The 81,320-nt window shown below is 44.0% G+C and carries 72 protein-coding genes and 1 tRNA gene; 21 read left to right on the forward strand and 52 right to left on the reverse strand.

The window, feature by feature from the left end:
- The first annotated feature begins 18 nt into the window (after positions 1–18).
- Positions 19–237 carry a hypothetical protein gene (locus ACA086_RS13695; RefSeq protein WP_371003913.1) on the forward strand — a complete coding sequence of 73 codons (219 nt, stop codon included), beginning with the start codon at positions 19–21 and terminating at the stop codon, positions 235–237.
- Between the two features lie 319 nt (positions 238–556).
- Here ACA086_RS13695 and ACA086_RS13700 read toward each other — a convergent pair whose 3' ends face one another.
- The 5 genes from ACA086_RS13700 to ACA086_RS13720 all read right to left on the reverse strand — a co-directional run bounded on the left by ACA086_RS13700 (position 557) and on the right by ACA086_RS13720 (position 3,973).
- Positions 557–1,042, reverse strand: a complete 486-nt coding sequence (locus ACA086_RS13700) for a hypothetical protein (protein ID WP_371003914.1) — start codon at positions 1,040–1,042, stop codon at positions 557–559.
- Between the two features lie 69 nt (positions 1,043–1,111).
- Complete coding sequence (locus ACA086_RS13705; protein WP_371003915.1) at positions 1,112–1,678, reverse strand: cupin domain-containing protein; 567 nt, start codon at positions 1,676–1,678, stop codon at positions 1,112–1,114.
- A 173-nt stretch (positions 1,679–1,851) separates the two neighbouring features.
- Positions 1,852–2,313, reverse strand: a complete 462-nt coding sequence (locus ACA086_RS13710; protein WP_371003916.1) for an SRPBCC domain-containing protein — start codon at positions 2,311–2,313, stop codon at positions 1,852–1,854.
- A 67-nt stretch (positions 2,314–2,380) separates the two neighbouring features.
- Positions 2,381–3,076 (reverse strand): SIMPL domain-containing protein, encoded by a 696-nt coding sequence (locus ACA086_RS13715; protein ID WP_371003917.1) that lies wholly within the window; start codon positions 3,074–3,076, stop codon positions 2,381–2,383.
- Between the two features lie 123 nt (positions 3,077–3,199).
- Complete coding sequence (locus ACA086_RS13720) at positions 3,200–3,973, reverse strand: sulfite exporter TauE/SafE family protein (protein WP_371003918.1); 774 nt, start codon at positions 3,971–3,973, stop codon at positions 3,200–3,202.
- A gap of 316 nt (positions 3,974–4,289) precedes the next feature.
- On the opposite strand from ACA086_RS13720, the gene ACA086_RS13725 reads away from it, so the two are divergent.
- Positions 4,290–4,508 carry a hypothetical protein gene (locus tag ACA086_RS13725; protein WP_371003919.1) on the forward strand — a complete coding sequence of 73 codons (219 nt, stop codon included), beginning with the start codon at positions 4,290–4,292 and terminating at the stop codon, positions 4,506–4,508.
- Between the two features lie 120 nt (positions 4,509–4,628).
- On the opposite strand, the gene ACA086_RS13730 is transcribed toward ACA086_RS13725, so the two are convergent.
- The 12 genes from ACA086_RS13730 to ACA086_RS13785 all read right to left on the reverse strand — a co-directional run bounded on the left by ACA086_RS13730 (position 4,629) and on the right by ACA086_RS13785 (position 20,537).
- On the reverse strand, positions 4,629–6,797 hold the full coding sequence (locus ACA086_RS13730; RefSeq protein ID WP_371003920.1) for a DUF349 domain-containing protein: 2,169 nt from the start codon (positions 6,795–6,797) through the stop codon (positions 4,629–4,631).
- A 136-nt stretch (positions 6,798–6,933) separates the two neighbouring features.
- Complete coding sequence (locus tag ACA086_RS13735; protein ID WP_371003921.1) at positions 6,934–7,686, reverse strand: shikimate dehydrogenase; 753 nt, start codon at positions 7,684–7,686, stop codon at positions 6,934–6,936.
- Positions 7,661–8,677 carry a DUF368 domain-containing protein gene (locus ACA086_RS13740; RefSeq protein WP_371003922.1) on the reverse strand — a complete coding sequence of 339 codons (1,017 nt, stop codon included), beginning with the start codon at positions 8,675–8,677 and terminating at the stop codon, positions 7,661–7,663. Before ACA086_RS13740 ends, ACA086_RS13735 begins: the two co-directional genes overlap by 26 nt.
- Before the next feature lie 11 nt (positions 8,678–8,688).
- Positions 8,689–9,606, reverse strand: a complete 918-nt coding sequence (locus ACA086_RS13745) for a DUF368 domain-containing protein (protein ID WP_371003923.1) — start codon at positions 9,604–9,606, stop codon at positions 8,689–8,691.
- A 27-nt stretch (positions 9,607–9,633) separates the two neighbouring features.
- A complete protein-coding gene (locus ACA086_RS13750; RefSeq protein ID WP_371003924.1) occupies positions 9,634–11,034 on the reverse strand; it encodes a hypothetical protein in 1,401 nt (466 codons plus the stop codon).
- A gap of 97 nt (positions 11,035–11,131) precedes the next feature.
- Positions 11,132–12,313 (reverse strand): aspartate aminotransferase family protein, encoded by a 1,182-nt coding sequence (locus ACA086_RS13755; protein WP_371003925.1) that lies wholly within the window; start codon positions 12,311–12,313, stop codon positions 11,132–11,134.
- Positions 12,314–12,320: 7 nt separating this feature from the next.
- On the reverse strand, positions 12,321–14,297 hold the full coding sequence (locus ACA086_RS13760) for an OstA-like protein (protein WP_371003926.1): 1,977 nt from the start codon (positions 14,295–14,297) through the stop codon (positions 12,321–12,323).
- An 85-nt stretch (positions 14,298–14,382) separates the two neighbouring features.
- Positions 14,383–15,669: an adenylosuccinate synthase gene (locus ACA086_RS13765; RefSeq protein WP_371003927.1), complete on the reverse strand. Its 1,287-nt coding sequence runs from the start codon at positions 15,667–15,669 to the stop codon at positions 14,383–14,385.
- Between the two features lie 14 nt (positions 15,670–15,683).
- Complete coding sequence (locus ACA086_RS13770; protein ID WP_369748694.1) at positions 15,684–16,136, reverse strand: Fur family transcriptional regulator; 453 nt, start codon at positions 16,134–16,136, stop codon at positions 15,684–15,686.
- Between the two features lie 88 nt (positions 16,137–16,224).
- Complete coding sequence (locus ACA086_RS13775) at positions 16,225–18,432, reverse strand: bifunctional (p)ppGpp synthetase/guanosine-3',5'-bis(diphosphate) 3'-pyrophosphohydrolase (protein ID WP_371003928.1); 2,208 nt, start codon at positions 18,430–18,432, stop codon at positions 16,225–16,227.
- Between the two features lie 41 nt (positions 18,433–18,473).
- Positions 18,474–19,706, reverse strand: coding sequence for a M48 family metallopeptidase (locus ACA086_RS13780; RefSeq protein WP_371003929.1), 1,233 nt, complete (start codon positions 19,704–19,706; stop codon positions 18,474–18,476).
- Between the two features lie 15 nt (positions 19,707–19,721).
- Complete coding sequence (locus ACA086_RS13785) at positions 19,722–20,537, reverse strand: TrmH family RNA methyltransferase (RefSeq protein ID WP_371003930.1); 816 nt, start codon at positions 20,535–20,537, stop codon at positions 19,722–19,724.
- A gap of 74 nt (positions 20,538–20,611) precedes the next feature.
- On the opposite strand from ACA086_RS13785, the gene ACA086_RS13790 reads away from it, so the two are divergent.
- Positions 20,612–21,424 (forward strand): hypothetical protein, encoded by an 813-nt coding sequence (locus ACA086_RS13790; RefSeq protein WP_371003931.1) that lies wholly within the window; start codon positions 20,612–20,614, stop codon positions 21,422–21,424.
- 33 nt (positions 21,425–21,457) lie between these two features.
- On the opposite strand, the gene ACA086_RS13795 is transcribed toward ACA086_RS13790, so the two are convergent.
- From ACA086_RS13795 to ACA086_RS13805, 3 genes are all read right to left on the reverse strand, one after another.
- Complete coding sequence (locus ACA086_RS13795; protein ID WP_371003933.1) at positions 21,458–22,747, reverse strand: amidohydrolase; 1,290 nt, start codon at positions 22,745–22,747, stop codon at positions 21,458–21,460.
- 10 nt (positions 22,748–22,757) lie between these two features.
- The gene (locus tag ACA086_RS13800) at positions 22,758–25,712 is read right to left on the reverse strand and encodes an amidohydrolase family protein (RefSeq protein WP_371003934.1); all 2,955 of its coding nucleotides are present in this window, start codon (positions 25,710–25,712) and stop codon (positions 22,758–22,760) included.
- A gap of 124 nt (positions 25,713–25,836) precedes the next feature.
- Positions 25,837–26,904 carry a DUF3810 domain-containing protein gene (locus ACA086_RS13805; RefSeq protein ID WP_371003936.1) on the reverse strand — a complete coding sequence of 356 codons (1,068 nt, stop codon included), beginning with the start codon at positions 26,902–26,904 and terminating at the stop codon, positions 25,837–25,839.
- A gap of 72 nt (positions 26,905–26,976) precedes the next feature.
- Here ACA086_RS13805 and ACA086_RS13810 point away from each other — a divergent pair, with 72 nt between their 5' ends.
- A complete protein-coding gene (locus tag ACA086_RS13810) occupies positions 26,977–28,434 on the forward strand; it encodes an aminoacyl-histidine dipeptidase (protein WP_371003982.1) in 1,458 nt (485 codons plus the stop codon).
- Positions 28,435–28,461: 27 nt separating this feature from the next.
- Here ACA086_RS13810 and ACA086_RS13815 read toward each other — a convergent pair whose 3' ends face one another.
- The 3 genes from ACA086_RS13815 to ACA086_RS13825 are packed head-to-tail and all read right to left on the reverse strand — an operon-like array spanning position 28,462 to position 31,149.
- Positions 28,462–29,571 carry a peptidylprolyl isomerase gene (locus ACA086_RS13815; RefSeq protein WP_371003937.1) on the reverse strand — a complete coding sequence of 370 codons (1,110 nt, stop codon included), beginning with the start codon at positions 29,569–29,571 and terminating at the stop codon, positions 28,462–28,464.
- Positions 29,572–29,584: 13 nt separating this feature from the next.
- Complete coding sequence (gldI, locus tag ACA086_RS13820; protein WP_371003939.1) at positions 29,585–30,136, reverse strand: gliding motility-associated peptidyl-prolyl isomerase GldI; 552 nt, start codon at positions 30,134–30,136, stop codon at positions 29,585–29,587.
- Positions 30,133–31,149 (reverse strand): bifunctional oligoribonuclease/PAP phosphatase NrnA, encoded by a 1,017-nt coding sequence (locus tag ACA086_RS13825; RefSeq protein ID WP_371003941.1) that lies wholly within the window; start codon positions 31,147–31,149, stop codon positions 30,133–30,135. Before ACA086_RS13825 ends, gldI begins: the two co-directional genes overlap by 4 nt.
- Positions 31,150–31,278: 129 nt before the next feature.
- On the opposite strand from ACA086_RS13825, the gene ACA086_RS13830 reads away from it, so the two are divergent.
- Positions 31,279–32,307, forward strand: a complete 1,029-nt coding sequence (locus tag ACA086_RS13830; protein WP_371003942.1) for an alkaline phosphatase D family protein — start codon at positions 31,279–31,281, stop codon at positions 32,305–32,307.
- A gap of 50 nt (positions 32,308–32,357) precedes the next feature.
- Complete coding sequence (locus ACA086_RS13835; protein WP_369748681.1) at positions 32,358–32,777, forward strand: nucleoside-diphosphate kinase; 420 nt, start codon at positions 32,358–32,360, stop codon at positions 32,775–32,777.
- 68 nt (positions 32,778–32,845) lie between these two features.
- Here the strand turns inward: ACA086_RS13835 and ACA086_RS13840 are convergent, their stop codons facing one another.
- From ACA086_RS13840 to ACA086_RS13850, 3 genes are read right to left on the reverse strand one after another with little or no spacing between them, the layout of a single operon-like run.
- Positions 32,846–33,139 (reverse strand): DUF721 domain-containing protein, encoded by a 294-nt coding sequence (locus ACA086_RS13840; RefSeq protein ID WP_369748680.1) that lies wholly within the window; start codon positions 33,137–33,139, stop codon positions 32,846–32,848.
- A gap of 2 nt (positions 33,140–33,141) precedes the next feature.
- Positions 33,142–33,558: a hypothetical protein gene (locus tag ACA086_RS13845; RefSeq protein ID WP_371003943.1), complete on the reverse strand. Its 417-nt coding sequence runs from the start codon at positions 33,556–33,558 to the stop codon at positions 33,142–33,144.
- Position 33,559: 1 nt separating this feature from the next.
- On the reverse strand, positions 33,560–34,639 hold the full coding sequence (locus ACA086_RS13850) for a DNA replication/repair protein RecF (RefSeq protein WP_371003944.1): 1,080 nt from the start codon (positions 34,637–34,639) through the stop codon (positions 33,560–33,562).
- A gap of 113 nt (positions 34,640–34,752) precedes the next feature.
- Between ACA086_RS13850 and ACA086_RS13855 the strand changes: the two genes are divergently transcribed.
- The 7 genes from ACA086_RS13855 (at position 34,753) to ACA086_RS13885 (ending at position 40,898) form a co-directional block, all read left to right on the forward strand.
- Entirely contained in the window at positions 34,753–35,517 is a 765-nt protein-coding gene (locus ACA086_RS13855) for a tol-pal system YbgF family protein (protein ID WP_369748677.1), read from the forward strand.
- A 2-nt stretch (positions 35,518–35,519) separates the two neighbouring features.
- The gene (gene ribH, locus ACA086_RS13860) at positions 35,520–36,002 is read left to right on the forward strand and encodes a 6,7-dimethyl-8-ribityllumazine synthase (RefSeq protein ID WP_369748676.1); all 483 of its coding nucleotides are present in this window, start codon (positions 35,520–35,522) and stop codon (positions 36,000–36,002) included.
- 95 nt (positions 36,003–36,097) lie between these two features.
- Complete coding sequence (locus ACA086_RS13865; RefSeq protein ID WP_369748675.1) at positions 36,098–36,388, forward strand: riboflavin synthase subunit beta; 291 nt, start codon at positions 36,098–36,100, stop codon at positions 36,386–36,388.
- A complete protein-coding gene (mutL, locus tag ACA086_RS13870) occupies positions 36,388–38,241 on the forward strand; it encodes a DNA mismatch repair endonuclease MutL (protein ID WP_371003947.1) in 1,854 nt (617 codons plus the stop codon). The genes ACA086_RS13865 and mutL overlap by 1 nt, the downstream gene beginning before the upstream one ends.
- Complete coding sequence (locus tag ACA086_RS13875) at positions 38,242–38,985, forward strand: rhomboid family intramembrane serine protease (protein ID WP_369748673.1); 744 nt, start codon at positions 38,242–38,244, stop codon at positions 38,983–38,985. It begins immediately after the preceding gene.
- Positions 38,986–38,989: 4 nt separating this feature from the next.
- Positions 38,990–39,862, forward strand: coding sequence for a rhomboid family intramembrane serine protease (locus ACA086_RS13880; protein ID WP_369748672.1), 873 nt, complete (start codon positions 38,990–38,992; stop codon positions 39,860–39,862).
- A gap of 4 nt (positions 39,863–39,866) precedes the next feature.
- Positions 39,867–40,898, forward strand: coding sequence for an endonuclease/exonuclease/phosphatase family protein (locus ACA086_RS13885; protein ID WP_371003948.1), 1,032 nt, complete (start codon positions 39,867–39,869; stop codon positions 40,896–40,898).
- Here the strand turns inward: ACA086_RS13885 and ACA086_RS13890 are convergent.
- From ACA086_RS13890 to udk, 11 genes are all read right to left on the reverse strand, one after another.
- Complete coding sequence (locus tag ACA086_RS13890; protein ID WP_371003950.1) at positions 40,873–41,199, reverse strand: DUF6122 family protein; 327 nt, start codon at positions 41,197–41,199, stop codon at positions 40,873–40,875. The genes ACA086_RS13885 and ACA086_RS13890 overlap by 26 nt on opposite strands.
- A complete protein-coding gene (locus ACA086_RS13895; RefSeq protein WP_371003951.1) occupies positions 41,192–41,824 on the reverse strand; it encodes a WbqC family protein in 633 nt (210 codons plus the stop codon). Before ACA086_RS13895 ends, ACA086_RS13890 begins: the two co-directional genes overlap by 8 nt.
- Before the next feature lie 23 nt (positions 41,825–41,847).
- The gene (lepB, locus tag ACA086_RS13900) at positions 41,848–43,548 is read right to left on the reverse strand and encodes a signal peptidase I (RefSeq protein ID WP_371003952.1); all 1,701 of its coding nucleotides are present in this window, start codon (positions 43,546–43,548) and stop codon (positions 41,848–41,850) included.
- 45 nt (positions 43,549–43,593) lie between these two features.
- Complete coding sequence (dapB, locus tag ACA086_RS13905; protein ID WP_371003953.1) at positions 43,594–44,301, reverse strand: 4-hydroxy-tetrahydrodipicolinate reductase; 708 nt, start codon at positions 44,299–44,301, stop codon at positions 43,594–43,596.
- A 3-nt stretch (positions 44,302–44,304) separates the two neighbouring features.
- On the reverse strand, positions 44,305–44,940 hold the full coding sequence (locus ACA086_RS13910; protein WP_369749152.1) for a DUF5683 domain-containing protein: 636 nt from the start codon (positions 44,938–44,940) through the stop codon (positions 44,305–44,307).
- The gene (locus ACA086_RS13915; protein ID WP_369748666.1) at positions 44,930–45,835 is read right to left on the reverse strand and encodes a ParB/RepB/Spo0J family partition protein; all 906 of its coding nucleotides are present in this window, start codon (positions 45,833–45,835) and stop codon (positions 44,930–44,932) included. Before ACA086_RS13915 ends, ACA086_RS13910 begins: the two co-directional genes overlap by 11 nt.
- A complete protein-coding gene (locus ACA086_RS13920) occupies positions 45,835–46,608 on the reverse strand; it encodes a ParA family protein (protein WP_369749151.1) in 774 nt (257 codons plus the stop codon). Before ACA086_RS13920 ends, ACA086_RS13915 begins: the two co-directional genes overlap by 1 nt.
- Positions 46,609–46,740: 132 nt before the next feature.
- Positions 46,741–48,888 (reverse strand): methylmalonyl-CoA mutase, encoded by a 2,148-nt coding sequence (gene scpA, locus ACA086_RS13925; protein WP_371003954.1) that lies wholly within the window; start codon positions 48,886–48,888, stop codon positions 46,741–46,743.
- Entirely contained in the window at positions 48,881–50,257 is a 1,377-nt protein-coding gene (locus ACA086_RS13930; protein ID WP_371003955.1) for a methylmalonyl-CoA mutase subunit beta, read from the reverse strand. The genes scpA and ACA086_RS13930 overlap by 8 nt, the downstream gene beginning before the upstream one ends.
- Positions 50,241–50,582, reverse strand: a complete 342-nt coding sequence (locus ACA086_RS13935; protein ID WP_371003956.1) for a septum formation initiator family protein — start codon at positions 50,580–50,582, stop codon at positions 50,241–50,243. The genes ACA086_RS13930 and ACA086_RS13935 overlap by 17 nt, the downstream gene beginning before the upstream one ends.
- A 5-nt stretch (positions 50,583–50,587) precedes the next feature.
- Positions 50,588–51,196 (reverse strand): uridine kinase, encoded by a 609-nt coding sequence (gene udk / locus ACA086_RS13940; protein ID WP_371003983.1) that lies wholly within the window; start codon positions 51,194–51,196, stop codon positions 50,588–50,590.
- A gap of 265 nt (positions 51,197–51,461) precedes the next feature.
- On the opposite strand from udk, the gene ACA086_RS13945 reads away from it, so the two are divergent.
- The 3 genes from ACA086_RS13945 to ACA086_RS13955 are packed head-to-tail and all read left to right on the forward strand — an operon-like array spanning position 51,462 to position 54,948.
- Entirely contained in the window at positions 51,462–51,947 is a 486-nt protein-coding gene (locus tag ACA086_RS13945; protein ID WP_371003957.1) for an acetyl-CoA carboxylase biotin carboxyl carrier protein subunit, read from the forward strand.
- Positions 51,948–51,960: 13 nt separating this feature from the next.
- Entirely contained in the window at positions 51,961–53,403 is a 1,443-nt protein-coding gene (accC, locus tag ACA086_RS13950) for an acetyl-CoA carboxylase biotin carboxylase subunit (RefSeq protein ID WP_371003958.1), read from the forward strand.
- Positions 53,404–53,406: 3 nt separating this feature from the next.
- On the forward strand, positions 53,407–54,948 hold the full coding sequence (locus tag ACA086_RS13955; protein ID WP_371003960.1) for an acyl-CoA carboxylase subunit beta: 1,542 nt from the start codon (positions 53,407–53,409) through the stop codon (positions 54,946–54,948).
- 24 nt (positions 54,949–54,972) lie between these two features.
- On the opposite strand, the gene ACA086_RS13960 is transcribed toward ACA086_RS13955, so the two are convergent.
- The 4 genes from ACA086_RS13960 to nagB all read right to left on the reverse strand — a co-directional run bounded on the left by ACA086_RS13960 (position 54,973) and on the right by nagB (position 60,948).
- A complete protein-coding gene (locus ACA086_RS13960) occupies positions 54,973–56,049 on the reverse strand; it encodes an anhydro-N-acetylmuramic acid kinase (RefSeq protein WP_371003962.1) in 1,077 nt (358 codons plus the stop codon).
- Positions 56,050–56,059: 10 nt separating this feature from the next.
- The gene (locus ACA086_RS13965; protein WP_371003963.1) at positions 56,060–57,670 is read right to left on the reverse strand and encodes a glycoside hydrolase family 3 protein; all 1,611 of its coding nucleotides are present in this window, start codon (positions 57,668–57,670) and stop codon (positions 56,060–56,062) included.
- Positions 57,642–58,913, reverse strand: a complete 1,272-nt coding sequence (locus ACA086_RS13970) for an MFS transporter (protein WP_371003964.1) — start codon at positions 58,911–58,913, stop codon at positions 57,642–57,644. The genes ACA086_RS13965 and ACA086_RS13970 overlap by 29 nt, the downstream gene beginning before the upstream one ends.
- Before the next feature lie 91 nt (positions 58,914–59,004).
- The gene (nagB, locus tag ACA086_RS13975; RefSeq protein WP_371003966.1) at positions 59,005–60,948 is read right to left on the reverse strand and encodes a glucosamine-6-phosphate deaminase; all 1,944 of its coding nucleotides are present in this window, start codon (positions 60,946–60,948) and stop codon (positions 59,005–59,007) included.
- Positions 60,949–61,106: 158 nt separating this feature from the next.
- Between nagB and ACA086_RS13980 the strand changes: the two genes are divergently transcribed.
- Entirely contained in the window at positions 61,107–61,856 is a 750-nt protein-coding gene (locus ACA086_RS13980; RefSeq protein ID WP_371003967.1) for a DeoR/GlpR family DNA-binding transcription regulator, read from the forward strand.
- Between the two features lie 2 nt (positions 61,857–61,858).
- Positions 61,859–62,674 carry an N-acetylmuramic acid 6-phosphate etherase gene (locus ACA086_RS13985; RefSeq protein WP_371003968.1) on the forward strand — a complete coding sequence of 272 codons (816 nt, stop codon included), beginning with the start codon at positions 61,859–61,861 and terminating at the stop codon, positions 62,672–62,674.
- A gap of 50 nt (positions 62,675–62,724) precedes the next feature.
- Here ACA086_RS13985 and ACA086_RS13990 read toward each other — a convergent pair whose 3' ends face one another.
- Positions 62,725–63,846 (reverse strand): PQQ-dependent sugar dehydrogenase, encoded by a 1,122-nt coding sequence (locus ACA086_RS13990; RefSeq protein ID WP_371003970.1) that lies wholly within the window; start codon positions 63,844–63,846, stop codon positions 62,725–62,727.
- Positions 63,847–63,978: 132 nt separating this feature from the next.
- Between ACA086_RS13990 and ACA086_RS13995 the strand changes: the two genes are divergently transcribed.
- Positions 63,979–72,324, forward strand: a complete 8,346-nt coding sequence (locus tag ACA086_RS13995; RefSeq protein ID WP_371003971.1) for a T9SS type B sorting domain-containing protein — start codon at positions 63,979–63,981, stop codon at positions 72,322–72,324.
- Positions 72,325–72,359: 35 nt separating this feature from the next.
- Here the strand turns inward: ACA086_RS13995 and ACA086_RS14000 are convergent, their stop codons facing one another.
- From ACA086_RS14000 to ACA086_RS14045, 10 genes are all read right to left on the reverse strand, one after another.
- A complete protein-coding gene (locus ACA086_RS14000) occupies positions 72,360–73,121 on the reverse strand; it encodes a hypothetical protein (RefSeq protein WP_371003972.1) in 762 nt (253 codons plus the stop codon).
- Positions 73,118–74,386, reverse strand: a complete 1,269-nt coding sequence (locus tag ACA086_RS14005; RefSeq protein WP_371003973.1) for a hypothetical protein — start codon at positions 74,384–74,386, stop codon at positions 73,118–73,120. Before ACA086_RS14005 ends, ACA086_RS14000 begins: the two co-directional genes overlap by 4 nt.
- 91 nt (positions 74,387–74,477) lie before the next feature.
- On the reverse strand, positions 74,478–74,876 hold the full coding sequence (locus tag ACA086_RS14010) for a cytochrome c (RefSeq protein ID WP_369748648.1): 399 nt from the start codon (positions 74,874–74,876) through the stop codon (positions 74,478–74,480).
- A 6-nt stretch (positions 74,877–74,882) separates the two neighbouring features.
- Positions 74,883–75,758 carry a hypothetical protein gene (locus ACA086_RS14015; protein WP_371003974.1) on the reverse strand — a complete coding sequence of 292 codons (876 nt, stop codon included), beginning with the start codon at positions 75,756–75,758 and terminating at the stop codon, positions 74,883–74,885.
- A complete protein-coding gene (nrfD, locus tag ACA086_RS14020) occupies positions 75,755–77,074 on the reverse strand; it encodes an NrfD/PsrC family molybdoenzyme membrane anchor subunit (RefSeq protein WP_371003975.1) in 1,320 nt (439 codons plus the stop codon). The genes ACA086_RS14015 and nrfD overlap by 4 nt, the downstream gene beginning before the upstream one ends.
- Entirely contained in the window at positions 77,071–78,045 is a 975-nt protein-coding gene (locus ACA086_RS14025; protein ID WP_371003976.1) for a 4Fe-4S dicluster domain-containing protein, read from the reverse strand. The genes nrfD and ACA086_RS14025 overlap by 4 nt, the downstream gene beginning before the upstream one ends.
- Positions 78,046–78,059: 14 nt before the next feature.
- Positions 78,060–78,323: a hypothetical protein gene (locus ACA086_RS14030; protein ID WP_371003977.1), complete on the reverse strand. Its 264-nt coding sequence runs from the start codon at positions 78,321–78,323 to the stop codon at positions 78,060–78,062.
- 13 nt (positions 78,324–78,336) lie between these two features.
- A complete protein-coding gene (locus tag ACA086_RS14035) occupies positions 78,337–79,206 on the reverse strand; it encodes a DUF5777 family beta-barrel protein (protein ID WP_371003978.1) in 870 nt (289 codons plus the stop codon).
- A gap of 18 nt (positions 79,207–79,224) precedes the next feature.
- Positions 79,225–79,617: a hypothetical protein gene (locus ACA086_RS14040; protein ID WP_371003979.1), complete on the reverse strand. Its 393-nt coding sequence runs from the start codon at positions 79,615–79,617 to the stop codon at positions 79,225–79,227.
- Positions 79,618–79,713: 96 nt separating this feature from the next.
- Positions 79,714–80,742 carry a hypothetical protein gene (locus ACA086_RS14045; RefSeq protein ID WP_371003980.1) on the reverse strand — a complete coding sequence of 343 codons (1,029 nt, stop codon included), beginning with the start codon at positions 80,740–80,742 and terminating at the stop codon, positions 79,714–79,716.
- 174 nt (positions 80,743–80,916) lie between these two features.
- Here ACA086_RS14045 and ACA086_RS14050 point away from each other — a divergent pair, with 174 nt between their 5' ends.
- Positions 80,917–81,060 carry a hypothetical protein gene (locus ACA086_RS14050; RefSeq protein WP_371003981.1) on the forward strand — a complete coding sequence of 48 codons (144 nt, stop codon included), beginning with the start codon at positions 80,917–80,919 and terminating at the stop codon, positions 81,058–81,060.
- Between the two features lie 2 nt (positions 81,061–81,062).
- Positions 81,063–81,136 (forward strand) — tRNA-Pro (locus tag ACA086_RS14055).
- Positions 81,137–81,320: the final 184 nt, after the last annotated feature.

Here is an 81,320-nt window from a genome sequence, read left to right on the forward strand (position 1 = left end):
ATATATAAAACGCAAGACATGAAAACGCTAGTAACCATCTTCTTTATCTTCTTTATCAGCTTCGCTGCCCAGGCTCAGGAAAATACCGCTGAGGTGAAGATTGAAACTGCGAAGAAAGAGATCGTTACTGAGACTGCTAAAGAGAACAGCGTTGCTCGTCTTTATCGTTTTAAGAATAGCAGGATCAAAAAGGAATTGTCTTTTAAAACTAAGAAGAGTGCTTCTAAATTGGCTTAGGTCTCGACTCCGCTCGACCTGACAAAGCCTTTCGACTCCCGCGCCAGAGGCGGTTTACGTATCGAAGGAATGCGGGCGCTTCCCTAACAAAGAGTGATTGCCCTGATATTATCTTCTGTTCTTGTTTTGGTCATATCGAGCGGAGTCGAGATATGGCATCTCGGTATTATAATAGGTCTCGACTCCGCTCGACCTGACAAACTCCGTTCGACCTGACAAAGCCGCTCGACCTGACAATCACCGCTCGATCTGATCTAACCAGCTAAAAAGGTGCTATGCTTGTTTTGCGTTTAAGGGAGAACAAATGTTCAATTTGGAATTAGCCGTTATCAGAATTTACCTTCTCCATAAAAGCCATCAGCACATTCGCGGGAAAGACCAACTGTACAACCAGGGTGATCATCAACAGGGCCAGGATCACCATACTCACCGAATTGTTATGCTGATAGACCTCCAGCATTTCCAGATCCATCCTGTTTTCTCCTGAAGGATTTAAAGGCAATACCTCCTTGTAAAGAAGGGTGCAGAGAAAAATAAGAATCGGACCTATCAGGGAAGTTCCCACATGCAGAGCGTTTAAGCGATAGCGCAGCTTTTTTCCCGTTCTGTGCATTATCCAATAAACCAGGGCAATCAAAAACCCGAACAGGGCCAGCAAATGAAAAATCCACCGCTGCTGAACTACAACATAGGTGTCATGGATGTTAAAATCAAAATTGACCAGGGGTATGATAAAACCCAAAGCGATCAGTATCAGGCTTGCCGGGAAAAAAAAGTAATGTGGTTTCTCAAATAGCAGCTTCATCTGCTCCTTTTATATCTCCAAGATACAGATAAAATACAGGGTTTTAAAACCAAAGGACTCAACCGGATACTAGTTCAATGTGAGAGGCGGACCTACCACACTCATTTCGCAATCGGAAAAGATCTTATCGATCTCTGCCATGTCAGGTTCATGGTCGAGTCCGGCCATCGTCAGGAAAAACTCTTCCATTTTACCTGCAGGCTGGAACAACACATTCATTTTTCCTGTTTTGGATACCTGTGTCCAGGCATGGGGAACGGCCTTCGGCAGGAAGATATGTTCCCCTTTTTCGAGATTGAAGTAGGCTTTTCCTACCTTAAACCGATAAGCGCCCTCAATGACATAAAACACTTCATCCTGATAGTGGTGGATGTGCAGGGGTGTACCCATCCCCTGTGAGATGGATGTTTGCTGAAAGATGGTCATGCCCCCTCCCGTATCCTTCCCGGATACTTTTAGGTCCATAATGTTGTGGTTCACCCCTTTCAGGGTAATGCGTCCATATAGCCTGGCTTCCCCGGCTTTCACTTTGAATCCTGTCCTGGTACTCTGACTCTGACAGGCGGTTGCTGACAAACTAACAAAAGGCAAAGCCCCGATGCTGAGAGCAGTTGTGAGAAACTGGTTGCGTTTCATCTGGAATAGGATTGAAGTGGAAATGCGTAAAGTACTTCTGATTAAAGCTATATAAATGTATAGTATTCCGGAATCGCTTTTACAAAGGGAGATCTCTTTATTTTCAGTTGTATAACAAGGGATAGCCGGGCATTTTCAGCTTGTAGAATTGATGGTTATTAATACTTCTGTCTTTAACTTCGCTCCTCAAAAGGCAGGATAATCCCTTTCTCCAGGTACATTTTAAGTCCGTTTAACAACATAGCCCAGCAATAAGAGGCGGTCTTAAAATGGGCATTGCAAGCCGGCCAGCCTGTGTGGAAGAAATGGAGCCTGACACCGTCGCCGGACTCTTCGATCTCAAAACCAAAGCTGGTAGGATCCCAATCGGCATCTGAACGGGTCATTTTAATACTGAAAAGGGTGTTTGGCTCGCAGTCACTTACTTCCCCGTACCAGTCGTAATCAGGAGTAAAATAGAAGTTGTAGGTACTTCCTTTGGCGGGAGTACCACTACATCTAAGAGGCCACCAGTTTATTAGGTGTTCAGGTAAGGAAACTGCCTTAAACACGGCCTCAGGCGAAGCTGCAATACTAAGGTCGTGGTAAATGCTATAACCACGGGCTTTCTCCGACGTTTTCTGATGGTCTTCCATAATCATATGGGTTTACCCTGCTCTAATAAAAATACACTTTTTTCAGAAGGTAATGTGGGTTCTCCGACTATTCTATGGCCCATACCACTTGTATTGTGGCGTTGTAAACCAGGTCGCTAGGTGTAAAGCCGTCAACTTTCATGGCATCGGCCTCTAAGCTCATCATCGCCCGTTCGGTCCTTATAGGCGCATTATGGGAATTCCCGTACTGAATACGGGTCACCTTCTTTAATTCTGTTCCTGACGCCTTTGCGATAACCCCTGCCTTTCTAAAAGCGTCTTCGGTGGCCAGCTGTATCAAACGGTCCTGAACGGTTTCCTTCAGGGGATCTGAGATTTTAAAGCTAAAATTGAGGTCGAATTCCGTTGCCCCGGAGGAGAACTGACGCAGGATCTTGCGGATATTATCTACCGAATTCTCAAAATCGAGGTGCAGTTGCTGGGTGGCGATATAACCACTGTCTATCTGCTGATTGTTCCTGTATTTAATATTCTTCCGCACCTGGAAATTATCCGTAAAGATGGCGTCTTCCGAAAAGCCCATTTTCCGGATTTGTGCTTTGATGTCTTCTGTTTGACTGCCTAAACCGTTGATGGCATCCCCGAACTGCATTTCTACCTCACTTAGCGTCATGTTCAGTACGCCGGTATCAGGGGCAATGGCCAGCCGGGCAGTACCCGTTACCTCAAGTTCTGATTGGGAATGCTGTGCAATGGCCAGGGTAGTAAGGAAGAATAATATAAAAGATAAGCTGTTTTTCATGACGTAATAAGGTGCTGATTTATACACCTCTAATGTACTTAATTCTTCAGCGATTCTAAAGGGCTGAATTCTTTTTCAGCAGGGATGCACAAAACCCCGGAAATTCTTCTTAAGTAAGTCCTTTTAAATAAGTCCGGCCCCCAGGGCAAGGGAGATCAGGATCAGCATAATGGCCACCGTAACCTGCAGGAAGCGCAGGGTTACCTTCTTAAGTAACCTGTTGCCAACAAAGGAGCCGGCTATGCCCGCGAGGGTGGCACAGAGGACCAGGGGGACGTAGTCTCCGAGTCCGGCTGTGGCAAAACGGGTAGCGTAGACACTCAGGCGGGTAAAATCGACCAAGGTAGAAACCACAACAGCTGTTCCTATAAAAACCTCCTTAGATAGTCCGGCTTTGATCAGGAAAGCGCTTCTCAGCGCACCCTGGTTCCCTGACAGTCCGCCAAAAAAGCCACTCAGGGCTCCCCCCAGGGGTAGTTTGTCCTTGCCGAACTGCAATTTGTTAAACCAGGGCAGCAGGTCCATGCTGGCAAAGATGATCAACAGGATAGAGATCAGGAATTTAACCGGATATACTTCAAAATGCTTTCCGAAGGCATCGTAGGCGAATAAGGGTTGCACGTCACTGATATTGAGCAACAACCAGGAACCGAATACAGCTGCCACTACTGCCGGGATTCCAAATTTAATCAAAACTTGTTTGTCGGTATTCCGGCCTACGAGGAATAGTTTGTATATGTTGTTAAAGAAGTGTACAACACCGGTAAGGGCAATAGCCAGTTCCACAGGGAAGAAAATCATAAAGACCGGGGTGAGGATAGTCCCCAGCCCAAAACCTGAGAAGAAGGTCAGGATGGCAACGAAAAAGGCCACTAAGGCAATGACAATGTATTCCATAGGCCGGTAAAAATAAATGAATTCAGATGTATATAAAAAAGCAGCTAATCTGATAGCCTTTTTCTTTATTGACCCCTTTTAGGCAAACTTGCCCATAATCATCGCGTAATTGAATATTTGACAAGTAAAAATGGCTCAGAATTCCGATAATCTACCTCTTTTTTCGGTAAGTGGTTTTAAGGGTTTGTGACGTTTACCGATGATTTTTTGCACTTTACCCAAGTTCTTGCCAGATACCGAAAAATAAGGGTTTTTCAGCGAACGGGAAGGGGCAGGACCCCCTATCATGGCGTTTTTATTATATAAAACGCACAACATGAAAGCTATCGTAACTTTAATCTTCGTTCTCTTTATCGGCTTCGCTGCCCAGGCTCAGGAAAACACCGCTGAGGTAAAGGTAGAAACTGCTAAAAAAGAGATCGTTACTGAAACTGCTGAAGAGAATAAGGTAGCTCGTCTGTACCGTTTTAAAAATAGCCGTGTCAAAAAGGAGTTGTCTTTTAAAACTAAGAAGAGTGCTTCTAAACTGGCTTAGGTCTCGACTCCGCTCGACCTGACAAACTCTGTTCGTCTCTCGTGCCCGAGGCAGGTAGGCGCTCGACCTGACAAAGCCGCTCGACCCTAAAATGAATTTTAAATACTTATACTATGATTCTTACTGTTTTTCTTCTGCTTCTTCTGCTTCCGACGCTGCTTCCTCTTCCTCTTTTAAAAGTGTATGTTGAAGAATATTGATCTTTTTAAGCTTGGCCTTCCAGGTTTTTAAGGATTCTTTTTGTTTGTTGATCTTATCTACCACTTCCTTTACCAAGGGATTGTCTTCCGAGGCATTCGAAAAGAACTGTAGGTTATTCTCCAGCTGGTTAATCTCACTCTTGCCTTCGTCTATCTTCCTTTTGATAAAACTCCTTTCTTTCCGCAGGGCGTAATCGTCTTCTGTAGAGGCTAACTGCTTTAATTTATTTCCGTATTTCAACAATTCGGCTTCCTGCTGGGTTACCCCGAGCTTTTTAAGGACCCCGTCAACAATCTTATTGAATTTTCCGTTGATGCTTTTCTTATTAAAAGGAACTCTGCCTATAGTCCTCCATTCCCCAATCAATGCTTTAATGGTAGCAAGGTCTTCCTCCCTGGATTTTCCCGGGCTAAAGGCCTGTAATTTATCGAGGCAAGCCTTTTTCTTCTCCAGGTTTTCAGTTTCCTGGCCGCTGGCCTTGTTCTTACTGGCGTGCATCTTGTCAAAATAATGGTTGCAGGCCGACTTAAATTCTTTCCACAGCTTGTCTGAATACTTTCTGGGCACATGCCCGATCTGTTTCCATTCCTGCTGGATCTTCTTCATCTGAGGGGTAACGGTATCCCATTCCTCGGAATCCTTGAGGGAAACCGCCATTTTAACCAACTCCCTTTTCTTTTCCAGGTTAACCTGCTGATCTTTTTTCAGGTTTTTATAAAAGACATTCTTCTTGCGGTTAAATGCCCTTACAGCCTCCTTAAAACGGTTCCAGGTGTCTTCGTTCACCTTCTGGGGAACCTTTCCGGCAGCAAAGAAGGCAGAACGCAGGGCTTCAAGTTCCCTGATCTGTTTTTGAAGGCCTTTGTGGTCATTGGCAACACTTTCTCCAAGGGCAGTGATGGCATCGATAATTTCATTCTTCTTTACCAGATTCCCTTCAAAACTCTTTTCCAGCTCCTTAAAATGCTCCTGCCTGCGCTGGTGCATGGCCTTAGTTGCATTGCTGAAACGCTCCCATATGGCCTCCCGGTGTTCTTTGTCGACCGGACCTATATCTTCTTTCCAAATCTTGTGCAGGGTTTGTAACTCCCTGAATGCCTTGTTCAGATCTGGTTCCTGGGCCAGTGCTTCTGCACGTTGTACCAGTTTTTCCTTCTCCTCCAGGTTGTACTTAAAGTCGAGATCCCTTAATTCCCTGTTTAAATGCAGGAAGTCGTAAAATATCTCCACATGGTGATGGTAGGTACGCCATACGTCATTGTAGTGGCTACGGGGAACTGCACCTGCGTGACGCCATTGTTCCTGCAGGTCTTTGAAATTTTTATAAGTGGTATTGATATCTTCTTCAACGTTCACCAGGGCCTTGAGTTCTTCAATAATATGAAGTCGTTTTTCCAGGTTCGTTTTTAAATTTTGTTCCAGGTTGCGATAGTAGGCGTTTCTTTTTTCGCGATAGTCTGAATAGACTTCATTAAACTGTCTTTTCGCTACTGAATTATATCTGAAATCGATTTCATTCCCCCCATTGCTTATGAATTCTTCCTTTTTTTCTTCCAGGAATTCCTGGAATTTCAGGTCGAATTCCGATTTGATGGCATCCACATGGTTTTTTATGGCTTGTACCTTTTCGGTACGGATCAGGCGCTGAAGTTCGCCTACGAGGTTCTCCATGGTCATGGAGTGGTAATCCTGCATGGGAATATGATGCCTCCGATGATTTTCTTCATCCTCGGCATCTTCGGCATTGGTCTCGTCTATCTCATCGATAGCCTCTTCTTCTTCCCCTTTTTTCGGGGCCTTCTCCTCCTTGGTCGCCTCCTTCTTTGGCGGAGTTTTGCTTTCCTCAGCCTCCTCTTTGGCCACAGGCTTTTCCTCCTTAATTTCCGGAGCTTTGCTTTCCTCAGCCTCTTCTTCGGCTACGGCCTTTTTCGTCTTGGTGGTGACGCTCTTGGATTTCACCTTTTTCACGGGTTTATCCTCTGCTGCCTTCCCGGAAGTTTTCTCTGAAGTCTTCTTCTCCTCAGTAGTCTCCGATGTCTCTTTCCCCCCTGCATCAAGCTGCAGTTTCTCTTCTTTCTCTTCCAACATGATTCTTTGGATTTATTGCTCTAGCGGGATATAATCCCTCTGTAAGATACTAACAACCCCACAGACATCAAAGGTAATCCTTCATCTTTTTAGAAGTGGCAAACCCCTGAAATTTATTTAAAAAATGATAATAATCCTATTTCTGCCAGATCTCCCACGACTTATCTGCCTGGAACTTTAGCATGGACGAACCATTACAAATTGTCGCTCCCTGTCCCTCTCCGGCCTTTAAAAATGCCGTTTTTTCGGGATTGTAGACCAGGTCGTATAAGACATGCTCTGAACCTAAATACGAATAAGGAATAAGCGGTTTTTCCTCTACCTTTGGAAAGGTTCCCAGGGGAGTACAATTGACGATAAGGGTGTACTTCTCCATGTCTTCTTTTCTGAGATCGTGATAAGATCGCTGATCTTCTTTGGGATTCCGCGACACTTTAACGTATGCTATTCCCAATTTTTCCAGACTATAGGCGATTGCCAGGGATGCTCCCCCGGTGCCTAGTATCAGCGCATGTGTATGATTAGCACCCTGCAGCAAAGGTTTTATGGATTCCTGAAAACCGTAAGCATCAGTATTGTAGCCTTCGAGTCCGGTTTTGGTGAATTTGATGGTATTTACAGCCCCGATGGCTTTTGCCTCAGGGTCTATCCGATGTAAAAAGGGTAAAATATCTTGCTTATAGGGAATGGTGACATTAAGGCCACGGAGGTTTTCTTCCTCTTTCAGGAGTGTTTCCAGGTCTGTTATATCCCTCAGGTCGAAATTCTCATAGGAACAATGCTGGAGCCCCTCCTTTTTGAAAAACTCAGTAAAATAGCCTTTGGAAAAGGAATAGGAAATATCCCTTCCTAAAAGCCCGAACCTATGCTTTTTTTCTGTTTTTTCCATACCACTCTAATCCGATGAGGATGAATATACCAAGAATGACGAAAACTACAGCCCACCATGTGTCTGCATTATTCAGTTCTGGGAGATAACGTTCGTAGTTTCTCACTATGGGATCCCCATTACTGTCCCTGAGGACAGTACCCAAGGCGTCTTCAACAAAGATTGTTCTTTTCCAGGGCCAGACCACGCCCAGGCTTCCTGTGATAAAGCCTATGATCACTGCAGTGGTTGTATGCCGGAAATGCTTTAAAACATAGCCCAACAGATGCGAAAGTGTCACCAGGCCTGTGGCCGAACCCAGGGTAAATACTGCCAGGATTTTCAGGGTATCGAGCCGTTCCTGATTGGAGGTAAAGCCGAAATCACCCTGAATCACCTCGGCAATGGTGTCGTATAGTGCATTTACCGAGTCTACAAGTAGTAAAACATAATTCCCAAGAAGAATCAGGATAAATGAGCCCGATAAACCGGGTAAGGTCATCCCGGAGACACTGATAATCCCACAGAGGAAGATAAACAGCAGGTTGTCATTTTCCCTGGCCGGACTAAGAAAACTGATGGATATACCTACTACCAGGCCTATGAGTCCCGCGATAATAGTTTTTCGATTCCAGTGTTCAAAGTCTTTTGAAATAAAGTAGATCGACCCGATAATCATCCCAAAAAAGGTGGCCCAGACAAATAGTTCATTGTGTTCCAGAAAGTAATCGAGTAACTTTGAAACGCTGAAATAACTTACCAGCATCCCAAAGATGAGCAGGGTGAGGAACTGTCCGTTTACATAGCGGTAAAAACTCTTAAACCTACCGTTAAAGAGCAGCTTAAAGGCTTTGAGGTTGATTTTTTGGAGGGAGTAGATAAATTCTTCGTAAAACCCCGCCACAAAGGCAACAATACCTCCGGATACTCCCGGTACCTTGTTAGCCGTACCCATGGCCAGACCCTTGATAACAAGGAATACTTTATCAATAAAAGATCTGGGTTGATGCATGATAGTTTGCTTTATTTTTTAGCAGCAAGCTTTTCAAGCATAAAAATAAGCGAAAAACCGGCTACAGCCAGAAGAATCGCCCAGAGAAGTTGTGGATCTTCGGGATAGGAGAGGGGAGAAACGTTTTCTTCCAATACGGGAATGCTTTTTCCGTCAAATTCCCTGGTTTCAATTACTATTTTCCAGGGCCATATTTTGCTGAGGGATCCGATGATAAAACCCGTGAGCAGGGCCAGCGTCATGTTTTTGTAATGCTGAAACATCCATTTCAACAAGCGGGCAAAAGACAGCAACCCGAAAATAGCCCCTGTAAATACGGTAGCCAGGATAAGCAGATTGCGCTCATGGACGGCATCGAGGATTGTTTTATACGATCCCAGTAATACCAGGATAAATGCTCCGGAGATACCAGGCAGGATCATGGCGCATATCGCCAGGGCCCCTGAAAGAAATAAGTAGGGGAGACTTGCCGTGTTTTCTACCGGGGGTAGCTGGGTGATGTAATAAGCCGTAGCCGCTCCGACAACCAGCATTACCAATACAGCCAAACGCCATTTTGTAATGGCCCGGGCTACAAAGATGACACTGGCCACCACGAGGCCAAAGAAAAAAGACCATAAAAGTACCGGTTCATTGATGAGCAGCCAGCTGATCAGCCTGGCGAGTGTGATCACGCTTACGGCGATCCCCAGGAATAACGCTAACAGAAATTTTCCATTCGCCTCCTGCCACATGGCGATAAAACCCTTCTTGGGTAAGGTTTTAAATACGGCAGGCCCGATCTGATTAATAGAGGTGATCAATTCCTCGTAAATTCCTGAAATAAAGGCGATTGTACCTCCGGACACTCCGGGTACAACATCGGCGGCGCCCATAGCCATGCCCTTGAGGGTAACGATAAGGTATTGGAAGAAGTTGCGGTTAGCCATGATTTTGAAAAAGCAAAAATAGTGCTTTTAGTCCGAAGCGTTCTGTACACTGGCTATAATGTTTCGCGCCCATACAGAATCGAAAAAGGAAGGAAACTCGTCTTTAAAAATCTCGAGTTGTTCAAAATCTTTTTTTAATGCCCTTCTGAATCTATACTGTGCCTTAACCGGATCATTAGCCATAAGATAGAGACCGGCCATTTTGTATAGGATCACGGCCTCCTCAGGATAAAATTCGAGTCCCTGCAAAAGGATCTGAATGGCAGCTTCCACTTCTTCGTTCTGGGTGACGACCTCTGCCCAGTTTAACCAGGTATCCAGTTCGTAATTCCCCAGGTCAACGGCTTGTTTAAAAGCGAAATCAGCTTCGTCATAATTCTCCAGAGCTGCGTGGATACGGGCGCATTTTTTCCAGTATTTGGCATTTTCTCCATCGATATTGATGGCTTTGTTAATATAATAGAGGGCCCTTTCGTAATTGTCTTTTTTAAAATAAAATTGAGTAATTGCCAGCCATCCTTTGTCTAGAAGGGGATCCTCGTGTACAGTTTGGTAAAAATAGAATTTTGCAAGATCGTCATTGTGCAGTTTTTCATGACACTTGCCAATTCTCAGATAGGCATGAGAGGTAGGATCATCAATGGTAATTGTGGTCTCGTAGTTTTCAATGGCTTCATTGTATTTTCCCAGTTTCTCAAGCACTTTTCCCTTTTCAAAATACGCCCCGATAAAGGTGTCGTCTGCAATAATGGCGAAATCAAAAGCGGCCAGGGCTTCCTCAAACATCTTCAGGGTAAAGTATTGTTTTCCCAACTGGTGCCAGGCTACCTGGCAGTACGGATTGCGTTCCAGATAATTATTCAGGTATCCTATGGCCCCTTCGTAATCTTCCAGAAATTCGAAGCAATAAATTACGTTGTACAAGGCAGAATAATCCTGATCGTCAAACGAAACACACTTCATAAAGTGAATCTTTGCCTTTTCAAAATCATCCATAAACAGGTATTCCATCCCCAGGAGGGCGTATATATCAAAACTCTCCTCTGAAATTTCAAGCGCTTGGTGAAGCAGGGCTACCGCTGCTTCATGATTGTCTTTTTTGGAATAAATATTAGCCCGCTGAATATAAATCTCTTCATTTGTGCTATCGTACAATTGGAGTTTGTCGAGGATTTTTTCGGCTAGTTCCAGATTGTTTTCAAAGACCAGTACCTCTACGTTGAGCAACTTGAGCTCCATGGATTCGGGATGTTGCTGCAAACCTATCTTGATGGCCTTCTTGGCCAATGAGATCTTTCCATTGTTCAGGTAGTGATGAATGATGTCTTCAAAATCTTCGGCATCGAAGAAGTAGACATCATCTGTCTTGAGCATGGATTCGAATTTTGTAATGGGCTGATTTGGTTTCTCGTTAGGATCTAACGCCATAGGAACTTACTTGGTTAATCTATGGACTTAAAAATAGTTTTTAAAACCATTTTTATCTCCGACTCTGTGCTATATTATTAACAAAATAGTTAACAAACTATTGTTTTAGGCCATCAAGTACCTCCAGGATGATTGCGCATCCCTTCTTAATTTCTTCTTCGGAAATGGTCAGTGGAGGAGTAATTCTGACGGCATTTTTTTCAAACAACAACCAAAAAAGGACCAGCCTTTTTTGGGCGCACAAAACTACTAAATCATTTGCTATTTTACTACTTTTTAAAAGTATACATAGCATTAATCCTTTCCCTCTTATTTCCTCTATCAGCGGGTGTCTGAGACGTTCCCTGAACAGCGCTTCCTTAGAAATAGTTTGGGAAATTAAACCCGTACCGGTAAGTACTTTGAGTGTTGCCAGCGCTGCGGCTGCTATAACAGGGTTTCCCCCGAAAGTTGTGATGTGTCCCAGCATGGGATTTTCCATCAGGGTAGCCATCATTTCCCTTGAAGCCGTAAATGCCCCTACTGGTAGTCCGCCGGCCATTCCCTTTCCCATCACAAGGATATCCGGTACAATTCCGTAATGTTCAAAGGCAAAGAGTTTTCCCGTTCTCCCAAATCCCGGTTGTATCTCATCCAGGATCAGAATTGTGCCTGTTTCGTCACAGCGTTTTCGCACGGCTTTGAGGTAATCACCTTGAGGCTGGATGAAACCCGCACCCCCCTGAATGGTCTCCAAAACAACGGCGGCTGTACGTTCTGTGATTTTTTCCAGGTCTTCCTTCCGGTTAAATTCAATAAACCGGATATCAGGTAGCAAGGGTCTGAAAGGTGCCTTCCTTTCCTCATAATTCATCAGGCTCAGACTGCCCATCGTATTGCCGTGGTAGGCATTCTTCGCTGCGATAATCTGAGATCTGCCCGTATATCTCCGGGCAAGTTTTAATGCCCCTTCTATAGCTTCCGTACCTGAATTGACCAGATAGGTGGTTTCAAGCGAAGCTGGTAATAATCCTGCAAGTGTTTTAGCGTATTCTACCGCAGGTTGCTGCGCGTATTCTCCGTAGACCATTACGTGCATATACGTCCTGGATTGTTGCTCAACGGCCGAGACAACTGCGGGGTGACAATGACCCAGGCTGCAGGCAGAAACACCTGCTACAAAGTCGAGATGTGCCTTTCCCTCGGTATCGTAAATATAACTTCCCTCGGCCCGGGACACTTCCAAGGCCAGGGGGTGTGGCGTAGTTTGTGCCTGATACAATAGGAAGTCTTTCTTCATCTTTCTTCTATTTCCCGATCACCCTGAAGATCCAGATATCGTCGGTGTATTTCCCGTCGTATTGAGAATCCCGTGCCCGTTCTGCTTCCTCTCTGGTATTGTAGCGATCGAGGTAGACATAGGTGTACTGATTCTTTTTCCTTACGAAGGACTTGGGTTGAATTCCCCTGTCTGAAAGGATTCGCGTAAAACGGGAATAATTCTCTTCCTTTTCAAAGACATTGGCGATAAGGTAGTAACCCGGCTTCAGATCCGCCTCTCCTTTTACTTCCTCAAACCGCTTCCCGGAACTGGTCGTTGCATCCTCTTGTTTCCGTGAAGGTACCGAAACTGCTTTTGTATTGGAGGAATTTATAAAATCACGGGCTTTTTCTTCAACTTCCAGCATTGCCGGATCCATGTCCGTATCTATTGGATTATCTATTCCCCTTATTTTTACAAGGGTGATATTGTTGTCGTCCTCATCAAAGATTTCTTCTTTGCTCCGTATTCGCTCATCCCCCCGCCAGATAAACCCTTTTAGTTTTCTGCTGTTCTCCGGCAATTCCTCTTCAGGGAATATGTCCCCATCCGGATTTGTAAAAAAAGTAATATCCTCAATATCACTGTTTTCAAACGTAAGTCTGATTGAACTACAGATGGTCTTGTTAATCCCGATGAGTTCCTCATCGTCATTATACATATAGTAAATCACCTCTGTGTTTTTTATCAGGTCGGCGATCTTCAGTTCATTATCGATGAATTTCCCAAAGAGGTCCTTGCCCTTAGCCTGGTTAAAGCCTTCTTTCCCAATGGTATCCTGCGAGATCACAAAGGCATTGTTGAGCACCTTCAGGGAGTCTAATTTTTCAGTTTCCAGGTCTGAGATCAGATGAATACTATCCCCTGTCATCTGATTTTCCAGATTCCAGAGGATGGGTTTACGGATAAGCTGGGTGATCCCGGTTTTTTGCTCGAAATGCAGGGAATCACATTTCCCACTCAGGTCGGTCTTGTAGAATTTTGTATTTCTGAATGCCCTTAGTATCCGGTCATCCGGTTTTCCGGTCACCATCAGGGTATCTCCGTGAATATAAAGGGAATCTTGTTCCACCAGGCTTATGGAAACGGCCCTTTTGGTGGCAAATACCGAATCTTTGGCCTTGTAGACTTCGGCATAATGAGCCCGTATTACGCCGTTGTTTATTGTATCGGTGACTTTAATATTGTTGGTGGCTGAGGCAAATTCCCTCGCCTTGTTAAAGTAGACACTATCCCCTTCTATGATGCGGTTATTGTAATTGATCTTTGTGTTTTTGATCCCGTACCCCGTTTCCACCTTGGTATCGTAAAAGCCTCTTTCACAATACAGGGTATAGGTTTCCCCGGTAATCGTGGAGGGGCCATACATATAAGCGTTTTTAGTAGTTGTGTAGTAATCGAGCTGACTCGATTCTACGGTGTACTCGGGATTTTTAATTTTTACACTTTGAAGGAACTGGTATTTTTTTGGTTCCATATAATACCTGCCGATCTTACTGGTAAGCGTATTGGCAGAATCAACGATGGTTCCTGAATTATTGTAATAAGATTCCTGATTTTCCCTGTCAAAATAAAGGGTGTCAGTCCGCAGGGTCATATCGCTGTTTTTCAACACCACTTTTTCCCAGGCTTTGGCCAATTTGATATTTCCATCATAATCGATCTTCCCGCTGGTCATTTGGATGGAATCGCCCTGTTCAAGCCTGATATTCCCGATGGCTTTTAGCTTATTCTCTTTCTGGTAGAAAATGGCTATATCGCACCAAAGATCAGCGCCCTGATGTTCAAACTGTACCTGGCGGTCGTCCTTACTAAAAATGGAAGCCCCGGGGTATTTTGCTTCGTCCTTGGTAAAATTTGCCCCGTAGACGATATTGATCTGTCTGGGTTGGGTCTTCTCTTCCTGGGCACTTAAACCCAGAATAGAAAGAGTAAATAGAAGTATAAAAATTATGCCTTTCAAAGACTTTGATTTGATCAAAAATAGGATTTTTTGATGCAGAAGGATTTTCTTTAGTACAGTTTTAATACTTATCTATTAATGAAACTTAAGAAACCGCTAACTCCCTGTGGATAGTCTGGGTCCGATCCGGGCCTACAGAGACGATCTGAATAGGTACTTCCAGCGCTTCTTCAAGGAAGCGGATATAGGTCATCAGATTCTCCGGCAGTTCTTCTTCTGAATTCATTTTTGTGAGATCCTGCTCCCATCCTTTTAATTCGGTATAGATCGGAGTTACATTGTTTGCCTCTATATTATAAGGCAGGTGGGAGATCTTTTCCCCTTTGTAATGATAGGCTGTACAAACTTTTATAGTATCAAAACCGCTGAGTACATCTGATTTCATCATCATCAGATGCGTGACTCCGTTGATCTGTACGGCGTATTTCAAGGCTACGAGATCGAGCCACCCACATCGCCTCGGCCTTCCGGTTGTGGCTCCGAATTCATTTCCCACTTTTGCCATGGTCTCACCAACCTCATCAAAGAGTTCTGTTGGGAATGGGCCACTTCCTACTCTGGTAGTATAGGCCTTAAAAATACCATATACTTTGTTGATCCTATTGGGGGCAACTCCCAGTCCGGTGCATGCTCCGGCTGCTGTCGTATTCGAGGAAGTTACGAAGGGATACGTTCCAAAATCGATATCGAGCAGGGAACCCTGAGCCCCTTCAGCCAGGATAGATTTCCCTTCTCTCTGCGCCTGGAATAAATATTCTTCACTATCAATAAAAGTGAGTTTCTTCAGGGCTTCCACAGCCGAAAAGAAGTCTGCTTCCAATTCGGTCAGATTATACTGAATATCCACATCGTAGAAATGGATCATCGCCTCGTGCTTATCGGCCAGCTGGCGATATTTATCTTTCCAGTTATTGAGTTCCAGATCTCCAACCCTCAGGCCATTTCTGCCTGTCTTGTCCATATAAGTAGGGCCTATTCCTTTGAGGGTAGAACCTATCTTTGCCTTCCCTTTGGCAGCTTCCGAAGCAGCGTCTAGCAGCCTGTGTGTTGGCAAAATAAGGTGGGCCTTACGGGATATCAGCAGCCGGGTCTTGATTTCGAGTTCAAACTTCTCAAGATTAGCCAGTTCCTTTCTGAAAATAACCGGATCAATGACCACCCCGTTCCCTACAACATTGGTAGCCTCCTCATGGAAGATTCCTGATGGGATGGTGTGTAAAACGTGTTTTAAACCGTCAAATTCGAGCGTATGCCCTGCATTGGGTCCTCCCTGAAACCGGGCTATGATATCGTAATTTTTGGTAAGTACGTCAACAATCTTTCCTTTTCCTTCGTCTCCCCACTGGAGACCTAGTAGTAAATCTACCGCCATGTAATTGTGTATTGTTAGTTTGCTTCTTCGTGTTGGTTTCTGGTACCGTAAAAATAAAGCGAATGATTGTTAATCTTTATATCGAAAACTTCTTCTATTGTTTGTTTGATCGACTGGATGCGGGGATCACAGAACTCCACTACCTCACCTGTATCGGTCAGGATTACATGATCGTGCTGCCGGTCAAAATACGACTTTTCATACTGAGCCTGATTCTTTCCAAACTGATGCTTGCGCACCAACTTGCATTCTAGCAAAAGCTCAATTGTATTGTACAGGGTTGCCCGACTCACCCTGTAATTTTTATTTTTCATTTTGATATAGAGGGATTCAATATCAAAATGGTTGTCGGTGTCGTAGATTTCCTGTAAAATAGCATAGCGTTCAGGTGTCTTTCTGTGGCCGTTGTCCTCCAGAAAGGCCGTGAATACGTTCTTTACAATTTCCTGATCTTTATTTCCCTTCATGCCTGCTTCTCCTGCAATACCCTGCAAATGTACAGCTAAAAATGTAAAAACTACAGCCTCAGGACGAGTGAATTAGCACTAAACTCAATTATGTTCTCGTCACCTTGTCGATCCCCTTTACTTGTTTTAGGTTGTCGATCAATTTTTTCAGAATTGCCTTGTTTTTAACGACAACAGTAATCCTTCCGGAGAAGGTTCCGCCATCGGTATCAAAATTCAGATTCCGCATGTTTACATGCATGTTATCTGAAATAATCTCTGTTATATCATTGATAAGTCCCAGATTGTCCAAGCCGGTGAGTCTGATTTCTGCTGTAAATTCCTCCTGACTGGAATCGATCCATTTGGCACTGATGATTCGGTATGCGTAATTCGACTGTAATGAGATGGCATTGGGACAGTTTTTCTTGTGCACCTTTATCCCATCGTTTACACTGATAAACCCAAATACATCGTCCCCGGGGATAGGATTGCAGCACTGAGACAATTTGTATTCCAGTTTTTCCTCCTCTTTCCCAAAGACCAGCATGTCGTATTTGGAAGTAATCTCATCCTTGTCAATATCCTCGGGAACCGGTTTTTTCCGCATCCTGTTTTTAAAGAAACTGATAAATGCGTTGTTGTAGGACGAAGCAAAATCCTTGATCATCTGATTGTCTATCGAACCTATACCTACCCTGTAAAACAGATCAAGGCTGGTCTTTAGTTTAAAAAAGACGACCATTTTATTGACTGAGTCCTCATTGAGGGTGACTTTCTGGGATTTCAGTTTTCTCCTCAGTATTTCTTTTCCTTCTTCAGCTACCGCCTTCTTCTCATCTCTGAGGGAAGCTCTGATTTTAGAACGTGCACGTGCTGTAGTAGCATATTCCAGCCAGTTTTGATTGGGTTTTGCACTGTCTGAAGTGATGATCTCGAGCTGGTCTCCACTTTTTAATGCTGTGCTGAGGGGTACCAGTTTCCCGTTCACCCTGGCTCCCCTGGTACGCATCCCCACCTCTGTATGGATATTAAAGGCAAAGTCGATTGGCGTAGCTCCTTTGGGTAGTGAGATCAGCTCACCTTTGGGGGTAAAGACAAAGATTTCCTTGGAATATAAATTGAGTTTGAATTCCTCTACAAAGTCCACGGCATTCCCATTAGAACTTTCCAGCGCTTCCTGTAAGCGATTCAACCATTCTTCAATTCCCTGCTCTTTTTGTTCCCCGTGTTTGTATTTAAAATGTGCGGCATATCCCTTTTCGGCGATTTCATGCATCCGCTCACTGCGGATCTGGACCTCTACCCATTTCCCCTGAGGCCCCATAACCGTAATATGCAGGGCTTCGTACCCGGTCGACTTAGGAGAGGAGATCCAATCGCGTAATCGAATTGGATTGGGCGTAAAGTGGTCAGTAACAATGGAATAAATTTTCCAGGCAAGGAACTTTTCATTCTTTTTATCCGACTTATAGATGATTCTGATGGCGAATTTGTCATAGATTTCATCATAGGAGACATTTTGGGCATTCATCTTCTTCCGTATTGAGAAGATGGATTTCATCCGGCCCTTAATAGTGTATTTGAGTTTTTCCTTGTCGAGAGAGTCGCGTATGACGGCAGAAAAGTCTTCAATATATTTCAATTGCTCTTCCTTAGTCTCTTCAATCTTGCTCTGTATGTCGTGGTATACCTCGGGTTCTGTATATTTCAAACTGAGGTCTTCCAATTCGGTCTTTATGTTGTACAGGCCTATCCTGTGTGCCAGAGGGGCATAAATGTAGAGGGTTTCCGATGCCAGCTTTACCTGCTTGTCTTCAGGCATGGCATCCATGGTAAGCATATTGTGGTACCGGTCTGCGATCTTGATGATAATTACCCTGACATCATCGTGGAGGGTAAGGAGCATCTTCCGAAAGTTTTCGGCCTGCTGGGAAATATTGGTGTCTTTCTTTAAATGAGCAATTTTGGTAAGGCCATCAACGATCCGTGCTACTGTTTCCCCGAAAAGGCGTTCTATATCATCCAGGGTGTATTCGGTATCTTCCACCACATCGTGAAGCAGGGCTGAGGCAATAGAAACCGCATCCAGTCCAATTTCCGAAGCCACAATTTTTGCGACGGCAATAGGATGGAATACATAGGCCTCCCCTGATTTTCTGCGTTGGTTTTTATGGGCATCTACAGCCACATCAAATGCAGAGCGGATCAGTTTTTTATCCTCAGGGGTAAGGGTCTGATAGCTAATACGAAGCAATTCCTTGTATTGCCTGGCGATTTCGCGATTTTCCTTATCGATTACAGTATCACTCCTCATACTTTAAAATTACCACAATCTTTTCTAGTTAGCAACAAAAATCATGCCCCAAGCCTGCGTACCCGGGCAACTAGCGGAGGATGGGAGTAATGCATAAATACATAGGCAGGGTGGGGTGTGAGGTTGCTGAGGTTATTGCGGGACAATTTCTTCAGTGAATCGATAAGAGGTTGTGCTGCAAGGGTTTCTTTGGCAAAATGGTCTGCCTGGTATTCGAATTGTCTGGACATATAATTCATGGCAAGGCCCGTCAGTTGCGAAACCGGGCTATACAGCAGACCGAAGCCGATCAGGGCCGCGTGAAAACTGGGTATTTCCACCCCAATAGCTTTTGACACTTCCGGATTATTGATAAATAAGGACAACAGAAAAAGGGTGAATCCCGTAAGCAATAAGGATACTGTTAAGTTGGCAATAATATGACGACGTTTGTAATGCCCTACTTCGTGCGCCAGAACGGCAACAATCTCCTCTTCCTCCAGGTCATTGATAAGTGTATCGTAGAGGGTTACCCTTTTCTCCTTGCCAAATCCGGAGAAGTAAGCATTGGCCTTGGTTGATCGCTTAGAACCATCTATGACGAAAATGTTTTTCAACTCGAAGCCCACTTTTTGTGCATAGGCCTGGATCTTTTCTTTAAGACTGCCTTCTTCCAGAGGGGTTTGCTTATTAAACAAGGGTACTATAAGTCGGCTGTAAAACAGGTTCATAAATACAGTGAACACAGCGATGAGGCCCCAGGCATAAAGCCAGAAATCTGAACCTGCCCATTGGAAGAACCAGATGACTACAGAGAGTATCCCGCCACCCAGTATGGCCAGCATCATCCAGCCTTTGACCTTATCGAGAAAGAAGAGTTTTTTTGTCGTTTTATTAAAACCGAATTTCTCTTCAATTACAAAGGTTTTGTAATAGGAGAAGGGAGTCATCAGCAAGTCGCTTCCCAGCATAATAAATCCAAAAAAAAGCAGGGCCATGCCAATAGGGTGATCGGTTATTCCCCTCACAACCTGATCTACCCATTGAAAGCCGCCGAATGTCAGGAAACACAAAATGACCACCAGGGAAAAGCTCGATGTCAGTAAACCAAAATTGTAATTCGTTTTCTTATAGGCTTGTGACCTGGCGTATTCCTTTGCGTCATAAACATCTTCAAGTTCGGGAGGTACAGGCTTTGAAAAGCTCTTTGCATTCAGGTAATCCAGCACCGTTTCGATAAGAAACTCAAGAATAAGAATAGCAAGGATCAGGTAAAAAAGTGTAGTACTGCTCATAAGGAAAAGAAAGGATTAGCTTAATTGCTCGAGACGTTGTCTTTTGGCCTCAAAGATAAGAATTGCGGCAGAGACCGATACATTCATCGAATCGATCTGTCCTTCCATAGGGATCACCACCCGCGCATCAGCATTATCAACCCAGGTTTCTGTAAGTCCGCTTGCCTCAGTACCCACTGCAATTGCACATCCGCCGGAATAATCTGCACGGGTATACGGCACTGCATTTGTAAGAGTTGCCGAATAGATACGGATACGCTTTGCTTTTAAAAAGGCAATAATTTCTTCACTGCTGCCAACGGCAATGGGAACAGTAAAAATGCATCCTACACTCGACCTGATCGTATTGGGATTATAAAGGTCACTTTTCGGATTTGCGATCAGGACGGCATCGAGATTTGCTGCATCTGCCGTACGCAACAAAGCTCCGAGATTTCCAGGTTTTTCAGGTGCCTCAGCAACAAGGATTAATGGCTTTTCAGCTAATGACAGATTCTTAAGATGATGCGATTTCACCTCGGCAACAGCGAGAATACCCTCTGTTTTCTCCCTGTAAGCCAGCCTTTGGTATACTTCCTTGGAAAGGGTGATGAACTCAGGTTGAGGGTTTGCACTTTTCATTAATTCAAAGGCTTGTTCCACAGAAATTAAATCGGGATAAATCAACACTGTCTTTATGCTGTAACCTCCTTTCAGGGCCATTTCTAGTTCCCGCTGGCCCTCTACCACGAACAATCCGCTGGTCTTCCGGCCTTTTTTCTTTTCTTTGAGATTAATGATCTTCCTAACAAGTGAATTCTGGAGACTTGTAATCTGTTTAACGCTCTGCATAAAGACAAAAATAGGGCAATCTGTAAACTTTCTGACAACAAGCCGACAGAGGAGGAGTAAATTAATTCTGAATTATGCGAAATATACCCTTTTTCCTTTTAGTCCTGGTTATGGTAAGTTGTAAAGACTCGTCACAACAAAAATCGGAAACAGAAACCGATGTCGTACAGATCACGGCTGAAAAAGAAAAATATCCACCGGCAATGAGCAAGGTCTTTGAAGCTCACGGCGGTCTGGCCTTATGGCGAAAACAGAAACACTTATCCTATGAGATGCCCAAAAAATCAGGTCTTGAGAAACACACCATAGACCTCTATTCCAGAAAGGATGTTGTTGAAACAGCTGATTTCTCAATGGGTTTCGACGGAACAGATGTCTGGCTCTCCGATCCGGAAGGAAAATACAAGGGAGATCCTGTATTCTACCACAACCTGATGTTTTATTTCTATGCGATGCCTTTTGTCCTGGCCGATGACGGGATTGAGTATTTCGAAACAGAACCCATTGTCTACGACGGGATTTCATACCCAGGCATAGGAATTCGATACGAGGCAGGGATCGGGACCAGCCCTGAAGACGAGTACTATCTTCATTACGAGCCGGAAACCCACCAAATGGCCTGGCTGGGATATACGGTTACCTACAGAACAGGTAAACCATCTGACGATGTTCACTGGATCAGGTACGATGACTGGATGGAGGTGTCTGATATCCTCCTGCCAAAATCAATGACCTGGCATAAGGTAGAGGAGGGCAAAATAGGTGAGCCCAGAAATACGGTTCCTTTCCAAAATGTTGAAATCAGCGAGAAGGCTGTTGCTGAGGAGGTATTCGCCAAACCTGAAAATGCAGAGATCAGGAAGCCGGTAAATACAAGTCAGCAGTAAAAAATAAAGGGGCGATTTCGCCCCTTTTTATATTTATTGACCACTGTATTTTCCCATATACCGTTGCCATAATTCGGTCTGATGGGTCTCCAGCGAGAGTTCCCGACCATCGATAAATGCATGGGTGAGTTGATTTCCCCTCATATCCAGGGCATCCCCTTCAGAAATAAATAAAGTAGCGCTCTTTCCAACAGCCAGGGTGCCGTAGCTATCATCGATCCCCAGGATTTTAGCAGTATTCCCGCTGATCAGCTGCAGGGCAACTTCCTTATCTAATCCCTGGCCAACAATCTGACCGGCATAGAAAGGCAGATTCCTTGTCTGGAAATTGGAAGCTTCAGCATTCTGTAAACCAACAAGTAATCCAGCGTCTACTAGCATCTTGGGTAATTTGTATGTAAGGTCGTAATCATCATCGTCAAATTCGGGCAGACTATGAGTGAAATTTACAAGAACAGGGACATTGTTTGTCTTTAAAAAATCGGTAATCCTGTGAGCGTGATATCCTCCCACCAGAACCAGATGAGTAATACCGGTTTCTTTCAGGGCTGTTACCGCATCTACGATTTGTTTTTCATCCTGGGCGTAGACGTATAGTCGTTTGCTGCCGTCGAATAAACCCTGGGAAGCTTCAAAGGCAGGATTGAGGCTTTCCGCTTTCCCTTTCCCGTATACCCGGGCATTTTTTAAGAAGGTAAGCACTTCTTCTACCTGTTCTTTATATTCCTTATTGGGTTGATAACCCCTTGGCTCTCCCATCCACCAGCGGCCACGCCTGAAGGTATTCGGCCAGTTTAAATGGATCCCGTCATCGACTTTCACAGCCGCATCTTCCCAGTTCCAGGCATCGAATTGCACTATGGATGAGGTTCCGGAAATTCGGCCACCCTTAGGAGTTGCCTGACCCAGAAGAACGCCGTTGGGCCTCATGCTTTCCACTACTTTCGATTCTGCATTATAGGCAATCAGGCTGCGTACATGAGGGATAATCCCACCAATTTCATCCTGGTCATTACTGGCCCTGACCGCATTCACCTCGATTAGACCCAAAGATTTGCCCGGAGCGATGAACCCCGGATAAAGATGTTTACCCCTCGCATCGATTACTTTACCCTGAGGGGCAATATTTGCTCCTAAAGCAGTGATCTTTCCCTGCTCAAAAATTACGGTACAATTCTCTACTACAGTCCCATCCCCGATATGGGCCGTTGCCCCGGTGATCGATATGGTTTCTGCCTGGGCTGGGGCAGGAGTTTGCTGTGCCAGTCCGCTTTGATAAAACCCTGTCAACAGGGCTATGATGATATATACTGATTTTTTCATGTTCCTGATTTTATAAGCTTTCACAATTAAATCTTTCTTTTTTACGTTGGGCAGGTCCTTGCATTTTACCTCCTCCGTCTTTTTCATCGAGCATCATCCTTACCAGTTCGCTACGTTCTTTTTTTACAGCTTCCCTCAGGGCCTTGTCCTCCTCAAGATCGAAATAGGTTGTTCCCTGGATGATCGTTTTTTCGGCCTTGGCATAAACCGAAAGCGGATGTGCATTCCAAAGTACCAGATCGGCTTCCTTTCCTTCTTTGATGCTACCTACACGATCGTCGATATGTAAAAGTTTTGCAGGATTGATAGTCACTGTTTTCCAGGCTTCTTCTTCAGACATCCCGCCGTATTTAACCGTTTTTGCAGCCTCCTGGTTCAATCGTCTCGACATTTCCGCATCGTCACTGTTAATTGCAACAGTTACGCCCTGACTAGCCATAATGGCGGCATTGTAGGGGATGGCATCATTTACCTCATATTTGTATGCCCACCAGTCACTGAATGTAGAACCGCCTACGCCGTGTTCGGCCATTTTATCTGCAACTTTATAGCCTTCCAGAATATGGGTAAAGGTGTTTACCCTGAAATTGAACTTCTCGGCTACTTTCATCAGCATATTAATCTCACTTTGAACATAGGAATGGCAACTGATAAAGCGTTCCCCATTAAGTATCTCGGCCAGGACTTCCATTTCTTCGTCATAGCGGTAAGGTTTCCCACTTTTCTTCAAAGCATCGTATTCTTTAGCACGCTGGAAATAATTGACAAAGACCTGTTCCACACCCATACGGGTTTGTGGAAAGCGATTAAAGCTGTTCCAGTTACTTTGCTTCACATTTTCACCCAGGGCAAACTTGATAAACTTAGGAGAATTCTCAAATATGAGTTTATCTGCCGATTCTCCCCATTTTAGTCTGAGAATAGCCGATCGACCTCCAATAGGGTTGGCGGAGCCATGCAGTAATTGTACTGTAGTTACCCCTCCGGCAAGATTGCGGTAGAGGTCCATATCAGTAGGATCTACTACATCTGTCAATTTCACTTCAGCGGAAGAATTTTGCCCGGCCTCATTGATCGCAAGACCTGCGATATGACTGTGTTCGTCAATGACCCCTGCTGTGAGGTGTTTCCCACTGGCATCAATTACCCTGGCATTTCCTGCATTCAGGTTTTTTCCAATACGGGATATTTTCCCATTCCTTACCAGGACATCTGTGTTTTCAAGTACACCAGCCGCTTCACTAGTCCATACCGTAGCATTCCTGAACAACATATCCTGAGCTGTCTTCTTTTTAGTATAACCATAGCCCACATTGGGAAATTTTACCGGCATAATTGTCGGAGTTTTTGAATCTCCGCCCTTTTTTTCTGCTGAGTCTGGGGGTCCTTCCTTCCGAACTGCCGTAAACCTCGAGTCGCCCCCATCTGGAAGCAGAAGCTTACCGCTGAGGTTATCACTATCCGGACTTATTCTCGCAGTCATTCGGTACGTATTCCGATCGGAGGTCGTAACCGACATCGTAACCCAGTCCGCGTCGTAGCTCAGTTTGGAAGCCAGCTTAATCGTGTCCTGTTTTACTTCTGCTTTAGGCTTTGAAACTTCTCCTGTTATATCCAGATCATAGGTGGTTGCTCCCAGCCTCAGATCATATTTTCCACGGATATCTTTCTGATCCATGGCATTAATAATGTTTTTCTGTCCCTGGACCCAGTTCTCATAGAGGGTGGTTTCTTTGTCGAAAACATCCCCCGAGGTGATCAGGAAATTGGCATATCGCCCCGGCTGCAGTGTTCCAATAAGATCAGTTTTACCTAAAAGTGTGGCCGGTGCCAGGGTAAGGGCTTCAAGAGCCTTGGCTTCAGATAAACCGTATTCGATTGCCTTACCGATTTTTTCTTTCAGGGCTGAAGGACTTTTCAGCTCGTGAAGGGTAAAACTAAAGGATACACCATTATCAGCCAGGACCTTCGGATTGGATGGAGCCTGGTTCCAGAATCTCATATCTTTCAGTGAGACATAATCTGCCTGAAACGGATCCGACACATCATATGCGTCAGGAAAATTTACCGGAATAATCAATTTAGCGTTGGCCGATTTGATTTCGTCGATAAGTTCAAATTCATTTCCTCCACCTAGGATCGCATATTGAATACCAAAGGCATCTCCTATTTTATCTGCTCTAAGAATGTTTCCGGCATTGCCAGCCTCAAATACCTGCACCATGCTTCTGTTCTCCAGCAGGGCTTCGAGCGACCTGTCTTTTGTATCTACCATCCCTTTTGAGTACCAGGAAGCATCGTTGTACATCTGACGTAGTAGAGCCATTGCACCCATGAGAGAGGTAGGGTACGACTGACGCTTTATGACACTTTTGTCGAAAGAGAAGTACTGTGCCGAATTGTCATCAACAATTCTCTCAGCCTCATTAGCTTCAGATTTAAGTGCCACTAAAACACCTGTTCCTCTGGCAATTCCATCCTGAATATGGGAGTTTACTACACCGAATCCTGCCTCGCGTAGCGATTTGGCGCTTTTATCATCGTATTTATACGAATTGATCGCGTCTGTTTCCGGCATGATATGGTCATTCCAGTAGAATCCTTCGCGAGTAGGATCATACTGTGGTGATCGACCACCCCCTGAAGGTCTTTTCGGTTGCTCAACCCCAAATTTGGAATACACATCAATAAAGGAAGGGTATATACTCTTTCCTTTAAGATCAACCTGTACGCTATTGGGTGGGATGCTTACGGATGTGCCGGCAGATACTACTTTCCCGTCTTTGATGAGGAGTACCCCATTCTCAATAATTTGGGTGGGGGTCACATAGATCCGGGCATTTGTTAGGGCCGTGTAATTATTGTTTTCTGCTTTAACCCCGTCATTTTTGGGGAAGTAATCCTGTGAAGAGAGGGGTATCGCACATAAGAATGCGAAGGCCACAATCAGGTATTTTAATTTCATAAAGGCTGAATTTTAAAGTTAGCAGCCTAAAAATAAACGAACTGGTTAGAACACAACCTCATTCGCGCTTTTTTAACATTTGAAATGATGTATAAATTTTAAGGGTATGTAATTGATTGCATGGCTAAAGGGGAGATTGCTGGTGGTAGGCCACGAACAGGGCTACGACCTGGTTGTAGCTTTGTATTCCTTCGACCTGATTATTTGCCTTTAGAAAACGATTGTATACTTCTTTAAAGACAGGCTCGAGTGGGTTTTCATAAGATGTCCAGAACTTACTCAGTTCCTGGTAATCCAGTTTGATACCCGGATTAACCTTCCCGTAAATTTCCTGAAACTTCTCCTCGTCCTGGTATCTGACCTCTGCAAGACAGTAGCCGAGGGCATAAGTGAGTGCTGTGTATTTAATGAGTGGATCCGGATGATTAAAAGCTCTCAGGTAGCCGATAAAATTCGCTTCATTTTCAGCCGCATAACCCAATTGATGGGCCATCTCATGACAACTCACAACAGGAAACCTGGAAATAGGTATTTTTCTATTTACCTGGGATTCAAGGGTAAAAGGATTGAGATACCCCCCATACCCCATATAGGTAAGGGCAAGACTATAGATAGAAGCTTTAATACTGGGATTGGAGTATTTTAATTCCGGAAATTCGAGGCTTACAGGGTTGTGATCCCCCGCGACTTTATCAAAAATCTCTTTATGCGTATAGGGAATGCTAACTTGAAGGCTATCATTTCCGGTCAGATTTGAATGTAGTTTGTTTGTTTCTTCAGCAAGACGGGAAGTGAATTCGAGCAACTCCGCCTGAGAATAAGAATTTTGCAGCTCGAGTGTTTTCGCCAGAGGCTCGCGGTAGTAATTCAATCCCCAGAGTAAATGGAAAGTAAAATAGGCGATGGAGAGAACCACCAGAAGGTTGCGCAGAAAGACAAAGGGTTTCGTTCTGATATACAACCATTTGGTGTAAATGTATCGGATTGTAAGAAGCCCTAAAAGGGTATAAATGACATCGCCCAGGGAAAAGGGAATCCATCCATAGAGCCACCTCATGGATGATGCAATAATGGGGTAAACCCCCTTGCTGTAGTACTCTTCAATGATAGAGGGATAATTACTGATCCATCCGATCAATAGAATTTGAATAGGTAAAGCGAGGACAATAGCATTTTTCAGCCTGTAATTCATGTCGGTAAATTTACCCAATTTTATGAGTAGGTTTCGAAGGGGCTCAGTATTTTTGATCCTGAAATAGTAGAAATAGATATGGATATTCAAAACTTAGAACCTAAATCGGTCTGGAAATATTTTGCAAAGCTTAACGCCGTCCCCCGTCCCTCAAAAAAAGAAGAACGGGTAATTGCCTTTATGATGGATTTCGGAAAGGCACTTGGCCTTGAAACCATTAAGGACAGCGTGGGAAATGTAATTATCAGAAAACCGGCTACCCCGGGCATGGAAAACAGAAAAACGGTAGTGCTCCAATCCCATCTCGATATGGTTCATCAGAAGAATAATGACACAGATTTTAACTTTGACGAACAAGGTATAGAAATGTATGTAGATGGCGATTGGGTAAAAGCCAAAGGCACTACCCTGGGGGCTGATAATGGCATGGGCGTAGCCGCGATCATGGCGATTTTGGCCGGTGACCAGGTTCCCCATCCTCCCCTGGAAGCGCTTTTTACCATAGACGAAGAAACAGGAATGACCGGAGCAAAAGGACTGCAGGGCGACTTGTTAAAGGGGTCAATATTGCTCAACCTCGACACCGAAGAGGATGATGAGATCGATATAGGATGTGCCGGGGGAATAGATGTAACGGCCACCGGCAAATATACAGAAGTGGATCTGCCTTCAGGGGCTCAGGGATATCAGCTCCTTGTCAATGGTCTTCAGGGAGGCCATAGCGGGATGGATATACACCGCGGACTGGGTAATGCCAATAAAATAATGAACAGGCTTCTCCTTGCAGCTACAGGGGAAGGCTCAATACACCTATGCGAAATTGACGGAGGCGGACTGAGAAATGCGATTCCAAGGGAAAGTGTTGCAAGATTTGCTATTTCTGAAGGGGAGGTAAAAGTGCTTGCCGGGATTGAAGAAATGATTGTCAACATCGGCAACGAACTTCGGGTGACCGAACCCAAGCTCAATATTGCCCTTTCTAAGCAAAACCTTACAGGCAAATGCATGAAAAGGGAAGATCAGGGAAGATTATTGAGGGCCGTTCAGGGGCTGCATAATGGAGTCTTTGCTATGAGTACAACTATTGATGACCTGGTGGAAACCTCAAACAATCTGGCGCGGGTTGAAGTACAGAATGGAAATATCAAAATCAGCTGCCTCACACGCTCTTCGGTAGAGTCGGGAAAAATGAACCTGGCATCCCAACTTAGTTCAGTTCTCGAACTCGCGGGTTACGAGGTACGCCTCAGCGGTGATTATCCCGGCTGGACCCCCGACCCTGATTCTGAAATCCTAAAGGTTCTGGTAAAGGAATATAAGAAATTATTCCAGGCATCCCCGGAGGTAGTCGCCTGTCATGCCGGACTGGAGTGTGGAATCCTCGGCAGCCATTATCCTGAGATGGACATGATCAGTTTTGGCCCTAACATTAAAGGGGCGCATTCTCCTGATGAAAGAGTCCAGATCTCATCCGTTCAAAAATTTTGGAAATTTCTAAAGACTATTTTATCTGAAATTCCCGAAGCATAAAAAACCCCGCATTGAGCGGGGCTGATTTTATTCTCCGAACATAGCTGTTATTTCCAGGTCGAAGACCAGATTGGAATTGGGTGGGATAGGTCCGCTTCCTTGCTGGCCATATCCCAGGTGAGGTGGGATAAATACCCTTATTTTGTCCCCAACTTTCATAGAAAGTAACCCTTCTTTAAAACCGGGTATCAGTCGGGCATCCGGACTGTAATCCATCGGAAAGGGTTCGTAGCCTCCTCCGAGTTTGCGTTCCTCATCATACCTCTCGTATTTTCTTGCTACTTCCTCATAGTTACTGTCGAACATAGAGCCGTCCTCCAGATAACCTGCATAATTCACCATCACTTTTTGTCCGATCTTAGGTTTCTCACCCGTTCCTTCTTTTAGAACAATCAATTTTAGTCCGGACGGTAGTGCTTCTGCACTTTCTTTTTGAGTTGCAATTTCCTGGGCAAAATCGCTAACCATCTTTTTCATGGCCGCAATGGCCTCCTCTTCCTCCGCAAAATAATCACTCATAATTTTAACGGCATCAAAATTCCTGGCCTCTTTGCCGTTTCTGATGATCTCAACCGAGTTCATTACTACGTCTACCCCCGGACGGTCGCCCTGGCCTGTTTCAACCTTTCCAATGGAGTCAACCACCGACATTCCTTCTACCACTTCCCCGAAAACGGTATGTCTTCCATCAAGCCATGGCGTTGGTTTTAAAGTAATAAAGAATTGGCTACCGTTTGTTTTAGGTCCGCCATTGGCCATGGATAAAACACCTGCCCTATCATGGCGAAGTGAATCGATGATCTCATCCTTGAAGCGATACCCGGGATAGCCCGATCCGCTGGCGGTAGGGTCACCCCCCTGGATCATAAAATCAGACATTACCCTGTGGAAGATCAATCCGTCATAGAATTTCTTGTCTTTGTATTGTTCACTTACAAATGGATTTGTGCCTTCCGCTAGAGAAACAAAATTGGCTACCGTCACTGGTGTTTTTTTGTGTTCAAGTTTGAGAATAATGTCACCTTTTGTGGTTTTGATGTCGGCAAAAATACCGTCGCCCAAATGGGTGTACTGACTCGATTTACATCCGATAAGGAGTATTAACAGGGTTGCGTAATAGAAATAGGTCTTTTTCATCTAATAATTAAATTTAGGGTGTACTACTTTTTTCTTCTGGTTCTATATCAATTATTGTAATTACTGCTTTCAGGGGTACATTCACACCAATTTTGTTTTTGTCTCCCAGATACCCGTAACCGAGAGATGAGGGGAATAGAAAGGTGGCCTTTTCTCCTTCTTTTAAAAGTTTGATACTGTTTCTCAAGCCGGGAAACAATCCCTGTTTATCAACTTTATACGATTGAAGACCTAACTCCTCTTCCGTATAAATAGTGTCATTATCGAAGGTCAGAAGGGTATAGGTAAATCGGACCATGTCGTTGGTTTGTGGGGTATAACTACTCACTTCATTGCTAAGTTCGTAGGTATACCAACTCCCATCCGCAGTGGCTTTGTACTCTTTAAGACTGTCGTTATCAATGATCTGTCGGATCATTTGTTCTTCTGCCGCCAAAAGACGTTTATTCCTTTCGGCAGATTCTTTAAAAAAGGACCCTGAATTCACTTTCACGGGTTTACGTGCTACTGGTTCCTGACAAGCATAGACCGCGAGAATAGCAAGTAAGAGAATTCGTTTTTTCATGCGTTTAATTCACTTTTATGTTGCTCTAAAAGAGATCGGAAATAGGTTACTGTTTCCTCCATGGATCGGGTACTTTTCCCTCCTGCTGCATTGGTATGGCCACCACCTTCAAAATAGGAACGAGCAAATTCATTAACGGAGAAATCACCTTCAGACCGAAAAGAGATCTTTACAATTCCTTCATCTCTGTTCTCAATAAAAATGACCGCCATACGTATCCCTGCAAGGGTAAGCCCGTAGTTCACAAATCCTTCCGTATCCCCTTTTTTAAAATTGTGTTTGTCTAACTCCTCCTGACTAAGCGTGATGTACGCTGTTGAATACTCGGGAAGGATAACCAGGTTATTAAGGGCACAACCCAGAAGGTGTAACCTGCTGGGAGTGTTGGTGTCGAATATTTCCCTGTGGATCTCTGAACTCCGTGCTCCCTTGTCTATTAAGGCAGCCACAACCCTATGCGTTTCGCTTGTGGTTGCTGCGTATTTAAAAGATCCTGTGTCGGTGAGAATGCCTGCATAAAGGCAATCTGCTATTTCTGAGTTGATGTCATTTACCCCTCCAAGCGCTTTGATCATATGGAAGATCATCTCACAGGTAGAACTCATGCTTGTGTCTGAATACATGACTGAGGCGTAATTAGCCGGACTCTGATGGTGATCTACCATCACAAAGGTGGTGTCTGTTTCCTCAAGGACTTCCTTCATTTGTCCGATCCTGCCTAAATCATTGAAATCTACTGTAAAGATGAGGGTAGATGATGCGATGAATTCTTTTGCCTGTGCGTTCTGTTTTTCAAAGATCATCACATTCCTGGTACCCGGCATCCACTTCAGGAATTCCGGATAATCATTTGGACTGATCACTACAGAAGTATGCCCATTTTTTATTAGATAATGATGGAGTCCTAAGGCAGCACCAATAGCATCGCCGTCAGGATTTTTATGAGGGATAATAGCAATTTTCTGGGGAGTGCTAAGCAAGGCTTTTAAAGCCAGGACATCTGCTGAATTCATGCCTGCAAAGATACGATTTATATGAAATACCCGTCACTAAATTGAATCAGGTTAAATTATCACTAACTTTTAAATCGTTGAATTTATTAAACTCCAAAAAAAATTACTTTAGTGATAAATTTAAAGTCGATGCAAAAAAAATACCTCCTTTACCTGCTCTTAGTTGTATTTATTAATTGTAAAACTACCCAGTTTTCTGAGAAGCAGGAAGTTTCTAAGGGAGACTTCACCATAGCATTTGGTTCCTGTAACAAACATGATGTAAATAACAGACTATGGGATGATGTACTGGCTGCACAACCGGATGTTTGGATCTGGGGAGGAGATATCATCTATGCGGATACTGATGATCCAGGAAAGATAGCCGAAATGTACGAAGAGCAAAAAAGTGTGCCCGGTTATGCCCAGGTCCTCAGAGAAATTGAGGTCATTGGCACCTGGGACGACCACGATTACGGCCTGAATGATGGAGGAATTGAATTTGAAGCCAAAGGGGAAAGTCAGCAGGTATTCCTCGATTTTATGGATGTACCCAAAACCGATCCCAGACGTCGGAGAGAAGGGGTATATGCCAGCCATGATTACCAAACCCCGGAGGGCGATGTTAAGATCCTGGTCCTGGATACCCGATTTTTCAGGTCGGCACTTATCCCTTCCAGGGTAAAAGGCAAAAGGTATGAACCCGGGATTTATGGAGAAGGTACCGTCTTGGGTGATGAACAATGGACCTGGCTGGAAAAGGAACTGAACTCCTCCACGGCTGATTTTAACATTATTGTAAGCAGTATACAGTTTCTTTCTGATCAACACGGATTTGAGACATGGGGAAATTTTCCTCATGAGGTCGACCGGCTAAAAAAGACCATTTCAGAATCGGGCGCCAGTGGTGTTATCGTTCTTTCCGGAGACCGCCATATATCAGAATTTTCGGGTACTGCGGTTGAGGGTTTAAACTACCCCTTAATTGATTTTACCAGCAGCGGTCTTACCCATGTGTATTCCAGTTTTTCAGGAGAACCAAATCCCAGCAGGATAGGGGAGGTGGTAGCCAAAAAGAGCTTTGGCCTGCTACAGATCCATTTTAATTCAAGAAGGGTTGAAATGGAAATGATTGGGGATGAAGGAAAGGTCCTGAATCATCTATCACAAGAGTATTAATGTTGTAGGTTGCGATCAGATAGTGTACTTTTGCCGAAAATTTTTATCGAATGACAGGAAACAGAACATTTACAATGATCAAACCCGATGCGGTAGAGAATGGACATATTGGTGCTATTCTGGAAAAGATCACTTCTGCGGGATTTAAGATCATCGCTATGAAATATACGCAGCTCAGCAAGCGCGATGCTCGTGAGTTTTACGCTATCCACAAAGAGCGTCCTTTCTTTGATGAGTTGGTTACCTTTATGACCAGGGGCCCTATTGTTTCGGCAATTCTGGAAAAGGATAATGCTGTAGAAGATTTCAGGGCCCTGATAGGTGCAACCAACCCTGCGGAAGCTGCCGAAGGAACCATCCGAAAATTATTTGCAAAAGACATCGGAGAAAATGCAGTTCACGGGTCGGACAGTGATGAAAATGCAGCCATAGAAGGCGCTTTCCATTTTTCCGGTAGGGAAATCTACTAAAAGGATTAAAAGAATTATTTAAAAAGGACTTCCATTATAGGGAGTCCTTTTTGTATTTGGTGAGAAATCTACCTAAGTACTATCTTCTTTACGACTTCCCTGCCTACCTCTTCGTTCAGGAGTTTGATAATCTTCGATTTTCCCAGACTGAGTTCTTCCCTGAGGACGGAGGAGGATAGGGAGACAAATAAGGTGTCATTTCTAAGGTCAAGGCCTGTAGTATAATTGTTTACGCCATTACCCATCAGGGAAGCCCAGGCTTCTTTTACCAAAACCTTGTCTAAACCCTTCTGCAATTTATTGGAAGAAATAAATTCCTGCAGGGCTTCACCGATGGAAACATTGTTTTTCTTTCGTACCATAGTTAGTCGAGGATAACAGGATGATAGCGCTTATAAATATAACGAATCTGTTCATTATTTTTTAAAACAAGCAATGTTTCGGTCAGTTGTTCAATTTCCTCCTCCCATTCGCTCATCTCATTGTTATACAACATGATATACGCATCGTCTCTAGATGAGAGCGAAAAATTTTCTGCATCGTCTGAAGTGATAAAACTGCCATCGGGAAGAGGTTGAACCTTCTTCCTGTATCCTTCCATACCCGAAACATCAATGTAGTCGACTGTAGTATTGATCTCGTAACGCTTTTTGTCTCCTGAGGGGAATTCAACTACAGATATTTCCCAATACCCGCTTAGAAATTCCAGGTCTTCTTTTTCTACCTTTTGTCCACATGAAATACATAGGATCATCAATAAAATTACAGTTAGCTGCTTCATTTTATAAAGGGAATATTTTATAGGTCTGATGTATCTCTTTAATAATTCTTTCCGTGCGTTCTGCATGGGTATCACTTATAAATATCTGACCAAAGTTATCATCTTCCACCAGGGATATAATGTGCGCCACCCTACTTTCGTCAAGTTTGTCAAAAATATCATCCAACAGCAGGATGGGAGTAGTGCCTACCAGCTTTTTAAGTAATTTAAACTGGGCAAATTTCAAAGCGATAAGAAATGATTTCTGTTGCCCCTGACTCCCGAATTTTTTGATGGGAAACGTACCTATTTCAAAATCGAGATCGTCTTTGTGCACCCCAACACTGGTGTATTGCAACGCCCTGTCGCGGTCTATATTCGCCAAAAGCAAATCTGCAAGACTGGCCTCGTGTAAGCGGGAATTGTAAATGAGATTAACCTCTTCAGTATCTCCTGAAATAAGGCGGTACTGTTCCTTGAAAATAGGATGGATTTCTTCGGTAAAAGCTACTCTTTTATCATAGATCTGCTGCCCGTAAGAGTGTAATTGCTCGTTGTATACTTCAATGGTTTTCGGGTCATAGGTATGGTTGGCGGCAAAATATTTTAATAGTGCATTTCGCTGCGAAACCGCCTTCTGGTAATTCAGCAGGGCATGCAGATATTCAGGGTCTGATTGTGAAATGACCCCATCCATGAATTTTCTGCGCGTTTCACTCCCTTCGATGATGAGGTCGCGGTCTGCAGGGGAAATAATGACCAGGGGCAGGAGGCCTATATGTTCAGACAGCCGGTCATAGGCCTTGCCATTCCTCCGGATCACCTTTTTAACATTGCGTTTCAGGGAACAGATGATTTTTTCCTCCCTTCCATTGAGAGAAAAACTGCCTTCAATCACAAAAAAGTCTTCCCCGTGTCTGATATTCTGGGTGGCGATGGGATTAAAATAACTCTTTCCAAAAGACAAGTGATAAATGGCATCGAGCATATTGGTTTTCCCTCTGCCGTTGTTTCCAACAAAGCAATTGATCTTGGAATCAAACTCGAATTGGATATCGCTGAAGTTTTTATAATTAAGCAGGGAAATCTTCTGAAGAAACATTAAAAGTAGTGTTGAAAATAGATTTTTGGGCCGAATATTATCCAAAAATAACAAATAAATACCCTTCGGTTTTCGATAAAAACTTTATTTTTGCGCGATCAATCAAAGGAACTATGGCGACATATAAGAAGAGGGGGTACAAGCCTAAGAACAAAGAAGAGGAAAAAGCCCTGACCGAACAAGGAAGTACCACTGCTGAAGTATTCAGTGCTCTTGATGAAAGCGCTTCCAAATCGGAGCAATGGGTAGCACGCAACCAGAATTACATCCTGGGTGTGATAGGAGTGATTGCGGTTGCTGTATTGGCCTATCTGGGGTACAATCAATTTGTTCAGCTGCCTAAGAATGCAAGCGCGGCCAACGAGATGCTCTATCCCAACAGGTACTTTAATGAAGCCATGCAGAATACAGCAGAGAAAGATTCTCTTTTCCTGCTTGCTCTCAATGGAGCGGAAGGCAAATACGGCTATCTCGATATCATAGAAGAGTACTCTGGTACTCCTTCGGCAAATGTTGCTACCTACGCAGCGGGAATGGCTTACAAAGAACTACAGCAATACGACAAGGCTATAGAATACCTTGAAAAGGTATCTCCTGATGAAGAGATCACGGCCTCCCTTACCCTGGGTGGAATTGGGGATGCATTCCTGCAATTGGGCCAGACCGAAGATGCCCTGGCATACTACGAAAAAGCCTTTGCAGAGGATACCAATACCCTTACTACCCCAAGGTTTTTGTACAAGGCGGGAGTGGCTGCTCTTGAACTTAACCGGAAGGACAAGGCATTAGGTTATTTTCAGCGCATCAAGGACGAATTCCCGGATTCCAATGAAGCTCAGACCATAGATGTCTTTATTGGGATGGCCCAAACTCAGTAAAGATGGCCACTGCTAACCGTAATCTATCTCACTACGACAAAAAGAGTATCCCCAACGCCTCCCACCTAAAGATCGGGGTTGTGGTATCGGAGTGGAATGATGAAATTACAGAAGGTCTTTACCAGGGAGCACATTCAACATTGCTTGATTGCGGCCTTAAAGAAGATCAGCTTATCAGGTGGAATGTGCCCGGAAGCTTTGAACTTACCTTTGGTTGTAAAAAGATGATTGAAGAGGTTAAGCCCGACGCTATCATTGCCATTGGCAGTGTAATCAGGGGTGAAACGGCACACTTCGATTTTGTCTGCAGTGCTACTGCAGAGGGAATTAAAGACCTGAACGTCATCACCCAAACACCAGTTATTTTTTGTGTACTTACCGATGATACCCTTCAACAGGCAAAAGACAGAAGTGGGGGGAAACACGGAAATAAAGGTGCCGAAGCGGCTATTGCTGCGATTAAAATGGCAGTTCTCGGGAAATAGTCCGGCCCAATCAGCTCAATTTTGATGTTAACAAATTTTGGGAACTGTGCTTCTGCACTTTTTCGATATTTAAGTACCTTTGACGGAGGAGCGATATGGGACGATTTACAAAACTGCGAAGGAACAAGAAATACAATTATTCACCGCGATATTACGATGATAAGGGGGAGGGTAACCCCTTTAAAATACAGCATAAATTAGATCGGTACAGGACAACCGCTGAACCGCCCAGAGGACTCAAATCAAAATTCAGCAGCGCGATGTCTGACCTCCGGCGAGGGGCCGACAGGAACTACAATATCCGTTTCCTATTGATTCTTGCTGTCCTTATCCTCATCTTTTTGTACATTATCGATTTCGACCTTTCCATATTCTATTCAAAATAATGGGGAATTTCATTCAACTATTGCCAGACCATGTGGCTAATCAGATTGCGGCGGGAGAAGTTGTCCAGCGCCCTGCTTCCGTTGTCAAAGAGTTGATGGAAAATGCGGTGGACGCGGGGGCTGAGGAAATTAAACTTATAGTAAAAGACGGGGGTAAAACCCTTATTCAGGTGGTTGATAACGGAATGGGAATGAGTCCTACGGATGCGCGTCTCAGTTTTGAGCGGCATGCCACCTCTAAGATCCGAAGTGCGGAAGATCTATTTCAGCTGCATACCAAAGGATTCCGGGGTGAAGCACTGGCCTCAATTGCTGCAATTGCTCATGTCGATATGCAGACACGGCCGGAAGAGGAAGAGCTGGGTACCCATCTGAGAATTGAAGGCAGCAGGGTGGTTGCCCAGGAAGTATCAGTGACCCCAAAAGGGACTTCAATTGCGGTAAAGAACCTTTTTTACAATATCCCCGCCAGACGTAATTTCCTGAAATCAAATAAGGTAGAATTCAGGCATATTACCGACGAATTTCATCGTGTAGCCCTGGCTCACCCGGGTATCAGTTTCTACTTCTATCACAACGACAGTGAATTGTTTCATCTCAATAAGACCTCCCAGCGTAAGAGGATCATCAATGTTTTCGGGCATAAGACAGATGAAAAACTGGTACCGGTACAGGAGGAAACCGAGGTGGTTAAGATCAATGGATTTATTTGCAAACCCGAATTCTCCAAAAAAAGCAGGGGAGAGCAATTCTTCTTCGTCAATGATCGTTTTATCAAAAGCCCGTATCTTCACCACGCTGTACAAGCGGCATTTGAAGGGTTGATAAAACCTGAGTCATATCCGGGATATTTCCTCTACCTGGATGTAGATCCCACATCGATTGATATTAATATACACCCCACTAAGACCGAAATAAAGTTCGATGATGAACATACCCTCTACGCCATTTTAAAGTCGGCGGTAAAGCACAGTCTCGGGCAGTTCCATCTGGCACCTATGCTCGATTTTGAGAAAGATCAAAACCTGGAAACACCCTATGCCTATCAGAATAAAGAAGCCCATATTCCCGGAATCGCAGTGAATCCCGGCTTTAACCCCTTCCAGCATGAATCTCGGATCTCCGGTGGTTCGGGGGGAGGGTACGGCAAACGCTCTACGGAAGGTTGGGAAAATATGTTTGTGGATCTCGAGTCCAAATCGAGCAGGGAAGAAGCCTTTAGTAGTGTTCATTTTGAATCTGAAGCGGTTTCAGGAAAAATATTCCCACCTGCGGAAGAAAAGCAGGTAAATGAAGGTACCACCTTTCAGCTCAGACGAAAATACATAGTTACTACGATCAGATCGGGGATGCTTATTATTGATCAGCAGCGGGCTCATCAAAGGGTGTTGTATGAAAAGTTCCTCCGGAACATGACACTGAAGGAAAGCCTGAGTCAGCAATTGTTATTCCCAGTTTCCCTGCAATTTACCCCAGCTGAAATGAATGTAATTCAAGAATTGCACAATCATTTACAAACCCTCGGATTTGTTATAGAATTAGCAAGTGAAGAAGATATTAATATCAAGGGCTTACCTCCCCTGGTTCCTGAAAAACAGTTGGGTTCTGTTCTGGATACCCTGATCGCAGAATATCGTCAGGAGAACACATCAAATAGTTTATCCCAGTCGGATATGCTGGCAAAAGCGCTATGCAGAAGTGTTTCTGTTAATTCGGGAGATGTATTGGATCCACTTTCGCAGCTGGCACTGGTCAATGATCTTTTTGCCTGTAAGGAAAGCATGCTCAGTCCGTTTAATAAACCGATCTTTATCACTTTAACCGAGAACGAAATCGATAAAAAATTTAATTAGATGGGAAGACTTACCGGGGCTATCAAACACCTCCTTATCATTAATATCATCTTTTTTATAGCCACGGCTTTATACGGGGAGCAAATGTATCAATGGTTTTCTCTCTGGTTTCCTGAAAACGAAAATTTTGCATTATGGCAGGTAGTATCCCATATGTTTATGCATGGAGGATTTATGCATATTCTCTTCAATATGTATGCTCTCTGGGCTTTCGGTTCCCCTTTGGAACAGATGTGGGGGAAGAATAAATTCCTGTTCTTTTATTTTTCCGCAGGGGTAGGCGCTGCCCTGATCCACACGGCAGTAAATTACTACTATTTTACCGAGGGAATAGATGTTTTGGTCTCCTCGGGACTGACCAGGCCGGAGATCATGGATATCATTTCTCAGGGGAAGTTTAATACGGGCTGGTATGAACTCGCACCAAGAAGTACTATAGATAATTTCTTAATGGCATACAGTACTCCTGCAGTGGGAGCCTCCGGTGCCATTTACGGTATATTGGTCGCTTTTGGAATGTCATTTCCCAATAGTGAACTATTTCTTATTTTTCTTCCGGTTCCCATTAAAGCAAAATATTTTATCCCAGTATTGATCGGGCTCGACCTGTTTTCAGGTGTCACGGGATATTCTATCTTTGGACAGGGAATTGCGCATTTCGCACACGTTGGAGGTGCTCTTTTTGGATTTATAATGATGTGGTACTGGAAGAAAAACCAGTTCAATAAAAACAGATGGAACTAGGTCTATGAATAATGGTGGACTTCGATATCAATTTGCTCGATTAAGCATCGCAGAGAAACTGATCACGGTGAATGTGATCGTATTTATTCTGAATGCCCTATTACCTTTTTTACTGGGCTTTAGGGGAAATGCCATTTCGCAGTGGTTCGAGTTACCTGTAGATCTTATGGCCTACATTACCCAGCCCTGGTCTATTGTTACCTATTCTTTTTTCCATGCAGATTTCTTTCATTTATTCTGGAATATGTTGCTTCTCTATTTTTCTGCCAGAATATTTCTGAATCTCTTTTCTGCCCGCAAACTCATAAATGTCTATTTCCTGGGTGTTATACTGGGCGGACTCCTTTTTGTTCTGAGTTATAATGTATTTCCCGTATTTATGGGGTCCAAATCGGCCTTAATCGGGGCCTCCGCAGGGGTTACGGCCGTATTGATCTTTATTTGCTCCTATATCCCTAACCAGGAAGTACGAGTGATATTCTTTAACCTAAAACTCTGGTATATAGGTGCCTTTTTTGTCCTGTTGGATTTAATTCAGATTCCGGCTAGCAACCCCGGGGGACATTTGGCCCATTTAGGGGGCGCCCTTCTGGGATATATATATGCCAGGCAACTAACCAAAGGAAGGGATATTGGAGAAGGTTTTTCAAAACTACTTGATAGCCTGGGAGCTATGTTTAAACCGGGTGAGAAAAAGGCTCCTATGAAAACAGTTTACCGCAAAAAAAATACGTCGGGGAAGTCGAAGATAGATTACGACAAGGAGAGCCGGCAGCGAAAAATTGACTCAATATTGGACAAGATCAGCAAGTCGGGTTACGAAAGCCTTACCAAGGCTGAAAAAGACTTCCTGTTTAAGGCAGGGAAGGAAGAATAACTCTATGCGTTTTTCTAAATTTACACTTTATTTCGTTAGGCCGATTACAGTATTTCTTTCCCTGCTTTTAATTGTTTTATGTATATATAATATTTCAAATCAGGCTGAAATAATATTGTTTGAACTGTTATTACTGCTGATTCCTTACCTGGTTGCATTTAATTTTATTACGGGCCTATATGCTTCAATCATTAGAAGTAAACTACTCATTTGGCCCTTAGTATCCTTGATAATATGGATATTCGTACTCGGTCCGTTTATCGTTTTTTCTTCTACTGATGAAGATAAATCTATAAATGATATTTCTGTATTGAGTTTTAATGCTTTGAACTTTGTCGGAAATTACAGGATAAAGTCTTCAAATATACAATCCGAAATATTAAATTTTGTGACTTCAGAAGATCCTGATATCCTTTGTTTTCAGGAATTTAAATCATCTAGAAGTACATTAAAACAGTTGAGTAATTACCCCCATTATTATATTTATCCTAAGAGCGGTACTACAGACTACGCCCCCTTAGCAATTTTTTCAAAAGTTCCGATAGTGGCAAAAGGATCATTGGATTTTCTTGACACTCCTAATAATGCCATTTATGTTGACTTGAAAGTAGGGATTGATACCTTAAGGTTATATAATATTCACCTTCAGTCTTTGAGATTCAGGCCTAGCTCAATTAAAAGGGAAAATCCAATTCGCCTTATAAAAAGACTTGGAGAGACTGTAGAAAAGCAAAAAATTCAAGCAAATCAAATAATCAAACACAGGAAAGAATCGTCTTATCCCGTGGTGATTTGTGGAGATTTCAACAATAGTCAGTATTCTAAAGTCTATAGTAGTCTTAGTAAGAATATGAAGGATTCATTCCTCGAGAAAGGCAACGGTTATGGAACTACCTTGTCATTTAAAATTCTGCCCTTTAGAATCGATTATATTTTACTTGAAAATAATTTTGAAGTCATTGAACATAAAAACTACGATGTGGTCCTTTCTGACCATTATCCAATTAAAGCTACATTCCGCTTTCAAAACCCATAAGCACACAATCTGTCCAATCGGCAAGCATATGCAGTAAAAGTCCGATTCCCCAAATCCTTAACGGTTTGATGAAGAGAAATAGTACATATACTGCCATGGCCCAGTACTGGTGTAAAAAATGGAAATTGATGCTACACCGGTCAGGGTTAAAAATCGGATCTGCAAATAAATGATCCACATCGATAAGTATAGCGGCCAGCATAATAAGGATCGCCCGCTTCTGATTGCTTCTAAAAAACAGGAATCCAACAGCCAGGGGCAAAAGGAAATGTATGCCGTAATGAAGAAAGAATCTAAGCATACAAAGAGTCTAAAGTGGTCTCCTGAAGGTAATTCAGGGCATTGGGTCCTTCGTTAAAAAGAAGATCGAGGATGCTGGGGTTAGGAATAAAACCATGACGCTCAGTAAATACCTGGGTATAAGGCAACGGATCAAATGAAACCGCTTTCTTTGCATTGACCAGGAAGCGCATATCCCTTACACCTTTGGGAGAAGGGTGGTATTGTTCAGTCTTTTTATCGGGTAAATTCAGGTTCAGCAGGGAGGTGATAACCTCTAAGCAGCGAAAGTTGTGATCTAACAGGTAAACAGGATATTCCAGAAACAAAGGAGCCAGATCATCTTCGTAATATTCAAAAAAGGGGGAGGATCTGTAGGCGGTTTGAAGGGAGCGCCAATGTTGTCTTTGCCAGGGATATTTATTGTCGGTCCTGACATCCCTGTAATACTGTTTTCCCTGTTTTCCGCCCACATGCAGGATGGGGATACTCAGCATTTGTTTCCCCTGATCTGTGCAGATATAGGTTCGATTCCTATAGGTCTGTTTCTGAAAATAATCCATTATTTCCCATTCACACTCCTGCTGAGCCAACAGCGCCATCGCGGCTATATTGGGGAAATATGAAGGGTGCAATAAACAGCGCATACCAGTAAAAGGGAGATATTGATTTATTTCTTGGCTTTTTTTCTTCTTTTCCTGACAAAATCAAAGATAAACCATGCAGCCAGGGCCATAAGAAAATACCGAAAATAAGAAACAGGTTCCCCACTTCCGTGCACGGTAGTGAAAATGCGATCCCATCTCGGCTTCCAGTTCGCAATTCCTTCATTGAAATTATCGAAACTCAACCAGATAAAAATGGGGGTTCCCACTATGTGGTTTTCTGGGACATATCCCCATGACCTGCTATCTTCAGAATGATCCCGGTTGTCACCCATCATCCAGTAATAATCCTGTTTAAAAGTATATTCAGTTGTCACTTCCCCGTTGATGAGTACCTGATTCCCGGAAACACTCACTGTGTTGTTTTCGTAGTCTCTTATGATTTTTTTATATAGAGGAAGTACTTCTACACTAAGAGGTATTGTACTGCCTTTAGCCGGGATGTAAATGGGGCCAAAATTATCGTTGTTCCACGGATACGATTCATCTTGAGGAAAAATGTTGTAGCCCGGAACACCTTTGGATTCTATGATCTTTACAACTGAATCGATCTGTGAATTATTACGCAGCTTTGTTGCCATTTCTTCCGTGAGGGTAGCCTGCCGTTCCCGGTCAGTAATCTCGCGCAATGACAGCCCCAGTGAACGTATAAGGTCGACAGAAATCCCCTTGCTATCGGTCAGGATTATCGGAGGGTTATTCTGGCTGTAAACGGCGTAACCTGAAGACTGCAGGGCCATGATTTGCTGAGGATTCAGGGATTGAGCTACATACGTCCGGTTAAATTCAGAAACCCCGAATTCTATCAGCAACCTCGATGAAACGCCCTTTTGAGCATAGAGCATATAATCGTATTGGGGCTTTGCCCGGTCAGACAAGACAAGCTTTTCCCCGTTGATAAAGACATATCCGTCTCTCACTTCGAGGGAATCCCCCGGAAGGCCAACACATCGTTTTACATAGTTAGATTTTTTGTCGATGGGTTTTACCACCCCTTTTTCCTTTTTGAAAAAGGCCCTGACGGTATCGGCGGGCCAACTGAATACCACAATATCATTACGATCAACCTTGGTAAAGCCAGGTAACCTGAAATAGGGAAGCTGTGGTTTTTTGAGATAGGATCTGATGCCGAGTACAGGAAGGGTATCGTGAACCATGGGAGCCGCGATGGTGGTCATCGGTGTCCTGGCTCCATAGTGAAACTTACTCACAAACAAAAGATCTCCTATTCTGAGTGTACGTTCCAGTGAACCGGTTGGAATCACATAGGGCTGTATAAAGTAGGTATGGACAAGAGTAGCTGCCACAATAGCAAATACGATTGAACTCACCCATTCCCCAACACCACTTTTTGGATGTAAACTTCGGTCTTTGATATACTCAACATCCAGGCTGTAATTGACATAGTAGATATAGAATCCGAGGGTGAGGATGACCAACCATGTATCTATAAGGCTGTTGCGTCCGAAGCTGCGGATTGTCTCTACCCAGATTACCGGAAACATCAGCAGGTTGATAATAGGGATAAAAAGGAGGATCACCCACCAGCCTGGCCTTCTGATAATTTTCATTAATATCACTGCATTGTAAACGGGAATAGCTGCCTCCCAGGGCTTTCTGCCTGCTTTTTTATAAAGCTTCGAGGTGCCCAGGAAGTGAATGAGTTGTATAAGAAGTATAAATAGGAGCCATTGTGTAACGTTCATATCTGCAACTTTAAGCCTTTGCGGAGGCAAGGTATCATTTTGTTATTATTTTGTCCCAAGGTTTAACACGTCTTTCATACTAAATACACCCTGTTTTCCCTGAATCCATTCTGCAGCCACCACTGCTCCCAGGGCAAACCCCTCACGATTATAGGCCTTGTGCTTAATACTAATCTCATCCACGGTGCCAGAATAGGTTACGATATGAGTGCCGGGAACTTCTCCCTCTCGATGCGAATGAACTACGACGGTATCCTCCCCTTTGCCATCGAGTTCCCACTTCTTGTAATCTGTGGCTTCTATAATCCCTTCAGCCAATGTAATCGCAGTGCCACTCGGAGCGTCCAGCTTGTGGATATGATGCGTTTCATCGATGGAGACCTTATAATTTTCTGAATTGGCAATTAAACCAGCCAGGAGCGTATTCAGTTCAAAGAAAATATTGACTCCAAGACTGAAATTGGAGGAATAGAGAAATGCGCCTTTTTTTTCCCTACAATATTCTTCTACTTCCTTATATCGGTTAAGCCAGCCCGTTGTTCCAGAGATAACAGGAACTCCATTTGCCAGGCATCCCCTGATATTATCAACTGCAGATTCAGGGACGCTAAAATCTATGGCTACGTCGATGTCGCCGTAGTTTATTGTTGCAGTCTCCAGATCAACTCGGGCCACAATCTTATGCCCCCGTTTCATGCTGATCTGCTCGATCATTTTACCCATTTTTCCGTAACCCAGCAATGCAATATTCACAAGCTAAAATTTTATGGTTAAGGCTAGTCCGTAATTTGGGTCTGAGGTAATAGGATGGTATTCCAGATAGGGCTTGATATCCAGGCTGAGATCATCATCGACATTAAATTGCTGCAAATGTGCATCTACATTGGCATCAATGATATTAAAGGCATAAAGTCCGATCGTAATAAGCAAGGCGAGATCCCTGTCCCTCTGATATCGTTCCTGTGCATCCTGCAGTGCTTCATCGGAAAGGTCCGGACTTCCGGGTACGATCCCACTGTTATTTACATCATAAAATTCATCATCTGTAAATCCTGCCCGCCTTCGTTTAAAGGCCGATCTGAACCGGTCGTACAAATCATCATTGTAGAGATAGGCGTAAACACCGGTTCCCAGGGCCCCATAAACAATTGGTACTTTCCAGTAGCGACGGTTGTAGATCTGTCCCAGTCCGGGTAAAATAGCCGAATAAAAGGCTGCTCGGCTGGGAGCAAGAGGATTTACATCCTTCTTTTCTATCTTCCCGTCAACAACGATGCCTTTTTCCTTTAAATCAGTTCGCAGGGAATCGGTATCCGTTTTTTTCTCCTGGGCACTGATCGCAGAAAAAATGCAGAAGAGGATAAGAAAAAAAAAAGACCGACTACTCACCAGTAATGAGTTTAATGATTCTGTTTAAGTCTTCTTTAGAATTAAATGAAAGTGTCATTTTACCCTTCTGATTATCCTGGGTATTCAGGGAGACATCTGTTTCTAGGTAGTGCGACAATGCAATTTCACTATTTAGGATAAAGAGGGATTTATCCGATTTTGAACCAGCGGATTTTTTAGGAGATGCACCCTTGTTGTGATATTGCCTCACCAGTTCTTCCGTCTGACGCACAGACAATCCATTTTCAATGATCTGTTCGTAAATGTCGAGCTGATCGGTTCTTTTGTCAATATTCACCAAAGCCCGGCCATGGCCCATGGAGATAAATCCATCTCTCATTCCGGTCTGGATAATTGGGTCTAAACGCAGTAAACGTAAATAATTCGTAATGGTTGATCGTTTTTTCCCTACCCGATCACTGAGTTTTTCCTGAGTGAGTTCAATCTCTTCGATCAATCGCTGATAGGAGAGTGCAATCTCAATGGGGTCGAGGTCTTCCCGCTGGATATTTTCAACGAGCGCCATTTCCAGGGATTCCTGGTCATTCGCAATCCGGATATAGGACGGGATAGTCTCCAGTCCGACGAGTTTTGATGCCCGATATCGCCTTTCTCCCGATACCAGTTGGTACTTATTAAAATCCAGTTTCCGTACGGTAATTGGCTGGATCACCCCAAGTTCCCTGATCGAGGATGCGAGTTCCTGAAGGGCCTCATCATTAAAGTTAGATCTTGGCTGGAAGGGATTGACTTCTATTGCATCGAGTTCCAGCTCAACAATATTGCCTACTACCTTATCCGCGTTTTTATCTGTAACCGAATTGATGTCGTTTTCAGGATCTTTTAAGAGCGCAGATAAACCACGGCCAAGGGCTTGTTTTTTTGTCGCTTTTGCCATCACACAGTCTCCTTATTCTTTTTGAGTAGCTCGTTTGCCATATTGAGGTAATTGGCGGCTCCTTTGCTACTTGCGTCATATTTGATAATGCTTTCCCCGTAACTTGGCGCTTCCCCAAGCCTTACATTTCTCTGGATAATAGTGTCGAATACCATTTCGGAGAAGTGTTTTTTAACTTCTTCCACTACCTGGTTAGACAGGCGCAGCCGTGCATCATACATGGTCAGCAGCATTCCTTCGATATCGAGGTCAGGATTGTGGATACGCTGTACACTTTTTATGGTATTCAGCAGTTTTCCGAGGCCTTCGAGGGCAAAATATTCACATTGAATCGGGATGATCACCGAATCAGCCGCTGTAAGGGCATTAAGCGTGAGTAATCCCAGGGAAGGAGCACAGTCGATTAGAATATAGTCGTACTCTTCTTTTAAATCCCTTATGGCCTTTTTCATCATGTATTCCCTGTCATCTTTGTCTACCAGCTCTATTTCGATCGCTACCAGGTCGATATGCGAAGGGATCAGGTCTACATTGGGGGAAGAAGTCTTTACTATGGTATCTTTTGCGGCCCGGGTATGCTCCAGCACCTGATAAGTACCAAGTTCCACTGAATCTACGTCTATTCCCAATCCGGAGGTTGCATTCGCCTGCGGATCTGCGTCGATAAGAAGTACCTTTTTCTCCAAAACACCCAGAGAGGCAGCCAGGTTAACGGTGGTAGTGGTTTTCCCAACCCCACCCTTTTGGTTTGCAATCGCAATAATTTTGCCCATCATCATAGTAAGTTAGGGGTTAAAAATACGATTATTTGGTTAGCCAGAAAATGTATTTTGTTAACAGAAAGTGAATAACTTAGGGCTAAGCAATCGCAATAATTGTTACAGTTCGGGCCTGATCCGGAATGATTATTTTGCAGAATCCAAAAGTATTTCCAGAATCTGAATGGCAGCTTCGCTGATTTTTGTTCCGGGACCATAGACGGCCACGGCTCCGGCGTTAAAAAGGAAGTCGTAATCCTGTTTGGGAATAACTCCACCCACAATGACCATGATATCATCTCTGCCGTATTCCTTGAGGGCTTCAAGGACCTGGGGAACAAGTGTTTTATGTCCACCTGCCAAAGATGATACGCCAAGGATGTGCACATCGTTTTCTACTGCCTGTTTAGCCGCTTCTGCCGGTGTTTGAAACAGCGGACCAATATCTACGTCAAAGCCAAGATCGGCGTAGCCGGTGGCAACGACTTTTGCACCCCGATCGTGTCCGTCCTGCCCCATTTTTGCGATCATGATCCTGGGTCTGCGGCCGTCGTACTCGGCAAATTCGTCTGCCAGATTGCGCGCCTTCTTAAAGCTCTTATCATCTTTTATTTCCTTGGAATACACCCCTGAAAATGTTTGTATTTTTGCGTTGTAGCGGTTATAAATTTTCTCAAGGGCCTCACTGATCTCTCCTAAAGTTGCCCTTTTCCTTGCTGCATCTACCGCTAAATCTAGCAAATTATCCGCAGTTTCAGTTCCTTCCTGCTTCTTCTTTGCAGCAGCCGTAAGCCGATTGAGGGCAGAAACAACTTCTTTTTTATCCCGTTTGCTTTTTAGCTGTTCCAATCTGTTTATTTGCTGCCGGCGTACCTCGGCATTATCCACTTCAAGAATCTGCAGCATTTCCTCTTCTTCGAGCCTGTACTTATTTACCCCAACTATGATATCTTGTCCGCTGTCAATCCTCGCCTGCTTCTTAGCAGCGGCTTCTTCTATTCTCAACTTGGGGATGCCCTCTTCTATGGCCTTTGTCATCCCACCCAGGGACTCGACTTCCTCTATAAGTTTCCACGCTTTTTTTGCCAGTGCATCCGTAAGGTATTCCACATAGTAGGACCCCGCCCAGGGATCAACGGTTTTGGTGATTTTGGTTTCTTCCTGGAGATAGATTTGGGTGTTTCTTGCAATCCTTGCTGAAAAATCAGTTGGAAGGGCTATAGCCTCATCGAGCGCATTGGTATGCAGGCTTTGAGTACCTCCAAAAGCGGCCGCAGCGGCTTCAATGGTGGTCCGGGCGACGTTGTTAAAAGGGTCTTGTTCGGTAAGACTCCAGCCACTGGTCTGGCAATGGGTTCTAAGGGCCAGGGATTTAGGGTTTTGCGGGTTGAACTGCTTCACCAACTTGGCCCAAAGTACTCGTCCTGCCCGCATTTTGGCTATTTCCATAAAGTGGTTCATCCCGATTGCCCAGAAAAATGAAAGTCTGGGAGCGAAGGCATCGATGTCGAGCCCCGCCTTTAATCCGGTCCTGATGTATTCCAGCCCATCTGCCAAGGTATAAGCCAGCTCTATATCTGCTGTAGCTCCGGCTTCCTGCATGTGATATCCTGAAATGCTGATGCTGTTAAAACGGGGCATTAACCTGCTCGTATACTCAAAGATATCGGCGATGATCTGCATGGATGGTGCAGGGGGATAGATATACGTATTCCGTACCATAAACTCTTTGAGAATATCATTCTGAATGGTCCCTGCGAGTTTTTCCGGGGATACACCCTGTTCTTCGGCAGCCACGATATAAAAGGCCATAATAGGCAGAACGGCCCCGTTCATAGTCATTGAGACCGACATCTCGTCGAGGGGAATGCCCTCAAAGAGAATCTTCATATCCTCTACAGAGTCTATGGCGACTCCAGCCTTACCCACATCACCCTGAACTCTTTCGTGATCACTGTCATATCCCCTGTGTGTAGGGAGGTCAAAGGCAACCGAAAGTCCCTTTTGTCCTGCCTCAAGGTTCCTTCTGTAAAAGGCATTGCTCTCTTCGGCGGTGGAAAACCCGGCATATTGTCTTATGGTCCAGGGTCTTTGTACATACATGGTAGGATAAGGGCCTCTTAAATACGGCGGAATACCAGCGACATAGTTGAGATGCTGAAGCGAAGAAATATCCTTTGGTCGGAAACTGCCTTGAACTTCAATCCCCTCAGCAAATTTTGTTGATTTGCTACTGTCCTGAAGTTCAGGGTTCTCGTAAATTAATTGCAAATCCTTAAAATCTTTTCTACTCATCTTGCAGTCTCTTTTTTTCCAGGCTTTCCGAAAGCCTCTTTCCCAATAAAGGTTCAATCAGGGTTTTCTTCTGACTAAACTTCATAAAAGGTGACACTTCCAATTTGTCTTTCATGGTATCTCCTGGATTTTGGTAGCCATTAGAACCCACTAAGATCTCAGTCCCCTGATCGAAGCGTTCCTGCTCCCGGGTTGCCTGTTCTTTGATCTTACGCTGAATGGTATGTTCTTTTAAAGCATGGAGTAAACCGCCGGAGGCTTCCAGTTCTTTAAATAGTGACAGGGCTTTCTCCGCCATCTGATGTGTTAACGACTCAATGTAATACGCACCGTCTGACGGGTTGGAAACTGCTCCGAGATAACTCTCGTTTTTAAGTATCAATAACTGATTCCGGGCGATGCGTTCACCGAACTCATTTTCTTTCTGATAAAGAGAGTCATAAGGTAAGTTGCATACGGTATCTGCCCCTCCGTTTACAGCTGCCATACATTCCATGGTCGTCCGCAAAAGATTGGAATTGTACTCGAAAATTGTTTTATTTCTCTTACTGGGTTGTGCAACGATATGGCAATGCTCCGGTACGCCGTACTCCCTGGCAAGTGTTTTCCATAATTGCCTGAGTGCCCTTAATTTGGCGATTTCGAAAAAGTAATTTGAATTGAGAGCAACTTTAAAAACCGGCACAGGGTAAGAGGAACCTGAGCTTCCCGTACTTAAAAGATGAAGGTATTCATGGGCCTGGCCAAGCATATAAGCCAATTGTTGAACTCGGTTGGCCCCTGCATTCTGATAAAGACCTCCATCAATAGAAATGGTTCCAATTCCTTCCAGTTCCCGGTTTAATCGTTGCCAGGAATCCAGATCTTCCTTCATGGATTTATGCCAATTTCCGCTCCGGGTAAATTGCCCGATCACATCAAAATGTACAAATACAGAAGACTTATCACTTAATAGTTTCAGGGATTCAACCAAAGACTCCGGGTTAAATCCGAGCTCCAGATGTACGGGGGTTTTTTCCGTTTCGATCGACTTTAATAAGGTTTGAAGGTCACAGTCAGGAGAGCTAAGCTTAAAAATTATACTCTCCGCTCCTTTTTCTAAGGCTCTGAGCGCCTTTGAATTGGCGCTTTTGGAATCTGTGACAGATAGGTACTGTCCCACTTTCCATTCTGTTTCCGGAGTAATGCCATTTAGAGGAAGATTATCCAGGTCATCAGCACTATAAAATGGTTTTACCTTGATGTGATCAGGACTATCCCATACCAGGCTGTCATTGTAATCTTTCCCTTTCAGGCCATATTGGATATGCTGTTTCCAGGCTTTTGAGGTTGCTGGCGGGAAATTATAAAAATCATTCTTTTTGCTCATCCTCCTTATTTTTAAGACTATCCTCATATTCAATGAGGTAAATCTCTTCTTCTTTCTTTTTTAAATAATACTTTTCCCGGGCAAACTTTTCCAGTTCCTCCGGATCTGAAAGTTTTTCAAGAGTTTTTCTGTCCTTTTCTATCTCGTTCTTTAAAAATTCTTTCTGTTTTTCAAGAGTATTTATCTGTTTCTTTAATTCGAGATGGATCATAAGCGAATTTGTATCAAAGAAAACCATCCATATCACGAATGCTGTGAGCACCACAACATAAAGGTTGGTGGCGATGGTAAACCATTTTTTCTCTCTCAATTTTTTTAATCCCATTCGAACTAATTCAGCTTGTCTGTAATGATGGTCCTTACGATATCAACGGCAACCGTATTGTACTTGTTGTTTGGGATGATAATGTCTGCGTACTCTTTGGTGGGTTCAATAAACTGATCGTGCATTGGCTTCAATGTGTTTTGGTAGCGACTCAGCACTTCCTCCAGATCCCTTCCTCTCTCATGAATATCCCGTTTCAACCTCCTGATGAGCCGTTCATCCGAATCGGCATGGACATAAATTTTAATGTCGAACATTTTTCTGATTTCAGGGTGGGTCAGGATCAGTATTCCTTCGACGATCATTACTTTCCTGGGATGGGTTATAATGACATCTTTGGTCCTGTTGTGTTTAGGGAAAGAGTAAACAGGCTGATTAATAGGTTTGCCCTTTCGCAGTATTTCCAGATGCTTGCCCAACAGATCAAAGTCTATGGCCCGGGGATGATCAAAATTGATCTTTGCTCTTTCCTCATAAGACAGATGTGAAAGATCGTTGTAATAAGAATCCTGGGAGATCACCCCTACTTCTTCCTCAGGTATTTCATTGATGATCTGATTGACTACAGTAGTTTTGCCACAGCCCGTACCTCCTGCGATCCCTATGATGAGCATTTTTGTGTTGTTTTGTTCAAAAATACGGATTTGCATGTATACTTTATCCTCTCGTCAAAATCAATTTGCCCGGCATAATTACAAAGGATAGGGTTGTAAAAACATGATCTCTGTCATATATTATAAAACAGGCAGGAATTACTTTTACTCCCAGGTTAAATCGTGTGAAAATCACCTCTGAAGATAGCGACAGAAATAATATTTTCCACGCTTTTATTTTTTGCATATATTTCCTTTCTGACAACTGTGAATTCAACCCTTAATTATGGCTTCTAACTACAATGTCTCAGTAAATGAGACTTATAAATTCTCTCTCCTCAAAACAGATGTGGAAAAGATGGATATCCTTCAGACCGAACCATCAAAATATCACATTTTAAAAAATAACCAGCCTTTTAACGCCGAAGTGGTTGCAAAAGATTTTCATCGTAAAATCTATAAGGTCAAAGTTAAGAGCGAAGTTTATGAGGTGGCCATATCCGACGAATTGGATCAGCAGATTTCCCGTATGGGCTTCTCTTTGGGATCTACCAAGAATATTACGGAGGTTCTGGCTCCTATGCCCGGACTTATCCTCGAGATTAGGGTAAAAGAGGGAGAGACGGTAGCTGAAGACACGCCATTACTTATCCTGGAAGCAATGAAAATGGAAAATGTCCTCACATCTCCAAGAGAAGGAGTAATAAAAAATATTTCAGTAAAGGTGGGGGAGACGGTCGATAAGAAACAACTACTCATTTCATACGCCTGAAAAAATAAAGTACATGAAAAAAATACTGGTAGCCAACAGAGGCGAAATAGCCATCAGGGTCATGAAGACCGCCCGGCAGATGGGGATCAAAACTGTAGCGGTTTATTCCACGGTCGACCGGAATGCACCGCACGTGGCCTTTGCAGATGAAGCTGTTTGCATTGGCGAAGCGCCATCTAAGGAATCCTATCTAAATGGTTCACGAATTATTGAGGAGGCTAAACGACTGGGAGTTGACGCCATACATCCCGGATATGGATTTTTAAGTGAAAATTCCGATTTCGCAGCGGCCGTAACAAAGAGCGGTCTTATTTTTATAGGCCCCGGACCAAAAGCTATCCAGACCATGGGAAGCAAGCTTGCAGCAAAGGAAGCTGTTAAAAGTTATCAGATTCCTATGGTTCCGGGTATAGACGAAGCCATATCTGATGTAAAAAAGGCGAAAGTCATTGCTAAGGAAATCGGTTATCCTATTTTAATAAAAGCATCAGCAGGAGGTGGGGGCAAAGGAATGCGTATTGTAGAGAAAGACAAAGATCTGGAATCTCAAATGGAACGGGCTATATCAGAAGCTACATCAGCCTTTGGAGACGGTTCGGTCTTTATTGAAAAATATGTAAACTCTCCCAGGCATATTGAAATTCAGATCATGGCCGACACCCATGGCAATATTTTATACTTCTTTGAACGGGAGTGCAGTATCCAGCGACGACATCAGAAGGTGGTAGAGGAAGCCCCCTCTGCAATACTCAGCCCAGAACTAAGAGAAGAAATGGGAATTGCAGCTACCAAGGTAGCACGGTCATGCGACTATGTAGGAGCAGGAACAGTGGAATTTCTGATGGATGCCGACCACAATTTCTACTTTCTAGAAATGAATACCCGATTGCAGGTGGAACATCCTGTTACCGAACTTATCACGGGGGTTGACCTGGTAGAATTACAGATCAGAGTAGCCAGGGGGGAAGAGTTGCCTCTGAAACAGGAAGACCTTTCAATAAAGGGACATGCCCTTGAACTGAGAGTATATGCCGAAGATCCGCTGAACAATTTCTTACCCAGTGTTGGAACACTCCACAGGTATCGCCTGCCAAGAGGAGAAGGGATAAGGGTCGATAATGGATTTAAAGAAGGAATGGAGATACCGATCTACTACGATCCCATGCTTTCCAAACTGATCACCTATGGGAAGAGCAGGGAGGAGGCGATCCAACGGATGATTGAGGCCATTGAGGGATACGAGGTGGAAGGCGTACAGACAACTTTGCCTTTCGGACTATTTGTATGCGAGCATGAGGCATTTCGATCCGGGAATTTCGATACCCACTTTGTTAAGAATCACTATTCGCCTGAAATATTAAAAAATAAAGCTGAGGAAGAAGCAGAAATTGCCGCCAACGTGGCCTTAAAACAATATCTGGAAGATCAAAAACTCCTGAGAACCCCAACAGCATAAGCAATGAGTGATAACTATAAGAAATTAAATGACCGAATCGAACAGGCCAAACTTGGAGGGGGCCTAAAACGTATTGAAAAACAGCATCAGAAGAAAAAGTTAACCGCACGTGAGCGAATCGATTTTCTTCTGGATGAGGGATCTTTCGAGGAAATGGGCATTTTGGTTACCCATCGAACAACCGATTTCGGAATGGATAAGGAAGTCTTTTTTGGCGATGGTGTGGTGACAGGTTACGGGACCATCAACGGAAGGCTGGTCTATGTTTATGCTCAGGATTTTACGGTTTTCGGCGGTGCTTTATCTGAAACTCACGCAGAGAAAATATGTAAAGTAATGGATCTGGCTATGAATGTAGGTGCCCCCGTCATTGGGCTGAACGATTCAGGTGGAGCAAGGATACAGGAAGGGGTGAGATCTCTGGGAGGGTACGCAGATATATTTTATCGCAATGTGAAAGCATCAGGTGTTATCCCTCAGCTTTCAGCGATCATGGGTCCATGTGCCGGGGGTGCTGTATACTCACCGGCTATTACCGACTTTACCCTGATGGTGGAAGAGACGAGCTATATGTTCGTCACCGGCCCAAATGTGGTTAAAACAGTGACCAATGAAGCAGTGACAGCGGAAGAACTCGGTGGAGCCAGTGCTCACGCTTTCAAATCTGGTGTCGCCCATAAGACCTCTTCCAATGATGTGGAATGTCTTGAAGACGTAAAGCATTTACTGAGCTATCTTCCTCAGAGCCATAAAGAAAAAGCCAGGGACCTGCCTTTCGAATTAAAAGATGAAATGCGGGACATTCTGGAAGGACTCATTCCGGATAACCCGAACAAGCCTTATGATATGCATGATGTCATAAAGGGAATTATTGACGAAGACAGTTTTTACGAAATACATAAAGATTTTGCTGAGAATATAATTGTAGGGTTTGCCCGCCTAGCGGGAAAGAGTATAGGCATAGTTGCAAATCAGCCGATGTTCCTGGCAGGAGTACTCGATGTGAACAGTTCGAGAAAAGCGGCCAGATTTACCCGTTTTTGCGATAGTTTTAATATTCCGCTGCTGGTTCTGGTAGATGTGCCCGGCTTTCTTCCCGGGACAGACCAGGAGTGGAATGGGATTATTGTACACGGAGCGAAACTGCTATATGCCCTTAGCGAAGCCACTGTACCTAAGGTAACCGTTATTACCCGTAAAGCCTATGGAGGTGCGTATGACGTGATGAATTCCAAGCATATCGGGGCCGATTTTAATTACGCCTGGCCCTCTGCTGAGATTGCAGTAATGGGAGCTAAAGGTGCCAGTGAAATTATCTTCCGGAGGGAAATCAAGGCTGCTGATGATCCCGAAAAAAAACTCGCAGAAAAAGAAGCCGAGTACGCAGAGAAATTCGCTAATCCCTTCAGGGCAGCAAGACGAGGGTTTATCGATGAGGTCATACCCCCGAGGGAAACCAGGAGAAAGCTTATCAAAACCTATAGTATGCTGGAGAAAAAAGAGGTTTCTATGCCGCCCAAAAAACACGGTAATATACCCTTGTAAAATACCTTCATTACCATCTCGTAATTAAGCAGGTAAATAGAGGACGCCCGAAGAGGAATCCCGGCTCGCTCCGGTAACGGAATGCAATACATTAATCTCCTGTTCAAGCCTGAGTACCCCCATAAAAGCAAAAACAAGGGCTTCTTTAAACTCGATAAGTTGGGCTGATGGGATTTGAATGGTCACATCCTTCCCTAACTTTTCCTGCAATACCTCCATGAAAAATGAATTAAAGCCTCCTCCGCCGGTAATCAAGAGGGATTTATCTCCGTCTGTCGGAATTTTTTCTATCGCCCCTGCGATTTGCTCAGCAATGTGGTGCACACAGGTATGTAAAAGTGATTCCATAGGTTCTTTTACCCCATCGATAATGGGCGCAACCTCTTTTGAAAACCATTCATATCCTGTTGATTTGGGAAAAGGTTGAGTGTAGTATTTGAGGCTATTGAGCGATTTAAGAAGTGATGGTATCATCGTACCCTTACGGGCCAGCATTCCTCCTTTATCATAGGCCAGTCCTTCTTTAGCGGTAATATGGTTGAGCAACATATTGGCAACCCCTATATCATAAGCAATTCGTTCCCCATCCTGTGCAAAGGATATATTGCAGATACCCCCCAGGTTCAGGCAAAAATCGTAAGAGCCGAAAAGGAAATGATCTCCTATTGGAACCAAGGGGGCACCTTGTCCCCCGAGAGCCACGTCATTGGTCCTGAAATCGCATATAGTCTTCATTTCACTTGCATTGGCTAAATGCTGTCCTGAACCTACCTGAAAAGTAAGCCCCTTTTCAGGCTGATGATGAACCGTATGTCCATGACTGGAAACAAAATCGACTTCCAGATTTTCTTCTTCTGCAAATCGTCTGGCTTGTTCGCCCAGCCATATTCCGTATTCATTGTGAAGGCTCAGTAACTGTTCTGCCGACAGATTAATGGCTTCTTTTAATCGAGCCTGCCTTTTTTTGTCATAGGGGATACTCCTGGTCTTCACGATTTCAAACTCCCATCGCGTTAGGGGTTTCCTGATATGGCAATAAGCCAGATCAAGTGCATCCAGGGAGGTCCCCGACATGATTCCTATAACTTTATACGTTTTCATTCAGCGTTTTTTATAATTGAACCGGTAGCGTACCCGAGGCTGTAAAATTACCCAAAAAGTGATCTGCCGCAACACTTTCAAATCCATCCAGATTCTGGTAGGCAATGACTACTGCCTTAGTTACCTCAATGGGAAGAAGCCTGAGAAAATAAGGATTTCCAAAAAGGTACAGAACAGTATCGTAATTTCTCAGGAGCTCAATGAGAATTTCAAGTTCAAGGCTATCTATGCCGAAGGCCTCCTGAGGCTTGGCCTTGGGGGGATAGACTGCAATGAGCAGTTGTTTTTGAGATCCGATTTCTTCCTGAATCTTCCGGAAGCTTTTGCCCTTGTCAATGACAAAAGACCTTTCTGGCTTTATACCGATTTCCTCCAGAAACACTGATTTTTTATCCATGCCTAATGTGATCGTGTCATAACCATGCTGTCTGAATTTTTGAATCTCCTTCTCTGAACCCCGGAAAAGGGTCAGGCATTTTCCTGCTAATTTTTTATTGAGTTTTAATGGAGAACTGAGTCGGTCAGCTGCCGGCATTTTACTGTTGATCCCTTTCTCTTTTAGTTCCCATACTTTTTTAAAGCTCTCTTCAACTTGACTCTCTGTTGCATGGCTGGATATCTGTTCTATGCCATCCCTCACGTTTTCAGCGAAACAAAGAACATCCGTACCTGCATTAAACGCTGCCCATTCCAGTGAACCTTTTTCGGGATAAGATTTTGATACACTATGCATATTTAAAGCATCAGAGACCACAACACCCTCGTATTTCAGAGTCTTTTTAAGGAGGGTCCCTATAATTTCCCCGGACACTGAAGCGGAAATAGACTGTCCGCCGGTAAGTGCAGGAACGGCGATATGGCCTACCATGATCGCATCTACACCCTGGCTGATTAAGGCGTTAAAGGGTATGAGTTCCTCCTTTAAGAGATCCGACTCCGATTTTTTAAGTACCGGAAGGTAAAGATGTGAATCTGTAGCCGTATCTCCATGACCCGGAAAGTGCTTGGCACAACTTAGGATACCCGCGTCTTGTAATCCTTTGGAAAAAGCAGTAGCGCAAATTCTAACCTCTTCTTTGTTACTTCCGAAAGAACGATATCCTATTACGGGGTTTTCAGGATTGCTGTTGATGTCGGCAACAGGCGCAAAATTCCAGTGAATTCCTGCAGTTCTGCAGTCCCGTCCAATAGACCTGGCAATTTCATAGACCAGTGACGGATCTTTCGCCGCCCCAAGGGTCATAGCATGCGGGTATTGCGGCGTTTCTTCTATCCGCATGGCGAGCCCCCATTCCGCATCGATGCTGATGAGAAGAGGATATTTAGCTGCCTGCTGGTATCTGCTGATAAGACTTTTAAGGACCTCATAGCTTTCAGCATTATAGATGACTTTTTTTTTGCCTTCAAAGTTCGTAGCAGCACTGGCCCTGCTGTGGAAGAAACAAATTCCGCCTACAGCCCCTTCTGCCACCAGGTTTTCCAGGGCTGAAATCTCTTCCTCAGTATCATTGATGAAAGCCGCAGGCATAAAGAATTGCCCCACTTTTTCTCTTAAGCTGAGCGTGTTTCTTGCTTTAGCGTACGGTATCACCTTAAGGCTGGGCTTCTCTTTTTTTTCCATATTCCGGAGGATATTTAATGTATTTCAAAAGAATGAGAGAAGGGAGTGCGGCCAGCACAACCCAGATAAAAAATCCGTCGTATCCCAACCACTCCTGCATATAGCCACTTATTAAACCCGGGAGCATCATCCCCAGGGCCATAAAACCCGTTGCAAGGGCATAATGTGAAGTCTTTGATACCCCTTCGGCAATATAAATCAGGTAGACCATAAATCCGGCTATGGCAAATCCATACCCGAATTGTTCCAGGATAACAGTGGTGACAACAGCCCCTAAGTGACTGGTTTCGGTGATGGCCAGGAAAGCGTAAAACGCATTGGGAATATTTAAGGAAAGTACCATAGGAAAGAACCACCTTTTTAAGCCATGTCTGGAAATTAAGATCCCTCCAAGAATACCGCCGACTGTGAGCATAATTACCCCAATTGTTCCGTATATGGTTCCTACTTCTGCCGTACTGTATCCCAGTCCGCCGTCTTCCGGAAGATCTAGCAGGAAGGGAGCCGCCATTTTAACCAATTGGGATTCACCCAGCCTGAAAAACAAGATGAATGTCAGGGCTATTCCTATTCCGGGTTTTTTAAAAAAGGAGGAAAATACTTCCAGAAAGCTATTGGGCTTGTCGAGTACAATTGCTTTGGAAGATTCAAATTTCGGACAGAATACAGCGTTGGAAATGGTAAAAATGAGCATCAATACGGCGGCTGCGATCATAGTTACTGACCACGCTTTGGTATTATCTCCGTAGTGATTTTCCAGAAACCCTGCCAAGATTACCAGTAATCCCTGCCCGGTTACATTGGCAAGTTTGTAAAAGGTACTCCTCACACCGACGAAAAAGGATTGTTTTTCCTCCGTAAGACCAATCATGTAATAACCGTCGGAAGCGATATCATTAGTGGCTGATGCAAATGCTGCCATCCAGAAACAAGCCAGAGTTGTGATAAAAAAGATATTAGTGGGTAAAGTAAAGCCAATGGCCAGGAAGGAAAGGGAAACAAGGAGTTGCATCAGGAGAAACCAGTTGCGTTTTGTTCCAATGAGATCCAGGAAGGGGCTCCATAAAGGCTTGATCACCCAGGGAAGATAAAGCCAGCTGGTATACAAGCCGATATCTGCATTGCTGATACCTAGTTTTTTGTACATGATCACCGAAACGGTCACCACCATCACATAGGGCAAACCCTGGGTGAAGTAGAGGGTGGGTACCCAGGCCCAGGCCCATTTATTCTTTTGTATCATACTTTCTGTCCAGGGCTAAAAGTAAAAATTAAACTTATCACTGTCTTCCATAGTTTAAAAAATAATAGGGTAGGGAAAACAGTGCAGTGTTCTACATAAAATGGTAACGTACAAAACCTTCTATTGCCTCGTATTCGGCCAGTCCTAAAGCATTGTATTTTTTTGCAGTAGCTTTATTCCTCTGTTCGGCACGTTGCCAGAATTCCCTATTGTCATTTCCGGGGAACATGGCACTGTCTTTTTGTGATTGATGCTTGAATATGGCATTCTTTTTACGCTGCATATCTGCAGGTCCTATGGGAACAGCCATTTCCATATCTGCAATATCCCATTCCTGCCATGCACCGCGGTACAGCCATACATAGCAATCCTTGAGCCAGGAGGCTTTTTCTTTAACCAGTCTGTCGAGGGCCCGATAGATAATATTAAGGCATACTCTATGGGTGCCATGCGGGTCTGAAAGGTCACCTGCGGCGAAGATTTGATGAGGTTTTATTTGTTTCAACAGTTCGTAAGTTTGCTGTATATCTGCTTCGGAATATGGTTTTTTCTTTACCGTTCCTGTTTCGTAAAAGGGGAGGTTCTGAAAGTGGGCATTCGATTCCTTTACCCCGCAATACCTGCAGGCAGAGAGCGCTTCACCTTTTCGAATCAGGCCCTTGAAATATTGTATCTGAGGACTATCGACCTCTCCGGGTTGTTTGTTCTCTAGGAATTCCCGCACTTCTTTCACCTGTTTTTGCAAATCTTTATTGTCATGCTGTACCTCCCTGGCGAAATCCAGAAAACGGATTACTTCATCATCAAAGACGGCGATGTTGCCAGAGGTCTGATAGGCTACATGTACCTCATGTCCCTGATCGACGAGTCGGAGGAATGTCCCTCCCATGGATATAACATCATCATCGGGGTGCGGACTAAAGATCAGGGAAGTTTTAGGATAAGGATCTTTTCTTTCCGGCCGTTTGCTGTCATCCGCATTGGGTTTTCCTCCCGGCCAGCCGGTAATAGTTCGCTGTAACTGATTAAAGACGATGAGGTTGATGTGTTCTGCAGATCCGATTTCAGCTACTAAACTTCCCATTCCGTATTCGTTGTAATCCTCATTGGTCAATTTCAGAATCGCTTTGTTTAACTTTTCTGAAAGCCAGATCGATGCCTTCTTAATTAAAGTTTCGTCCCACTGACATTCACTTACTAACCAGGGAGTACTGACTCTGGTTAAAGAAGAGGCAGCAGCTTCGTCGAGGATAAAATCGCAATTATTGTGGTGCTGCAGAAACGTAGCCGGGACAGATTCTCTTACAGGGCCTTCCACAGCCTGTTGAATGATGTCCGCTTTGCCTTCTCCCCATGCCATCAGGATGATACGTTTTGCGGAGAGGATAGTTCCTACACCCATTGTGATCGCTCTGGCCGGAACATTTTCGAGGCCAAAGAAGTCGCTGGCCGCATCGAGTTTCGTCACTCTGTCTAAACGTACCAGTCTTGTTTTACTGACAAGTGTGGAGCCGGGTTCGTTAAATCCTATATGACCCGTTCGTCCAATACCTAATACTTGTATGTCTAATCCGCCGGCTTTGAGGATTTTCTGTTCATAGGCCCGGCAATAGTCTTTTACATCTTCTTTTTCGAGAGTACCATCGGGGATATGGATGTTAGATTTCTTAATATCGATATGATCAAATAAGTGTTCCTTCATAAACCGCACATAGCTGTGGATTGAGTCAGGGGCCATGGGATAGTATTCATCGAGATTAAAAGTGATTACGTTTTTAAAACTCAACCCTTCCTCTTTATGAAACTTTACCAGGAATTCGTAGACTTTTGTTGGGGTAGATCCAGTGGCCAGGCCCAGTACAACATTCTTACCGCTCTTTTGTCGTTGGCGGATGAGATCAGCTATTTCATTAGCTACGTAAAACGAAGCCTCTTCGGAATTTTCGTGGATCCTTGTTTTGATCCGTTCAAATTTACGCGATTCATCATCAGTGGGAAAGGAACCGGTTTCTGAGGTGGGAGGAGAAGAAATCATAGTGGACTATTAAATGGTTACACCCGGCAAAAATAGAGAATTATTTTTAAAAATGCAGTATTTTGCAATAAAAAATGCAATATATTGCAATATAGTTGTTATATTTGAATTGAAATAGCACAAAGTTGCACGCATGTGCATAGTTTAAGCTTATATAAATGTTAAAAGAAGAGCGACAACAACTTATTTTGAACGAGGTAGAACTTCATAATCGCGTATTGTTAACCGATTTGTCTGAAAAACTTGATGTTTCTGTCGATACCGTGCGCAGGGACGTAAAAGAACTCGATGCCGGTAGTAAACTGAGAAAGGTACACGGCGGTGCGATCTCCCTGGGTTATACGCATACCTCCACAAGAAGTTCAAACATCTACGCCTTAAACGAAAAGATGGCTATTGCCGAAAAAGCTATCGGCTTACTCAGGGAAGGGGATGTGATTTTTATAGACGGGGGCACCACATGCCTCGAAATGGCGCGAATGATACCCCCCAAGCTGAGGCTGAGTTGTTTTACCTTTAGTCTCCCGGTAGCGCTACAATTAGCAGGGATGCCCAATGTGGATTTGATCTTTATTGGAGGAAGGATCTCGAGGGAATCCATGATTTCCAACGGGATGTATACGATACAACGTCTTGCGGAAATGCGATTCGATTATGCCTTTATTGGAACCGGATATGTCGATGCACTTCACGGGTTGACAGAATTCGACTGGGATGTGGTACAACTAAAAAAGGCGGTTATCAATGCTTCCAAAAAAACAATACTTTTGTGTATCTCTGAAAAGCTTAATTCCCAACATCGTTTTAAAACCTGTGATATTCATGCTATCAACTCGATGATTACGGAATTATCCCCTGAGAATAAGTTGTTAAACCCATTCAGAAATCAGGATTTACGCCTGTTATAATCATGTCCGACTTTAAAAAGATTACCGAAGACGCTTCTGATTACGATAATCTCGAACAGATGAGTACTGGAGAAATACTCAGATATATCAACAGTGAAGATCAGAAAGTTGCAATGGCAGTTGCCAAAGCGATACCCAGTATAGAACATTTAGTAGAAGGACTAGCAGTTCGTTTTCTAGAAGGGGGCAGGCTGTTTTATATCGGAGCCGGAACCAGTGGCCGACTCGGCATCCTGGATGCATCGGAGATACCGCCTACCTTTGGCCTGCCCCATGAGCGGGTGATTGGCATTATAGCCGGGGGGGATTCTGCCATTCGCAAGGCTGTTGAATACGCCGAAGACGATACTGAACAGGCCTGGAAAGATTTAGCGGCATTTGGGATTAATTCTCTGGATACAGTAGTGGGCATTGCCTCCTCAGGAACTACTCCCTATGTAATTGGCGGCGTTACTGCAGCCCGTAAAAAAGGACTACTCACTGCCGGAATTACCAACAATCCGGGATCTCCCCTTGCATTGGCAGCAGAAATCCCCATAGAAATGCAGGTTGGCCCTGAATTTGTCACAGGGAGTACCCGAATGAAAGGGGGCACTTCCCAGAAACTGGCCCTGAATATGATATCTACGGCCCTGATGATCAGAATTGGCAGGGTAAAAGGCAACAAGATGGTCAATATGCAATTGAGCAACAATAAACTTGTAGATAGAGGAACCAGGTATTTGATGGAAAGTTTACAACTGGATTATAAAACTGCAGCTGAAGTTCTTCAGAAATATGGATCGGTAAAGAAGGCCATAGATGCCTATGGTAAGTAAATCTTTTTTAGTTCAGAGTCAAAAACGAAATAACTAATGAATCTAAACTATCAGGACCTGGGGACCAATTTGTAAATGCCTTTTCCTTCTACAGCCACGTAAATGTATCCATCAGGCCCCTGTCTTACACTTCGTACCCTTCCGATATCTTCCAGTAATTTTTCCCTGTAAGTTACCTTTTCACCTTCCATTTCCAGGCGTTCCAGGTATTGGAAAGACAGAGAGCCTACCAGAAGATCACCCTTCCAGTCGGGGTATACATCGGATGTCACAAACGTCATTCCGCTGGGAGCGATAGAAGGTACCCAGTAATGGATGGGTTGTTCCATGCCCTCCATCTCCGTTTTATCAGTGATGGGAGTACCGCTGTAATTGATGCCGTATGTGATTACCGGCCAGCCGTAATTAGCTCCTTTTTTTACAATATTAATTTCATCTCCCCCTCTTGGTCCGTGTTCATGAATCCAGATTTCTCCGGTTTCCGGGTGCTTGAGCATTCCCTGTGGATTCCTGTTTCCATAAGTATAGATGGCGGCTTTGGCCCCTTGTTCATTGACAAAGGGATTGTCACCTGGGATGGAGCCATCGTCATTAATCCTGTATACTTTCCCGCCATCACGAGTAAGATCCTGGGGATTAACATCCCTGTCACCTCGTTCCCCAATAGTGAAATACAGGAAACCTTCGTTGTCAAATTCGAGTCGGGACCCAAAATGCTGCCCTCTTGTGGTATTGGGAGTTGCCTTGTAAAGAACCTCTACATTCGTAAGGGAGCTCCCTTCTAACCGGGCTCTGGCAATGGCGGTATTTCCCCCTTTATCGTCCCCTTCTTCTGAAGAATATGAAAGATAGATCCATCCGTTTTCTTCATAGGAAGGATGTAGTTCTATGTCGAGTAAACCACCCTGCCCCCTTAGATATACAGCAGGAACATTGTTGATTTGCGTTTTTTCACCCTCTTTATAATGGATAATATCTCCGGATTTTTCCGTGATCAACATGCTGCCATCAGGGAGGAAAGCCATACCCCATGGAATTTGCAATCCGTCTACAATTAATTCCGCCGAAACGAGCATTTCTTCGGGTTTTTTTAACTCATTATCCGTTTTCTGAGCACAGGAATTGAATGTCATTACAACGAAAAAACAGGCAATAAGGATACTTTTTTCCATTTTCAAACGTTAAAATGATTAATAATAATGGTGTGAGAACCAAAGATAAAGAGAAAATTATAAGATTGATAACTACGCTCTGAATATACTGATCCCAAATCAACATATTCTCGCCATAATATGGATTAACCTATGCTCCCTAAAAAATTCAGGCATTTTTTGTATGCCGTGCTTTGGTTGGCGTTCTGTATCATAGGTACATCGGCCATAGCAAATCCAAGCGTATACAGCTTTTTTTCAAGGTTTGACGGCGTTTCCACAGAGGTAGTATCCCATGTGGAAGCAAAGGATACCGAGGCCTTTCACAGTTCCATTGCTTCCTCTAAGGAGGCTGAACTTGCTCTGGCCCCGGCCAGCCCAATGTTTGTCACCATTATCATTGGGGCCGATGAAGAGGTCACCTGCCCTAATGACGGAAGTACGCTGGCCAAATTCTTTCTCTGTGGTACCAGTGATGTACGAACCTTAAGCTTAAGTCAGGCCGGATCTACCTACGAATGGCAAAAATTAGACCCTAATCGTTGTGCAGCTTCTGTAGTGGAAGATTGTGCAAATACTAATAATACCTGTTATGATACCGTGGGAACGGGAGCTACCTACGACTTATCCACAAGCGGGGAATTCAGGGTTAGGGTAGACGGAGGGCAGTACTACTATTTCAAATCCACCTTAAATCCCCTGAATCCACAGTTGATCAAAGAGGATATTATCTGTGGAAACCCGGGAAGGGTTGAGATTACCAATGTTCCTGCAGGGTACGAATACAGCCTTAACACTCCGGCCGGGCCTTACCAGGATACTCCGTATTTCGATATCACAGCCCCGGGGACCTATATGGTATACGTGAGGCTTAAGAACGTTTCGAGCAGCTCATGTCTCTTTCCATCTAATTCTGTTACAGTTCAAAGTCTCGACATCAATGTAGATGTAACTGCCAATGATATTCTTTGTAGCGGACAGCTGGGAAGTATTGATGTACAGGTCACCGGAGTACCAGGATTCTTTACTTACCGACTTATAAAGAACGCTGTAACTGTAGATACCTTCGGACCTGACGCAGCCAGTAACTACACTTTTGCCAATGTGAGTCCGGGAACTTATAGCGTGAGGGTAGAGACCAATAAATGTAATGAACTGATCACCCTGGATGTCAATTCGGACCCCATTGTGATAGGGAACGGGATCAGCCCTATTGCAGTTTCGGCAACGGCTAACGATAGTTTTGGGTGTGGGGCAGCAACCGTAGATGTTACTATTGGCACTTCGGGAGGAACTTCACCCTACAGGTATAGCCTTGATGGCGGGGCTACTTTCAGTGCCTCTTATGCCAGTTCAGCTGTTTTTACCGTGGCTTCTGCGGGTACCTACGCTATTCTAATTGAAGATGCAAACGGCTGTACCAAGACGGCCAGTGTGGATGTAGAAGACCTGCCACCACCAGTATACAATGTTACTACTCAGGATGCGAATTGTGGGGGAGCCAATGACGGTAGTATCACCGTTACGGTTACTAACGGATTCGGGTACAATCTTGAATTCAGTAACAACAACGGCCTTAGTTATCAAAGTAGTAATATTTTTACCGGGCTGGCCCCAGGGAGCTATGACGTTATGATTCGTTATCAGCAGGGTAGTTTTACATGTACCACCCCAGCTACAGTAGAAACGGTGGGTACTCCATCGAATATCACGGCCACGGCAACTGCAGACAGTTCACCTACCTGTCTTAATGAAAATGGAGGACAGATTACTATCTCGGGCGTTTCGGGGGGGACCGGGCCTTACGATTACAGCATTGGAGCCGGTTTTAGTGGAACAACTGTATTTACCAATCTGGGAGTTGGAACCTATACCCCTCAAATCAGGGATGCCAATGGTTGTGTCCAGAGTTTGGCCCCGATTGTATTTAACGCCCTGGATAAGCCTACGGATATGGATTTTACTATATCCAGCATCGACTGTCTAACAAGTACAGCATCGGTTACCGTTGCGGTTACTGATGGTACGGCACCTTATACCTATGAGATCATTGCCCCGGCAGCCAGTGCGATCAACAATGGAAATAACCCGGTTTTTACCGGACTAGGCCTCGGGACATATACTTTCAGAGTGACTGATAATGAAGGTTGTTCCTACGATGAAGTATTCGCGATAACCGATATCAGCTCTATTTCTGTTCAGGCACAGGCAACCAGAGTAGTTACTTGTGTGGGGGACAATGATGGGGAAGGTCGATTCCTGGTGGATGGATTTGCTACAACCTATAGCTACAGCATCGATGCCGGCCCGTTGAATACAGGGGAAAGTAATGGGATCATTTCCCTAACCGGTCTCAGTGCCGGAAGTTACGTGATTAACGTTACAGATGAGGATACGAATTGTACCGATACAGCTACTCTTGTTATTGAGGAGCCTGCCGTAGCTTTTGCCATCAGTAGCCTCAATGTGACACCTATGAGTTGCCAGAATGGTAATATCGGTAGTGTTACCATCAATACTGTTGGAGGCTGGGGAGGTAACCGATATACCCTCACACAACCCGACCTTTCTATAAGAGGCCCGAAAAACGGAAATACCTTTTCAAATTTATCGCTCGACGGACTCTACCAGGTGAGTGTTACGGATGCTAATGGTTGTACAATAACCGATAGCTTTACCCTAACTTCCCTGGCAGCTCCCACACTAACAATTGACAATGGGGCCACTGACTATTGTTACGACAACACAGATGCAGCCACCATTGCTGTAAACGCAGCCGGTGGCCTGCCTCCATATCAGTACAGAATAAATGGTGGACTTTGGGTAGGAGGGAGCACCTTCAACAACCTTACCCCAGGGACTTATACGGTGGAGGTTAATGATGCCAATGATTGTAGAGATTCAGTTACCTTAAATATAGCAGACGAGATTTCGGCCACTGCCGTAACCATTACTGAACTCAATTGTGGCGGACCTGATGCTCAGATCCAGGTAACCATCACCGACGGATATCCGTCAGGAGGCGATTATGATATTTATGAGGTAAGTGTTGATGGGGCAGCCTATACGTCCAATTCGAACAACATAACTGGAAATTCATTTGTATATAGTATACCTAATGATGGATCTATAACCACAGATACTACTTTCCAGTTTCTGGTAAGTGATAGCCGGGGATGTACCACGGAAACGAATGTGGTCACAATTTCCCCTCCCGAATCCATTGTGGGTGTTGCCACAGCAACAGATACCAGTTGTGGGGATGATAACGGGATCATCACCCTTACCGCTGATACTAATTTTGGAGTTCCACCCTATGAATTCAGTGACGATAACGGAACCACCTATGGGGCACAAAACGTATTCTCAGGATTTGCTCCCGGCACATACAACACTTTTATGATCAGAGACAGCAGGGGTTGTACCACTCCTTTGCTATCTGCAACTATAAACGCCAGTGCGGCCATTGATGCCACTGTTGTGGCTAACGATGCGGTCTGTGCCGCCCCTACTGTGGAGGGATCTATTGACGTAGTAAGTGTTGCGAATGGTACTTCACTTTACACTTACATTCTTCAAGATATTAATGGAGTAACTATTACAACGGTAGGGCCAACACCACTCACCGCAGTAAATTTTCCAAATTTAGTCCCTGGCACATATACTGTTATTACACAAGATGCTTCAGGCTGTGAGGATAGGGATACAGTTACCATAGTACAAAATCAAATTGTCCTTACACCGCTCGATGTACCGCCACTCAATTGTACAGATCCCTGGATTACGTACAGATTTCAGGCCAGTGGAGGTACGGCACCATATTTATTTGGTTTAGTGGGAAACCCTCTGGTTCCGGCGAATGTCAACGGGATTGATATTCATGATTTCGCAGGACAGATAACATTTGGTGTAACATATTTTGTGCAGGTTCAGGATGCATTAGGATGTACGTATATAGAACAAATAGATCCAATTTTAGGTCCTTCACCACTTTCGGTAGTCGCTACGGCAACAACGGCATCATGTGCCCCAAATGCGGATGGCGTGATCGATTTTCAGGTAACGGGCATCGGTTCACCGGCTGATATTACCATTCAGTTGCAGGATACAAATACAGGAGCTATAATCAGTGGTCCCACAGTGCTGAATAATGAACCCATACCTTACAACGGAAGCTTTACGGCCCTGCCAGCGGGGAATTATCAGATACTGGTTGAGGATAACAATACGAGTTGTAATGCCAGTACTCTTGTTGATATTGTCCCAAATGTTCCTGCTATAGTAATAGATAACAATATTCCAGCCACCTGTAATGTAGGTGCATTAGTCACGGTTAGAGGGAATGGCGGAACCTCACCCTATGGCTTTGCCTATGTTCCATCAGGCAACCCTGCTCCGGGCGTATTTACTGCCCAGACTACCTATGTAATCCCCGGACCTTATCCTGCAAATTATGATTTTTATGTTCAGGACAGTTTTGGGTGTACGAGCTTTACGACCGTAACAGTTACGGCTGATCCCGGTGTGCCTGTACCGACCGTTGATGTAAGTAACCAGTGTACAGCTGTGGCCAACTATACTATAGATGTTCTTAGTCCTCTGAGTACAGGCTCAGGTCTGCCAGAAGATACTTTTCAGTATGATATAGGCGGTGGATTCCAGTCGAGCCCCAACTTTATTGTTCCTAACCCGGGTGACTATACCATTACCGTAAGGGATGGAAACGGGTGTACCAATACAGTAGTAGCCCGTGTGTTCGATTTCTTTGCGATTTCGGCCAGTGCAACATCAGAACCTACCTGTAATGCCGGCGACGGGGTTATTACAGTAAACACCAGTGGAGGTAGTGGAAATTTCCAATATGAACTGGATGACGGAATCAATCCGGTTATTGTGCAGGTAAACGACCCTGTGTTTATAAACATCCTTCCCGGTTCCTATTCTATTCTGGTTACCGATCTGGATTCTAATACAATCCCACTCTGTTCGGATACCACAACGGTTGATGTAACCGTTGTGACCAATCCGGTAATTTCTGCCACTCCCTTTGGCGATGTAACATGTAACGGGGCTAATGACGGGTTTATTGGAGTTGAGTTACTTCCGGGAACAGATACCGACAGTCCATTTTCATATGTACTTTATGACGGAGGAACTGCTACTGTTTTACAGGGCCCACAGGGAATTTCATTGTTTGATAATCTGGCGCCAGGTACCTACCAGGTTGAGGTTATCTCTGACAGAGGTTGTACCGACAGATCAGGAGATATCATCATAGCAGAACCTTCTCCCCTTCAAATAAATACAGTGAATACCGATTTTACCTGTGACCCTAACAACAATCGGTTTAATACAGCAACCATCACCATTTACACTGACACCAATGGAGACGGTTCCGGGATAGATACAGGTACTGCGCCATATACCTATAGTATGAATGACGGCACCCCTGCCTTTGACGGGACCAATTTCCAGACGAGCAATACTTTTGAAGTGATTGATAATGGTACTAACCAAACTATAATCTTAACTGCCCGAGATCAGAACGGATGCGAAATTACCGATACTATTACTATTAATGCGCCTACCGATCTGACATTTACCTACAATGTAAACCCGCTTTCTTGTGATGCGAGTGGAGTAGGAGTAAATCCCGGTTCTATTGAGATTATTGTAGATCAGGGCCCCGGAAATTACGATGTTGAAATCCTTCCTCTGGGATCAGCTGCAGTACAGAATTCCGGCGGTACAGACAGGGTAGTATGGAGTATTAGTACGCCCGGAGATTACATATTTACAGTTACCGATATTGGGAATGCCGGCTGTTCATATCTGACAGCTGTCGTCAATGTGCCCGAGTATAATACGATCGATGCAGTCATCGCAGAGGTACAACCTGTGAGTTGTTTCAACGGTACCGATGGCGAGATAAGTATTCAGATAAATGGTTACACCGGAGTCTATAACTATGAAGTGTTTTCAAGAGATAACATGGGAGTTGAGACGACCACCGGGGTGACCGGAACTTTCGATACTAATATTATCGGGCAGAATCCCGGAGTGATAACTGGCCTGCCGGCGGGTAACCTTGTTGTCCACGTGGAAGCTCTCGATGATCCTTTCTGTGACACGGTAAGTAACGTGGCCACGGTAAGACAACCCGACAGGGCCCTCACCGTTGCTATTCAGCAGACAGCTGAGGTGACCTGTGCCATTCCCGGAATCGGGGAGATATTCCTAACCGGAGACGGAGGCTGGGGAACTTATGAATATCAGGTTATAGCTCCTGATGGAACAACCATCATTCAGGATTTCCCAAGTACAAATCAGAGTATAACTAATTTATCTGATGGAACTTATACCATTAATGTGCGCGATCTGGAAGGGTGTACTGCAACCAATACAATTGATCTGGCCCTGCCAACACCTATCTATGCTGATATTCAAATAACAGCTCCTTTGCAGTGTAACAATGACAACAATGGTGTTATTGAAGCCTTTAATGTGAGTGGCGGACAAGGTGCAGGAAACTATCTGTATCAATTAAACAGGATTACCGAAGGAACTAGTAGTGGACTTCAGACTACCCCGTCTTTTGCCAACCTGTCTTCAGGAGACTATACCATTACAGTATTCGACGGTTGGTCTTGTAGTTATACAACTATTCCGATCACTATAGTAGATCCCGAAGTGGTTATAGCCGAACTGGTTGAATTACAACCTCCCGGCTGTGGTGATTTTGGAATTATGGAACTGACTATTACCAATCCCGAACCCGGAGTAAGTTATTTTTACAGAAGATCAGGTACGGCCGATCCGTTTATTCCTCTGAGTACAATCGATCCCCTGGCCACGGTGGTTCAGATTACCGAGGATATTACCCTGGATCCCGGGCCGTTCCAATACGATGTTCAAAATTCTAATGGGTGTCCGTTTGAGATTTCTAACCAGATTTCCCTGGATCCTGCTGCACCCCTCGTGATTGCTCTTGATCTTACCAACGCAACTATTAATTGTGCAGGAGAAGCGACAGGAATTATCCGTTCCGAGGCCTTCGGTGGGATCGGGAATTATGTATATACCCTGCTTAATTCGGATGTACCCCCACTTCCTACGGCCGGAAATACAGAAAGATCGGCTCAGTCGTCGGGTATCTTCCGTGACCTGGGTCCGGGTACCTACTGGGTATATGCCGAAAGTGGTGGCTGTACAGCTATTTCCACCCCTATAACCATCGTGGATCCTCCACCCCTCGTACTGGATTATATTGAAGCGGTTCCCGTAAGTTGTTTTGGTGATGTAGACGGACAACTAATTATTGAAGCCAGTGGAGGAACTGGAGTGATTCGATATTCTATTGCTGATCAGTTAAGTGAGTTTTTTGAAGGTGATGATCCGATGTTCCCCAACAGGAAGACTTTTACCGATCTTGAACCTAGAAGTTATGAGGTGATTATTCAGGATGATCTTGGGTGTACCATCACACAGACAATAACCATTACCGAACCTACCGAACTGGTGGCCGGAATTGGTAATTCAATTCCTGAGACCTGTCTGGGCGATGAAGATGGGGCGGTTACCGTTTTTGTAAACGGAGGAACAGCTCCGTATGAGTTTGCTTTGAATTCTTCCGATCCGGCAGATTTTGCACCTAATCCGACAATGACGTTTACCAATCTACGCGGAGGTGAAACCTATGTGATTTTTATCCGGGATGCCAGAGGTTGCGAGACCAATGTCATCGTACCCGTGGGAATCGGTGTCGACCTCCAGCCAGAAGCCGTGATTAATTATGGGTGTGATGGGATATTCCCCAATAATACCACTGTCGTTTCCGTACAGGATACTTCTCAGTACTCAGAGATCTTGTTTGCACTTGATCCTGCAGACCCAACAGATGCGATTACTGCTCTTGCAGATGATAACCGAACATGGGGTGATCTTCCCCCAGGTGACCATACCGTATATATTTACCATTCCAACGGCTGTAGCACCTTTGTAGACTTTACCATAGACCAGTATGATCCATTAACTCTTGATCTGGTAAAAACCGGACCAAATGAGCTTACTGCTACAGCAACAGGCGGATTTGGGGGCTATGAATACTTCTTCCAGGGAATATCTTTTGGGGATGTAAATACCTATGAGGTCTTCGAAGATTCAAACGTAACGGTAAGAGTAGTAGACGAGCAAGGTTGTGAAGCCACTATGTCAATTCCGTTCGACTTTACCGGAATGCTCGATATTCCTAACTTCTTTACTCCTGACGGGGATAACAATAATGATGTCTGGTTCCCTAAAAACAGAGATCTTTTCCCCAATATCGATGTGAAGATATATGACCGCTATGGACGTGTTGTAGCTGTTCTGAATCAGGTAACTTCATGGGATGGAACCTATGAAGGCAGCGAATTACCAACAGGGGATTACTGGTATGTGGTCAATGCGAACGACAAGGAAAAGCAACAGTACGTAGGGCATTTTACCCTGTATCGCTAGCCTGCTTAGGTAGGAGTATATTTTTTTATCGCTTTTTATTGAACAAGTACTCCGTTCTCCACAAGAATGGGATAGGTGTATCCACTGCCGAAATCCACATTGAGTTGAACAATACCTTGAATTGTGATTTCTGTTCCTGGATCAACGGTTTCTGTTGAGGTGATGACCAGGTCGTAGTCGTCTTTGCTTCCATCCTGCAGGTGCACCCAATTCCGTCCCATAATTCCCATATTTACCTTGGTGCAAATGCCTTCGAGTTCTATTTTCTTTCCAGCGTATTTTTCCGGATCAGTAACCAGGTCAGCTATTCTGATTCGTCCAGCGAAAACCGCTGTACTATCTTGCTCTTCCACAATACTTTTTTTGACGATCTCCAGCTGTTTATCACCCACTTTACCCGAGCTCAATCCGTGGACTCCTTTGCCGTGTTCTTCCGGAATCAGTGAGGTCACAAGGTATAAAGTATCAAAGACCCTGTTGTGTTCCTTGCTTTCAAATTGGGTCTTGAGGATGGCTTCGTTGTAGTAATAGGTTTCCCCTTTTTTCAGCTGCTGTTTTCCGGATGAGATCCAGAAAGAACGCCCGTCTTCTTCCACCAGCACATATACGTATTTGTTACCGGGGATGACCTCTTTAACGATCACCTCGTGCATTTCCCGACTCACATCAGGATCCAGGATCGACTTGTCAATGGTTCTGGTGATCGTATAGGGTTCCTTTGATTTAGGGCCGTCAAGACAGGATAATAGTGATATAAAAACAAATATTGTCCCGAATGGAACGAACAACTTTTTCATAATTCTGAATTCTTGGGCATGCGAAAGAAGGTCCTCTTATTGGAATCTTCAAAAAATGCCTGCCGGACTATTAACTGGTGAATATCTTTCTGTGATGTGATGGAGGAGGGGTTGTGGTAAAGCTTTCTGATGACCCGGTTTGTTACCATATTTATCTTCTCCGGATCAACTATTTTCATGGATTTTTTCAAATATCCGGCCGTATTTTTAACAATAAATATCTTTTGCTGGGCCAGGAGTTTGCGCAGTGGGGCCTCCCTTAACCATTTTTGAAATAAAAGAAGTTCTTCTTTGTTGATCTGAGAGACCTTTTTAACCGCCTTTTTGCGCTGAGTTTTGGTTTTTTCCAATGCCGTTGAAATAGCATCAAGATTGTAAAGCGTAACTTCTGGAATTTCAGAGAGATCAGGATCCATATTACTGGGGAGGCCAAGATCAATAAGTAAGCGTGGTTTTTCGTATTTGTTCAAATGCTTTACCAGGTGGTGACTGTTCCCCGCGGCCCCAACAATGATGTCGAAATCACTGAAATTGTTTGCCAATACCTTGTTCCATGAAAATACATCTGCACTGTGCTTTCGGGCAAGCAGCTGTGCATTTTTCAGGGTTCTGTTGCTTATGGCGACTTCTTTAAAATTAAACTTACTGTTGTATTTAAACCATTGTTTTACGATATCACCGGCGCCTATAAGCAAGATTTTTTTGTTTTTCATTTCCTCTGCCCCATAAGTCTCCACCATCATTTTTAAGGACTTATAGGCCACTGAAGTAGTACCATCCCTGAATCGGGTTTCATTTCGGATTCTTTTATGGTTTCTAAATACCATTTGCATGGCCCTTTCGAGAAGTGACCCCTGCAATTTCATCTCCAATGTAGTCTTGTAGGCTTTTCTCAGCTGATGTATGATCTCTGCATCACCCCACACTTTGGACAGCAAACCAGTTGAAACTGCTAATAAGTGATGCGCAGTTATTTCAGAGTCGTCTGATTTTACGAAAAGAGAAAGATCCTCCTTTTTTACATCTCCCATTTTTTCCCGGAGAAGGAAATCTAACAAATCCGCAGCGGTTGTTCTACCCGACTCAAAATAAATTTCTGTTCGGTTACAGGTAACAAGGAATAAGAGTCCGACTATATCAGGAAATTTCCTTGAGATTTTCAGATGTAATGATTTTTTTTCCTCCTCTGCAATAAAAAATCTCTCCCGATCCACAACTTTGGCCGAAATATGAGAAATACTGATGTATCGCAATTGGTTCGTCATCTTTTAATTTTTGTTGAAATAAATCATTATCTGATCATTCCCCATATCAATATGATAGGCTTTAAAAGGGTTTTAAATGTTACTTTGATTTTTATTCTTCCATGGTTCGCATGTAGTTCACAATCAGCCAGCGGTCCTCATCATCTGGCATCTTTTTGGTGTATTCCGGCATATCGTCTCGTCCGAAAGTAGTCTTGTAGAACAATTCCCCATCGGTCTGTGCCTGAAATTCCTGTGAAGAAAAATCTCCCAGATCTCCGGTCATTTCAGCTGCTTTTGGCCCGTCTCCATATCCTTCTTTACCATGACAGGATTTGCAATGCTGGTTGTAAAGTGACTTCCCTATATCCAGATCCTCATCAGGATTGGTAGGATTCTTCATATTTACATATTTCTCGGGTACCACCCACTTTTCCTGTATATAATCGGTAAAGGAGTATAAGGCCAGGGAAACTACTCCCAGAAATAATAATTGTTTAATTGTTTTCATGATTGTTTATTGAGATTTATAAATTTTATAAAGGTTTCGAATTAAATACATAATTGGGCCCCAGGTCAATACCAGTAATAAGATAGTAAATATCAAAATAAAATAGGGTGTCCTATCCCGGGGTGCCCAAAGACTCCTCTCGTTAAAACTGTTATCCTTAACAATAGGTACACCCAAAGGTGCCTTAGTAATTGCTTTTACCGTCCCATAATCGTCGCTGTCGGCCAACACCACTTCAAGGGTAAGTATTCCTTCAGGCCCTGGAATGCCTTTTTCAACAGAGACAAGGATGGTGCCATTTTCATCGGTATAATTGAAATCCTCTCCAATTTTTAATGGCCTGATAAGCCGCTGTACCTGTACTCTCAAGGAGCTATTCACTACCGGCGTGGTATCTATTGCCTTTGTTATGCTAGCCTTGATATAGTTGGTACTGTCTATCTCCAGTAATTGGGTAATGATATTTGCATCTTTAAAACTTACTGATCTCGAACCTCGTTTAAAGTTTTCGTTACCCCCGAATGCGACCCCAAGGGTATAGGTACCTGTCGAATCGGCTTTTATTTCAGAAAGAGGCGGTAGAATAAATCTACTTGCGCCACTCATATTTGTCTTGGTTTTCCCCAAAGGGATTTCATCGTTGTCAAATTCATAATAAACTTCAAGCTCAATATTTGGTACATCCTGCATTTGGCGGTCAATACGGGAAATTACCTTAATATCAAGGTAGCTTTGCGAATTCATCACCTTGATATAATCCGCCTTAATCCGTACCCTGTTTTTTTGTACTTCCTGCCCATAGGAAGAAAATACCATCAATGGGAGGATGAATATCCAAAAGACAATGCGAAGGCCTGATAAATTAGATTTGGATTTTCTCATGACGGGATCTGCTTTAATTGTATACTGGCAACTTCTTCTTCATCTGCAGTCCTCTGGATAGGAACAGCAGGTAGAAAACGAATGAGCAGGGTAATAATTAAAAGCGCCATTGCGAGGGTGGCAACCGTAATAACCCATTCGTGCATACTCGGAAAGTAGGAATGCCATGATTCAGGGACGCCCTGAATGGGCAAAATGGGTTCCTGCAGTGTGGGGGTGATGATGATATATCGCTTCCACCATGAACCTATGACCACGATCATCCCGATCAGGAACATCGAAAAGGGTTTTCGGCCTTTTTTAAAAAATAATAGGATAACCGGTAATACCAGGCCAACAACGGTTACCAGCCAAAACAGAAAGGCATAATTCCCTACAAGCAGGGAATGTAAATGGGCATCCTCTCCCTTTTTTGCTGTAAAGAAAGGAACCACATATTCGTTAATATTAAAGAACAGGTAGATAATACAGGCCAGGGCAAGTAATTTACCCATTTTGTCGAAGTGGTATTCGGTGATATAATTTTCCAGTTTCCGGGTTCTCCTCACAACATAGATTACGGTTACCAGGGCTCCTATCCCGGCTACAAAGGCACCCGATATAAAATATGGAGCAAAGGCCGAACTGTCCCATCCAATTCGATAGGTTGTGGAGAAAAGCCAGGCATCAATGGTTTGAAGCAGGACTCCGGCCATGAGAATTAATATCGACAATACCCTGATGGATTTTATATGCAGGGCTTTTTGCTCAGAATTTCCCGTCCATTTCAGCGACAGTCTGCCATACAACTTGCTCAGTCGCGGTTTTGATTCTGCATAATATTTTTTTAGAACGGCAAAATCAGGAAGCAATGGGAAATAAAGCAGTAAAAGACTGATCACAATAAATGTGGGGATGATGATAATGTCCCAGGTGATGGGGGATTGCAATCGTGCGTGGATGAATAAATACATCACTCTGTCTGGCCTGGCCATGTCAATAGTGATGGTAATGCCGGCCATGATAATACATGCCAGGGTTATAATTTCAGCAATCCTGACAAGGGGTGTTCGCCATTCATTTTTAGTTAGTCTGAGAATGGCCACAGTTGCAGACCCGACAAAACTGGTGGCTACGAAAAATACAAAGTTGGAGATATAAATACCCCAAAGCGAATAATCATTCATATTTGTCACCTTCTGTCCCTGAATGACCTGATCCACATAGGCAATGATCCCCAGAACGATCAACAGCGAAAGAATACTAATCCAAATGATCCCTCTTCTACCAAATTTTCGAGGGGCCAGATCCGCTACGATGGTATCGTAATTTCTCATTCTTCAGTAGGTTTTTCAACAGATTCAAATTCTTTGTAGAACTCCAACCCATCCTCAAATTCTACAAGTCGGTCCACCGGGGGCAAATAATACACGCTGGGCTCTGTACCAAGACTTTCCAGAAGTCGATACCCTGCTTTGTCTTTTAGCAACTTGCTGAGTCTCACCGTTTCTTCCCCGTTGGTAACGGTATCTTCATATTTATCACCGAAATAGAACACCCCATTAGGACAGGCTGTAACGCAATGAGGCAATTCTCCCTGCTTCACCATGTGGGGGCAGAAATCACATTTATCGACGGTTCCCATCTTACTTGGTTTCCCAGCGTACTCGGGGGTGGGTTCATAATCGGTAAGGTCGAGGTTTAAGGTCACTTCCTGTCCGGGATCTCCCCAGTTAAATACCCTGGTGGAATAAGGACAGGCAGCCATACAGAAGCGGCATCCAATACAACGCTCATTGTCAATTAATACAAGGCCATCTTCCCTTTTAAAAGTGGCGTCAACCGGGCAAACCGTAACACAGGCAGGTTTGTCACAATGCTGGCATGTTGTAGGCATCCAGTAAGGAGCCGTATCCGGAGATTCCTGCATTTTGTAAACTTTGATCCAGGCATTGTCTCCGGTGATGTAGTGGTTTTTGTTACAAGAAGTCTGGCATTTTAAGGCATTTTTACATTTTGCAAGATCTACCACCATCACGAATTTCCTGTTGGGAATCCCTTCCCTGACATTGTAGTCCATGGAATAATGATGGTCATGACTTACTTCCATGACTTCAGAGGTATCCACTTCCACAATAGTTCCGTCGGTGGTCATCAATTCCATGGTTTCACCAGTGGAAGCTTTCTCGTCAGAGGAAAATTTTGCAGATAATTTGGATAGTCCGATCCCTCCTAAAACTCCGGCAACACCTATTTTAAGGCCTCTGTCCAGGAATTTACGCCTCGATTTTTTTGAATTTTCTTCCATGGGTTCCTATCGGATTACAATTTTTTCTCCAGCCACTGTAAAAAAGTAGAATTGGGAATATTTTTCTTAACCACCTTTGATTTCTTAAGGGCCTTGACCTTTACTTTTACTACAGTCCCATCAGGTTTTAACAAAGTTTCATACTCCTCTTCTTCTAAAGTTTCTTCTTTTTCCTGGCTCCTGGAATATCCGACTAGTGGGAGTAGGAGGGAAGTCCCCAGTAGGGGTAAAATTCCGCGCCTGGATATAGGTTTGCCTTTTTTCGGTGGTTGAGCCATCGTTTGATTAGATTTAGAAATTATAGAGACGTGTGATGTTGAAACCGATCAGGAAATCTCCTTCAAAAAAATTGTTCTGGTTAAACATGATATTTTGCTGTGGAACGATCCCCTGGTAATTAGACAGGAACAACTGAAATGCGTGTGAGGATGTCCTGAACTCAACACCAACACTAAATCCGGCTTCCGGATCCATATCAAATTCTGATCCATCCAGATGATGTATAAAAGGCTGTGTATAATCTACCAATATGGAAGTTTGTGAACTCACTTTGTACCTTCCTCCTAAAGACATGGCAACAACGTCGTTTCTCATCTGCTGGGGTACCAGATTGTAGTGTGAAACACTGGCAGCTCCTTGGAGGGATAATTTGGAATTAAATCGCCTGGAGATGATCAACTGGTTAAAATAGGAATAGCGGTGTTGTTCAACCAGGAAGTTTTCCTTGCCCCGGGCATCAATCACAAAGTTGCCGTAATAGGTAACATTGACCGGGATTCTGCCTGAGCGGGTCTGGCGAAGCAGGGCGACTTTCCAGTTAAAATCCTGAAGCCTGTTAAACTTGGAAGTTCCAAAACCGATGGTCAGTCTATCGTGAAGGGCATAACTAAGGGCGATCCTGATATTGGCAGGAGCCCAGATGCCTATGAGGTCATTTGTGCCTGAATTGACCACGCCAAAACGGTGGGCCATATGGACTTCAAGGGTGTTCTTTATGGAAAGAACATCGGTGGGATTATCTATGATGTACGAACTCTCAAAAGTGGCCCGCTCTGGTTTATCCACTTCTTTCTGCGGCTCCGTATCTGTCTCGGTTTCCTGAGACACAACAGCCAGTGGTATAAGTAGAAGGAAAATGAAAATGAAGCTCAGTTTTTTCATGTTGAAATATCTTTCTGGTTAGTTATTTTCGGCTCCTCTATCGATCCAGGCCTTTATCAGGGCGAGCTCGTCACTATTGAGAACAAATCCTGCACTGATAGGATGTCCGTTACCCGGTAATCGCTGATAAAACGTGCTTCCTTCTGCATCTCCCGGAACAATTATCGGTAGTATGTCAGCATAAGCATTACCTGCTCTGAGATCCGGGTTGGCTATATTTCCGTCATGGCAGGCAGTACAATCCTTTCCACTTTGGGAAAAGAGTGGTTCAATATCGGTACTAAAAGAAATGGTCTGATTATCCGGGATATCCGGAAGGGGTTGACTCAGATCGATTTCCTGATCATAGTAACATGATAAGTTAAACAGGATCAATCCGCTAGTCAGTAAAAATGAGATATGTTTTTTCATTTTCCTCGTTTTATGTGAAAGGCACGTATTCTATACCGATCCTTGTACAAATTGCACGGGAGAAATCATCACTCAGGCAGTTTGTGCAGACCATTCTTATTCTTGTAATGCTTCTATAGAGTTTTTTAACAGGGCTCGTGTATAGGCGGGGTTATGAATCCCATTACTATTGTCTTCCAGCAAGGTCCTGTAGTTCCATGCGGCCTGAGCCAGTTTAGCTGAGTACGTTCCGGGTACATAGTAGCCGTCCACATCGAACATGTTGTTGGCTTCAAGCAGCGCTTGGAGGGTAGCCATATCTTGTGAAAAACCAGCAATCTCATCAGGTGCCCCGTTGGGGTGGCAGGCTACACAAGCTGCATCTGTAGGAACCCAGGAGTGTAGACCCTGACTCGTATCTGAAGATTCACCCATATGACAACTAACACAGGAAGAACCTGTCCTGTGAGTAGCCGAACCGACTCCCGGATAGGCTTCAGCTCCGGCAATATTGGCTCCCATTATACCTTCGAGCATGGTGGATTGAGGTCCGTGGTGAGGCCCGAATCGTTTACTTGTAATTTCATAGTCGGCAGTACCGGATGGAATCTCATAGCTGTTTCGCGGCTGGTGACAGGTAATACAGTTATTGCTGGCATCACCAAAATCGATCACTGTAGCTTCATCGATCACCAGGGTGACCGCTTCGATATTGCGAAGAGCATAGTCGAAACCGTCGTTTTCAAAATCGAAGGTACTGTGTTTGTCGTGACATGTGGTACAGTTAAACCGTGAAGGGTTTGTGTATCCGGCAGTGTCCACTTCTCCTATATTGAGATAATCGATATAACCTTCTTCAGAATGGCATTGAGCACAATCAGCCCTGCCTGCAGCAAAACTTACAAATCCTGTATTGTGTTTAGCTACATCCCAGGATGCCAATAACGGTTCCCGGGTAGCGTTGGAATGGCAGCTTACACAAGAAGCAGTGCCATCCACACCGTCAGTTCCATCTACCCCATCTCGTCCGTCGGCCCCTGCCGGACCAGCAATTGGATCTGGAATTTCAAGATCACTTGTACATTGGATAAATAAAAATCCTGAGATAGCGATCATCAGGATACGAAGGAGATGTGAAGTTTTCATATGGTTCCCTATTTTAATAACTGTTGATGGTCCTAAAATAGAAGACTTTATTCACCATTAAAATGACTTTTATCATGTTTTAAAAAACTCTTAAAATTTAAGGCATAATCCTTAATAAAAAGTTAAAATGAAATAAAGTGAACCTCAAAACAAGTCGGGAAAAACAAGTCTTTTTTGTTGATAGAATACGATAAACTTTCCTATTTTTGCCATCTCGATTCCGGGATGTGGTTCGTTCCTGCAGAGCAGGACAGGCTGGTAACGTATTCCGCACTTGAGGGGTGGTCGCTGGTTGAGAAAGGGAATGAAAATAATTAATTCGGGATGTGGCGCAGTCTGGTAGCGTGCTCGGCTGGGGGCCGAGTGGTCGCAGGTTCAAATCCTGTCATCCCGACTAAGCGAAAAAGTGATTTGCAAATGCAAATCACTTTTTTTATTCCAAAAAAGCGACTCAAACGCAGTTTGGGTAAGCGACTTTGGAATAAAAAATAGAACGCGATAGCGTTTACTTTTTCATTTACCAGGAGGGTTTTATAGGATTCTCTAAATCCTGATACTTTTGAGAATGAAAGCGACTC

Origin of the sequence: Muriicola sp. E247 (genome assembly GCF_041358175.1) — a bacterium.
Lineage (GTDB): Bacteria > Bacteroidota > Bacteroidia > Flavobacteriales > Flavobacteriaceae > Muriicola.

Bases quoted from the DNA above. Each gene is read 5' to 3' on its own strand.
- ACA086_RS13915 (WP_369748666.1), bottom strand. From the start codon at position 45,835: ATGGCAAAAGCGACAAAAAAACAAGCCCTTGGCCGTGGTTTATCTGCG.
- ACA086_RS13830 (WP_371003942.1), top strand. From the start codon at position 31,279: ATGCAAAAAAAATACCTCCTTTACCTGCTCTTAGTTGTATTTATTAAT.
- scpA (WP_371003954.1), bottom strand. From the start codon at position 48,888: ATGAGTAGAAAAGATTTTAAGGATTTGCAATTAATTTACGAGAACCCT.
- ACA086_RS13945 (WP_371003957.1), top strand. From the start codon at position 51,462: ATGGCTTCTAACTACAATGTCTCAGTAAATGAGACTTATAAATTCTCT.
- ACA086_RS13990 (WP_371003970.1), bottom strand. From the start codon at position 63,846: ATGGAAAAAAGTATCCTTATTGCCTGTTTTTTCGTTGTAATGACATTC.
- ACA086_RS13795 (WP_371003933.1), bottom strand. From the start codon at position 22,747: ATGAAAAAATCAGTATATATCATCATAGCCCTGTTGACAGGGTTTTAT.
- ACA086_RS13855 (WP_369748677.1), top strand. From the start codon at position 34,753: ATGGCGACATATAAGAAGAGGGGGTACAAGCCTAAGAACAAAGAAGAG.
- ACA086_RS13835 (WP_369748681.1), top strand. From the start codon at position 32,358: ATGACAGGAAACAGAACATTTACAATGATCAAACCCGATGCGGTAGAG.
- ACA086_RS13960 (WP_371003962.1), bottom strand. From the start codon at position 56,049: ATGAAAACGTATAAAGTTATAGGAATCATGTCGGGGACCTCCCTGGAT.
- ACA086_RS14030 (WP_371003977.1), bottom strand. From the start codon at position 78,323: ATGGCTCAACCACCGAAAAAAGGCAAACCTATATCCAGGCGCGGAATT.
- ACA086_RS14000 (WP_371003972.1), bottom strand. From the start codon at position 73,121: ATGAAAAAGTTGTTCGTTCCATTCGGGACAATATTTGTTTTTATATCA.
- ACA086_RS13985 (WP_371003968.1), top strand. From the start codon at position 61,859: ATGTCCGACTTTAAAAAGATTACCGAAGACGCTTCTGATTACGATAAT.
- ACA086_RS13890 (WP_371003950.1), bottom strand. From the start codon at position 41,199: ATGCTTAGATTCTTTCTTCATTACGGCATACATTTCCTTTTGCCCCTG.
- ACA086_RS13705 (WP_371003915.1), bottom strand. From the start codon at position 1,678: ATGAAACGCAACCAGTTTCTCACAACTGCTCTCAGCATCGGGGCTTTG.
- ACA086_RS14035 (WP_371003978.1), bottom strand. From the start codon at position 79,206: ATGAAAAAACTGAGCTTCATTTTCATTTTCCTTCTACTTATACCACTG.
- ACA086_RS14015 (WP_371003974.1), bottom strand. From the start codon at position 75,758: ATGAGAAAATCCAAATCTAATTTATCAGGCCTTCGCATTGTCTTTTGG.
- ACA086_RS14045 (WP_371003980.1), bottom strand. From the start codon at position 80,742: ATGAAAACTTCACATCTCCTTCGTATCCTGATGATCGCTATCTCAGGA.
- accC (WP_371003958.1), top strand. From the start codon at position 51,961: ATGAAAAAAATACTGGTAGCCAACAGAGGCGAAATAGCCATCAGGGTC.
- ACA086_RS13965 (WP_371003963.1), bottom strand. From the start codon at position 57,670: ATGGAAAAAAAAGAGAAGCCCAGCCTTAAGGTGATACCGTACGCTAAA.
- ACA086_RS13770 (WP_369748694.1), bottom strand. From the start codon at position 16,136: ATGAAGGGAAATAAAGATCAGGAAATTGTAAAGAACGTATTCACGGCC.
- ACA086_RS13805 (WP_371003936.1), bottom strand. From the start codon at position 26,904: ATGAATTACAGGCTGAAAAATGCTATTGTCCTCGCTTTACCTATTCAA.
- ACA086_RS13715 (WP_371003917.1), bottom strand. From the start codon at position 3,076: ATGAAAAACAGCTTATCTTTTATATTATTCTTCCTTACTACCCTGGCC.
- ACA086_RS13850 (WP_371003944.1), bottom strand. From the start codon at position 34,639: ATGTTTCTTCAGAAGATTTCCCTGCTTAATTATAAAAACTTCAGCGAT.
- ACA086_RS14040 (WP_371003979.1), bottom strand. From the start codon at position 79,617: ATGAAAAAACATATCTCATTTTTACTGACTAGCGGATTGATCCTGTTT.
- ACA086_RS14025 (WP_371003976.1), bottom strand. From the start codon at position 78,045: ATGGAAGAAAATTCAAAAAAATCGAGGCGTAAATTCCTGGACAGAGGC.
- ACA086_RS13700 (WP_371003914.1), bottom strand. From the start codon at position 1,042: ATGAAGCTGCTATTTGAGAAACCACATTACTTTTTTTTCCCGGCAAGC.
- ACA086_RS13765 (WP_371003927.1), bottom strand. From the start codon at position 15,669: ATGGCGGTAGATTTACTACTAGGTCTCCAGTGGGGAGACGAAGGAAAA.
- ACA086_RS13970 (WP_371003964.1), bottom strand. From the start codon at position 58,913: ATGATACAAAAGAATAAATGGGCCTGGGCCTGGGTACCCACCCTCTAC.
- ACA086_RS13730 (WP_371003920.1), bottom strand. From the start codon at position 6,797: ATGTTGGAAGAGAAAGAAGAGAAACTGCAGCTTGATGCAGGGGGGAAA.
- ACA086_RS13930 (WP_371003955.1), bottom strand. From the start codon at position 50,257: ATGAGCAAAAAGAATGATTTTTATAATTTCCCGCCAGCAACCTCAAAA.
- ACA086_RS13895 (WP_371003951.1), bottom strand. From the start codon at position 41,824: ATGCGCTGTTTATTGCACCCTTCATATTTCCCCAATATAGCCGCGATG.
- ACA086_RS13815 (WP_371003937.1), bottom strand. From the start codon at position 29,571: ATGAAAAAGACCTATTTCTATTACGCAACCCTGTTAATACTCCTTATC.
- ACA086_RS13755 (WP_371003925.1), bottom strand. From the start codon at position 12,313: ATGAAGAAAGACTTCCTATTGTATCAGGCACAAACTACGCCACACCCC.
- ACA086_RS13995 (WP_371003971.1), top strand. From the start codon at position 63,979: ATGCTCCCTAAAAAATTCAGGCATTTTTTGTATGCCGTGCTTTGGTTG.
- ACA086_RS13885 (WP_371003948.1), top strand. From the start codon at position 39,867: ATGCGTTTTTCTAAATTTACACTTTATTTCGTTAGGCCGATTACAGTA.
- ACA086_RS14010 (WP_369748648.1), bottom strand. From the start codon at position 74,876: ATGAAAACAATTAAACAATTATTATTTCTGGGAGTAGTTTCCCTGGCC.
- ACA086_RS14005 (WP_371003973.1), bottom strand. From the start codon at position 74,386: ATGACGAACCAATTGCGATACATCAGTATTTCTCATATTTCGGCCAAA.
- ACA086_RS13825 (WP_371003941.1), bottom strand. From the start codon at position 31,149: ATGAATTCAGCAGATGTCCTGGCTTTAAAAGCCTTGCTTAGCACTCCC.
- ACA086_RS13800 (WP_371003934.1), bottom strand. From the start codon at position 25,712: ATGAAATTAAAATACCTGATTGTGGCCTTCGCATTCTTATGTGCGATA.
- ACA086_RS13955 (WP_371003960.1), top strand. From the start codon at position 53,407: ATGAGTGATAACTATAAGAAATTAAATGACCGAATCGAACAGGCCAAA.
- ACA086_RS13865 (WP_369748675.1), top strand. From the start codon at position 36,098: ATGGGACGATTTACAAAACTGCGAAGGAACAAGAAATACAATTATTCA.
- ACA086_RS13880 (WP_369748672.1), top strand. From the start codon at position 38,990: ATGAATAATGGTGGACTTCGATATCAATTTGCTCGATTAAGCATCGCA.
- ribH (WP_369748676.1), top strand. From the start codon at position 35,520: ATGGCCACTGCTAACCGTAATCTATCTCACTACGACAAAAAGAGTATC.
- gldI (WP_371003939.1), bottom strand. From the start codon at position 30,136: ATGAAAAAACGAATTCTCTTACTTGCTATTCTCGCGGTCTATGCTTGT.
- ACA086_RS13750 (WP_371003924.1), bottom strand. From the start codon at position 11,034: ATGGCGTTAGATCCTAACGAGAAACCAAATCAGCCCATTACAAAATTC.
- ACA086_RS13780 (WP_371003929.1), bottom strand. From the start codon at position 19,706: ATGAGCAGTACTACACTTTTTTACCTGATCCTTGCTATTCTTATTCTT.
- ACA086_RS13775 (WP_371003928.1), bottom strand. From the start codon at position 18,432: ATGAGGAGTGATACTGTAATCGATAAGGAAAATCGCGAAATCGCCAGG.
- ACA086_RS13790 (WP_371003931.1), top strand. From the start codon at position 20,612: ATGCGAAATATACCCTTTTTCCTTTTAGTCCTGGTTATGGTAAGTTGT.
- ACA086_RS13920 (WP_369749151.1), bottom strand. From the start codon at position 46,608: ATGGGCAAAATTATTGCGATTGCAAACCAAAAGGGTGGGGTTGGGAAA.
- ACA086_RS13745 (WP_371003923.1), bottom strand. From the start codon at position 9,606: ATGGCTAACCGCAACTTCTTCCAATACCTTATCGTTACCCTCAAGGGC.
- ACA086_RS13845 (WP_371003943.1), bottom strand. From the start codon at position 33,558: ATGAAGCAGCTAACTGTAATTTTATTGATGATCCTATGTATTTCATGT.
- mutL (WP_371003947.1), top strand. From the start codon at position 36,388: ATGGGGAATTTCATTCAACTATTGCCAGACCATGTGGCTAATCAGATT.
- ACA086_RS13875 (WP_369748673.1), top strand. From the start codon at position 38,242: ATGGGAAGACTTACCGGGGCTATCAAACACCTCCTTATCATTAATATC.
- ACA086_RS13980 (WP_371003967.1), top strand. From the start codon at position 61,107: ATGTTAAAAGAAGAGCGACAACAACTTATTTTGAACGAGGTAGAACTT.
- ACA086_RS13740 (WP_371003922.1), bottom strand. From the start codon at position 8,677: ATGCATCAACCCAGATCTTTTATTGATAAAGTATTCCTTGTTATCAAG.
- lepB (WP_371003952.1), bottom strand. From the start codon at position 43,548: ATGAACGTTACACAATGGCTCCTATTTATACTTCTTATACAACTCATT.
- udk (WP_371003983.1), bottom strand. From the start codon at position 51,196: ATGCTCATCATAGGGATCGCAGGAGGTACGGGCTGTGGCAAAACTACT.
- ACA086_RS13935 (WP_371003956.1), bottom strand. From the start codon at position 50,582: ATGGGATTAAAAAAATTGAGAGAGAAAAAATGGTTTACCATCGCCACC.
- ACA086_RS13735 (WP_371003921.1), bottom strand. From the start codon at position 7,686: ATGGAAAAAACAGAAAAAAAGCATAGGTTCGGGCTTTTAGGAAGGGAT.
- ACA086_RS13840 (WP_369748680.1), bottom strand. From the start codon at position 33,139: ATGGTACGAAAGAAAAACAATGTTTCCATCGGTGAAGCCCTGCAGGAA.
- nagB (WP_371003966.1), bottom strand. From the start codon at position 60,948: ATGATTTCTTCTCCTCCCACCTCAGAAACCGGTTCCTTTCCCACTGAT.
- ACA086_RS13710 (WP_371003916.1), bottom strand. From the start codon at position 2,313: ATGGAAGACCATCAGAAAACGTCGGAGAAAGCCCGTGGTTATAGCATT.
- ACA086_RS13720 (WP_371003918.1), bottom strand. From the start codon at position 3,973: ATGGAATACATTGTCATTGCCTTAGTGGCCTTTTTCGTTGCCATCCTG.
- nrfD (WP_371003975.1), bottom strand. From the start codon at position 77,074: ATGAGAAATTACGATACCATCGTAGCGGATCTGGCCCCTCGAAAATTT.
- ACA086_RS13785 (WP_371003930.1), bottom strand. From the start codon at position 20,537: ATGCAGAGCGTTAAACAGATTACAAGTCTCCAGAATTCACTTGTTAGG.
- ACA086_RS13725 (WP_371003919.1), top strand. From the start codon at position 4,290: ATGAAAGCTATCGTAACTTTAATCTTCGTTCTCTTTATCGGCTTCGCT.
- ACA086_RS13695 (WP_371003913.1), top strand. From the start codon at position 19: ATGAAAACGCTAGTAACCATCTTCTTTATCTTCTTTATCAGCTTCGCT.